Origin of the sequence: Massilia putida (genome assembly GCF_001941825.1) — a bacterium.
In the GTDB taxonomy this organism is placed as follows: domain Bacteria; phylum Pseudomonadota; class Gammaproteobacteria; order Burkholderiales; family Burkholderiaceae_D; genus Telluria; species Telluria putida.
Window position 1 is genome coordinate 173015 of sequence record NZ_CP019038.1, and the last position, 113989, is coordinate 287003.

The 113989-nt window shown below is 67.0% G+C and carries 99 protein-coding genes, 3 tRNA genes and 2 pseudogenes (2 of these 104 cut by a window edge); 50 read left to right on the top strand and 54 right to left on the bottom strand.

The features are described from left to right. The 5 genes and pseudogenes from BVG12_RS03180 to BVG12_RS03200 all read right to left on the bottom strand — a co-directional run. On the bottom strand, positions 1–1153 hold the 5' portion of the coding sequence (locus BVG12_RS03180; RefSeq protein ID WP_075791154.1) for an AI-2E family transporter. Its footprint begins 716 nt before the window's first position; 1153 of the gene's 1869 nt are visible here — the first part of the coding sequence; it begins with the start codon at positions 1151–1153; the stop codon falls past the left edge of the window. A 93-nt stretch (positions 1154–1246) separates the two neighbouring features. Then, positions 1247–1687: pseudogene (locus BVG12_RS03185) on the bottom strand (ABC transporter permease subunit); the annotation flags it as partial. Beyond that, the gene (locus BVG12_RS03190; RefSeq protein WP_075791156.1) at positions 1680–2474 is read right to left on the bottom strand and encodes a methionine ABC transporter ATP-binding protein; all 795 of its coding nucleotides are present in this window, start codon (positions 2472–2474) and stop codon (positions 1680–1682) included. The gene BVG12_RS03190 and the pseudogene BVG12_RS03185, both read right to left, overlap by 8 nt. Before the next feature lie 14 nt (positions 2475–2488). Continuing rightward, the gene (locus BVG12_RS03195) at positions 2489–3718 is read right to left on the bottom strand and encodes an acyl-CoA dehydrogenase family protein (protein WP_075791157.1); all 1230 of its coding nucleotides are present in this window, start codon (positions 3716–3718) and stop codon (positions 2489–2491) included. 128 nt (positions 3719–3846) lie between these two features. Beyond that, positions 3847–4473 (bottom strand): LysE family translocator, encoded by a 627-nt coding sequence (locus BVG12_RS03200; protein ID WP_075791158.1) that lies wholly within the window; start codon positions 4471–4473, stop codon positions 3847–3849. A 119-nt stretch (positions 4474–4592) separates the two neighbouring features. Here BVG12_RS03200 and BVG12_RS03205 point away from each other — a divergent pair, with 119 nt between their 5' ends. From BVG12_RS03205 to BVG12_RS03220, 4 genes are all read left to right on the top strand, one after another. After that, positions 4593–5438, top strand: a complete 846-nt coding sequence (locus BVG12_RS03205) for a metallophosphoesterase (RefSeq protein ID WP_229503788.1) — start codon at positions 4593–4595, stop codon at positions 5436–5438. A gap of 249 nt (positions 5439–5687) precedes the next feature. Then, positions 5688–7091 (top strand): branched-chain amino acid transporter BcaP, encoded by a 1404-nt coding sequence (gene bcaP / locus BVG12_RS03210; protein WP_075791159.1) that lies wholly within the window; start codon positions 5688–5690, stop codon positions 7089–7091. Between the two features lie 180 nt (positions 7092–7271). Continuing rightward, positions 7272–8729 (top strand): iron-containing redox enzyme family protein, encoded by a 1458-nt coding sequence (locus tag BVG12_RS03215; protein ID WP_083684474.1) that lies wholly within the window; start codon positions 7272–7274, stop codon positions 8727–8729. A gap of 62 nt (positions 8730–8791) precedes the next feature. Further along, positions 8792–11041, top strand: a complete 2250-nt coding sequence (locus BVG12_RS03220) for a cyanophycin synthetase family protein (protein ID WP_075791160.1) — start codon at positions 8792–8794, stop codon at positions 11039–11041. 12 nt (positions 11042–11053) lie between these two features. On the opposite strand, the gene BVG12_RS34935 is transcribed toward BVG12_RS03220, so the two are convergent. From BVG12_RS34935 to ctaD, 6 genes are all read right to left on the bottom strand, one after another. Then, on the bottom strand, positions 11054–14158 hold the full coding sequence (locus BVG12_RS34935) for a PAS domain S-box protein (protein WP_083684477.1): 3105 nt from the start codon (positions 14156–14158) through the stop codon (positions 11054–11056). A gap of 62 nt (positions 14159–14220) precedes the next feature. Beyond that, a complete protein-coding gene (gene cphA, locus BVG12_RS03235) occupies positions 14221–16800 on the bottom strand; it encodes a cyanophycin synthetase (protein ID WP_075791161.1) in 2580 nt (859 codons plus the stop codon). Then, positions 16797–17714, bottom strand: coding sequence for a cyanophycinase (locus BVG12_RS03240; RefSeq protein WP_083684480.1), 918 nt, complete (start codon positions 17712–17714; stop codon positions 16797–16799). The genes cphA and BVG12_RS03240 overlap by 4 nt, the downstream gene beginning before the upstream one ends. Continuing rightward, a complete protein-coding gene (locus tag BVG12_RS03245; RefSeq protein WP_083684483.1) occupies positions 17711–18625 on the bottom strand; it encodes an isoaspartyl peptidase/L-asparaginase in 915 nt (304 codons plus the stop codon). Before BVG12_RS03245 ends, BVG12_RS03240 begins: the two co-directional genes overlap by 4 nt. A gap of 175 nt (positions 18626–18800) precedes the next feature. Further along, positions 18801–19253, bottom strand: coding sequence for a DUF2244 domain-containing protein (locus tag BVG12_RS03250; RefSeq protein ID WP_075791163.1), 453 nt, complete (start codon positions 19251–19253; stop codon positions 18801–18803). A gap of 16 nt (positions 19254–19269) precedes the next feature. Beyond that, positions 19270–20868 (bottom strand): cytochrome c oxidase subunit I, encoded by a 1599-nt coding sequence (gene ctaD, locus BVG12_RS03255; protein ID WP_075791164.1) that lies wholly within the window; start codon positions 20866–20868, stop codon positions 19270–19272. A gap of 102 nt (positions 20869–20970) precedes the next feature. Here ctaD and BVG12_RS03260 point away from each other — a divergent pair, with 102 nt between their 5' ends. From BVG12_RS03260 to BVG12_RS33805, 5 genes and pseudogenes are all read left to right on the top strand, one after another. Further along, entirely contained in the window at positions 20971–22221 is a 1251-nt protein-coding gene (locus BVG12_RS03260; RefSeq protein WP_075791165.1) for an Hsp70 family protein, read from the top strand. A gap of 27 nt (positions 22222–22248) precedes the next feature. Further along, positions 22249–22884, top strand: a complete 636-nt coding sequence (locus tag BVG12_RS03265; protein ID WP_075791166.1) for a 3'-5' exonuclease — start codon at positions 22249–22251, stop codon at positions 22882–22884. 269 nt (positions 22885–23153) lie between these two features. Then, positions 23154–24071, top strand: a pseudogene (locus BVG12_RS34940) (SEL1-like repeat protein); the annotation flags it as partial. A 122-nt stretch (positions 24072–24193) separates the two neighbouring features. Continuing rightward, positions 24194–24463, top strand: coding sequence for a tetratricopeptide repeat protein (locus tag BVG12_RS35605; RefSeq protein ID WP_307189129.1), 270 nt, complete (start codon positions 24194–24196; stop codon positions 24461–24463). Between the two features lie 155 nt (positions 24464–24618). After that, complete coding sequence (locus BVG12_RS33805; RefSeq protein WP_156895522.1) at positions 24619–24762, top strand: hypothetical protein; 144 nt, start codon at positions 24619–24621, stop codon at positions 24760–24762. A 57-nt stretch (positions 24763–24819) separates the two neighbouring features. Here the strand turns inward: BVG12_RS33805 and BVG12_RS03315 are convergent, their stop codons facing one another. Then, the gene (locus BVG12_RS03315) at positions 24820–25395 is read right to left on the bottom strand and encodes a helix-turn-helix domain-containing protein (RefSeq protein WP_075791167.1); all 576 of its coding nucleotides are present in this window, start codon (positions 25393–25395) and stop codon (positions 24820–24822) included. A gap of 134 nt (positions 25396–25529) precedes the next feature. On the opposite strand from BVG12_RS03315, the gene BVG12_RS03320 reads away from it, so the two are divergent. The 6 genes from BVG12_RS03320 (at position 25530) to moaD (ending at position 32659) form a co-directional block, all read left to right on the top strand. After that, on the top strand, positions 25530–26735 hold the full coding sequence (locus BVG12_RS03320) for a glycine C-acetyltransferase (protein ID WP_075791168.1): 1206 nt from the start codon (positions 25530–25532) through the stop codon (positions 26733–26735). Between the two features lie 221 nt (positions 26736–26956). Further along, a complete protein-coding gene (locus BVG12_RS03325; RefSeq protein ID WP_075791169.1) occupies positions 26957–27919 on the top strand; it encodes an NAD-dependent epimerase/dehydratase family protein in 963 nt (320 codons plus the stop codon). A gap of 198 nt (positions 27920–28117) precedes the next feature. Continuing rightward, positions 28118–29494 (top strand): L-serine ammonia-lyase, encoded by a 1377-nt coding sequence (locus BVG12_RS03330; protein WP_075791170.1) that lies wholly within the window; start codon positions 28118–28120, stop codon positions 29492–29494. A 174-nt stretch (positions 29495–29668) separates the two neighbouring features. After that, positions 29669–31150 carry a threonine synthase gene (gene thrC, locus BVG12_RS03335; protein WP_075791171.1) on the top strand — a complete coding sequence of 494 codons (1482 nt, stop codon included), beginning with the start codon at positions 29669–29671 and terminating at the stop codon, positions 31148–31150. Positions 31151–31185: 35 nt separating this feature from the next. Further along, positions 31186–32391 carry a molybdopterin molybdotransferase MoeA gene (locus BVG12_RS03340; RefSeq protein ID WP_075796176.1) on the top strand — a complete coding sequence of 402 codons (1206 nt, stop codon included), beginning with the start codon at positions 31186–31188 and terminating at the stop codon, positions 32389–32391. Between the two features lie 10 nt (positions 32392–32401). Then, positions 32402–32659: a molybdopterin converting factor subunit 1 gene (moaD, locus tag BVG12_RS03345; RefSeq protein WP_075791172.1), complete on the top strand. Its 258-nt coding sequence runs from the start codon at positions 32402–32404 to the stop codon at positions 32657–32659. Positions 32660–32817: 158 nt separating this feature from the next. Here moaD and dctP read toward each other — a convergent pair whose 3' ends face one another. The 5 genes from dctP to BVG12_RS03370 all read right to left on the bottom strand — a co-directional run bounded on the left by dctP (position 32818) and on the right by BVG12_RS03370 (position 37259). Next, on the bottom strand, positions 32818–33837 hold the full coding sequence (gene dctP, locus BVG12_RS03350) for a TRAP transporter substrate-binding protein DctP (protein WP_075791173.1): 1020 nt from the start codon (positions 33835–33837) through the stop codon (positions 32818–32820). A gap of 378 nt (positions 33838–34215) precedes the next feature. Next, positions 34216–35580 (bottom strand): M28 family peptidase, encoded by a 1365-nt coding sequence (locus BVG12_RS03355; RefSeq protein WP_083684489.1) that lies wholly within the window; start codon positions 35578–35580, stop codon positions 34216–34218. 130 nt (positions 35581–35710) lie between these two features. Next, entirely contained in the window at positions 35711–36661 is a 951-nt protein-coding gene (locus BVG12_RS03360; protein WP_229503789.1) for an alpha/beta fold hydrolase, read from the bottom strand. Continuing rightward, positions 36658–36861 (bottom strand): helix-turn-helix transcriptional regulator, encoded by a 204-nt coding sequence (locus BVG12_RS03365; protein ID WP_075791175.1) that lies wholly within the window; start codon positions 36859–36861, stop codon positions 36658–36660. Before BVG12_RS03365 ends, BVG12_RS03360 begins: the two co-directional genes overlap by 4 nt. Further along, positions 36858–37259, bottom strand: coding sequence for a hypothetical protein (locus BVG12_RS03370; protein ID WP_075791176.1), 402 nt, complete (start codon positions 37257–37259; stop codon positions 36858–36860). Before BVG12_RS03370 ends, BVG12_RS03365 begins: the two co-directional genes overlap by 4 nt. A gap of 146 nt (positions 37260–37405) precedes the next feature. On the opposite strand from BVG12_RS03370, the gene BVG12_RS03375 reads away from it, so the two are divergent. Continuing rightward, positions 37406–38659 carry a TIGR03862 family flavoprotein gene (locus tag BVG12_RS03375; RefSeq protein WP_075791177.1) on the top strand — a complete coding sequence of 418 codons (1254 nt, stop codon included), beginning with the start codon at positions 37406–37408 and terminating at the stop codon, positions 38657–38659. Here BVG12_RS03375 and BVG12_RS03380 read toward each other — a convergent pair. The 6 genes from BVG12_RS03380 to hpnC form a co-directional block, all read right to left on the bottom strand. Further along, a complete protein-coding gene (locus BVG12_RS03380) occupies positions 38637–39452 on the bottom strand; it encodes a head GIN domain-containing protein (RefSeq protein WP_075791178.1) in 816 nt (271 codons plus the stop codon). The genes BVG12_RS03375 and BVG12_RS03380 overlap by 23 nt on opposite strands. Positions 39453–39459: 7 nt before the next feature. Next, on the bottom strand, positions 39460–40266 hold the full coding sequence (locus tag BVG12_RS03385; protein WP_075791179.1) for a DUF1700 domain-containing protein: 807 nt from the start codon (positions 40264–40266) through the stop codon (positions 39460–39462). Between the two features lie 37 nt (positions 40267–40303). Further along, positions 40304–40435, bottom strand: a complete 132-nt coding sequence (locus BVG12_RS35485; protein ID WP_267877475.1) for a hypothetical protein — start codon at positions 40433–40435, stop codon at positions 40304–40306. Positions 40436–40711: 276 nt separating this feature from the next. Then, the gene (hpnE, locus tag BVG12_RS03390) at positions 40712–42067 is read right to left on the bottom strand and encodes a hydroxysqualene dehydroxylase HpnE (protein WP_075791180.1); all 1356 of its coding nucleotides are present in this window, start codon (positions 42065–42067) and stop codon (positions 40712–40714) included. Beyond that, positions 42054–42887 (bottom strand): presqualene diphosphate synthase HpnD, encoded by an 834-nt coding sequence (gene hpnD / locus BVG12_RS03395; RefSeq protein WP_075791181.1) that lies wholly within the window; start codon positions 42885–42887, stop codon positions 42054–42056. The genes hpnE and hpnD overlap by 14 nt, the downstream gene beginning before the upstream one ends. A 63-nt stretch (positions 42888–42950) precedes the next feature. Beyond that, entirely contained in the window at positions 42951–43760 is an 810-nt protein-coding gene (gene hpnC / locus BVG12_RS03400; RefSeq protein WP_075791182.1) for a squalene synthase HpnC, read from the bottom strand. 114 nt (positions 43761–43874) lie between these two features. On the opposite strand from hpnC, the gene BVG12_RS03405 reads away from it, so the two are divergent. From BVG12_RS03405 to BVG12_RS03460, 12 genes are all read left to right on the top strand, one after another. Next, entirely contained in the window at positions 43875–45026 is a 1152-nt protein-coding gene (locus BVG12_RS03405) for an efflux RND transporter periplasmic adaptor subunit (RefSeq protein WP_075791183.1), read from the top strand. Further along, positions 45023–48121, top strand: coding sequence for an efflux RND transporter permease subunit (locus BVG12_RS03410; RefSeq protein WP_075791184.1), 3099 nt, complete (start codon positions 45023–45025; stop codon positions 48119–48121). The genes BVG12_RS03405 and BVG12_RS03410 overlap by 4 nt, the downstream gene beginning before the upstream one ends. Positions 48122–48422: 301 nt before the next feature. Continuing rightward, positions 48423–48509, top strand: a tRNA-Leu gene (locus BVG12_RS03415). A gap of 32 nt (positions 48510–48541) precedes the next feature. After that, on the top strand, positions 48542–49885 hold the full coding sequence (gene tig / locus BVG12_RS03420) for a trigger factor (protein WP_075791185.1): 1344 nt from the start codon (positions 48542–48544) through the stop codon (positions 49883–49885). Between the two features lie 181 nt (positions 49886–50066). Then, entirely contained in the window at positions 50067–50684 is a 618-nt protein-coding gene (clpP, locus tag BVG12_RS03425; protein ID WP_166861694.1) for an ATP-dependent Clp endopeptidase proteolytic subunit ClpP, read from the top strand. A 179-nt stretch (positions 50685–50863) separates the two neighbouring features. Continuing rightward, a complete protein-coding gene (gene clpX, locus BVG12_RS03430; RefSeq protein WP_056129433.1) occupies positions 50864–52132 on the top strand; it encodes an ATP-dependent Clp protease ATP-binding subunit ClpX in 1269 nt (422 codons plus the stop codon). A gap of 269 nt (positions 52133–52401) precedes the next feature. After that, positions 52402–54819, top strand: coding sequence for an endopeptidase La (lon, locus tag BVG12_RS03435; protein WP_075791186.1), 2418 nt, complete (start codon positions 52402–52404; stop codon positions 54817–54819). A gap of 46 nt (positions 54820–54865) precedes the next feature. After that, the gene (locus BVG12_RS03440) at positions 54866–55276 is read left to right on the top strand and encodes an HU family DNA-binding protein (RefSeq protein WP_502518746.1); all 411 of its coding nucleotides are present in this window, start codon (positions 54866–54868) and stop codon (positions 55274–55276) included. Positions 55277–55364: 88 nt separating this feature from the next. After that, positions 55365–55441: transfer RNA gene (locus BVG12_RS03445), tRNA-Asp, on the top strand. 54 nt (positions 55442–55495) lie between these two features. After that, a tRNA-Asp gene (locus tag BVG12_RS03450) sits at positions 55496–55572 on the top strand. 199 nt (positions 55573–55771) lie between these two features. Next, entirely contained in the window at positions 55772–57685 is a 1914-nt protein-coding gene (locus BVG12_RS03455) for a SurA N-terminal domain-containing protein (RefSeq protein WP_075791188.1), read from the top strand. Positions 57686–57785: 100 nt separating this feature from the next. After that, positions 57786–58217, top strand: a complete 432-nt coding sequence (locus tag BVG12_RS03460; protein ID WP_075791189.1) for a GNAT family N-acetyltransferase — start codon at positions 57786–57788, stop codon at positions 58215–58217. A gap of 2 nt (positions 58218–58219) precedes the next feature. On the opposite strand, the gene cynS is transcribed toward BVG12_RS03460, so the two are convergent. The 3 genes from cynS to BVG12_RS03475 all read right to left on the bottom strand — a co-directional run bounded on the left by cynS (position 58220) and on the right by BVG12_RS03475 (position 60520). Then, positions 58220–58663 (bottom strand): cyanase, encoded by a 444-nt coding sequence (gene cynS / locus BVG12_RS03465; protein WP_075791190.1) that lies wholly within the window; start codon positions 58661–58663, stop codon positions 58220–58222. Positions 58664–58835: 172 nt separating this feature from the next. Further along, positions 58836–59888 carry a tRNA 2-selenouridine(34) synthase MnmH gene (gene mnmH / locus BVG12_RS03470; protein WP_075791191.1) on the bottom strand — a complete coding sequence of 351 codons (1053 nt, stop codon included), beginning with the start codon at positions 59886–59888 and terminating at the stop codon, positions 58836–58838. Continuing rightward, entirely contained in the window at positions 59888–60520 is a 633-nt protein-coding gene (locus BVG12_RS03475; RefSeq protein ID WP_075791192.1) for an arylesterase, read from the bottom strand. Before BVG12_RS03475 ends, mnmH begins: the two co-directional genes overlap by 1 nt. Here BVG12_RS03475 and BVG12_RS03480 point away from each other — a divergent pair. After that, the gene (locus tag BVG12_RS03480; RefSeq protein ID WP_075791193.1) at positions 60519–61238 is read left to right on the top strand and encodes an ABC transporter ATP-binding protein; all 720 of its coding nucleotides are present in this window, start codon (positions 60519–60521) and stop codon (positions 61236–61238) included. The genes BVG12_RS03475 and BVG12_RS03480 overlap by 2 nt on opposite strands. A 6-nt stretch (positions 61239–61244) precedes the next feature. On the opposite strand, the gene BVG12_RS03485 is transcribed toward BVG12_RS03480, so the two are convergent. Then, entirely contained in the window at positions 61245–62741 is a 1497-nt protein-coding gene (locus BVG12_RS03485; protein WP_075791194.1) for a bifunctional ADP-dependent NAD(P)H-hydrate dehydratase/NAD(P)H-hydrate epimerase, read from the bottom strand. 100 nt (positions 62742–62841) lie between these two features. Between BVG12_RS03485 and BVG12_RS03490 the strand changes: the two genes are divergently transcribed. Continuing rightward, positions 62842–66441: a hydantoinase B/oxoprolinase family protein gene (locus BVG12_RS03490; protein WP_075791195.1), complete on the top strand. Its 3600-nt coding sequence runs from the start codon at positions 62842–62844 to the stop codon at positions 66439–66441. A 96-nt stretch (positions 66442–66537) separates the two neighbouring features. Continuing rightward, complete coding sequence (locus BVG12_RS03495; RefSeq protein WP_156895523.1) at positions 66538–67239, top strand: hypothetical protein; 702 nt, start codon at positions 66538–66540, stop codon at positions 67237–67239. On the opposite strand, the gene BVG12_RS03500 is transcribed toward BVG12_RS03495, so the two are convergent. Beyond that, a complete protein-coding gene (locus BVG12_RS03500) occupies positions 67236–68927 on the bottom strand; it encodes a tetratricopeptide repeat-containing response regulator (protein ID WP_083684492.1) in 1692 nt (563 codons plus the stop codon). The genes BVG12_RS03495 and BVG12_RS03500 overlap by 4 nt on opposite strands. Positions 68928–69098: 171 nt before the next feature. Here BVG12_RS03500 and purL point away from each other — a divergent pair, with 171 nt between their 5' ends. Both purL and BVG12_RS03510 read left to right on the top strand, forming a co-directional pair. After that, a complete protein-coding gene (purL, locus tag BVG12_RS03505) occupies positions 69099–73154 on the top strand; it encodes a phosphoribosylformylglycinamidine synthase (protein ID WP_075791197.1) in 4056 nt (1351 codons plus the stop codon). Between the two features lie 77 nt (positions 73155–73231). Continuing rightward, entirely contained in the window at positions 73232–73633 is a 402-nt protein-coding gene (locus tag BVG12_RS03510) for a hypothetical protein (RefSeq protein WP_075791198.1), read from the top strand. A gap of 22 nt (positions 73634–73655) precedes the next feature. Here the strand turns inward: BVG12_RS03510 and BVG12_RS03515 are convergent, their stop codons facing one another. From BVG12_RS03515 to BVG12_RS03550, 8 genes are all read right to left on the bottom strand, one after another. Then, positions 73656–74015: a DUF1304 domain-containing protein gene (locus BVG12_RS03515; RefSeq protein WP_075791199.1), complete on the bottom strand. Its 360-nt coding sequence runs from the start codon at positions 74013–74015 to the stop codon at positions 73656–73658. 62 nt (positions 74016–74077) lie between these two features. Further along, the gene (locus BVG12_RS03520; protein WP_075791200.1) at positions 74078–75379 is read right to left on the bottom strand and encodes a GDSL-type esterase/lipase family protein; all 1302 of its coding nucleotides are present in this window, start codon (positions 75377–75379) and stop codon (positions 74078–74080) included. Positions 75380–75462: 83 nt separating this feature from the next. Then, on the bottom strand, positions 75463–76242 hold the full coding sequence (locus tag BVG12_RS03525) for a peptidylprolyl isomerase (protein ID WP_075791201.1): 780 nt from the start codon (positions 76240–76242) through the stop codon (positions 75463–75465). 96 nt (positions 76243–76338) lie between these two features. Further along, the gene (locus BVG12_RS03530) at positions 76339–77130 is read right to left on the bottom strand and encodes a peptidylprolyl isomerase (RefSeq protein ID WP_075791202.1); all 792 of its coding nucleotides are present in this window, start codon (positions 77128–77130) and stop codon (positions 76339–76341) included. Between the two features lie 103 nt (positions 77131–77233). Then, positions 77234–77506 (bottom strand): BolA family protein, encoded by a 273-nt coding sequence (locus tag BVG12_RS03535; protein ID WP_075791203.1) that lies wholly within the window; start codon positions 77504–77506, stop codon positions 77234–77236. After that, complete coding sequence (locus BVG12_RS03540; RefSeq protein WP_075791204.1) at positions 77506–78156, bottom strand: septation protein A; 651 nt, start codon at positions 78154–78156, stop codon at positions 77506–77508. Before BVG12_RS03540 ends, BVG12_RS03535 begins: the two co-directional genes overlap by 1 nt. A 19-nt stretch (positions 78157–78175) precedes the next feature. Further along, positions 78176–78571 (bottom strand): peptide-methionine (R)-S-oxide reductase MsrB, encoded by a 396-nt coding sequence (gene msrB, locus BVG12_RS03545; protein ID WP_075791205.1) that lies wholly within the window; start codon positions 78569–78571, stop codon positions 78176–78178. Between the two features lie 21 nt (positions 78572–78592). Continuing rightward, positions 78593–80059 carry a protein adenylyltransferase SelO gene (locus BVG12_RS03550; RefSeq protein WP_075796179.1) on the bottom strand — a complete coding sequence of 489 codons (1467 nt, stop codon included), beginning with the start codon at positions 80057–80059 and terminating at the stop codon, positions 78593–78595. Positions 80060–80277: 218 nt separating this feature from the next. On the opposite strand from BVG12_RS03550, the gene BVG12_RS03555 reads away from it, so the two are divergent. From BVG12_RS03555 to BVG12_RS03565, 3 genes are all read left to right on the top strand, one after another. After that, positions 80278–81942: a 3-(methylthio)propionyl-CoA ligase gene (locus tag BVG12_RS03555; RefSeq protein WP_075791206.1), complete on the top strand. Its 1665-nt coding sequence runs from the start codon at positions 80278–80280 to the stop codon at positions 81940–81942. 70 nt (positions 81943–82012) lie between these two features. Next, entirely contained in the window at positions 82013–84100 is a 2088-nt protein-coding gene (locus BVG12_RS03560; RefSeq protein ID WP_075791207.1) for a 3-hydroxyacyl-CoA dehydrogenase NAD-binding domain-containing protein, read from the top strand. A 69-nt stretch (positions 84101–84169) separates the two neighbouring features. Further along, on the top strand, positions 84170–85393 hold the full coding sequence (locus BVG12_RS03565) for an MFS transporter (RefSeq protein ID WP_075791208.1): 1224 nt from the start codon (positions 84170–84172) through the stop codon (positions 85391–85393). 28 nt (positions 85394–85421) lie between these two features. On the opposite strand, the gene BVG12_RS03570 is transcribed toward BVG12_RS03565, so the two are convergent. Then, positions 85422–87122 (bottom strand): MFS transporter, encoded by a 1701-nt coding sequence (locus BVG12_RS03570; protein WP_075791209.1) that lies wholly within the window; start codon positions 87120–87122, stop codon positions 85422–85424. A 96-nt stretch (positions 87123–87218) separates the two neighbouring features. Then, on the bottom strand, positions 87219–88238 hold the full coding sequence (locus tag BVG12_RS03575) for a tyrosine-type recombinase/integrase (RefSeq protein WP_075791210.1): 1020 nt from the start codon (positions 88236–88238) through the stop codon (positions 87219–87221). A gap of 213 nt (positions 88239–88451) precedes the next feature. Between BVG12_RS03575 and BVG12_RS03580 the strand changes: the two genes are divergently transcribed. Genes BVG12_RS03580 through BVG12_RS03590 form a run of 3 tightly spaced genes read left to right on the top strand, consistent with a single transcriptional unit; the run spans position 88452 to position 90493 of the window. Beyond that, positions 88452–88754 carry a Dabb family protein gene (locus BVG12_RS03580; RefSeq protein ID WP_075791211.1) on the top strand — a complete coding sequence of 101 codons (303 nt, stop codon included), beginning with the start codon at positions 88452–88454 and terminating at the stop codon, positions 88752–88754. 17 nt (positions 88755–88771) lie between these two features. After that, entirely contained in the window at positions 88772–89554 is a 783-nt protein-coding gene (locus BVG12_RS03585; protein WP_075791212.1) for an SDR family oxidoreductase, read from the top strand. Between the two features lie 27 nt (positions 89555–89581). After that, the gene (locus tag BVG12_RS03590) at positions 89582–90493 is read left to right on the top strand and encodes an SDR family oxidoreductase (protein WP_075791213.1); all 912 of its coding nucleotides are present in this window, start codon (positions 89582–89584) and stop codon (positions 90491–90493) included. Here BVG12_RS03590 and BVG12_RS03595 read toward each other — a convergent pair. From BVG12_RS03595 to ygfZ, 4 genes are all read right to left on the bottom strand, one after another. Beyond that, positions 90475–91440: an amidohydrolase family protein gene (locus tag BVG12_RS03595; RefSeq protein ID WP_075791214.1), complete on the bottom strand. Its 966-nt coding sequence runs from the start codon at positions 91438–91440 to the stop codon at positions 90475–90477. The genes BVG12_RS03590 and BVG12_RS03595 overlap by 19 nt on opposite strands. Positions 91441–91677: 237 nt before the next feature. Further along, positions 91678–92436, bottom strand: coding sequence for an NRDE family protein (locus tag BVG12_RS03600; RefSeq protein ID WP_075791215.1), 759 nt, complete (start codon positions 92434–92436; stop codon positions 91678–91680). Beyond that, positions 92427–92705, bottom strand: coding sequence for a DUF4936 family protein (locus BVG12_RS03605; RefSeq protein ID WP_075791216.1), 279 nt, complete (start codon positions 92703–92705; stop codon positions 92427–92429). The genes BVG12_RS03600 and BVG12_RS03605 overlap by 10 nt, the downstream gene beginning before the upstream one ends. Further along, complete coding sequence (gene ygfZ / locus BVG12_RS03610) at positions 92702–93760, bottom strand: CAF17-like 4Fe-4S cluster assembly/insertion protein YgfZ (protein WP_075791217.1); 1059 nt, start codon at positions 93758–93760, stop codon at positions 92702–92704. Before ygfZ ends, BVG12_RS03605 begins: the two co-directional genes overlap by 4 nt. A 102-nt stretch (positions 93761–93862) precedes the next feature. Here ygfZ and mltG point away from each other — a divergent pair, with 102 nt between their 5' ends. The 7 genes from mltG (at position 93863) to BVG12_RS03645 (ending at position 99047) form a co-directional block, all read left to right on the top strand. Next, positions 93863–94867: an endolytic transglycosylase MltG gene (gene mltG, locus BVG12_RS03615; RefSeq protein ID WP_179966251.1), complete on the top strand. Its 1005-nt coding sequence runs from the start codon at positions 93863–93865 to the stop codon at positions 94865–94867. A 6-nt stretch (positions 94868–94873) separates the two neighbouring features. Beyond that, positions 94874–95509: a dTMP kinase gene (gene tmk / locus BVG12_RS03620; protein ID WP_370662825.1), complete on the top strand. Its 636-nt coding sequence runs from the start codon at positions 94874–94876 to the stop codon at positions 95507–95509. Continuing rightward, positions 95500–96534 (top strand): DNA polymerase III subunit delta', encoded by a 1035-nt coding sequence (locus BVG12_RS03625; protein ID WP_075791219.1) that lies wholly within the window; start codon positions 95500–95502, stop codon positions 96532–96534. Before tmk ends, BVG12_RS03625 begins: the two co-directional genes overlap by 10 nt. 13 nt (positions 96535–96547) lie before the next feature. Then, entirely contained in the window at positions 96548–96949 is a 402-nt protein-coding gene (locus BVG12_RS03630; protein WP_075796181.1) for a PilZ domain-containing protein, read from the top strand. A 16-nt stretch (positions 96950–96965) separates the two neighbouring features. Then, positions 96966–97484, top strand: coding sequence for a GNAT family N-acetyltransferase (locus BVG12_RS03635; RefSeq protein WP_075791220.1), 519 nt, complete (start codon positions 96966–96968; stop codon positions 97482–97484). 81 nt (positions 97485–97565) lie between these two features. Further along, a complete protein-coding gene (locus tag BVG12_RS03640) occupies positions 97566–98348 on the top strand; it encodes a TatD family hydrolase (RefSeq protein ID WP_075791221.1) in 783 nt (260 codons plus the stop codon). 3 nt (positions 98349–98351) lie between these two features. After that, entirely contained in the window at positions 98352–99047 is a 696-nt protein-coding gene (locus BVG12_RS03645) for an ankyrin repeat domain-containing protein (protein WP_075791222.1), read from the top strand. Here BVG12_RS03645 and BVG12_RS03650 read toward each other — a convergent pair. Then, a complete protein-coding gene (locus BVG12_RS03650) occupies positions 99031–100413 on the bottom strand; it encodes a sensor domain-containing protein (protein WP_307189102.1) in 1383 nt (460 codons plus the stop codon). The two genes, BVG12_RS03645 and BVG12_RS03650, sit on opposite strands and share 17 nt — an antisense overlap. A 180-nt stretch (positions 100414–100593) precedes the next feature. On the opposite strand from BVG12_RS03650, the gene BVG12_RS03655 reads away from it, so the two are divergent. From BVG12_RS03655 to lpxO, 4 genes are all read left to right on the top strand, one after another. Then, a complete protein-coding gene (locus BVG12_RS03655) occupies positions 100594–101517 on the top strand; it encodes a class I SAM-dependent methyltransferase (RefSeq protein ID WP_075791224.1) in 924 nt (307 codons plus the stop codon). A gap of 243 nt (positions 101518–101760) precedes the next feature. Further along, the gene (locus BVG12_RS03660) at positions 101761–101961 is read left to right on the top strand and encodes a hypothetical protein (protein WP_075791225.1); all 201 of its coding nucleotides are present in this window, start codon (positions 101761–101763) and stop codon (positions 101959–101961) included. Between the two features lie 111 nt (positions 101962–102072). Next, positions 102073–102300 carry a DUF6139 family protein gene (locus BVG12_RS03665; RefSeq protein WP_075791226.1) on the top strand — a complete coding sequence of 76 codons (228 nt, stop codon included), beginning with the start codon at positions 102073–102075 and terminating at the stop codon, positions 102298–102300. Positions 102301–102430: 130 nt separating this feature from the next. Then, a complete protein-coding gene (lpxO, locus tag BVG12_RS03670) occupies positions 102431–103330 on the top strand; it encodes a lipid A hydroxylase LpxO (protein WP_075791227.1) in 900 nt (299 codons plus the stop codon). Between the two features lie 112 nt (positions 103331–103442). Here the strand turns inward: lpxO and BVG12_RS03675 are convergent, their stop codons facing one another. From BVG12_RS03675 to BVG12_RS33815, 11 genes are all read right to left on the bottom strand, one after another. Further along, positions 103443–104798 (bottom strand): acetate kinase, encoded by a 1356-nt coding sequence (locus tag BVG12_RS03675; RefSeq protein WP_075791228.1) that lies wholly within the window; start codon positions 104796–104798, stop codon positions 103443–103445. A gap of 25 nt (positions 104799–104823) precedes the next feature. Further along, a complete protein-coding gene (locus BVG12_RS03680) occupies positions 104824–105327 on the bottom strand; it encodes a hypothetical protein (protein ID WP_075791229.1) in 504 nt (167 codons plus the stop codon). An 11-nt stretch (positions 105328–105338) separates the two neighbouring features. After that, positions 105339–106028: a C39 family peptidase gene (locus tag BVG12_RS03685; RefSeq protein WP_075791230.1), complete on the bottom strand. Its 690-nt coding sequence runs from the start codon at positions 106026–106028 to the stop codon at positions 105339–105341. Beyond that, on the bottom strand, positions 106025–106414 hold the full coding sequence (locus BVG12_RS03690) for a hypothetical protein (protein ID WP_229503791.1): 390 nt from the start codon (positions 106412–106414) through the stop codon (positions 106025–106027). The genes BVG12_RS03685 and BVG12_RS03690 overlap by 4 nt, the downstream gene beginning before the upstream one ends. A 95-nt stretch (positions 106415–106509) precedes the next feature. Further along, complete coding sequence (locus tag BVG12_RS33810) at positions 106510–108660, bottom strand: hypothetical protein (RefSeq protein ID WP_075791232.1); 2151 nt, start codon at positions 108658–108660, stop codon at positions 106510–106512. A 283-nt stretch (positions 108661–108943) separates the two neighbouring features. Then, positions 108944–110281: a sigma-54 dependent transcriptional regulator gene (locus BVG12_RS03700; protein ID WP_075791233.1), complete on the bottom strand. Its 1338-nt coding sequence runs from the start codon at positions 110279–110281 to the stop codon at positions 108944–108946. A gap of 405 nt (positions 110282–110686) precedes the next feature. Then, positions 110687–111901 carry an acetate kinase gene (locus tag BVG12_RS03705; RefSeq protein ID WP_229503792.1) on the bottom strand — a complete coding sequence of 405 codons (1215 nt, stop codon included), beginning with the start codon at positions 111899–111901 and terminating at the stop codon, positions 110687–110689. Between the two features lie 20 nt (positions 111902–111921). After that, a complete protein-coding gene (locus BVG12_RS03710) occupies positions 111922–112368 on the bottom strand; it encodes a hypothetical protein (RefSeq protein WP_156895524.1) in 447 nt (148 codons plus the stop codon). Positions 112369–112378: 10 nt separating this feature from the next. Further along, a complete protein-coding gene (locus tag BVG12_RS03715; protein ID WP_075791235.1) occupies positions 112379–113053 on the bottom strand; it encodes a C39 family peptidase in 675 nt (224 codons plus the stop codon). Then, the gene (locus tag BVG12_RS03720; protein WP_075791236.1) at positions 113050–113430 is read right to left on the bottom strand and encodes a hypothetical protein; all 381 of its coding nucleotides are present in this window, start codon (positions 113428–113430) and stop codon (positions 113050–113052) included. Before BVG12_RS03720 ends, BVG12_RS03715 begins: the two co-directional genes overlap by 4 nt. Positions 113431–113486: 56 nt before the next feature. Then, positions 113487–113989: the final stretch of a hypothetical protein gene (locus BVG12_RS33815; RefSeq protein ID WP_075791237.1), read on the bottom strand. Its footprint extends 844 nt past the window's final position; the window shows 503 of its 1347 coding nt (coding positions 845–1347); the start codon falls outside the window, past its right edge — the gene reads right to left on this strand; the stop codon is at positions 113487–113489.

Genomic DNA, 113989 nt, shown 5'->3' on the forward strand with positions numbered 1-113989 from the left:
GCTGGTACAGGCGCTGGGCGCCGGAGACGTTCGGGGCGTCGCCCAGCAGGATCGTCACCGGTTCCAGCCCGCGCACGTGGCGGCCGGCGACGACGAAGCACAGGGTCAGCGGCGTCGACAGCAACAGGCCGACGGGGCCCCACATCGCGCCCCAGAACACGGCCGAGATGATCACGGCCAGCGGCGACAGGCCCGAGCTGTGGCCATAGACTTTCGGTTCGACGACGTTGGCGACGAACAGTTCGAGCGCGACGAACAGGGCGATGCACGACAGCGCCAGCTGCCAGCCGGGGTCGATCGCCGCGACGAACACGGCGATGACGGCGCCGGCCGCCATCACGCCCAGGTAGGGCACGAAGCGCAGCATGCCGGACAGCGCGCCCCACAGGCCCGCGTGCGGCACGCCGGCGAGCCACAGCAGCACGCCGATCAGGGTGCCGAACGTCAGGTTGACGGTGAACTGCGACAGGAAGAAGCGCGACACGCCCTGGGCCGCGTCGCCGAGCGTGCGGATCGTGCGGTTGATTTCGGTTTGGCCGGCGAGGCGGATCAGGCGGTCGCGCAGCGATTCGTGTTCGAGCGAGATGAAGACCAGCAGCACGAGCACGAGGCCGGCCTCGCCCAGCGGCCCCCACGCCATCGCGAACAGGCGCGCGAGCGAGTCGCGCGTCGTCAGGCGCGGCGGGCGGATCTCGACGGGCAGCGGCTGCGTGGGGCTGACCGTCACCGTGTTGATGCCGCGCCGGCTGCTCACGGTGCCGCTTTGCTGCGACTGCGGCTGCACGGCGCTGATCTCGGCCTCGATGCGGGCGAACGGCCGTTCCGTCAGTTCGCGCACGGCCGCGACCTTGGTGCGGATCGCGGCGCGGTATTTCGGCAGGTCGCCCGTGACGGCCACGAGCTGGAAGGCGAGGACGATGCCCAGGCCGACGACGCACGTGCCGACCATCAGCACCGACAGCATCGTGGACGGCACCTGGCCCAGGCCGATGCGGCGCAGGGTGCGGATCAGCGGCGCGATGACGAGGCTCAGGATGACCGCCAGCGCGAGCGGTTCGAGGACCTCGCGCCCGAAGTACAGCAGACCGAGCACGCAACAGGCGGCGACGATCGAACTCGAGGTCAGGTGCTTGAACAGGGTGGAATCGCGCATTCGCGGCCGGCAAAACCGCCAATGTAGCAAAAAAACAGGCTGCTGATCAAATTTCGTAGCGGAAATTTTTTATCACGTCCCCTAGGTGCCGGGCGATAAAAAGATGATGGCGACGATCGCAAGCGCCAGCACGAGGCCGGCGCGGGCTTCGACGAACAGTACGCGGGTGACGACCTGCAGGTCCGACGCCCCCATCGCTCGCGCCGCTTCGATCACGCCGCGCGGCACCGCGCGCAGGGCTTGTTCGACGAGGCGCGCGAACAACGGGACGGCGGCGATGGTTAGCGGCACGATCGAACCGCCGGCGGCCTGCCGCGTGAGCGGCACGAGGACGACGAGCAGGATGATGAACGGGACGGAGCGGATCGCGTCGACGGTCCGGCCCGGCGGCCGGCCGTCGCCCGACAGGAACAGCAGGACCCCGAGCGGGCCGCCCAGCGCGACGGCGACGGCGAATCCGATGCCGGGCATGGCGAGGCAGTGGCCGAGGGCCGCGAACAGCTCGGGCAGCACGTCGACGCGACGTTCAAGCATGGAGCACGCCGGGATGGAACGGCGCGCCGGCCTCGCTGCCGTGGAACGCCAGTTCGCGGCCGAGCGCCGTGAGGCGGGGCGCGGCCGTGTCGGCGGGGGCGAACGTCTCGGCCACGGTGCCGTCCTCGATGACGGCCGCGCGATTGCACAGGGCGCCCAGCGCCGGCAGGTCGTGGCTGACGATGACGATCGTGACGCCCAGGTCCGCGTTCGCGCCGCGCAGCGTATCGAACAGCGCGCGTGCCGCCTCCGGGTCGAGCGCGGACGTGGGTTCGTCGCACAGCAGGATCGCGGGCCCGCTCGCGAGCGCCCGCGCGACCGCCACGCGCTGCTGCTGTCCGCCGGACAGGCGCGCCGGATACGCGTCCAACTCGGCCGCGAGGCCGACCCGGTCCAGGCAGTCGAGCACGCGCCGGCGCAGGCGCGGCGGGTTCAGCAGGGCGTGCAGGCGCAGGGGGAACGCCACGTTGTCGAACACGGTCAGGTTCTGCAGCAGGCTGGGATGCCGGAAGACCATGCCGATGTTCTGGCGCGCGGCGCGCAGGTCGCGTTGGGACAGGCGCGTGAGATCGCGCCCCGCGACGACGACGGCGCCGCTGTCGGGCGCCGCGAGCAGGTTGATCGTGCGGAGCAAGGTCGACTTGCCGGCGCCGTTCCGCCCGGCGATGCCGAAGACGTCGCCGCGCCGCACGTGCAGCGTGACGTCGCGCAGGACCGTGCGACCGCCGACGGATGTCGTCGCGCGCTCGATGCGGATCAGCGGCGGTTCGGCGGACGGGATTGCCATCGCAGACCTCCCGTTCACGAATAGGCGGTCGGTTCCGGCAGCGTGCCGTCGAGGGCGTGGCGGCCGATGTCGCGCAGCGTGTAGTCGACCGGGTCGTGCAAGGTCTGCACGCGGGCGTTGCGCCAGAACCGGTCGAAGCCGTGGCGCGCGGCCGTGGAGCGCGCGCCCGTCAGCTCGAACATCTGGCTGCCGATCTCGATGGCGGCCTTGTGCGCCAGGACCTTCGCCTCGGCGACGGCCAGCGCGACCTCGCCCCGTTCGCGCACCGTGAGGTGGGCGCCGCGGGCGAAGGCGTCGTCCAGTTCGGCCGCCGCCGCGTCCGCGAGCGCCTGCGCCGGGCGCACGAGCAGCCGGAACTGGCCGAAGCGGTGCTGCACGTACGGATCGTCCGTGGCGCCCGCGACGTCAAGGCTGGACGCGAACCACGGCCGCGCGTCGGTGCGCAGATAGCCGCGCGCTGCCTCGAACGCGCCTTCGGCCAGGCCGAGGTATACATTCGTCATGACCAGTTGCGCCACTTGCGATCGCAGCGTCGCCCGCGGCGTGGGGACGCGGCCGGCCGGTTGCAGCACGTCGTCCTCGGCCAGGTGCACGTTCGCGAACGTCACGGTGCCGCTGTCCGTCTGGCGCTGGCCGAACGCGTCCCAATCGGCCTGCACGGCGATGCCCGGGTGGTTCGTGGGCAGCACGGCGACGAGGGCGGCGCTCGCGAGCGGGTCCCAGGCGCAGACCCGGTCGGACCCGGTGGCGCCCGAGGCGAAGCCCTTGGCGCCGGCGAGGATGTAGCCGCCGGCCGTGGGCGTGGCGACGAGGCGCTTGTCGAGCGGATTGACGGCATTGCCCCAGAAGAGGCGGCGTTCGGCGGTGTCCGTGAGCAGCCGGCGCTGCTGGCGCGCGCTGCCGAGCAGCCGCACGGTGGCGACCTGCAGATGGTGGAACCCGAGCAGGTGGGCGAGGGCGCCGTCGGCCCGGGCGACGATGCGCACGACGTCGGCGATCGTCTTCCAGTCGGCGCCCTGGCCGCCGAACTCGCGCGGCACGGACAGCGCCAGCAGGCCGGCGGCGCCGATGGATGCGCGTTCGCTTGCCGCATGGCCGCCTGCGCGGTCGCGCTCGACGGCGGTGGCGCGCAGCCGCGCGGCCAGATCGGTGGCGGCGGCGATGGGGTCGTAGCGGCCGGCGGCAGGGGCCTCGTGGGCGGGGCTCGCCGGCGATGCGGGGACTGGGTGCAGTGCCAGATGCATGGTCGATATCCTTCAGCTAAGTCGGCCCAGTATCGCAAACGGGGGACCCGGCGTGAACGAAGATATTCGCCTTTCGATATGCGCCGAACGTCGAAGCGGAAGGCGGCTATGCACCCATGAGGCGGCGGTCAGCGGGAGACGATCAGCCGCAGCCCCAGCGCGATGAAGATGGTGCCGGCGACGCGGTCGAGCCATTGCCCCGCCTTCGGACGGCGTGCCAGCCACTGGCCGATGGCGCCGGAAAAGAAGCCGAGGAGGCCGAACAGCACGACGGCTTGCAGCGTGAACGTGAGGCCCAGCAGCGCCGTCTGCAGGTTGGCGTCGCCGCGCTGCGCCACGACGAATTGCGGCAGGAACGACAGGAAGAACAGGGCGACCTTGGGATTGATCGCGTTGGCCACGAGGCCTTTGACGAACAGCGTGCGGGCCGGATCTGCCGAGGCGCCAGCCGTGTCGATGCGGGCGCCGCCACGGCTGCGGATCGCGTGCCAGCCCATCCAGGCCAGGTACAGGCCGCCGCATACCTTCAGCGTCGTGAACGCCAGCGGCGACGCCGCGATGAGGGCGGAGACGCCGATGACGGCCAGCAGCGTGTGGCTCAGGCAGCCAAAGGCGCAGCCGAGCCCGAACGCGATGCCCCGCACGCGGCCCTTCGACACACCCACGCTCAAGACCATCATATTGTCGGGCCCCGGCGACAGGGTGAGCAGGATGGCGGCGGCGAGGAAGGCGAAGAATTGGTCGGGTGTCAGCATGGCGGTTCCTGTCGAAAAGACAATGTTACCGTGGCTTGAGCGATTGCACCAGTGTGTGGGCTGGGGCGACAGTGGGCGTGGCAATCGTGTACAGTGCGATTTTCGCACGCCTTTTCCGCATGTCCAGGCACAAGCACCGACGTCCGATCCGGAATGCCACCGAACGCGTCCTGAACACCGTTCTCCTGAAGGGCCGGCTGGCCGGGATGAGCTATCGGCTCGGCGGGCTGGGCCGAGTGCGCGTGACTTATCAGGATGTCGAGCTGGGGCCCGAACGGGGGCTGCCGCAGCCGTTGCGCATCGGTTTCGCGTCCGATTTCCACGCCGGGCCGACGACGCACCCGGCCCTGTTCGACGATCTGTTGGCGGCGATCCGCGCCGAATGCCCGGACGTGCTGCTGCTGGGCGGCGACTACGTGTCGTTCGACGCGCACAACGTCGCCGCGCTGCGCACCTTCCTCGAGGGCGCGCGGGCGCCGCTGGGTACGTATGCGGTCGTGGGCAACCACGACATCTGGAACGGCCGCGACGTCGTCGAGGATGCCTTGCGCGCGGCCGGCGTGGCGGTACTCGTGAACCGCAACGTCGCCTTGCCGGCGCCGTTCGGCCAGGTCAGCGTGTGCGGCATCGACGACCCGTGGACGGGAAAACCATCCGCCGGCGCCACGTTCGCCGGCGCCGGCACCGTGCGCATCTACCTGATGCATTCCCCCGACGGCCTGTTCCGCCTCGAGCGCCAGCGCTTCGACATCGGGTTCGCCGGCCATACCCACGGCGGGCAGATCGCGCGCACGGATGGTGCACCGTTGTTCCGTCCCAGCGGCCCGTGTTCCCGCGAATACACCTACGGCCGCTACGATTTGCCGGACAACGGCCCACTGATCGTCAGCCGCGGCGTCGGGTGTTCCGGTATTCCATTGCGGCTGAATGCCGATCCGGAACTCGTGATCTGCACGCTGCGTTAGGGTTTTTGCGGATTCCCATGCCCCATGCATGGAAATATTGAGTATTTCCTTTGATTCTGGATAACAGAATGGAGATAATGTCACGCCGCTAAGCGACTGACCGGCATTGTTTTTGCATGTCAGGCAGCTTCGCAGTCCGAGCCCAAGAGGAGACCGCCTCAAGCGTATGCATGTGCAGGCCAACCGCCTGCCCGCCGCCCGCACAACAATCAGGGACCGGGATCTATCTACTATCGATTGGAGAAAGCAGTGAGTCTTTTCAGAACCAAGAATCTCGACAACATGGTCGCAGCCTCCCGTACCCCGGGCGGGCTGAAGAAAGTGCTGGGGCCAACCGACCTCATCCTCATGGGCATCGGGGCGATCGTCGGCACCGGTATTTTCGTGCTGACCGGTACCGGCGCCTTGACGGCCGGTCCCGCGCTGACGGTGTCGTTCATCGTCGCCGCCATCGCCTGCGGCTTCGCGGCCATGTGTTATGCGGAATTCGCGTCCACCGTGCCGATCGCCGGTTCGATCTACACCTACAGCTATGTCGTGCTGGGCGAGCTCGTCGCCTGGATGATCGGCTGGGACCTGCTGCTCGAATACGGTCTGGCGACGTCGGCGGTGGCCGTCGGCTGGTCCGGCTATTTCCAGTCGCTTCTGAGCGGCTTCGGCATCACGATTCCCGAAGCGCTCACCGCCGCGCCGGGCGCACTGCCGGGCGTGCACACCCTCATCAACCTGCCCGCGCTGTGCATCATGCTCGTGCTGACCGCGATGCTGTCGTGGGGCGTGCGTGAATCCGCCCGCGTCAACAACGTCATGGTCGTCATCAAGATGGTCGTCGTGCTGCTGTTCATCGCCGTCGGCGTCAAGCACGTGAGCCCGGCCAACTGGCATCCGTTCGCACCGTTCGGCGGTACCGGCATCATGAGCGCCGCCGCCGTCGTGTTCTTTGCCTTCATCGGTTTCGATGCCGTCACGTCGGCCGCCGAGGAAGTCAAGCGTCCGGAACGCGACCTTCCCATCGGCATCATCGGCTCGCTGACCATCTGCACGATCCTGTACGTCATCGTGGCCGCCATCATGACCGGCATCGTGCCGTTCCAGATGTTCAAGGGTATCGACCACCCGGTTTCCCTGGCCCTGCAGCACGCGGGCGAAAACTGGTTCGCCGGCTGGATCGACCTGGGCGCCATCCTCGGCATGACCACCGTGATCCTGGTGATGGCCTATGGCCAGACCCGCATCATCTACGCGATGTCGCGCGACGGCCTGCTGCCGGCCAAGCTGTCGACCGTCCACCCGAAGTTCGGCACGCCGTTCTTCGCGACCTGGATGGTCGGCATCATGTTCGGCCTGATCGCCGCGTTCGTGCCGCTGAACGTGCTGGCCGAGCTGGTCAACATCGGCACGCTGGCCGCGTTCTGCCTGGTGTCCGTCGCGGTCATCGTGCTGCGCAAGAAGCGCCCGGACCTCAAGCGCGCGTTCCGCTGCCCGGGCGTGCCCATCGTGCCGGGCATCGCCGTCGTGTTCTGCCTGGCGCTGATGTCGTTCCTGTCCGCGATCACGTGGATGGCCTTCGGCATCTGGCTGGTGCTGGGCCTGCTGGTCTACTTCGGCTATGCCCGGGCCCGTTCCCTGCTGAACGTCGCGGCCCAGTCGTAATCGCCATCGGACGGCCCGTGCCGTCCGCGCTTCCAGGCGGCGCTGCGGCGCCGCTTTTCTTTGGCGAAACGATACAATTTTTGTAATCCTCGTCCGACATTCTGGAGGGAAGCGTACCGATTACGCCATCAGCGCCGGGTCCGCATAATCTTGGTAAAACATTTACCAAAAGATTCTGTTATGACTTCCACTCTTGTCGCCGACAACCAGGAACGCGCCACCGCGCGCGACGCCCGTCCCGCCCAGGTGCCGGCCGCCAAAGCGCTGTATTTTTCCCTGCTGGACAACCCATCCGGATGCCGCGAGGCGGCGCGGGCGTATCTGGCAGCGCAGATCGCGCTGGCGCGCGCGGAACCCTGCGAATTGCCGGACGCCGTCTGGCAGCTGCAGGGCTGGATCCAGGGCCGCGCCGAGACCGTCGGCATCGCGTACCGCGAATACCTCGCGGCCCGCAAGAACGGCGCCGCGCGCCGCTATTTCACGAGCAAGTCGCACGCGCTCTACTTCCTCAAGGGCGTCGCCCCCACGAAGCTCGTCGACGGCGCCTGGCTGTACGGCACCTTGTCGCGCTGGGACAATCCCGACTTCCACCCGCTGATCAAGACCTATCTCGAAGAGCTGGGCGACGGCGTGCCGGACAAGAACCACGTCACGCTGTACCGCCGCCTGCTCGCGGCGCACGGCTGCGAGCATTGGGAGACGCTGCCCGAGGACCACTTCGTCCAGGGCGCGATCCAGCTGGCGCTCGCGCACCACGCGGACGACTTCCTGCCCGAGCTGGTCGGCTACAACCTCGGCTACGAACAGTTGCCGCTGCACCTGTTGATCACGTCGTACGAGTTGAATGAACTGGGCATCGATCCGTATTACTTCACCCTGCACGTCACGGTGGACAACGCCGGCAGCGGCCATGCGCACAAGGCCGTGCAGGCGCTGCGCAACCTGATGGCGCAGTCGGGCGACCCGGCCGCGTTCTTCCGGCGCGTGCTGGACGGCTACCGCCTGAACGACCTGGGCGCATGCACGACATCCGTCATCGGCGCGTTCGACCTGGAAGCGGAGCTGGTGGAGATCCTTGGCGCCAAGGCGACGGTGGGCAAGAACATGCACTCGGACTACTGCCGCGTGGCCGGCCGCTCCGTCAACGACTGGCTTGCGGACCCGCAACAGATCCCGGCATTCCTGACCGCGCTGGAAGACGCCGGCTGGATCCAGCGCGGCGCGGAGGTGGAACACAGCCGCTTCTGGCGCCTGATCCAGGGCGAGCGCGCCGAGATGTTCGGCGTGTTTTCCAGCTATGAGCAGCAGGTGCTGCGCGACTGGATCGTCACGCCGCGCGACGCGTCTGCTGGCGCGCGCACCGGCCGCGTGCTGAGCCACCGCGCCCGCCAGCGCGCCCTCGACAGCCTCACGCAGCATGCGCAGCGCAGCGGCTATCCGGAGCGGGGCCTGATCCGGCGCCGTACCGCAGGCAGCAGCGGCGACACGGAACTGCACCAGCTGGAAGAACGCGTGGCCAATGCCGCCGGCAAGCCGGAGGCGATGGCCATGCTGGCGCGCCTGATGTCGCCATCCGTGCATCATACGGCCATCGGCCTGATGGCCACGCGGATGTATTCGCGGCTGCTCGACGCGTAAGCGGTACCCCAGCGGCGCGCAGCATTCCGCACGCCGCGACGACTTAGAAACAAGGATATCCTGTGCAGATACTCGAACAACGCTTCCTGCGTGGACCGAACATCCATGCCGCCACCCCATGCCTGTTGTCCGTGCTCGACCTGGACGATTTGTACGGCGTCTCCACCCGCGACCTCCCGCAATTCAACGACGCGCTGCTGGCGCTGTTGCCATCGCTGGCCGACTATCTCGTGCCCACCGGCCAGCCGGGCGGCTTCGCCCAGCGCCTGCGCGAGGGTACGTATCTCGCCCGCGTGATCGAGCACGTGACCCTGGGCCTGCAATGCCTCGCGGGTGCGCCGGCGGCGTTCGGGCGCACGCGCCCCGTGACGGGCAAGCCGGGCCAGTTCCGCATCGTCTGCGCCTACCAGCTGGAAAAGGTGGCGCAGCCGGCATTCTCTCTGGCGGTGGACATCGTCGACGCCCTGGCGCATGGCCGCCCGTTCGACCTGGCGCCGCGCCTTGCCGAGCTGCGCGGCCTGGCGGAGCACTACGCCATCGGCACTAGCACGGCCGCGGTGCTGGCGGCCGCGCAGGAGCGGGGCATTCCCGTCATGCGCATCGCGGAAGACGCCAACCTGTTCCAATTGGGGTGGGGCGTGAAGCAGAAGCGCATCCAGGACACGATCACGGGCGACACCGGCACCATCGCCGTGCGCATCGCCGGCGACAAGCAGCTGACCAGGCAGCTCCTGAGCGAGGCGGGCGTGCCCGTGCCGAAGGGCGACATCGACGGCCTTGACTACCGCGTGCTGGTCGCGGGCGGCAAGGTGGCGGCGGCGTCGCTGCGCCGGCCCGCGGATGCCGGCGGCGACGCCGCGGCCGAAGACGTGACCGACCTGCTGCCGGAATCCACGCGCCGCCTGTGCGTGCGCGCGGCCGCAAAGATCGGCCTGGACGTCGCAGGCATCGACATCGTCTGCCGCGACATCGCCGTCCCGCTGGCCGACCAGGGCGGCGCCGTCATCGGCGTCGACGCGTCACCCGGCATCGGCATGCACCTGCATCCCGGCAGCGGTGCGCCACGCGACGCGGGCGACGCCATCGTGACGAGCCTGATGGGCGATTCCGACGGCCGCATCCCGGTGATCGCGTGCACGGGCACGAACGGCAAGACGACCACCACCTTGCTGATGGCGCACACGGTGCGGCTGACGGGCCGCGTCACGGGCGTGACGTCGACGCACGGCGTCACCATCGGCGGCAAGGAAGTCACGAAGGGCGATTGCACGGGCTACTGGTCGGCGCGGACCGTGCTGTCGTCGCCGGACGTCGAGTTCGCGGTGCTGGAGACGGCGCGCGGCGGCATCCTCAAGCGCGGCCTCGCGTTCGACCGCTGCGATATCGGCATGGTGCTGAACGTTTCGCCGGACCATCTGGGCCTGGACGGCGTCGACACCATCGAAGACCTCGCGCAGGTGAAAGCCGTCGTGCCGCTGGCGGCCACACGCGCCGTCGTGCTGAACGCGGAAGACCCGCTGTGCGTGGCGATGGCGCGCCGGGTGCACCCGGACGTGGAAATCGTCTACTTCGCGATGGAGGCCGACAACCCGGTCCTGTTGCGCCACCTGGAGGAGGGCGGCCGCGCAGTCTACTTCCAGGACAATTCGATCGTCGTGGCCGACGCCACCTATCACCAGGAATTGCTGCGGGTGGAAGCGATGCCGATCGCGTTCGGCGGGCGCGCGCGCTACAACATCGCCAACGGTCTCGCCGCGACGGCCGGCCTGATGGCGGCGGGGTTGTCCAATCTGCAGATCGCGACGGGACTGTCGACGTTCGTCAGCGACGGCAAGACGAACCCGCTGCGCACGAACGTGTTCGACGTGCGCGGGGTGACGGTCATCGTCGACTATGCCCACAACCCGGCGGCCTATGCCGCGCTGGCGGAGATGGCGCGCGCGCTGCTGCCCGGCCAGCTGGTGGGCATCGTGACGGCGCCCGGCGACCGCCGCGATGCCGACCTGCTCGACGTCGGCCGCGTTTGCGCCGGACGCTTCGACGAACTGGTCGTGTACGAATCGTCCAGCCGCGGGCGCACCTATGGCGGCGCCGTCGACCTGATCCTGCGGGGCGCCGAGGATGTCGTGGGCAAGACGGATACCTTGCACCGCGAACCGGACGTCGGCGCGGCGATCCGCCTGGGCCTGTCGCTGTGCCGGCGCGGGGACGTGCTCGTGTTCGCGTGCGGGTCGTCGCTGGACGTGTTCGTGGAGGCGATCCGCCAGACGGATCCGGAGAGCGCGGCGCGGATCGCGGCCCAGGCGGGATGAGCGGTGCGCCCGTCAGTCGTGCGTCGCGGCGGCGGGCGCCACCTCCGACAGCACCCGCCGCAACGCCGTCATGTCGATCGGCTTCACGAAATAGTGCTGGAATCCGGCGGCCTTGGCGAGGACCCTGTCGTGTGCCTGTCCATAGCCCGTCAGCGCGATGAACAGCGCGTCCCGGGTGCCGTCCATGCCGTGCAGCCGCCGCGACAGCTCGTAGCCGTCCATGTCGGGCAGGCCGATGTCCAGGATGAGGGCGTCGGGACGCGCCGACCGCGCCGCGTCGAGCGCGCTCTGCGCGTCGTGGCGGATCGTCACGGTATGGCCTTGCGTCTGCAGCAGGGCCGCGAGCGAGTCGGCCGCGTCGGCGTTGTCGTCGACGATCAGGATCGTCAACGGTTGCACTGCCTGGCTGTCCGGGGCGGGCGCCGCGGACCGGCGGGCGGCGTCGTGTCCGTGACGGAGTACCGGCATCGACAACGTGAACGTGCTCCCCTTGCCGGGGCCTTCGCTGTTGGCCGTCACGTTCCCGCCATGCAGCGACATGATGCTGCGGACGAGCGCAAGGCCGAGCCCGAGCCCGCCCTGCGACCGGTCCGGGGTACGCTCGGCCTGCGTGAACAGGTCGAACACGTGCGGCAGGAACGCGGCATCCATGCCGATGCCGTCGTCGGCGATGCTGATGGAGACACACGGGCCGTCGACTTCCATTCGCAGGTCGATGTGGCCGCCGAGCGGCGTGTATTTCGCCGCGTTGTTCAACAAATTCGTCAACACCTGGATCAGGCGCGTGCGGTCGCCCAGCACCACTGCGGGCGCCGGCGCGAGGCGGACGGAGAGAGCATGGCCGCGCGACTCGATCAGCGGTTTCGATTGCTCGATCGCGCTCTGGACCGCGTCCCTGATGTCAAGCTCCGCCTTCTCGACGGACACGAGGCCGCGCGTCACGCGCGACACGTCGAGCAAATCTTCGACCAGGTCGGTCATATGCCTGACCTGGCGGGTGATGATCGCGCTGTATTGTTTGACGACGTCCTTGTCGGCGCCGGCCCGTCCCAGAAGCTCCGCAGCGGTGCTGATCGGCGCCAGGGGATTGCGCAGTTCGTGCGCGAGCATGGCGAGAAATTTGTCCTTGCGCCGGTTGGCCAGTTCCAGCGCCTCTTCCGCTTCGCGCTGGATCGTGATGTCGGTATTCGTGCCGAACCAGCGGACGATCTGCCCATTCCGGTCGCGGATCGGAACGGCCCTCGACAGGAACCAGCGATATTCCCCGTTGGCGCTGCGTAGCGGAAACAGGTCTTCCCACGCAATCTGCTGGACGACGATCTCGTCGTAATACTTGGCCTTCACGGCTTCCACGAAGTCGGGATGGTGCACCTTTTCCCATCCCCATCCTTGCATGTCCTCGAGCGTCGTGCCGGTATATTCGAACCAGCGGTTGTTGTACCAGAAGATCCAGCCGTCGCTGTTCGCCATCCAGGCCAATTGCGGAATGTTTTCCGCCAGGGTGCGGAACTGGACCTCGCTTTCCTTGAGCGCCGCCTGGGCCTTTTTGGATTCGCTGATGTCGAGGATATAGGCGATGCCTTCGTCCTTGGTGCCTTTGTAACTGGCCGCGCCGATATACACGGGCAGGCGGCTGCCGTCTTTGCGGAAGTATTCTTTCTCGTAGGCCTCCACGCTGCCGGTGGATTGCAGGGTTTCCAGGCTCTTCCGGTCGGCCTCCGCCCACTCGGGAGGCGTCAGCTGGCGCCAGGATAATCCGGTCAGTTCGAATTCTTCGCGCGTGTACCCGAGCATCCTCAGCAGAGCGTCATTCGCCTTGATCAGGGTGCCGTCGTAACGGTATTGCATGATCCCGATGACGTTCGATTCGGCGATCGTCCTGAACTGGAATTCGGTCCGCAGCCGCGCTTCTTCCGCGAGTTTCTGCTGCGTGATGTCCAGGATCACGCCCGGCATCCAGACCGGCTTGCCGCTGTGCGGATCGATATCGATCTTGCCGCGCGCATGGACATACCGGATGCTGCCGTCCCGATGACGTAGGCGGAAATAGTATTGATACGGCTTGCCGGTGGCGAGCGATTCCGCGATATTGGCGTCGACGCCGGCTCTGTCGTCGGGATGGACCGCATCGAGATAGGCCTTGAGCGGGCCGCCGTTGGCATCCGCGTCGGAAACGTGGAACATTTTCGCGAAATTGCGGTCCGCATAGACGCGGTCGGCCTGGACATCCCAGGTCCAGGTGCCGATTTCCGCTGCGGTCAACGTGCCTTCCAGTCGCGATTGCGCATTCTGCAATTCCGCCTGCATGATTTTCTGGTCGTTGATATCGGTGCAGGTGCCCATCCACCGTTCGATCTCGCCGGCCTCGTTCCGGATCGGCAAGGCGCGCGCCAGCATCCAGTGATATTCCCCCGAGTGATGCCGCAACCGGTATTCGATCTTGTACGGTTCGCCGGTCGCGAGGCAATGCGTCCAGGCCTTTTCCGTGCGCGCCAGATCGTCCGGGTGGATGATCGCGCCCCAGTTCTGGCCGATGGTTTCATCCCGCGACACGCCGGCGAATTCATAATGCCGCCGGTTGTAATAATCGTGATATCCATCAGGCAATGCCGACCAGACCATCTGGGGCATGGCATCGGCAATTTGCCGGAACCGGGCTTCGCCTGCCTCGGCCGCCTGCTGCCGCAATACCTGTTCCGTGACGTCTTCCACGGTGTGGATGATAAAGACGAGGTCGCCCGCCGCATCGAGCACCGGTGTATTGAGCGGTTTCCAATACCGTACTTCGAATTCGCCCGCGGCCGAACCGTGCTTGGGGATATCGTATTTCTGGATCGGCATGACGTCGGGCTGCCTGTTTTGCAGCACGCGCATCAGGGAAGCGCGCAGGTTCGTGGTGCCGGTGGCGCCGGGATCCGCGGGATTATCCGGGAATACCTCGAACAGATTTCTCCCGAGAATCTGTTCGCGCGTCGTCATGGTGGCGCGCAAGCGTGCTTCATTCGCGGCCACCATGGTGAAGTCGGGCCTCAGAACCAGATAAGGAATCGGTGTCGCATCGAATAAGAGACGGAAATCGAGGCCCAGACCATCGGGCGGTTCAGCAGGCGCGGCCATATCACAAGTCCCGGGTTGCCAAGTGATACGATGATAAGTCGAAGCGGCAAAAACCGTCGCGCCTACACCGTTTCCGCTTCGATCCGGCTCGCCGTCGCCGGCGACGTGGGCCGGATCGCCTCCGTCAGCTCCGTGATCGACGAGCCGCAGCCGAAGACGAGCACGTCGCCCGGCTCGCAGCGCGCGAGGCCGGCGCGGATCGCCTCGTGCACGTTCAGCTCGACCTGAAGATGGTCTCCTTCGAATTTGCCGAGGCGCGCGCCCTGCACGAGCAGCGCCGCCACGTCGCCCGCCGCGCGGCCGCGGTTTTCCGTCTCGTACACGACCAGGTCGTCGAAGCCGGCCGCGCACGTCTCGCCGATGGCGACGAGGTCTTCGTCGCGGCGGTCGCCCGGTGCCGCGACGACGCCCACGAGGCGGCCCGGCGTCAGGGCGCGTGCCGTCTCGGCCAGCGCGGCATAGGCGGCCGTGTTGTGCGCGTAGTCGAAGATGACGGTCACGCCGTCGACATCGAACACGTTCGAGCGCAGCGGGTTGTGCTTCCAGTCGGAGACGAAGGTGCGCAGGCCGGCCGCGATCTCCAAGTTGCCGAAACCCGTCACGGCCAGGGCGGCGGCCGCCGCGAGCCCGTTGGCGATGTTGTAGCGCGCGGCGCCCTTCATCGTGCACGGCATCGTGCGCACGTCCAGCAGCGCCTCGTGGCGCGCGCCGGTCGCCAGCACCATGACATTGTCTTCGAGGTAGACGGCGCGGCCCCCGTTTTCCAGGTGGCGCAGCAGGATGGGATTGTCGGGGTCCAGCGAGAAATACAGGATTTCCACGGCGTGCCGCAGCGCGTCGGACATCGCGACGCAATGATCGTCCTCCGCGTTCAGCACGACGGCGCGGCGCGCGCGCTCCGCGATGACGCGTTTGACGCGCGCCAGTTCCTCGACCGTGTCGATGCCGTCCAGGCCCAGGTGGTCGGCGGAGACGTTCAGCACGATCGCGACGTCGCAGTGGTCGAACGCGAGCCCGCGTTTCAGGAGGCCGCCGCGCGCCGTCTCCAGCACGGCGAAATCGACGTCAGGCGACGCGAGCACGGTGCGCGCCGAGCGGTAGCCCGTGCAATCGCCCTTGACGATGCGCGCGCCGTCGATGTACACGCCTTCCGTCGTCGTCACGCCCGTGGTGAGGCCGGCGAGACGCGTCGCGTGGGCGATCAGGAGGCTCGTCGTCGTCTTGCCGTTCGTGCCCGTCACGGCAACGACGGGAATGCGGCCGTCGTCTTCGCCGAACAGCGCATCGACGATGGCTGCGCCGGCGTCGCGCGGCGTGCCGCGGCTGGGGTACTGGTGCATGCGGATGCCCGGCGCCGCATTGACTTCGATGATGCCGCCTTTCTGCCCGCGCAGCGGCCGCGCGATGTCCTGGCAGACGATGTCGATGCCGGCGACGTCCAGGCCGATCGTGCGCGCGGCGCGGATGCAGATGTCGCGCGTTTCTTCCGGCAGCAGGTCCGTCACGTCTTCGGCGGTACCGCCCGTCGACAGGTTCGCATTGCCGCGCAGGTCGACCACGCGGCCTTCCGGCGGCACCGCATCCAGGTCGTAGCCCTGCTGTGCGAGCACCTGCAGCGCGAGGTCGTCCAGCGGGATCTTCGTGAGGATGTTCGCATGGCCGTCGCCGCGCGCGGGGTTGCGGTTCTCGATCGCCACGAGTGCGCGGATCGTCGACACGCCGTCGCCCGTCACGTGCGGCGGCCGGCGCCACGAGGCGGCGGCCACCTTGCGGCCCGTGACGAGCACGCGGTAGTCGCGGCCCTGCAGGTGTTCTTCGACGATGACGCGGGGGCCGTACTTGCGGGCGAAGTCGAACGCCCGCGCGATGTCCTCGCGCGTCGCGCACGCGACCGTCACGCCCTTGCCCTGGTTCGCGTCGAGCGGTTTCACGGTGACGGGGCCGCCGAGGCGGCGCGCCACGCGCAGCGCGTCTTCCAGCGTCGATACCGTGGCGCCCGCGGGCACGGGCACGCCGGCCTGGTCGAGCAGGGTCTTCGTCAGCTGCTTGTCGCTGGCGATGCCGACAGCCACATGGTTGGTCGCGCCCGTGATGGTCGCCTGCAGGCGCTTCTGGCGGCTGCCCCAGCCCAGCTGGAACAAGTTCGCTTCCTCGGTCAGGCGAAGGCTCGGGATGCCGCGCCGGTGCGCGGCCGCCAGCACGGCCGCCGTGCTCGTGCCGATGGCATGGCGGCGGGTCGTGTCGCGCAGCGCGTCCAGGTCGAACGCCTGCTGGCGTTCGCATGCCGTGATCAGGGCGGCGGCCGTGCGCAGCGCCTGCGCCGCCACCTGTTCGACCGTGTAGCCGCACACGACGCGCACGCGCTGCGGCCGGGCGGCATCACACCGCGTCAGGCTGAACGTGCCGGGCGCGCCGGCCAGGCGCTGCAGCTCCATCACGACGGGTTCGAGGGCTTCGTGCGCGGCCTTGCAGTCGGACAGGCGCGCGGCCGCTTCGGCGGAGATCGCGGGCAGCGCGGCCAGCAGGCGCGTGCCGAGGCCCGCGGCGTGCCGCTCCCCCGCGATGTCGAGGACGGCTAGCAGGCAGGGCGACGCGGCGTACAGGTTCGGGCCGCGCAGGATGCGTTGTTCTGCGATGTTCATGAGATCGGATTCCGTTTCGTGAGGTTTTCCAGAAATTCAAGCAGTGGGGGAGGGATGCGTCTCGTGTCGTCGTCGTCCGTGCCCGGCAGGCTGTATCGGCTGCCGGCCGGCAGCAGGTGCAGGCGCACGTCGATCAGTTCCGGGGTTTCGTGGTTGGCGATCTCCGCGACGTTCGTCGACATCGCGCGGCCGTCCACGACGGTGACGGCGCCTTGGCCCACCACTTCGATGCCGACGCCGCGTTCGACGACGAGGGCGGTGTCCTCGTCGATGCCGATGCCCTGCAAATACGGGTTCTGGGCGACGACGGACAACAGGCGCGACAGGCGCTGGCGCTCGGAGAAGTGCTGGTCGATGACGACTTTGTGCAGGAAGCCGAGGCCCGCGCCCAGGCTCACGGAACCCTTCTCGGGATGCAGTTCCGCGCGGCCTTGCGCCAGCATGTGGCCGGACATCGCCGACGCACCGGCGCTGGTGCCGCCGATGCAGGCGCCGCGCAGCTTGAGGGCGGCGTGCATCTCCGCGTCGAGCTTCGTGCCGCCGACGATGGCGAGCAGGCGTTTCTGGTCGCCCCCGGTCATGAAGATGCCGTCGGCGTCGCGCACGTCGCGGATGCGGAGTTCGTCGTTCGCGTCCTGGCGGCTGTCCAGATGCAGGTGCAGGTGGCGCGTGACGCCGAGGTCGGCGAATGCGCGTTCATAGGTTTCCCACATGCTATCCATCACGGCGCTGGCGGCCGTGATGACGACGATCTTGGCGGACGGGCCGCCGGAGAGTTCGACGAAGCGCTTGAGGATCGCCATGTCGTGCTGCTTGTCCTCGCCGCCGCCGATGATCACGAGGTGGCCGTGGCTCTTGGCGACCCGCTCCGCCTGTTCGGCCTGGGCGATGGCGTTCTTGTCTTGTACGGTCATGATGCGACGATCCTTGCGTGGGGCATATCCTGGTTGCTGTGGGAGCCTGCCTCCGTGCGGCTGACGGCGATCAGGCCGACGGGGACCTTCGGGTCGAACAGGTCGACGCCGCGCTTGAGGGCCTGTTCGAGCGGCATGCCGCCCTCGATCCAGCCGTAGACGGTGCGCGCCAGCAGGTGTCGCACGATCTGCTCGCCGATGCCGGTGGCGGCCACGGCGCCCTCGGGACCCGCGTAGAAGCCGCTGCCGATGATGGGCGTGTCGCCCACGCGGCCCAGCAGCGACGGCGCCGAACCGCCCGTGGACAGCGCCACGGCGAAATGGCCGTCGGGTCCGCGCACGACGGCGCCGACCGTGTCGCAGGCCGCGTGGGCGGGCAGGTCGAGCGGCGTCTGGTAATTCCAGAAGCGCAGGAACGCTTTCGCCTCGTCGGAGATACCCGGCATCGACGGCACGCGGCCGGCCAGCTCGCGGATGACTTTTTCGTGGGCCGCGCGCTGGTGGTCGGAGATCGTCGTGTGGGCCGGGTGGCCGATGGCCGCGGCGAAACGGCTCGCGCCGTCGCCCGCCAGCAGCCAGTGCGGCGTCTCGGCGACGGCCCGCGCCAGCAGCACGGGATTCTTGACGCCCTGCACGCAGGCGACGGCGCCGAGGCGGCCGCGGGTGTCCATGACGGACGCGTCCATCTCGACCGTTGCGCCGTCCAGGCACAGCACCGAGCCGCTGCCGGCATTGAAGCGGCCATCGTCTTCCATCGACACGACGGCCGCGATGGCGGCCTCGAGCGCGTCAGCGCTGATGTCGAGCTCCTCGACCGCCCGCTGCGCCGCGCGTTCGCATCCGTCGTCGTACGCGCGCGGGCTGCCGGCCCCGCCATGCACGACGATTGCATAGCCTTCCATTACTTTCATATTGTTCTTCTCTCCTCGCATAACCGGTGCAATGCGCGCGCCGATGCGGCGCGGCAAAGCGGATACCGCATTATGCAAAACATAAAAAAATAGAAACATCGGTACCGTAGCCGTGTGGTTGTCAGACGCGGCTTACACGGATCAGTCAGGCGGAATGGGAGGGGATATTGTTTCTCTAGCGCATCGCGGACACGCTGCGCAGCGCCTGGCGCAGCTCGCGGGCCACCTGGCGGCGCCGCGAATCGTCGACGAAGCGGCCGATCTCGACCTTCACGCCGCGCGATTCAAGCTGGATGAGCGTGCGCGGGCGCTCATCCGGGACGACGACGCGGGTCCACAACGGATCGAGCCGGATCAGCTCGCGCTTTTCGGCTTGCACGCACGTGACGAGCAGGCCCGATTCGGACAGCGCGATGCGCTCGTGGTCCGTCGCATGGCGCGCATAGACGAGCATGGCGAGCCCGACGAGGGCCAGTTCGAGCAGGGAAAACCCGAGCACGAACCAGATGCCGTGGACCAGGAAGCCGAGCGCGACAGCAAGTGAGCCGATGCACAGGATGGCATAGGCGCGCGCGGCCTGGCGCGGGGACAGGGAGCAGTTGCGCCGCAATGTCCATTCCTGCGTCATGGCGGCACCCGCGGGGTCACTTGACCAGGGGCGGCGTCTCGAACGTGTGGAAGGGCGCCGGGCTCGGCACGGTCCATTCGAGGCCCTCCGCCCCCTCCCACGGCTTGGCCGGCGCGGGCGGGCCGCCGCGGATGTTCGGGATCACGACCCAAAAGAGCCAGTACACCTGGGATAGACCGAACAGGAAGGCGCCGGCCGACGTCAGGGCGTGGAAGTCGGTGAACTGGACGGGATAGTCCGCGTAGCGGCGCGGCATGCCGGCCAGGCCGAGGAAGTGCATGGGGAAGAAGGTCACGTTGACCCACACGAGCGAATTCCAGAAGTGGAATTTTCCGCGGCGTTCGTCGATCATGTGTCCGGTCCATTTGGGCGCCCAGTAGTAATAGCCGGCGAACAAGGCGAACAGCGACCCCGCCACCAGCACGTAATGGAAGTGCGCGACCACGTAGTAAGTATCCTGCATCTGGATATCGATGGGCGCCACGGAGAGGATGAGCCCGGTGAAGCCGCCGATCGTGAAGACCCAGATGAACCCGACGGCGAACAGCATCGGCGTTTCGAAGCTGAGCGAGCCCCGCCACATCGTCGCCACCCAGTTGAACACTTTGACGCCGGTCGGGACGGCCACGAGCATCGTCGCGTACATGAAGAACAGCTGGCCCGTGACGGGCATGCCCGTCGTGAACATGTGGTGCGCCCACACGACGAACGAGATGATGGCGATGGCCGCCGTCGCGTACACCATCGACGCATAGCCGAACAGGGGCTTGCGCGCGAACGCCGGGATCACCTGGGAGATGATGCCGAAGCCGGGCAGGATCATGATGTAGACCTCCGGATGGCCGAAGAACCAGAAGATGTGCTGGAACATCACCGGGTCGCCGCCGCCGGCCGCGTTGAAGAACGTGGTGCCGAAGTGGCGGTCGGTGAGGATCATCGTGACGGCCGTCGCCAGCACGGGCATCACGGCGATCAGGAGGTAGGCCGTGATCAGCCACGTCCAGCAGAACATCGGCATCTTCATCAGCGACATCCCGGGCGCGCGCAGGTTCAGGATCGTCGTGATGATGTTGATGGCGCCCATGATCGACGACACGCCCATCAGGTGGACGGCGAAGATGGTCATGTCCATGCCGGGGCCCATCTGGACCGACAGCGGCGGGTACATGGTCCACCCGGCCGCGTTCGCGCCGCCGGCGACGAAGAAGGAGCCGAGCAGCAGCGCGGCGGCGGGCGGGAGCAGCCAGAACGAGAAATTGTTCATGCGGGCGAACGCCATGTCGGACGCGCCCACCTGCAGCGGGATCATCCAGTTGGCGAAGCCGACGAAGGCCGGCATGATGGCGCCGAAGATCATCACGAGGCCGTGCTGGGTGACGAACTGGTTGTACAGCTCGGGCCGGAAGAATTGCAGGCCCGGCTGGAACAGCTCCAGCCGGATCAGGAGGGCCAGCACGCCGCCGGCCATGAACATGGCGAGGGCGAACCACAGGTAGAGCGTGCCGATGTCCTTGTGGTTGGTGGCGAACAGCCAGCGCCGCCAGCCGTGGGGGTGGGCGTGCTCGCCGGCGTGGGTGCCGGGCGCGAAATCGGAACTGCCTGCCGTGGTCGACATGTGTCCTCCGTAAGGCGTGGTGTCCATGAGACAGGCCGGTCCGGCGTTGGTTCCGCGCCCGGAATCTGGTAACATCTCGCCCCTTTAAATCGAAAGACTTCCATGGCGAACGCTTGCGGCGTCGATTTCGGCACATCCAACTCCACCGTCGGCTGGGTGCGCCCCGGCCAGCCCACGTTGCTGCCTCTCGAGGATGGCAAGGCGACCCTGCCGTCCGTCGTGTTTTTCAACGCGGACGACGAGCAGGTCCGCTATGGCCGCGCCGCGCTGGCGGACTACCTGGAAGGCTATGAGGGACGCCTGATGCGCTCGCTGAAGAGCCTGCTGGGCACGAGCCTGATGGACGGCCAGACGGAAGTCGCGGGGCGCGCATTGCCGTTCCGTCAATTGCTGGGACACTTCATCGGCGAGATCAAGCGCCGCGCCGAGCGCGAGGCCGGGCGGGCGTTCGACTGCGCCGTGTTCGGCCGCCCCGTGTACTTCGTCGACGACGATCCGGACGCGGACCGCCTCGCCGAGGACACGCTGGCCGGCATCGCCCGTTCGGTGGGTTTTCGCGACATCGGCTTCCAGTACGAGCCGATCGCCGCCGCGTTCGACTACGAATCGCGGATCGAGCGCGAGGAACTCGTCCTGATCGCCGACATCGGCGGCGGCACGTCCGACTTCTCGCTCGTGCGCCTGGGTCCGGACCGGACCGCCCGCACGGACCGCCGCGACGACATCCTCGCGACGGGCGGCGTGCACATCGGCGGCACGGACTTCGACAAATACCTGAGCCTCGCGTCCGTGATGCCGCTGCTGGGCCACGGCAGCGCGCTGCTGTCGGGTGCGGCGGTGCCGTCGAGTTATTACTTCAACCTGGCGACGTGGCATACGATCAACCAGGCCTATACGCGCAAGAGCATCGCCCAGCTGGCCGACCTCGTGCGCGACGCGGCCGAGCCCGACAAGCTCAAGCGCCTGCAGCGCCTGATCGACGACCGCGCCGGCCACTGGCTCGCGATGCGCGTGGAAGAGGCCAAGATCGGCCTGTCCGACGTGCCCGAGGTGGAACTGGACCTCGACCGCATCGATCCGCCGGAGGTGCTGCGCGTGGGCCGGGACCTGTTCACCACGTCGATCGGCGGCCTGGTCGACGGCGTCGGCGCGACCGTGCAGCGCCTGCTCGACGAAGCCGGCATCGCGCCGGAGCGCGTCGACACCGTGTTCTTCACGGGCGGTTCCAGCGGCGTGGCGAGCCTGCGTGAGCGGATCGCCGCCATCGTCCCCGATGCGCGCCGCGTCGAGGGCGACCTGTTCGGCAGCATCGGCGCCGGCCTGGCCATCGACGCGGCCCGCAAGTTCGGCTGAGCCAACCATCATCGCAAAGGAAGCACCGTGTTCGAACGCCCCATCGTCATGCTCGACTTCGAGACCACCGGCCTGTCGCCCGACGGCGGCGACCGCATCACCGAGGTGGCCGCCCTGCGCATCGCGGACGGGCAGATCGTCGAGCGCTACGTCTCGCTCGTGAACTGTGGCGTGCGGGTGCCGTCGTTCATCACCCAGCTGACGGGCATCACGCAGGCGATGGTCGACGGCGCACCGCCCGCAGCCGACGTCGTGCCGGCCCTCATCGACTTCATCGGCGACGACGTGCTGGCCGCGCACAATGCCAGCTTCGACGAAAAATTCCTCAAGGCGGAGGGCGCGCGGCTGGGCCACGCCTGCCGTCATGGCGGGCTCGTGTGCTCGCTGAAGCTGTCGCGCCGCGTCTTCCCGGGCCAGCCGAGCTACAAGCTGGGGCAGTTGTCGCGCGTCCTCGGCATCGCGTTCAACAGCCGCGCCCACCGTGCCGAGGCCGATGCCGAAGTCGCGGCGCAGCTGCTGCTGCATATCGGCCGCCACCTCGGCGCCGCCTATGGCCTCGCGGGCGTCGATCCGGACCTGCTCGTGTCGCTCAACCGCGTGGCCGCGGCCAAAGTCGATGCGTTCATGGGCGTGTACGCGGCGGGACGGCGCGTGCCCGCTTAATTCCTCCCGGCACCAAGTCGTCGTTGCGTGGCGGCGGCCACGTCGGCCGACCCGTGGCGACGGCGTCGTTTTCGCGTCCGTCCATCCCCCGCACGTTGGCGCAAGTCAAATCCGTGATGTATCGCATCATTACACTTTTGGCAATTCTTCGACTCCGTCAGGAGCATCGCATGCACAGTCAAGAGTCCATCCCGCGCGCCGGCGCGCTCGCCTGGTTCGCCCGCGCGGCCGCGCGCGGGAATGCCTATGCGCAGTTCAACCTCGGGATGATGTACAAGGAGGGCGACGGCGTGCCGCAGGACGACGTCGCGGCCTGCCGCTGGCTGGAACGGGCCGCCCGCAAAGGTCTCGCGTTCGCGCAGAACCACCTGGGCAGCATGTATTTCCAGGGGCGGGGCGTGGCGCAGTCCGATGACGAGGCGGCCTGCTGGTTCCGCCTGGCCGCCGCCCAGGGCGATGCGTCGGCGCAGCAGAACCTGGGCGACCTGTACCGGACCGGGCGCGGGGTCGCGCGCGATCCCGCACTGGCCGTCGCCTGGTATTACAAGGCGGCCGAGCAGGACCTGCCCAGCGCCCAGCGGCTGCTCGGCGCCTGTTACCTCGACGGCGCGGGCGTCGCGCGCAGCCATCCGCTCGCGATGGCATGGTTCCGCAAGGCGGCGCTGCTGGACGATGCCGAGGCCGAGGTCTGCCTGGGCCTGATGTACCGGCGCGGCCAGGGCGTGGCCCCGAGCGAGGCGGAGGCGATGTACTGGTTCCGCCGCGCCGCCGCGCGTGGCCATGCACCCGCGCAGCGGCTGCTGGGGCTGTCGTACCTGACGGGCCACGGCGTGCCGCCCGATATGCTCGGCGCCAAGGCCTGGCTCGAGTGCGCCGCCGAGCAGGGCGATGCGGAAGCGCAATTCAGCCTGGCCCAGCTGCTGGCCGGGGCCGATGCGGACGAGCACGCGGATGGGCATGACGGCGCGCATTGCGGCGGGGCGGCGCTGGCCTGGACGCTGGCGGCTGCCGAGCAGGGCCACGTGCCGGCCCAGGTCGACCTCGGCAACCGGTACGCCCAGGGCCGGGGCGTGGCGCGCGACCCCGAGCGGGCGCTGCACTGGTACCGGCGCGCGGCCGAGCAGGGCGCCGCCAAGGCCCAGTTCATGCTCGGCGTGATGTATGCCAACGGGCAAGGCGTCTGCCGCGACGATGCCATGGCCGCCGCGTGGTATCGCCGTGCGGCCGAGCAGGGCGACGCGAGCGCCCAGAACAACCTCGGCGTCATGGTTGCGAACGGCCAGGGCGTCCCCAGGACGACCGGCAGGCCGTGCACTGGTACCGCCTGGCGGCCGAGCAAGGCCATGCGCTGGCGCAGTACAACCTCGGCGGCATGTACAACAGCGGCCGCGGCGTGGCGCGCGATACCGTGCGTTCCTACATGTGGATGCTGCTGGCGGCGGACGCCGGCGACCCGCCCGCCGGCAAGGCCATCGTCGCGCGCCGGCTGTCGCAGGAACAGATCGAGACCGTCATCGGCCTGCGGCGCCGGCGGCAGAACGGCCGGCGGTACGCGGGACCGGAGCGGCGTGCCGCGTGATATAAGCCGCAGTGATTCCCGTTGCCGTCGACCGCGATATCACGGTGACAGAAATCATGAAAACGTATTGCCGTGATCGTAAATGGAAATTGGATTTATATCTGGTGCAGGGATAAAGTTCCGTGATCACTGAACGAATTGACGACGGAGCTGACATGAACGCCTATACCACGACCTCGACCCCCATCGCCACCGAGAGCAAGCTTGCCCGCCTGTTCCGGGCGTTCTGCGTGGAAGCGCGCCGCGCGATCGAAATCGTCGGGGCGGCGTACCAGAACGGTTTGCACCCGCCGCTGTAAGCGCCGCACGATCCGACCCCATGACGACCCCCGCCACGTGCGGGGGTTTTTGCTTTCTCAGCGGTGCACCACCACGAGCAACGCCTTCGCCTCCGTCTTGCCGGCATTCCGGATAGCATGATTCTGGTCGGCCGGATAACGCGCCGTCGCGCCGTGCTTGATTTTTCGCTTCTCGGCCCCGACCTCCAGTTCAACCGTCCCGGTGACTACGGTCAAGTGTTCGTTGGTACCAGGATCGTGGGCCTGCGACGCCAGTTCGCCGCCCGGCTGCAAGGTCAGTTCATACCATTCGTACTTGCCGGCAAGGTCCATCGGTCCGAGGATGCGCAGCGAGTAGCCCGCGTGGCTGCCGGGCAAGGTGGGGATTTCGTGGGCGTCGACGACACGGATCAGGTCGACCGCGCGCACCTCGGACGATAGCAGCTCGCCGATCTGCACGCCGAGCGCATTGGCCAGGCGCCACGTGATGGCGATGGTGGGGTTGGCCTTTTCTCGTTCGATCTGCGACAGCATCGATTTCGAGACGCCGGCGATGCGCGACAGGTCTTCCAGGGTGAGGCCGCGCGCGAGGCGCAGCCGCTGCAGGGTGGCCCCGACTTCGGGAGGGGCGCTGGTGGTGACCGCTTTGTTCATGGAGCTTGCTTGCCAAGTTCAATGGCTGGGGGTAAGATTCAATATATTGAAATTCTGTTCGAAATATAGAACAAGTTCCATACATCGAACGAACCGACACTATACCATTCGCCAACCGACAAGGACGAGGAAACATGAGCGACCCAGCATTCTATAGCGACCTCCAGCAGAAACTCGACACGCTCAAGACCGAAGGCCTGTTCAAGCCCGAGCGCGTGCTCGCCTCGCGCCAGGGCGCGGAAGTGGTCGCCGACGACGGCCGCACCTTGATCAATATGTGCGCCAACAACTACCTCGGCCTGTCGGGCGACCTCGAGACGCAGAAGGCGGCCGAAGCGGCGCTGCAGAAATACGGCTACGGCCTGTCGTCCGTGCGCTTCATTTGCGGCACGCAGACGGTGCACAAGGAGCTGGAGAAGAAGCTGTCAGAGTTCCTCGGCACGGAAGACACCATCCTGTACGCCGCCGCGTTCGACGCCAACGGCGGCGTGTTCGAGCCGCTGTTCGACGAGAACGACGCCATCATCTCGGACGCCCTGAACCACGCCTCGATCATCGACGGCGTCCGCCTGTGCAAGGCCGCGCGCTACCGCTATGCCAACAACGACATGGCCGATCTCGAAAAGCAGCTGCAGGCCGCGACGGAAGCCGGCAAGCGCCACAAGATCATCGTCACGGACGGCGTATTCTCGATGGACGGCACGATCGCGCAGCTGGACAAGATCGTGGCGCTGGCCGAGAAGTACGGCGCGCTGACGATGATCGACGAGTCGCACGCCTCCGGCTTCATGGGCAAGACGGGCCGCGGCACGCACGAGCACTGCGGCGTGCTCGGCAAGATCGACATCATCACGGGCACCCTCGGCAAGGCGCTGGGCGGCGCGATGGGCGGCTTTACGTCCGGCCGCAAGGAAGTCATCGAGACGCTGCGCCAGAAATCGCGTCCCTACCTGTTCTCCAACACGCTGGCGCCGATGATCGCCGGCGCGTCGCTGGCCGTGCTGGACCGCATCAGCAAGTCGACCGAACTGCGCGACCGGTTGCACGAAAACACCGCATACTTCCGCCGCGAGATCGAGCGTATCGGTTTCACCATCAAGCCGGGCACGCACCCGGTGGTGCCGGTGATGCTGTTCGACGCGCCCGTCGCGCAGAAATTCGCGGCGCGCATGTTCGAACTGGGCGTGCTGCTGTCGGGCTTCTTCTACCCGGTGGTGCCGATGGGCCAGGCGCGCGTGCGCGTCCAGCTGTCGGCGGCGCACACCCGCGCGCAGCTGGACACGGTGCTCGCCGCCTTCGAACAGGCCGGGCGCGAACTGGGCATCATCAAGGCCGCCTGACCGGGGCGGGACGGATCACCGATCGGCCGGATGGCGCCGCCCACGAAGCGGCGCGCCGGGAACATGGAGGAGCTTCGAAAGACCGCCGCGGGCCGCCGCAACGGCGTCCCAGACGCGCAGCTGTACGAGAGTACGACGCGCAAAGCAGGACGCCAGTGCAACGCGAAGCAGGTTTTCGACGCTCATACGGCTCACGAAGCCGGAACAAGAAGGAAACAAGCATGGAACGCATCCTCATCATCGGCGCCAACGGCCAGATCGGCAGTGAACTGGTGACCGCCCTCGCGCAGCAGCACGGCGCCGCCAACGTGATCGCCTCCGACATCGGCGCGGACAATGTGTACGGCGCGGCACGCTATGTGCGCGTCGACGTGCTCGACCAGGACGCGGTGGCGCAGCTGATCGCCGACGAAGACATCACCCAGGTCTACCAGCTGGCCGCGCTGCTGTCGGCCACGGGCGAGAAGGCGCCTTTGAAGGCATGGAAGCTGAACATGGACGGGCTGTTGAACATCCTCGAGATCGCGCGCGAGCGGGGAGAAGCGGGCAAGCCGCTGAAGGTGTTCTGGCCGTCGTCGATCGCCGCGTTCGGCCCGAACACGCCGAGCGAGCACACGCCGCAGTACGCGGTCATGGACCCGACGTCGATCTACGGCATCAGCAAGCTGGCCGGCGAGCGCCTGTGCGAGTACTACCATGCGAAATACGGCGTGGACGTGCGCAGCATCCGCTACCCGGGCATCATCAGCTACAAGTCGCCGCCGGGCGGCGGCACGACGGACTACGCGATCGCGATCTTCCACGCGGCGCTGCGCGGCGAGACCTATGAATGCTTCCTCGGCGCGGAAACGACGCTGCCGATGATCTACATGCCGGACGCGATCCGCGCCACCATCGAACTGATGGACGCGCCGGCCGATAAGGTCGTGATCCGTTCGTCGTACAACGTGGCCGGCGTCTCGTTCAATCCGCGCGAGCTGGCTGCCGCCATCCAGAAGAAACTGCCGGCCTTCCGTATCGCCTACCAGCCGGACAGCCGCCAGCAGATCGCCGACTCCTGGCCGAAGAGTCTCGACGACAGCCGCGCGGCCGCGGACTGGGGCTGGCAGGCGCGCATCGGCGTCGACGAGATGGTTGCCGACATGCTGGCCAATGTCGACGTCGGGATGAGCAAGGCGGCCTGATGACAATGAACGTATGTGTCGATCCACCATAAGTGGACAACATAGGTACTCCGTCATTCCCGCGCACGCGGGAGTCCATGCTGAGCTGGATGTTGCTGGTTCAGGATGGATTCCCGCTTCCGCGGGAATGACGTTTTGAGGGTGGCGTCCCCAAGAGGGACGCGCAGCCCGTCACATAAACAAAACTGGAGACAGCTCATGGACATGAGCGTATTTGACTTATTCAAGATCGGCATCGGCCCATCCAGCTCGCACACGGTCGGCCCGATGGTGGCCGCGCGCCGCTTCCTCGTCGAATGTGGTCCGCTGGACGCGGCGGTGGGCGTCGAAGCCCATCTGTATGGTTCCCTCGCGCTGACGGGCGTCGGCCACGCCACAGACAAGGCCGTGATCCTCGGCCTGATGGGCGAGACCCCGCAGGACGTCGACCCGGACACCGTCGAGGACAAGCTCGCGGAAGCGGAGCTGGACGGCGTGCTGAACCTGCTGGGCACGAAGCCCGTGCCGTTTTCGCGCAGCACGGGCCTCGTCTGGCACAAGCAGTCGACCCTGCCCGGGCACCCGAACGGCATGCGCTTCGTCCTGAAGCTCGCGGACGGCAGCGTCATCGAACGCATTTATTATTCGATCGGCGGCGGCTTCATCACGGCGCCCGGCGAAACCCAGGCGGCGCGCGAGACGATCGCGGTGCCGTTCCCGTTCTCCACGATGCGCGAGTTGCTGGAGCAGGGCGCCCGCGCCGGGCTGACGATCCCCGCCATGCTGCGCGCCAACGAGTGCGCGCGCATGACGAACGACGAACTCGACGCCGGCCTCGATCGGATCTGGGACGTGATGCGCGGCTGTATCGCGCACGGCCTCGTCACGGAAGGCGAGCTGCCGGGCGGATTGAACGTCAAGCGCCGCGCCGCGAAACTGTGGCGCCAGGAACAGGCCGCGCGCAGCGCGACGAACCACTTGCCGCACGACGCCGTCAACCAGGTCAGCCTGTACGCGATGGCCGTGAACGAAGAAAACGCGGCGGGCGGGCGCGTCGTGACGGCGCCGACGAATGGCGCGGCCGGCATCATCCCGGCCGTGCTGCGCTACTACGCCGAGGATTGCCGCCCGAGCGACGCGCGGCGCGGCATCCACGATTTCCTGCTGACGGCGGCCGCGATCGGCATGCTGTGCAAGAAGAACGCGTCCATTTCCGGCGCCGAGATCGGTTGCCAGGGCGAGGTCGGCGTCGCGTGCGCGATGGCGGCGGCGGGCCTCGTGGCGGCGCTGGGCGGGTCCAACGGCCAGATCGAAAACGCGGCCGAGATCGGCATCGAACACCATCTGGGCATGACGTGCGACCCGATCGGCGGCCTCGTGCAGATCCCGTGCATCGAGCGCAACGGCATGGGCGCCATCAAGGCCATCACGGCGGCGTCGCTGGCGCTGAAGGGCGACGGCACACACTTCGTCAGCCTGGACGAGGTCATCGAGACGATGCGCCAGACGGGGTTCGACATGCAGGCCAAGTACAAGGAAACGTCGCTGGGCGGTTTGGCGATCCACGTGGTCACCGTCAACCACGCCGCATGTTGAATATTCGACGCAGACGGTATTCGCCCGTCGCACGGCGGGCGCCCGGTGCCCGCCACGCCGCACCGCACCATCATCTGTCGGAATAACGAAACAATATTCGGTAAAAAGACAATATTGCTCTGTCCGGACTATAATAAATATCCAACGCCAGCCAACTCCGATCTTTTCTACCGTATGCAATATGTGTCCACCCGCGCGACGAGCGCGTCCGCAGCACGTAATCCCCAACAATTTTCCGACATCCTGCTGGGCGGCCTGGCGCCGGACGGCGGCTTGTACCTGCCCGCGGAATACCCGCAGGTGACCGGCGCCGAGCTCGACGCCTGGCGCAAGCTGTCGTATGCCGAACTGGCCTACGAAATCCTGCGCAAGTTCGCCACCGACATTCCGGACGCCGACCTGAAGGCCCTGACGGCGAAGACCTACACGCCGGAGGTCTACAGGAACGCCCGCGCCGACGAGTCGGCCGCCGAGATCACGCCGCTGCGCGTGCTGGAACAATCGCCCGAACGGACGCTGATCCTGCAAGGCCTGTCGAACGGTCCGACCTTGGCCTTCAAGGACATGGCGATGCAGTTGCTGGGCAATCTGTTCGAATATGCGCTGGCGAAGAATGGCGACGAGCTGAACATCTTCGGCGCCACGTCCGGCGACACGGGCAGCGCGGCGGAATACGCGATGCGCGGCAAGCGCGGCATCCGCGTGTTCATGCTGTCGCCGCACAACAAGATGAGCGCGTTCCAGACCGCGCAGATGTTCAGCCTGCAGGACCCGAACATCTTCAACATCGCCGTCGAAGGCGTGTTCGACGATTGCCAGGACATGGTCAAGGCCGTCTCGAACGACCTCGAATTCAAGGTGCGCCACAAGATCGGCACCGTCAATTCGATCAACTGGGCGCGCGTCGTGGCGCAGGTCGTGTACTACTTCCGCGGCTATCTGAGGGCGACGACGTCGAACGACCAGAAAGTCTCGTTCACGGTCCCGTCGGGTAACTTCGGCAATATCTGCGCCGGCCACATCGCCCGCATGATGGGCCTGCCGATCGCGAAGCTGGTCGTCGCGACGAACGAGAACAACGTGCTGGACGAATTCTTCCGCACCGGCGTGTACCGCGTGCGCAAATCGTCCGAGACGTACCACACGTCGAGCCCGTCGATGGACATCTCGAAGGCGTCGAACTTCGAACGCTTCGTGTACGACCTCGTCGGTCGCGACGCCGACCGCACGCACGCGCTGTTCCGCAAGGTCGACACGCACGGCGGGTTCGACCTGTCGGGCGCGCCAGGCAGCGACGGCGACGAGTTCAAGCTGGTGGCCGGCTACGGCTTCCAGTCCGGCTGCTCGACGCATGAAGACCGGCTCGCGACGATCCGCGACGTGTTCGACGACTACGGCATCACCATCGACACGCACACGGCCGACGGCATCAAGGTCGCGCGCGAGCACGTCGAGCCGGGCATCCCGATGATCGTGCTGGAGACGGCGCTGGCCGCCAAGTTCAACGAGACCATCCTGGAAGCGCTGGGCACCGACGCCGCGCGTCCGGCCGGCTTCGAGGACATCGAGACGCTGCCGCAGCGCTTCGTCGTGATGCATGCGAACGTCGCCCAGATGAAGGAATTCATCGCGGCGCACACGGGGCTGGCGAAGTGAATCCGCAGTCTGCCGGCCCTGCGCGCAAGCCCTTGATGCCGGTGCGCGAGGCGCTCGACGTCCTGCTGGCCGCGGCGCGCGTCGTCGACGGCGTCGAGGAGGTCGACACCCTGGCGGCCAACGGCCGCGTGCTGGCGGCCGACCAGGTGTCGGGCTTGAACGTGCCGGCCGCTGACAACACGCAGATGGATGGCTACGCCGTCCGTGCGGCCGACTGCGCGAGCGGATCGGCCACGCTGCGGGTCGCCCAGCGCATCCCGGCGGGCACCGTCGGCCAGCCGCTCGAGCCGGGCACCGCGGCGCGCATCTTCACGGGCGCGCTGATTCCCGCAGGCGCGGACGCCGTCGTCATGCAGGAACAGTGCGAGGCGGACGGCGACCAGGTGACCGTGAAGCATGCGCCGCAGCCAGGCGAGTGGATCCGCCGCGTAGGCGAAGACATCGTGGCGGGCTCCGTCATCCTGCCGGCCGGTACGCGGCTGCGCGGCCAGGAACTGGGTCTCGCGGCCTCGGTCGGCCTCGCGCGCCTGCCCGTGCGCCGGCGCGTGCGCGTGGCCGTGTTCTTCACCGGCGACGAACTGGCGATGCCGGGCGAACCGCTGGCCCCGGGCGCCATCTACAACTCGAACCGTTTCACCTTGCGCGGCCTGCTGGAAAACCTCGGCTGCGACATCAGCGACTACGGCATCGTGCCCGACTCGCTGCAGGCCACGCGCGACACCTTGCGCGCGGCCGCTGCGCAGCACGACCTGATCATTACGTCGGGTGGCGTGTCCGTCGGCGAGGAAGACCACATCAAGCCGGCCGTGGAAGCGGAAGGGCGGCTGAACATGTGGCAGATCGCCGTCAAGCCGGGCAAGCCGCTGGCGTTCGGCGAGGTCGACCGGGCGGACGGCAGTGCTTTCTTTTTGGGGTTGCCGGGCAATCCGGTGTCGAGCTTCATCACCTTTTTGCTGTTCGTGCGGCCGTTCCTGCTGCGCCTGCAAGGGGTAGCGGGCGCGGTGGCGCCCCGTGCGATCCCGCTGCGCGCCGATTTCGACTGGGGCAAGCCGGACCGCCGCAACGAATTCCTGCGCGCCCGCATCAACGACGCGGGCGGTCTCGACCTGTTCCCCAACCAGGGTTCGGGCGTGCTGACGTCGACCGTGTGGGCGGACGGCCTGATCGACAATCCGCCGGGCCAGGCGATCGCGAAGGGCGACATCGTGCGCTTCATCCCGTTCGCCGCGCTGCAGTACTGAGAGAAGCTTTATGAAGATTACTCTGCGATTCTTTGCCAGCGTGCGCGAAGCCCTGGGCAGTTCGGGCGAGTCCGTGGACTTGCCACCAGGCGTGGCCACCGTGGGCGCCGTGCGCGACTTCCTGATCGCACGCGGCGGCGCATGGGCCGACGCCCTCGCGCACGAGCGCGCGCTGCGCATGGCATTCAATCACGTGATGTGCGAGCCGGGGATGGCGATTGCCGAGGGTGGCGAAGTGGCGTTTTTCCCGCCGGTTACCGGCGGCTGAACGTCGTTCCCGCGAAAGCGGGAACCCATGCTGAACTTCCGGTGACTGCATCCGTCGACTGCATCCGTCGGTCAGTCCGCAGCAGCTTCGGAAGCTGTGTATGGATTCCCGCGTGCGCGCGAAGTCATTCACGGCAGCGCCGTGAATGACGGCAAGCGTCAGACGATCGTCTTCTCCGCCAACGCCAGCAGCCTCGCGCAATTCGCATTGCGCTCGCCGTAGTCGCGCCACGCGGTCGCGCGCGCGAGGTCCTGCCACTTGCGCAGCGAGTCGGCGTTCAGGTCGACCGTGCGGCCGCCGGCGCCCTGGAACAGCGCGGCGACGGCCGCATCGTCCATCTGGGCCGACTTGCGCGCGAACGCTTCCAGGTCGGCGCCCACCGACAGCAGCACGGCCTGCTGGTCGCGCGGCAGGCGGTCGAAGGCGGCACGGGACATAATCAGCGGTTCCAGCATGAACCAGTACGTGCCGCCGCGCGCCGTCGTGACCGACTTGCTCACTTCGTCCAGGCGGAACGAGATCATCGACGACGACGACGTCATGGCCGCGTCGAGCTGGCCCTTTTCCATCGCGCCGCGGATATCGTTCGACGGCATCGAGACGACATTGGCGCCCGCTTCCTTGAGGATCATGTCCATCTCGGGCGAGCCGCCGCGCACCTTGAGGCCGGCTGCGTCTTCCGGATCGACGATCGGTTTGCCGCGCGACGCCATGCCACCCGCTTGCCAGATCCAGCTCAGCAGAATGAGGCCTTTTTCGGCCAGCACGCGGTTGAATTCCTTGCCGATTTCTTCGTTCTTCCAGGAATAGCCTTGCTCGTACGACGTGACGAGGCCCGGCATCAGGCCGATGTTCACTTCGGGCAGGTCGGCGCCGGCATACGACAGCGGCACGAGCGAGATGTCCAGCGCGCCCTTGGCCAGCGCCGGGATCTGTGCGTCGCTCTTCATCAGCGAGGAGTGAGGATAGATCGAGAATTTGATGCGTCCCTTGGTCCGCCGTTCGGCCTCGGCCGCGAACATGCGGCACAGGCGGTCACGGAAATCACCTTCGGCGACACTGCCGCCGGGGAATTGATGGGAAATCTTGAGGTTCGTGGGCTGGGCCCATGCAGCATGTAGCAAGAGCGGACTGGCCGCAATTCCGACCAGCAATGTCCTACGCGTCAAAACCGACATAAACATCCTCCAAGATGATATTACGGACTACCGGACGAATCGTGGACCCCTCTGGACGACCGCCTGAGGCGTACATCGTTCGTTTATTTAACTTTTATGGTGCGTATAAGAATAGGCTCAGCCGTAGGCATGTCAAGAATTTATTGCATTAAAAAACCATGCGTCGCAGCATAAAAAAATGCTGGATGGATGAAGCGGACACGAGGCAGTATCGCGCGCCAGAGCCGGCGCTACTTGCGCTGGATCTGAAGTGCGACGTGCTGCGGCGCCGCGAACGGGAATACGGTTGCCGGATGGTTGTCGGCGTTTTTTGACAGATCATGCAGGGCGGGAGACGCACCCGGCATGCGCCCCGCATGACGGCGGGGCGCGGTGCGGTCAGCGCGCGGGGACGGGATAGGTGGCCGGGCTGACGTTGCCGTCCTTGTCGACGGCCTGTACGCCGAACAGCAGGTTGTCCTTCGACAGGTCGAGACGGACATTCGTCACGTTGCCGACGAAGGTTGCGCCTTGCCATTGCGGCGCCGTCGTGTCGCGCCAGACGATGCGGTAGCCGGCCAGGTCCGGTTCCGTGTTCGCCTTCCAGACGAGGTCCGTGCCGTTGTCCAGGTTGGCGGTCTTGACCTTGACGTCCTGCGGCGCGGCGGGCGCCAGCGCCAGCGAGGCGAGCGACGCGGCGTTCACGCGCGCGACCTGCGCGACGTAGTCCGGATCCACGTACTCGACGAGGTCGCCGATCTTCCTGGCGTTCTCGGTGCGCAGGTCCTGGTGCTGGTGGTTGAAGTCCTCGTGCGGTTCGGTGAAGCGCACGGCCGCGTAGCCGGCGTCGAGGAACGGGCTGTGGTCGCCGCCGCGCAGGTAGCGGTCGCGCCGGTAGATGATGTTCACCTTGAAGCCGGGAACGTAGCGCTCGCCGGTCTCCTTGACGTGGCGCGCGAGCTGGCGCGTGATCGAGTCGTTCTCGCCGCCCGTCTGCAGCAGCGTGCGCAGTGCCGGCGTCGTTTCCTTCACGGGCGGGACGCCTTCCGCGAACAGGCGCACTTCCGTGTTGTCCAGCTTCCCGTGCTCGTCGTGCGAACTGCCGATGATGTCGTTGTTGAGCATGCCCGCGATGTTCATGCCCGCCGCTTTCGCCTTCGCCGCGTAGTCGCCGGAGCCGTACAGGCCTTGCTCTTCCGCCGCGACCGTCATGAACACGAGCGACGCGTCGAATTTGTGGCGCGACATCACGCAGGCCAGCTCCATGACGGCGGCCGTCCCGGACGCGTCGTCGTTGGCGCCCGGCGCGTCGGCCGTGTAGTTCATCACGTCCGTCACGCGCGAATCGTAATGGCCGCTGACGATGTAGTAGCGGTCCTTGGCCGCCGCCTGGGTGCCCGGCAGGGTGGCCACCACGTTGACGATTTCCGTCGGCTTCGAGATGCGGGTCGCGACCGGGTGCACATGGCTCTGGAACTGCACGTCCAGCCTGCCTGCGCCGCAGCGTTCCAGTTCCGCCTTGATCCAGCGCCGCGCCGCGCCGATGCCGCGCGTGTCCGACTCGGTCTCGGACATCGTGTGGCGCGTGCCGAAGCTCACGAGTTTTTCGACGTAGGCGTGGATGCGCTGCGGCGAGATCTCGCGCACGATCGCGTCGATGTCGGCCTGGCGCGCGGGCAGCATTGCTTCCGTGAGCGGGGCCGCGTGCGCGCCGGCGCCGGCCAGCAGCAGGATGGGGAGAGTGGTCTTGATAAGCGGGTGCATGGGACTCCTTGGCTGACGAAGCGGCGCCGCGGATCGCGCGGTCCGGCTGTTTTTTGTACGTGGGGCGCGGGCGGGATGCGCGCCGCCCGCCGGCATGCACTGTACCCGACGGCGGCGGCCCGGGGAAGCTTTACAGCGTGCCGAGGAAGGTGCGGATCGCGGCGATGATGGCCTGCGGCTGGTCGAACATCGCGAAATGGCGGGCCGGGGCGACCGTCACCACTTGCAGCCTGGGCGTGCCTTCCATCAGCGCGCGGTAGTAATCGGCCTTGGCGGCCGGCGTGAGGCCTTGCTGGGCGCTGTCCAGGTCGAGGTAGGGCACGATGGTCAGCACCGGCGCCTGGATCGTTTTCAGGCCGGGCCGCAAGTCCAAGGTCAGCACGTCCGCCGCCCAGGCGCCGACCGAGGTCGGATCGCTGCGCGCCGTCAGCTGGGCCAGCGCGTCGGCCTTCGCCATGTCCAGCACGCCGATCGTCCGCATGTACGCCTGCTGCTGTTGCGCGAACAGCGCGGGCGGCTGCTTGCCGATCTGGAGCCGCGTCCGGTCGGCGAACTGCGCCCGTTGTTCGGGTGGCAGTTCTTCCGTGCCGGGCATCACGGGCAGGCCGTCGATGCTGACCACGCCGCCGAGTGTGGATGGCTTGTCCTCGGCGACGGCGAGGGCCAGGATGCCGCCCAGGCTGTGGCCCACGATGACGGGCTTGTCGAGGTGGCGGCTCGCGATGAGTTCCTCGACGGCAGCGCGCGCGGCGGCGAACGGCGCCGGGCCGGCCGGCGGGCGGCCGTCGAAGCCGGGCAAGGTCAGCACGTAGACGGCGTGGTCGGGTGCGAACGCGCGCACCGTGTCCTGCCACACCCAGCTGCCGCTGGCGAGGCCGGGGATCAGGATCAGCGGGCGGCCGCGGCCGCCGTGGCGTTCGACCAGCACGCCATGCACTTCAAAGCGCTCGGCCGGCGCGATCGTGGCGGCGTAGCGGTTCGGTTCCGGTGCGGCATCGGCCGCGCGGCCCGGGCGGGCGGCGCCCATGCAGAGCGTGACGAAAACGGCGGCAAGCAGGGCCTTGTGGCGAAAGATGTTCATGCGGTCTCCTGGTCGGGGAAAAAGATGGTTTCGATCGGTTGTCCGAACAGCCTGGCCAGCGCGAAGGCCAGCGGCAGGCTCGGGTCGTAGCGTCCCGTCTCGATGGCGATGACGGTCTGGCGCGAGACGTCCAGCAGCTCGGCCAGGTGCGCCTGGCTCCAGCCGCGCGCCGCGCGCAACGTGCGGATGTCGTTCTTCATGGTTCGACGGTACGGCCGGCGACGATGCCGCGCACGAGACACACGAGGCCCCAGCTGGCGCCCATCACGATCCACACGCTGAACATCGACAGCTTGGGGAACCCGGCCGTCTCGAGGAAGCCGTAGCTGAACGTGACGGCGCCCGTGATCGCGAAGGCGAGGGCGATGCCTTCCAGCAGGCGCAGGCGCTGGTACTCGTCGATGCGGGCGACGTGACGCGCGACGGCGCGGATCATCAGGCCGAACCCGATCATGGGCAGCAGCAGGACGGCCGTCCGCAGCGGGCCGTCGGCCAGCGGCCGGCCAAAGCGGATGGAACCGGTCAGCAGTACGGCATACACGGCGATCGCCGTCCACAACTCGATGCGGTAGGCCCGCGCGACACGTTTCTCATGCATTGCACACCTCCTGGATAAAGAACATCATGTAAAGTATGCTTTACATCGTAGGCGCGCTTGCGGCCGATGTCAAGCTTCCTTTACATCCTTTTTTGGCGCGCGTTCGACTACAATGCTCGCCTCCGTTTTCGCTCCATACCGCCGCCATGTCCGAGTCCTCTGCCGCCGCACGTCCCCGCCACGCCATCGTCATCGGCGGCGGCCCCGCCGGCCTGATGGCGGCCGAAGTGCTGGCCGCGGGCGGCGCGCGGGTCGACGTGTACGACGCGATGCCGTCCGCCGGCCGCAAATTCCTCCTGGCCGGCAAGGGCGGCATGAACATCACGCACGCGGAGCCCTACGACGCGTTCGTGGGCCGCTACGGCGCCCGCGCAACTGCCGTCCGCGCGTGGCTGGACGCGTTCCCGCCCGAGCAGGTGCGCGCATGGATCCACGATCTCGGGATCGACACGTTCGTCGGCACGTCCGGCCGCGTGTTCCCGACCGAGATGAAGGCGGCGCCGCTGCTGCGCGCGTGGCTGCACCGGCTGCGCGAGGCCGGCGTCGCGTTCCACATGCGGCACCGCTGGGTGGGCTGGCGCGACGGCGCGCTCGTCTTCGCCACGCCCGACGGCGAACATCTGGTGGATACGACCGGCGCCGCCACCGTGCTGGCGCTGGGCGGCGCGAGCTGGGCGCGGCTCGGTTCCGACGGCGCGTGGGTCCCGCTGCTGGCGGAGCGGGATGTCGACATCGCGCCCCTCGTGCCGGCGAACTGCGGCTTCGACGCCGACTGGAGCGAACATTTCGCGGACCGCCATGCCGGCGCGCCCTTGACCACCGTCGCGCTGGCGCTGGACGACGGCCTGTTCCGCAAGGGGCAGTTCGTCGTGACGAAGACCGGCATCGAGGGCAGTCTCGTGTATGCCCTGTCCGCGCCCATCCGCGACCGCATCGCCCGCGACGGCCAGGCGACCGTCCTGCTGGACCTGCTGCCCGACCACGATGCTGAGCGCGTGCTCGACGAAGTCGCGCGCCCGCGCGGCACGCGCTCGATGGCGAGCCACCTGCAGAGCCGTCTCGGGATCAAGGGCGTGAAATCGGGCCTGCTGCACGAGTGCCTGAGCAAGGCTGACTACGCCAACCCGGTGAAGGTGGCGCGCGCCTTGAAGGCCTTGCCGCTCGTTTTGAAACGTCCGCGCCCGATCGATGAAGCGATCAGCAGCGCGGGCGGCGTGCGTTTCGAAGCCTTGGAGCGCGGCACGATGCTGCGCGACGCGCCCGGGGTGTTCGTCGCCGGCGAGATGGTCGACTGGGAAGCGCCGACGGGCGGCTATCTGCTGACGGCGTGCTTCGGCAGCGGCCGCGCGGCCGGGCGCGCGGCGCTGGACTGGCTGATCAATCCTTGTCGTCGAAACTGACGGTCCCGCTGCCGTTGCGGCTGACGGACCGTTCGTCCGGATTGCCGAACACGCGCACCTCGCCGCTGCCGGACAGTTCGGCATGCAGGCGCTTGCTGGCATAGACGGCGCTCTCGCCCGAACCCTTCTGCATCAAGGCGACCTCCTCGGCGCGCAGGTGGCGCGCATCCAGGTCGCCGGAGCCGCGCATTTCCGCATGCAGCGCGCGGCAGGAGCCCACCAGCGTGAGCCGGCCCGTGCCGACGACGGCGGCGTCGACGGTGTCGCTCGTGCCGCCCGTCAGTTCCAAGTCGCCGCTGCCGTGCACGGCGGCCATGATTTCGCGGTAGCGGCCGTTGAAACGCATGCTGCCGGAGCCGTCCAGCGCCACGTCCAGGTGGTCGCCGGCAAAGCCGCTGACGGTGTGTTCGCCGCTGCCGTTGACGCTCAGCGATTCCAGCGTCGGCAACGTGACCGTCACCTCGATCGGCGTGCGGTGGCGCAGCAGGATGCCGCGCGGGCCGATGCGCAGGACGTCGCCGTCGATGCTCGTGTCGATGTTGGCCAGCAGCCGCTGCTCGCCGCGTACTTCGAGCGACTGGGTCGCACCCTGGCGCAGGGTGAGATTGACGGGGCCGGCGAGGTCGACCTTGGCGACGGCCTTGTCGAGCGGGCGGCGTTCGGTGGCGACGAGGCGGCCGCCGGGGCTGGACGGGCCGTTCGTGCCGTGCGCCCGCAGCATGCTGTACGAGACGCCGATCAGCAGGAACGCCAGGACCAGCAGGCTGAATCCGACTTTGAGTAAAGCGCGCATGGTGGCCTCAACTGCCCTTGAGCAGGGAACGGTTCATCTGGAGATAGCGCTTGAGGCCGACCAGGGTGTAGCGCGTGACGACGAGCGAGAGCAGGAACAGCGCGATCCCGCCCAGCACGAGGCCGAAGCCGAACAGGGTCTGCGTGGTGCGCGATTCCGCATCCATGTCGGTGCTGATGCGCAGCGTGCTGTCGGCCAGCGCCTCGGCGCTGCGCAGGGCGCGCGAGCGCTCGATGCGGCTGTCGCGGTCGGGATCGCTGTCCGGGTCGGCCTTGTCTTCGGGCGGCAACGGGGCGGCGACGCGCGGGCGCTCCTGGCGGACGATGATGCCGTTGCTGCCGATGTCGACGCGCATCTGCCGTCCGCGCCCGTCGTCGTCGATGGTGACGAAGCGGCTCGGCCAGTCAAGGACGAGTTCGTTGGCGCCGGCCAGGCCGCTGGCGGTCGTCGCGATGCCGGCCAGGTAAAACGTCAGCGCGCAGGCGTACAGGCAGAGCAGCAGTGCCGAATAGACGAGCGCCGGCACGATCATGAACAGATTAAAAATGGCCAACCCGACGGCCGACACCATCAGGCGCAGCAGGTTGGCCGGGTGCTTCTTTTCGTTGAAGGCATCCAGGTGCGCGCTCGCGCGCAGGGTCATGGCGATCTTGGTCGGATCGTCGAGTTCGCGCGCCACGTCCGGTTCGCCCCGCCCGGCCGCGGTGCCGTCGACGAAACGCTGCTCGTAATAGGCCAGCGTCTTGGCCTGGACGTCGGGCGGCAGGCCGAGCATGGCCCGCTTGAGCGCATCGAGGTATTCCAGTTTGCCCATCAGGACTCCTTCCAGGTCGCCCGGGATGCCACCGCTATCAGCTGCGGCCGAGCAACAACATGGCGGTCAGCGCCGGATCCGGCGCCGTACCGGGGTGGACGAGGATGATCGTCGCGGCCGCCACGACGGCCAGCAGGGCAAGGGTACGCACGCCGAGAGGGATGTTCATTTGCATTTCCGCCAACACTCGTTTCGATGATGCCACTGTACGGATCCCGGACGGCGCGCGCCACCGATGTGCGACAGGCTGCGGATTTCGTGGAGCAGGGCGTCATAGCGCGGGATGACCAGTTTCCCCGGCACGTCGTTCCCGCGCAGGCGGGATAGCGCCCCGCGGCGCCATCCTCCCGATTTCCTCGGCCTCGGAAGCAAAGCGTGGATCCCCGCCTGCGCCGGGATGACGGTTGCCGGGATGACGGTTTCGCGGTCGACTGTAACAGCAAGCTCATCGCTTTTCACCCGTAATGACGCCGCTTGCGGCCACCCCGCTGCGTACGGCCGCCTCCAGCGTGGCGGGGTAATCGCACGCCGTGTAGTCGCCCGCCAGCGCGAGGCCGGGCAGCCGCGCAGCGTTGGCGGGGCGATCGAGTCCCGGCGTGCACGCGAACGTGGCGCGCTTTTCCGTGATCGCGCGGGTCCACAGCGGCGCGGCCAGCGCCGGCTGCCCGAACGCGGCCGCCAGCTGGGCCGCGAGGGCAGCCGCCAGCGCGTCCTGGCCGATGGCTCCGGCCGGGTCGGCGCCGCTGATCACGACGGCCAGCAAGCCATCCTGGCCCGGATCGAGCTGGCCGCGGTCGAACACGAACTGGCCCCAGCGGTTGTCGGCGGGCGCATCGACGAGCGCGCAGAACGGCAGCGGCAGGCGCGTTCCGGTCTCGTATTGCAGGTAGACGGTGGCGATGGGTTCGTACGCGAGGGCGTCCAGCTGCGCCACGATGGCGGCGGCACCAATCAGGGGCCGCAGCAGCGCGGCCGCCTGCCACGGCGGGGCCGCGAGGACGACCGCGTCGAACGGGTGGATACCGGTCCCCGCGTGCAGGTGCCAGGCACCGTCAACGGGTTCCAGCGCGTCGATGCGGCAGCCCGTCCGCACCAGGGCGCCGCGGCCTTCCAGGTGGCGGCGCGCCGCTTCCGGGAACAGGGCGTCGAGCAGCACGCGCGGGATCAGCATGTCGGAGGCGGCCCGTTTCGCCCCCAGGCTGTCGCGCAGCACCGCCAGGAAGACCTGCGCCGACGCGCGCTCGGGCGGCGTATTCAGCGCGGCCAGGCACAGGGGGCGCCACATCAGGCGGATGAGGCGTTCGGTCTGGTCGAAGCGGGCCAGCAGTTCGGCCACGCTGCAATCCGTGTATAGCTGCCAGCCCATCCAGCGCGCGCTCGTCGTGAAGCGGGCCAGCGCGAGCTTGTCGGCGCGGTCCAGGCCGCGCGCGCGCAGCAGGGCCACGAGCATGTGCAACGGCGCGGGCAGGCGCGGGGCGACGAAGTCCATGCCGGCGTCGAGCTTCGGATAGCGCATCTGCAGCGGCAGGCGCAGCAGGGCCTTGTCCGGATCGACGCCGACGCGGCGCATCAGGCGCAGCGTGTCGGCATAGGCGCCCAGCATGATGTGCTGGCCGTTGTCGAGCAGCCGGCCGCTCGTCTCGATCGCGCGGGCGCGGCCGCCCAGGGTGCGCGCGGCTTCGAACAGCGTCACGTCGGCGCCCGCGTCCAGCAGCGCGACGGCCGCCGCGCAACCGGCCCAGCCGCCGCCGACGACGGCGACGCGACGGCCGGCGCTCCAGGGCTTGTCAGCCGCGGACATAGGTCTTCCAGGCCAGCCACAGCTTGCGCAGCGGCGTCAGGGAGATCTTCTGGTTGAGGACGTGGAAGCCGTCGCGCTGGATTTCATCGAGCAGCGTGCGGTAGATGGCGGCCATCATGAGGCCGGGACGCTGCGCGCGGCGGTCTTCTGGCGGCAGCAGCGCGAACGCTTCGTCGTACAAGCCCTGGGCGCGCTCGGCCTGGAATCTCATCAGCGCTTCGAACTTGTCGCTGTGGCGCGCGTTCAGCAGGTCGGCCGCCGTCACGTTGAACTGCTGCAGTTCGCTGATGGGCAGGTAGATGCGGCCCTTGCGCGCGTCTTCGCCCACGTCGCGGATGATGTTCGTGAGTTGGAACGCGAGGCCCAGCGTCTCCGCATATTTCAAGGTCTGCGGATTCGTCACGCCGAAGATGCTGGCCGACAGGATCCCGACGGCGCCCGCCACGTGCCAGCAGTATTTTTTGAGATTCGGGTAGTCGAGGTAGCGCGACTGGTCCAGGTCCATCTCCATGCCGTCGATGATGGCCTGCAGGTGTTCCTGTTTCAGGTCGTACGGCTTCACATGGGGCTGCAGCGCCAGCATCACGGGGTGCGTGGGCGTGCCCGAATACATCAATGCGACCTCGTTGCGCCACCACGCGAGCTTGATGCGCGCGACGGATTGGTCGGTCGTCTCGTCGACGGTGTCGTCGACTTCCCGGCAGAACGCGTACAGCGCCGTGATCGCGCGCCGGCGTTCCGGCGGCAGGAACAGGAAGCTGTAGTAGAAGCTGGAGCCGCTTTGCGCGGTCTTTTGTTGGCAGTATTCGTCGGGGGACATATAAAAAGTGTGATTGCACGGAGCAAGTCCGCTATCTTAGCCGATGAGGCATTACATTCCGCATTACATCCTTAACGCGCGCCAGCCGATGACGAGCCAGTCGAGGCGCTTCAGGCGCGGGCGGCGCCGGAATACGTCGTAGTCCACGCGCTCGATCGCTTCCAGGATGCGCAGGCCGCCCTGCACGACCATCCGCAATTCCCAGCCGATGCGGCCCGGCAGACGCGTGGCGAGCGGGGCGCCTTCGAGCATCAGCGCGCGCGCCCGCTCCACCTCGAAGCGCATCAGCGCGCGCCAGTTCGGCCCCATGCTGCCCTGTTCGATGGCGTCCTGCGTCACGCCGAAGCGCGCGAGATCGTCCAGCGGCAGGTAGATGCGGCCCTTGGCGATGTCGATGGCGACGTCCTGCCAGAAATTGATGAGCTGCAGCGCCGTGCAGATCGCGTCCGACTCGCGCAGGCTCGTCTCGTCGCCGACCCGGTACAGCGCCAGCATCAACCGTCCGACAGGATTGGCGGATCGTCGGCAATAATCCAGCACGCGCGGGAAATCGGGGTAGCGGGTCGTGACGACGTCCTGCTTGAATGCCGAGAGCAGGTCGCGCAGCGGTTGCAGCGGCAGCTCGAACGTCGCGAGGACCAGGGCCAGACGCCGGAACAGCGGATCGTCCTGCGGCGCGCCCGCTTCGATGGCGTCCAGCGCCGCGTCGTAGGCCTGCAGCGCCGCCAGGCGTTCGGCCGGGGCGGCATCGCCCTCGTCGGCGAGGTCGTCGGCGCTGCGGGCGAACGCATAGATCGCCTCCACCGCGGGCACGAGACGGCGCGGCAGGAGGATCGAGGCGACAGGAAAGTTTTCGTAATGGTCGACGGCCAAGGATAGATTGCTGACTCTAAAGTCATTTACTGACGATAATTGCATGATTATAATTGCTAGGTTAAATCCACGACAGTGCTTCGCCGTCCCGGCGGGGCCGCAATGAGGAAACCAATGCGCGCTTTTCCGTCCGCTCGTCCTTCGATCCTGGTTCTGTTGACGGCCTTGTTGGCCGCGAGCCTGGCCGGCTGTTCACGCAACGAGGCGCCTCCCGAGGACGTCCGTCCCGTGCGCGCGCTCACGCTGGCGACGGGCACGCTCGGATCGACGGCCGAGTTTTCCGGTGACGTCCGGCCCCGCTACGAATCGCGCCTGGGCTTTCGCGTCGGCGGCAAGATCAGCGCGCGCAAGGTCGACGTGGGCACCGTCGTCAAGCGCGGCCAGGTGCTGATGCAGCTCGATCCGCAAGACCTGCGCCTCGGCCAGGCCCAGGCCCAGGCGAACCTGCGCGCGGCGCAGACGAATTACGATCTGGCGCGCGCCGACCTCAAGCGCTACCAGGACCTGCGCAGCCAGAACTTCGTCGCCCAGGCGGTGCTCGACCAGAAGCTGGCCGCCGCGCATTCGGCCCAGGCCACCGTCGAGGCGGCCCGTGCCGCGTCGCGCGAGCAGGCCAACCAGACCGGCTACGCCAATCTCGAATCGGACACCGACGGCGTCGTCACCGGCATCGATGCGGAGGTCGGGCAGGTCGTCCAGGCCGGCACGCCGGTCGTGCGCGTGGCGCGGACCGACGAGAAGGAAGTGGTGATCGGCGTGCCGGAAGACCAGGTCGACGAGCTGCGCAAGGTGAGCGGGGTGCAAGTGCGGCTGTGGGCGGATCCGAACCGCAGCATCGCGGGCAAGATCCGCGAGATCTCGCCGGTGGCCGATCCCGCCACGCGGACCTACACGGTGAAGGTGGCGATTCCGCCCCAGGACGACGTGCGCCTCGGCATGACGGCCGTCGTGCAGCTGGCCCATGCCGGTGTCGGTTCCGCGATCAAGGTGCCCCTGTCGGCGCTGTACCAGAACAAGGGCGTGACGTCGGTCTGGGTGATCGAGAACGGCGCCGTGCGCCTCGTGCCCGTGCAGGTGGGCGGCGTGTCCGGCAACGAGGTGCTGCTGGCCGGCGGCGTCAAGCCCGGCCAGACGATCGTGACGGCCGGCGTGAACCTGCTCAAGCCGGGCCAGAAAGTCAAGGTGCTGGCGGCCGACGTGGCGCGCCGCGGCGATGCGGAGGCCGAAGCGAGTGGTAAGCCGGCGACGGCAGGGGCGGGCAAATGAAGGGTTTCAATCTGTCGCGCTGGGCGCTGGAAAACATCCCGCTGACCCGCTACCTGATCGCCGCGCTGCTCATCGGGGGCATCATCAGCTACGGCAAGCTGGGGCAGGACGAGGACCCGCCGTTCACCTTCCGCGCGATGGTGATCACCGCGTACTGGCCGGGCGCCACCGCCGTGCAGATGGCCCAGCAGGTCGCCGACAAACTGGAGCGCAAGCTGCAGGAGACGCCATACGTCGACAAGCTGCGCAGCTTTTCCAAGCCCGGCGAGACGACCATCATCCTCGAGCTGCGCGAATCGTCGCCGCCGAAGGACGTGCCGGGCATCTGGTACCAGGTGCGCAAGAAGGTCGGCGACATCGCGGGCACGCTGCCGCCCGGCGTGATCGGGCCGTTCTTCAACGACGAATTCGGCGACACGTACGGCTCCATCTTCGCGCTGTCCGGCGACGGCTTCACGTATGCCGAGATGCGCGACTACGCCGACTTCGTGCGCCAGCAGCTGCTGGCGGTGCCGCTCGTCGCGAAGGTCGAGCAGTTCGGCGTGCAGGAAGAGAAGGTCAACATCCTGTTCTCGCAGCAGAAGTTCGCGCAGCTGGGCGTGCCGTTCGAGCAGATCGTGAACCAGATCGCCACGCAGAACGGCATCGAATCGGCGGGTGTCCTGGTCACGCCGCAGGAAAACCTGCAGGTGCGTGTGACGGGCGGCCTGAAAACCATGAAGCAGCTGGAAGACCTCAGCCTGCGCGCCGGGACTACGACGTTCCGCCTCGGCGACTTCGCGACCGTGCAGCGCGCGTACGAGGACCCGCCGCACGACAAGATGCGCTTCAACGGCAAGGAAGTCATCGGCCTGGGCGTGTCGATGGAAAAGGGCGGCAACATCATCGCACTGGGCAAGGGCCTGGAAAAGACGGTGGAGCACATCAAGAGCCAGCTCCCCGTCGGCATCGAACTGGAACGCGTGTCGAACCAGCCCGCGGCCGTCAAGGCGTCCGTCGGCGAATTCATGCGCAGCCTGATCGAGGCGATCGTCATCGTGCTGGGCGTGTCGTTCGTCGCGCTCGGCCTGCATCAGAAGCCGAAGCTGCGCCTGGACGTGCGGCCCGGCCTGGTGGTGGCGCTGACGATTCCGCTCGTGCTCGCGATCACGTTCCTGTTCATGCGCGTGTTCGACATCTCGCTGCACAAGATCTCGCTGGGCGCGCTGATCATCGCGCTGGGCCTCCTCGTCGACGATGCCATCATCGCCGTCGAAATGATGGTGCGGAAGATGGAGGAGGGCATGTCGCGCTTCGAGGCCGCCACGTTCGCCTACACGTCGACGGCCTTCCCGATGCTGACGGGCACCCTGATCACGGCGGCGGGCTTCTTGCCGATCGGTCTCGCGAAATCGGCGGCCGGCGAATACACGTTCGCGATGTTTTCCGTGAACGCGATCGCGCTGGTCGTGTCGTGGGTCGTCGCCGTCACGTTCACGCCCTACATCGGCTTCATCCTGCTGCGCGTCCAGCCGCACGGCGGCGGCCACCACGACGTGTACGACACGCCGGCATACACGCGCTTCCGCCGCCTCGTCGACCGCTGCGTGGAATGGCGCAAGACGACGATCGCGCTGTCGCTGGCCGTGTTCTTCCTCGGCGTGTTCGGCTTCAAGTTCATCGAGAAGCAGTTCTTCCCCGATTCCAGCCGCCCCGAGCTGATGGTCGAGATGTGGACGCCGGAAGGCACGAGCTTCGCCGTCAACGAGACGCTGGCGAAGAAATTCGAGGCGTTCGCGCGCGCGCAGCCGGAGACGGACAGCGTGACGTCGTACATCGGCACGGGCAGCCCGCGCTTCTACCTGCCGCTGGACCAGATCTTCCCCGCGTCGAACGTGTCGCAATTCGTCGTGCTGCCGAAGAATGTGCGCCAGCGCGAAGCCCTGCGCCGCAAGATCGAGAACCTGTTCAAGACCGACTTTCCGGAGGTGCGCGGGCGCGTGAAGCTGCTGCCGAACGGGCCGCCCGTGCCGTATCCCGTGCAGTTCCAGGTGATGGGTCCGGACATCGGCGTCGTGCGCAAGGTGGCCGACCAGGTGAAGGAAATCATGATCGCCAATCCGAACACGGTGGGCGTCAACGACAACTGGAACGAGTCCGTCAAGGTGCTGCGCCTCGACCTCGACCAGGACAAGATGCGCGCGCTGGGCGTCACGTCGCAGGCCGTGCGCCGCACGATCGCGACCGTGCTGTCGGGGACGACGGTGGGCCAGTTCCGCGAAAGTAACCGCCTGATCGACATCGTCGTGCGCCAGCCGCTGGACGAGCGGTCGAGCATGTCCGTCCTCGCGAACACGAACGTGCCGACGCCGTCCGGCAAGGCGGTGCCGCTGTCGCAGCTGGCGCACATCGAATTCGTGTGGGAGCCCGGCGTCGTGCAGCGCTACGGGCGCGAGTGGGCGATCATGGTCCAGTCGGACGTCGTCGAGGGTGTGCAGGGGCCGACCGTGTCCGACCAGGTGGGCGCGAAGCTGGAAGCGGTGCGCGCGAAGCTGCCGGCGGGCTACCGCATCAAGCTGGAGGGCGCGGCCGCGAACAGTTCGACGGCGGAGGAATCGATCTCGGCCAACGTGCCGCTCGTGCTGTTCATCGTGTTCACCCTGTTGATGCTGCAGCTGCACAGCTTCTCGCGTGCCGTGATGGTGTTCCTGACGGGGCCGCTGGGCGTGGCCGGCGCGGCGATGGCGCTGCTGTTGTTCCACGAACCGTTCGGCTTCGTCGCCAACCTCGGCGTGATCGCGCTGTTCGGCATGGTGGTGCGCAATTCGGTGATTCTCGTCGACCAAATCGAGAAGGATATTGCGGCCGGGCATGCGCCGTGGGATGCGATCGTCGAGAGCGCCGTGCGGCGCTGCCGGCCGATCCTGCTGACGGCCGCCGCCGCCGCGCTCGCGATGATCCCGCTGTCGCGCTCGGTATTCTGGGGTCCGATGGCCGTGGCGATCATGGGCGGCCTGCTGGTCGCGACGGCGCTGACCCTGCTGTTCCTGCCGGCGCTGTACGCGGCGTGGTTCCGCGTCAAGCGGCCCGTCCGCGAGCGTGTAACGGCCGGGTAGGGTGGAAGGGTTCTCGGTCCACGCGTTCAACCGGCGCGAGAGCGTGCGGCAACGCACGCCGTGGTCGAACGCGTGGGCGGCACGCCGTCCACCCTGCGTAAATCGTTGAATTTTCGAATGATTTAATTGCCGGGTTAATGATGGAGGGCGTCGGGGCACGCGTGGATTAAATTGTGCCCAATCGTGTCAGAAAATCCAGTAAAATATCGGGTTGAAGTTGTAGCCCCTAGACATTGGATGCAGGGCGGCCGGTTTCATTGTCGGGCGCCCTTTGTTTTTGTGGCAAGATCAGCAATCCTGCGCGAGGATGGCGAAATTGGTAGACGCACCAGGTTTAGGTCCTGACGCCAGCAATGGTGTGGGGGTTCGAGTCCCCCTCCTCGCACCACGAATAATTAATTTTTTTGGACGATTTTTACAATGGCAACTGCTGTCGAAAACCTGGGTAAACTCGAGCGTCGCTTGACGATCTCTTTTCCGCTGAGCGACGTACGTACGGAAGTTGAAAAGCGCCTCAAGAAGCAGGCCAAGACCGCTCGCGCTCCGGGCTTCCGTCCGGGCAAGGTGCCGCTGAAGATGGTCGCCGCCCAGTACGGCTACCAGATCGAATCGGACGTGCTGAACGACAAGGTCGGCCAGGCCTTCAGCAGCGCCGCCGACGAAGCCCAGCTGCGCGTTGCCGGCATGCCGAAAATCGAGCCGAAGCAGGACGCACCGGAAGGCATGCTGGCCTTCGACGCGACGTTCGAAGTCTACCCGGAAGTCACGCTGCCGGCCCTGGCCGACATCGAGATCGAAACGGTCAAGACCGACGTCACCGACGCCGAAATCGACAAGACCATCGACATCCTGCGCAAGCAGCGCGTGCACTACCACACCAAGGGCGAAGCCGGCGAGCACGGTGACGGCGGCGAGCCGGTCGCGGCGAACGGCGACCGCGTGACCGTCGACTTCGTCGGCGTCATCGACGGCGTCGAATTCCCTGGCGGCAAAGCCGAAGACTACGCGTTCGTGCTGGGCGAAGGCCGCATGCTGCCGGAATTCGAAGCCGCGACCGTCGGCCTGAAAGTGGGCGAGAGCAAGACCTTCCCGCTGGCTTTCCCGGAAGACTATCATGGCAAGGACGTGGCCGGTAAAACCGCCGAGTTCACCATCACGCTGAAGAAGCTGGAATGGGCGCACCTGCCGGAAGTCGACGCCGAGTTCGCCAAGTCGCTGGGCATCGAAGACGGCAGCATCGAGAAGATGCGCGAAGACATCAAGGTCAACCTGGAGCGTGAAGTCAACGCCCGCATCAAGGCCCGCAACAAGGAAGCCGTGATGGACGCCCTGGTCAAGCACACCGAGATGGATGTGCCGAAGGTCATGATCGAGCAGGATTCGCAGCGCCTGGCCGAGCAGACCCGCCAGGACATGGCCCAGCGCGGCATGGACGTCAAGAGCCTGCCGTTCCCGGCCGACCTGTTCGCCACGAAGGCCGAGCGCCGCGTGCGCCTGGGTCTGATCCTGTCGCAACTGGTGCAGGAAAACAATCTGCAAGCCACGCAAGAGCAGGTGAAGGCCCAGATCGAAGACTTCTCGCAGAGCTACGAAGACCCGAAGGAAGTCCTGAAGTACTACTACAGCGACCGTCGCCGCCTGGGCGAAGTCGAAGCTCTTGTATTGGAAGAAAACGTCGTTAACTATGTGCTCGGCAAGGCAAAGGTGACGACCAAGGACATCGCCTTTGATGAACTGATGGGAAGCGCCGCCGCTCAGGCTTAACTTCCTTGATGGGGCCACAGTGTCTCGTGGCCCCGCAGGGGGCTCGAGAACCGTCGCGAGCGCAGGGAGTTTTGGCCGAGAAGCGCAGCCGTCCAGGTGTACGGCGGGCGTCGGAGGCCAAAAATCCGAGGCGCAGCAGGTTTATCGCGCCCCCTTAACTTCTCGAAAGGAATTGACAGGTATGAATCGTAATCCGGCATTGGATACCCAAGCCCTCGGCCTCGTGCCGATGGTGATCGAGCAGAGCGGCCGCGGCGAGCGCGCCTACGACATCTACTCGCGCCTGCTGAAGGAGCGCGTAATTTTCCTGGTCGGTCCTGTCAACGACCAGATGGCCAACCTCATCGTGGCCCAGCTGCTGTTCCTGGAGAGCGAGAATCCGGACAAGGACATCTCGCTGTACATCAACTCGCCGGGTGGCTCCGTGTCGGCCGGCCTCGCCATCTTCGATACGATGAACTTCATCAAGCCCGACGTGTCGACGCTGTGCACCGGCCTGGCCGCCTCGATGGGCGCGTTCCTGCTGGCCGCAGGCGCCAAGGGCAAGCGCTTCTCGCTGCCGAACTCCCGTGTCATGATCCACCAGCCGTCCGGTGGCTCGCAGGGCATGGCGTCGGACATCGAGATCCAGGCCAAGGAAATCCTGTACCTGCGCGAACGCCTGGCCCGCATCATGGCGGACAACACCGGCCAGACGATCGAGCAGATCCACAAGGATACCGACCGCGACCGTTTCATGTCGAGCGAAGAGGCCGTGGAATATGGCCTTATCGACAAGGTTCTCACGAACCGCGGCTGAGGTCATTCCACGCGATTTTCGAGATCGCGTGGGCTACTGGACAACTGTTGCTCAAATACGCCCGGACGCCTCAGCGCTTCGGGCGTTTTGTTTTCAAATCGGGTAGCATGGTGTCGTGCGCACTTGTTGCGCCCTCGTATTAGCGTTATATTCATAGCAATTCAACAGAAACCTGCCCCATGTCAGACAAAAAATCCTCTAGCGGCGAAAAACTCCTGTACTGCTCGTTCTGCGGCAAGAGCCAGCACGAGGTCAAGAAGCTCATCGCGGGACCTTCGGTCTTCATTTGCGACGAGTGCATCGACTTGTGCAATGACATCATCCGCGATGAGACCTCGAACGTGGAATCGGTGGCGGGCGCCAAGTCCGACCTGCCGACGCCGCACGAGATCGCCGAGCTGCTCGATCAATATGTCATCGGCCAGCAGACCGCGAAGCGCATCTTGTCGGTGGCGGTGTACAACCATTACAAGCGCCTGAAGCACCTGGGCAAGAAGGACGACGTCGAACTGGCGAAGAGCAACATCCTGCTCGTCGGTCCCACCGGTTCCGGCAAGACCCTGCTGGCCCAGACGCTGGCACGCATGCTGAACGTCCCGTTCGTGATCGCCGACGCGACCACGCTGACGGAGGCCGGCTATGTCGGCGAGGACGTCGAGAACATCATCCAGAAGCTGCTGCAGAGCTGCAATTACGAAGTCGAGAAAGCCCAGCGCGGCATCGTCTACATCGACGAGATCGACAAGATCTCGCGCAAGTCGGACAATCCGTCCATCACCCGCGACGTGTCGGGCGAGGGCGTGCAGCAGGCGCTGCTGAAGCTGATCGAGGGCACGATGGCCTCCGTGCCCCCGCAAGGCGGCCGCAAGCATCCGAACCAGGATTTCGTGCAGATCGACACGACCAACATCATGTTCATCTGCGGCGGCGCATTCGACGGCCTGGACAAGATCATCCAGAACCGTTCGGAAAAGAGCGGCATCGGCTTCGCGGCCAGCGTCAAGAGCCAGACCCAGCGTTCCGTCAGCGACATCCTGCTGGAAGCGGAACCGGAAGACCTGATCAAGTTCGGCCTCATCCCGGAACTCGTCGGCCGCCTGCCGGTCGTGGCGACCCTGAGCGAGCTCACGGAAGAAGCGTTGATCCAGATCCTGGTCGAGCCGAAAAACGCCCTCATCAAGCAGTATTCGAAACTGCTCGATATGGAAGGCGCCGAACTCGAAATCCGCCCGGCGGCCCTGCATGCGATTGCCAAGAAGGCATTGGCGCGCAAGACCGGTGCGCGCGGCCTGCGTTCCATTCTGGAGCACGCCTTGCTCGACGTGATGTATGAATTGCCGAGCCAGCAAAATGTCGTGAAAGTCGTGATCGATGAAAATACGATCACGAATGGCGCGAAACCTTTGCTGATTTACAGCGAATCGCCCAAGGCTGCGGGCGAAAACTGAAAAATTTCCGGGCGCAAACACAACAAAGGTATTGAATCGCTGAGTTGAGACGGTACAATCAATCTCAACAAAAGACGGCTTCAATCGAAAAGCCACTCGCGGCCGCCGCTGTGAAGTGGCTTTTTTATTTGAATCTTGCGCTTTTGTAGAAACGGCTATTATTCGTATCAAGTTAAAGTTTTTTTACTTGTAGAAAATATTTATTGGGCCGGTCTTGTGTTTAGAGGGTGTGCTCCCACATCGTCAACACGCTTTCTATAAGGTATGCCATGACAACTTCCAAATTGACCGAGCAAATGACGCTGCCCCTGCTGCCCCTGCGCGACGTGGTGGTGTTCCCGCATATGGTGATACCGCTGTTCGTCGGCCGCCCGAAATCCATCAAGGCGCTCGAGGCCGCAATGGAACAGGGTAAGAGCATCATGCTCGCAGCCCAAAAGGCCGCTGCCAAGGACGAACCTTCGGCTGCAGACATCTACGAGATCGGGTGCGTGGCCAATATTCTCCAGATGCTGAAGCTGCCGGACGGCACCGTGAAGGTCCTCGTCGAAGGTGCGCAGCGTGCCCGTATCAATCACATCAACGACGCGCCGAGCCATTTCATCGCCGAGCTGACCCCGATCAATTCGGAAGTCGGCGACGACTCCGAAGTCGAGGCGATGCGCCGCGCGATCGTCCAGCAGTTCGACCAGTACGTCAAACTGAACAAAAAGATTCCGCCCGAGATCCTGGCATCGCTGGCCGGTATCGACGACGCCGGCCGCCTGGCCGATACCGTCGCCGCCCACCTGCCGCTGAAACTCGAGCAGAAACAAGTCATCCTGGAAATCTTCAACGTCGCCAAGCGCCTTGAGCACCTGCTCGGCCAGCTGGAAGGCGAGCTGGATATCCTGCAGGTCGAAAAGCGCATCCGCGGCCGCGTCAAGCGCCAGATGGAGAAATCGCAGCGCGAGTACTACCTGAACGAACAGGTCAAGGCCATCCAGAAGGAACTGGGCGAAGGCGAAGAGGGTGCCGACATCGAGGAACTCGAGAAGAAGGTCATCGCCGCCAAGATGCCGAAGGAAGCCCTGGAAAAGGCCCAGGCCGAGATCAAGAAGCTCAAGCTGATGTCGCCGATGTCGGCCGAAGCCACCGTCGTGCGCAATTACATCGACACGCTGGTGTCGCTGCCGTGGAAAAAGAAATCCAAGGTCACGATCGACCTGGAAAAGGCCCAGGAAGTGCTGGAAGCCGACCACTACGGCCTCGACAAGATCAAGGAACGCATCCTCGAATACCTCGCGGTGCAACAGCGCGTCGATAAGCTGAAGGCCCCGATCCTGTGCTTCGTCGGTCCTCCGGGCGTCGGCAAGACGTCGCTGGGCGAGTCGATCGCCCGCGCGACGAACCGCAAGTACGTCCGCATGGCGCTGGGCGGCGTGCGCGACGAGGCCGAGATCCGCGGTCACCGCCGTACGTACATCGGCTCGATGCCGGGCAAGGTGCTGCAATCGCTGGCGAAGGTCGGCGTGCGCAACCCGCTGTTCCTGCTGGACGAGATCGACAAGATGGGCGCGGACTTCCGCGGCGACCCGTCGTCGGCCCTGCTCGAAGTGCTGGATCCGGCGCAGAACCACACGTTCTCGGACCACTACGTCGAGGTGGACTTCGACCTGTCGGACGTGATGTTCGTGGCGACGTCGAACTCGTTCAACATCCCGCCGGCCCTGCTGGACCGGATGGAAGTGATCCGCCTGTCGGGTTACACCGAGGATGAAAAGACGAGCATCGCGCAGCGCTACCTGCTGCCGAAGCAGATCAAGGCGAACGGCCTGAAGGACGAAGAGATCAAGGTCGACGAGGCCGCGATCCGCGACATCATCCGCTACTACACCCGCGAAGCCGGCGTGCGTTCGCTCGAGCGCGAAATCTCGAAGATCTGCCGCAAGGTCGTCAAGATGCTGCTGCTCAAGAAGGACAACAAGCGCGTGATCGTGTCGTCGAAGAACCTGGATAAATTCCTGGGCGTGCGCCGCTACGACTTCGGCGTGGCCGAGAAGGAAAACCAGATCGGCCAGGTGGTCGGCCTCGCATGGACGGAAGTCGGTGGCGACCTGCTGACGATCGAAGCCGTGCAGGTGCCGGGCAAAGGCGCGGTCATCCGCACCGGTACGCTGGGCGACGTGATGAAGGAATCGATCGAAGCCGCCCGCACCGTCGTGCGCAGCCGCGCGCCGCGCCTGGGCATCAAGGGCGAGGTGTTCGAGAAGACCGACATCCACATCCACGTGCCGGAAGGCGCGACGCCGAAGGACGGTCCGTCCGCCGGTATCGCGATGACGACGGCGCTGGTCTCGGTCTTCACCGGCATCCCGGTCCGCGCCGACGTGGCGATGACGGGCGAGATCACGCTGCGCGGCGAAGTCCTGCCGATCGGCGGCCTGAAGGAAAAACTGCTGGCGGCCCAGCGCGGCGGCATCAAGACCGTCTTGATTCCCGAGCAGAACGTGAAGGACCTGGCCGACATTCCGGACAACGTCAAGAACAAGCTCGAGATCGTTCCGGTGCGCTGGATCGAGAAGGTCTTGGAAGTGGCGCTGGAGCGCCAGCCGGAAGCGATTGTCGAGGTGCCCGCGGTGGCGGCGGCGTCCTCGTCGGTTGCGACCGCGTCGACCGACGGGCAGGGCGGCGTCGTCAAGCACTAAGCCTGCGTTACCTCCCAAAAGCGGCACCTGCGGGTGCCGTTTTTTTATGTCCGCGCTGTTGCTCGTGCGTTACTTGACACAACGCATTGTCGGCTTGTTTAATACGCGCTTGCGGTTTTTTTGCCGAGGGTCAATCCGATCCGGGGGCGCCGGCCGTGTCCAGAACGCACAACGAGGGAAGATAGTGAACAAAACTGAACTGATCGAAGAAATCGCGAAGTCCGCGGACCTGACCAAAGCCTCTGCGGCGCGCGCCCTCGATGCCATGATCGTCGCCGTGACGAACACCCTGAAGAACAACGACAGCGTGACGCTGGTCGGCTTCGGCACTTTCACCGTGGGCGAACGCGCCGCACGCACGGGCCGCGATCCGCGCACGAAGGAAGCCATCAAGATCAAGGCGGCCAAGGTCCCGAAATTTAAGGCTGGTAAAGCACTGAAAGATGCAGTAAACTAATGCCTCCGCTGCGCTGACACGCAGCAGGAGCAGGTGATTGCCGGGCCTCTAGGTCACTCAGTCAGTTGCGCAGTACCCAGTATTTCGTGGAGCGGTAGTTCAGTTGGTTAGAATACCGGCCTGTCACGCCGGGGGTCGCGGGTTCGAGCCCCGTCCGCTCCGCCACGAATCGCCTGCCATGTCGGCCTTCGGTTCCGCGGTTGCGAAATACACGAATTTGGAGCGGTAGTTCAGTTGGTTAGAATACCGGCCTGTCACGCCGGGGGTCGCGGGTTCGAGCCCCGTCCGCTCCGCCAGATTATTTGGAGTAAAGAGTGTCGCCCCTGCGGGCGACACGGGCTGGGGCTCGAAGGGAGCCGCTTGCAAGCGGCTCCGCGGCCTGCGGAACGTAGGCGAGCCCCGTCCGCTCCGCCAGATACTGAAAAAGAGGCGAACCTTGGTTCGCCTTTTTTTTGAGTTTTTTAATAACGCATTTTCAACCTTGATTGGCTGACCATGTTTGAATTTATCCGTAATCACCAGCGCCTGATGCAGTTCCTGCTGTTGCTGTTGATCCTGCCGTCGTTCGTGCTGGTGGGCGTAAGCAGCTACAACAGCCGCAGCGGCGGCAACGACGGCGTGGCGACCGTGGACGGGAAAACGATCACGCAGCAGGAATGGGAGTCGGCGCAGCGCCGCCAGCTCGATCAGGCCCGCCAGATGATGGGTGAGCGGTTCGACCAGAAGCTGTTCGACACGCCGGAAGCGAAGCAGGCCGTGCTGGACCAGCTCGTGGCCGAGCGAGCCATCAACGCCGAGATCGTGCGCAACCACCTGACCGTGACCGACGCCGCGCTGCAGAAGGCGATCCTCGAGATCCAGGCCTTCCGCAAGGATGACGGCACGTTCGACATGGACCGCTACAAGGCCGCGCTGGCCGCCCAGGGCATGACCCCGGAAATGTTCGACCAGCGCATGCGCCACGACCTGGCCGTGCAGCAGCTCGTCGGCTCCGTCCAGCAGACCGCGTTCGCGCCGCGCGCCGTCGCCAACCGCCTGTCGGACATCAACGACGAGGAACGCGAGGTGCAGGAGATCCAATTCCCGGCCGCTGCCTATGTCTCGCAGGTCAAGGTCACGGATGACATGATCAAGGCGTATTACGACAAGAACGCGGCCCAGTTCCAGGTGCCGGAGTCGGTCAAGGCCGAATACGTCGTGTTCGATGCATCCGCCGTCGAAAAGCAGGTCAACGTCTCGGACGCCGAAGTCGCCGATGCGTACAACAAGAACAAGGCACGCTTCACGACGCCGGAGAAGCGCACCGCGAGTCACATCCTGATCAACGTGAAGAAGGGCGCTTCGGCCGCCGAGGACGCCGCCGCGAAGGCGAAGGCGCAAGCCGTCCTGGACGAAGTGCGCAAGAACCCGAACGATTTCGCCAAGATCGCCAAGGCGCAATCGCAGGACCCGGGCTCGGCCGAGCTGGGCGGCGACCTGGGCGTCGTGCAGAAGGGCGTGTTCGTGAAGCCCGTCGAAGATGCGATCTACGGGTTGAAGGAAGGCGAAGTCAGCGGCCTCGTGCGTTCGGAATTCGGCTACCACATCATCAAGGTCACGAAGGTGGTGCCGGAGACGCAAAAGTCGCTGGAAGACGCCAAGCCGGAAATCGTCGCCGAACTGAAGAAGGCCAAGATGTCGGCCAAGTATTCGGAACTGGCCGAGACGTTCACGAACACCGTGTACGAGCAGGCGGACAGCCTGAAACCGGTCGCGGACAAGCTGGGCCTCACCATCCAGACCGTCGACGGCCTGACCCGTACGCCGAACCCGGCACTGGGCAACTCGCCGGTGAATAACGAGAAGTTCTTGAAGGCGATCTTCTCGAACGACGCGCTGACCAACAAGCGCAACACGGAAGCCGTCGAAGTCGCGCCGAGCACGCTGGTGGCGGGCCGTGTCGTGCAATTCAAGCCGGCGACCAAGCGTCCGCTGGCCGAGGTCGAAGGCGTCATCCGCCAGCGCGTCACGCAGGAAGAGGCGGCCAAGCTGGCGCGCCAGGCCGGCGAGGCGAAACTGGCCGCGGCCAAGGCGGGCGACACGGCCGGCTTCGGCGACACGAGGACCGTTTCGCGCACGAAGCAGCCGCCGATCAACGAGACCGCCGCGATCGCGGTGCTGAAGGCCGACACCAGCAAGCTGCCGGCGTATGTGGGCGTCGAGATCCCGGGCCAGGGTTATGGCGTGTACCGCATCGTCAAGGTCGGCCAGCCGGCGCAGCCGGACGTCGCGCGCCGCAAGCAGGAAGCGGAACAGATCGGCCGCGCCGTCGGCAATGCCGAGACCTTCGGCTTCGTCGAAGCGCTGAAACACAAGGCCAAGGCAAAGATCAACGTCAAGGCGGCGGACCTGGGCGCCAAGTCCGAATAAGCCGAACGCATCACGATAAAGCCCGGCCGCGCGAGCGGGCCGGGCTTTTTTCTTTGCGGCGCCATTACAATTGCGGCTCGATCAACAAGGTGAGGATTTCATGACCATAGTCTGGAGTGATGCGCTCGACACCGTCGACTGGACCGAACTCTCCGACCTGTACCGCAAGGCGCCGCTGGGCGACAAGTCGCCGGAGCGCCTCAGGACGGTGTTCTCGAACAGCATGTTCCGCCGCTTCGCCTATGAAGACGGCGTCCTCGTCGCGGCGGGGCGCGCGCTGGCCGACGGCCTCGATTGTTCCTACATCTGCGACGTCGCGATCCTGCCCAGCCACCAGGGGCGGGGACTGGGCAACGACCTGATCGCGCAACTGGTCGAGCTGTCGCGCGGGCACGCGAAGATCATCCTGTACGCGGTGCCGGGCAAGGAGGGCTTTTATGCGCGCCACGGCTTCCGGCGCATGACCACGGCGATGGCCGTGTTCCAGGATCCGGAAGCGGCATTGGCGCGGGGTTATCTGGCGGAGGATTGACCTCAATACTGCTTGTAAGGCAGGAATTTGCCCGACAGCACAACATTGACCCGGTCGCCCTTCGGGTCGGGCTCGCGCACGATGTCCATGCTGAAGTCGATGGCGCTCATGATGCCGTCGCCGAACTCTTCGTGGATCAGCTCCTTGATCGTCGTGCCGTAGACGTTGACGATTTCGTACCAGCGGTAGATCAACGGATCGGTCGGGACCGCCGTCGGCAGCGAGCCCTTGTAGGGGACCACCTGCAGCCACTTGCACTCTTCGTCGGTGAGGCCGAAGATCTCGCCGAGGATGCCGGCCTGCTCGGCCGAGGCGGTCATCTGTCCGAGGCACAGTGCCGTCGTCCATGCCTTGGATTGGCCGATCCTGCCGGCCACGTCTTCCCACTTGATGCCCCTGGATACCTTGGCGCTGACGATTTTCTCGGTGACTTCCATGCGGTTCATAGCGTACCTATCACGTGTGCGGGTTAAGGAAAGGAAGAGTCAATGTAACCGCACGCGCGCTGGCGGACGCGATGCACGTCAGCGGTGCGCGCGGCGCCAACAAGGTGCGCCCCGTGAGGTATGTCGACATTGCCTCTATCCACCCGTTGCCGCAGCAAAAGGCGTGCCTGTCCTACGCGTGGAGATGCCGCGCCGCCGCGATGAAATCGTCCTTCGAGATCCCGGGCAGCGTGAGCACTTCCGCCTGCGGATACTGTGCGAAATTGCGGTCGATCGAGCGCAGGTACGCCGGGTCGTAATGCTCGACGAGCAGCTGGTCCACGAGTTCCGGCATGCGTCCCGTATTCGCGAGCTCGTGCCACGCATCGATGCGCGCGCGCCCGTGCAGCTGCGCGAGGTGGTCCAGCTGCGCGTTCAGCGTGGCCGGGTCGGCGCAGAAGTGGTGGTAGTCTTCCATCAGCAGCTGCACGCGCAGCGGACGGTCCAGCTGCAACGACACGCACCGGGCCGCGCGCATGCGTTCCATGACGGCCTCCGGCACGCGCAGATTGCCCACCTTCTTGCTTTCCGATTCGACGAACACGGGTCTGGAAGGGTCGAAGCGGCGCAGTTTGTCCCACACGCGCGTCTCGAACATCTTCTGGCTCGGTTGCGGCTCGCCCGGCAGGTGGCCGAGGACGGAGCCGCGGTGCGCGGCCAGGCGTTCCAGGTCGAGCACCTGCGCGCCGATGGATTCGAGCGTCTCCAGCAGACGGCTCTTGCCGCTGCCGGTGGTGCCGCAGATGACGCGGAAATCGAGCAGCGGCGGGTTGTCCAGCGCCGCGGCGACGTAGGCGCGGTAGGCCTTGTAGCCGCCGTCGAGCTGCACGACGGGCCAGCCGATCTTGGCGAAGATCAGCGCCATCGAGCCGCTGCGGTTGCCGCCGCGCCAGCAGTACACGAGCGGCTTCCAATCCTTCGGTTTGTCGGCGAACTGCGTCTCGATGTAGCGCGCGATGTTCTGCGCGACGAGCGGGGCGCCGATCTTCTTGGCTTCGAACGCGCCCACCTGCTTGTAGGTGGTGCCGACGAGGACGCGCTGCGCGTCGTCCAGGGTCGGGCAGTTGATGGCGCCGGGAATGCGGTCGAGCGCGAACTCGGACTCGCTGCGCGCGTCGATGATGGTGTCGAACTGGTCGAGCATGGGCAGGACGTCGTCGACGCCGAGGACAGCGGGGTATTTCATTATCGTTTCACGAGGGGCGCGAATTGCGGCCAGATGTTGTTGAGGATGGTCGGGTGCGCCGTCGCCAGCGGATGCAGGCGGTCGGCCTGGAAGTTCGCCGGGTCTTGCGCGACGCCGTCCAGCATGAACGGCACCAGCGGGACTTTATACGCGCCGGCGAGGTCCTTGTACATCCCGGCGAAGCGCTCCGTGTAGGCGCGGCCGTAGTTGGGCGGCATGCGCATGCCGACGAGCAGGACCTTCGCCTTGTTCTGCTGCGACAGCTGGATCATCGTGCGCAGATTGTCTTCGGCGGCCGTCACCGGCAGGCCGCGCAAGCCGTCGTTGGCGCCCAGTTCCAGTACGACGACGTCCGGCTTGTGCTGCCGGAGCAGCGCGGGCAGGCGGGTGCGGCCGCCGCTGGTCGTCTCGCCGCTGATGCTGGCGTTGACGATGTGCGCGTCGATTTTCTCGAGCTTCATGCGCTGCTCGAGCAACGCGACCCAGCCCGTGCCGCGCGCGAGGCCGTATTCGGCCGACAGGCTGTCGCCCACCACGAGCACGGTTTTTGGGGCAGAATAGGCGCTCCCCGACGCGGCAACCGCGATGACCGCGACGGCACCGATCGTCCATTTCCTGAGTAGAGCAAGCATGCGTGATATTCCCGAGGCGTCAAATGGCAGTGCAGGACAGGCCGGAGCCGGCCGACCCGCGATCGAAGTCCGGGGGCTTTCCAAGCGCGTGGCGGACGCCAGCGGCGAACTCACCATCCTGCACGACGTGGATTTTACCGTGCAACCGGCCGAGACGCTTGCCCTCGTCGGCGCCTCCGGTTCCGGCAAGTCCACGTTGCTCGGCCTGCTGGCGGGTCTCGACACGCCGTCCTCGGGCCAGGTCGTGCTCGACGGGACCGACATCTTCGCCCTCGACGAGGATGGCCGCGCCGCGTTCCGCAAGGCCAGGCTCGGCTTCGTGTTCCAGTCCTTCCAGCTGCTCGCGCACCTGAACGCGCTGGAAAACGTGATGCTGCCGCTGGAGTTGCGGGGCGAGGTCGACGCGCGCGCGAAGGCCGAGGCGATGCTCGGCCGCGTGGGGCTGTCGAGCCGTCTGCGTCACTATCCCAAGTATCTGTCCGGCGGCGAGCAGCAGCGCGTGGCGCTCGCGCGCGCCTTTGTCACGGAGCCGCCGCTGCTGTTCGCGGACGAGCCCACGGGCAGCCTCGACGCCGCCACCGGCGAAGCCGTCATCCGCCTGATGTTCGACCTGAACCGCGAACGGGGTTCCACGCTGGTGCTCGTCACCCACGATCCCGCCATGGCCGCACGCTGCGGCCGCACGCTCACGATCGCCGCCGGCCGGCTGGCCGCCTGATCGCCTTCACGCCCGGTCCGCGTCCAGCACGAGCGCATTGAGCTCGGCGCGGATGGCGCGCGGCAGCTCGCCCGCCGTGAGGCCGATCGGACCGACGCCGCTCGCCACGAGGCGGTCCGCCGCCGCGCCGTGCAGCCACACGCCCGCCAGCGCCGCTTCCCAGGCGGGCCAGCCCTGGCCCAGCAAGGTGCCGATCAGGCCCGCGAGCACGTCGCCCGTGCCGCCCGTGGCGAGGCCGGGATTGCCGGTCGTGTTGATCGCCACTTCGCCGTCCGGTCGCGCGATGACGCTGCCGGCGCCTTTGAGCACGACGACGGCGTCCAGGCGCTGCGCCAGTTCGCGCGCGTTCTCCAGGCGGTCGGCCTGCACGATGGCGGCCGTCACGCCCAGCAGGCGGGCGGCTTCCAACGGATGCGGCGTGAGCACGGTCGCGCCGCCGCGCGCGGCCAGGCGCGCCGCCAGGTCCGGGCTGGCCGCACACAGGTTCAGCGCGTCGGCGTCGACGAGCAGCGGCCCGGTGCCGTCGATGACCTTGGAGAGAAGATGCACGGCAGCCGCCGAGTCGCCCAGGCCGGGGCCGGCGACGACCGTGCGGCCGTCGAACGCGAAGCCGGCGCCGTCGCGGAACATGATCTCCGGCTGCATCGGATCGAGGCCCGGCCCCGGGTCGACCGCGGCCACGAACACGCGGCCCGCGCCCGCGTACAGCGCGGCGCGCGCGGCCAGGACGCCGGCGCCGGTCATGCCGCGCGCGCCGCCCAGTACGGCGACGTCGCCGTACGTGCCTTTGTGGGAATTGCGCCGGCGCGGCGCCAGCAGGCCGGCAAACAGCGCCGGCGCGTTCAGCCGCGCGTGCGCGTCCGCCGTGTGCAGGCCGGCCGCATCGAGGCGGTTCACGTGCACGCGGCCCGCGTGGTCGCAGCCGTCGCCCGTGTGCAGGCCCGGTTTGTCGCCGAGGAAGGTGATCGTGTGCGTGGCGCGCACGGCCACGCCGTCCGGACCGATGATGGCGCCCGTGTCCGCATCGAGGCCGCTCGGCACGTCCAGCGCGAGCACGGGACACGCCAGCGCCAGCGTGCGTTCGACGAGTTCGCGCGCGCGTCCCGCGAGCGGGCGCGCGAGGCCGATGCCGAACAGGCCGTCGACGACGAGGCAGCAGCCGGGTTCCCCGCCGATGTCGTCGATGAAACGGGCGCGGCTGGCCCGGGCGCGTTCGAGGGCGCGCTGCGTCTCCGGCGACGGCGCGGCGCCCGCGAGGTGCACGACGTCGACGTTGGCGCCGAGGCCCGCCAGGTTCGCCGCGACCTCCAGTGCGTCGCCGCCGTTGTTGCCGGGGCCGGCCAGCACGAGGATGCGCCCCGCCGGCACGCCGCCCAGCAGGTCGAGCGCATACGTGGAGGCGGCCTCGCCCGCACGGTGCATGAGCGTGCCGGGCGGCAGCTGCGCCTGCGCGGCCTGTTCGATGGCGCGGATTTGCGCGACGCTGTAGAGCGGGTTGTCCATACGAGTCCAAAAGGTGGCGGTGACGAAAGCCGGCATTGTGCCAAAATCGCGGCGGCGCGCGACTACAATAGCCGCTGGCTTGACTATACGAGGAAAAACGATGGACTGGCAGTTCTGGATCGACCGCGGCGGTACCTTCACGGACATCGTGGCGCGCCGGCCCGACGGCAGCCTGGCGACGCACAAGCTGCTGTCGGAAAACCCGGAGCAATACCGCGACGCGGCCGTCGCCGGCATCCGCCACCTGCTCGGCGCGGCGATCCCGGCGGGGAAGATCGAGGCGGTCAAGATGGGCACGACGGTCGCCACGAATGCGCTGCTGGAGCGCAAGGGCGAACCGACCGTGCTCGCGATCACCAAGGGCTTCCGCGACGCCCTGCGCATCGCCTACCAGAACCGTCCGCGCCTGTTCGACCGCCACATCGTGCTGCCCGAGCTGTTGTACGGCCGCGTCGTCGAGGTCGAGGAACGCATGGGCGCGCACGGCGATGTCGTGACAACGCTCGACGAGGCCGCGGCCCGGCGCGACCTGCAAGCCGCCTACGACGACGGCATCCGCGCGCTGGCCATCGTGTTCATGCACGGCTACCGTTACCACGCGCACGAGGATGCGGTGGCGCGGATCGCCCGCGACATCGGCTTCACGCAGATCTCCGTCTCGCACGCAGTCAGTCCGCTGATGAAGCTCGTCGCGCGGGGCGACACGACGGTGGTCGACGCGTATCTGTCGCCGATCCTGCGCCGCTACGTCGACCAGGTGGCGGGCGAGCTGCCGGGCGTGAACCTGCAATTCATGCAGTCCAGCGGCGGTCTGACGGATGCGCGCGCGTTCCAGGGCAAGGACAGCATCCTGTCCGGCCCCGCCGGCGGCATCGTCGGCATGGTGCGCGCGAGCCGCCTCGCCGGGTTCGAGCGGATCATCGGCTTCGACATGGGCGGCACGTCGACGGACGTGTCGCACTTCGCCGGCGACTTCGAGCGCGTGTTCGAGACGCAGGTCGCGGGCGTGCGCATGCGCTCGCCCATGATGAGCATCCACACCGTCGCGGCGGGCGGCGGCTCGGTCCTGCACTTCGACGGCAGCCGCTACCGCGTGGGGCCCGACAGCGCCGGCGCGAACCCGGGCCCGGCCAGCTACCGGCGCGGCGGGCCGCTGGCCGTCACGGACTGCAACGTCATGCTCGGCAAGATCCAGCCCCGGCATTTTCCGCATCTGTTCGGTCCCGACGCGGACCAGCCGCTCGATCCCGATGCCGTCCGCGCGGGCTTCGACGCGCTGGCCGACGACGTCGAGCGCGCGACCGGGACGCGGCCCGCGCCCGAAGCCGTCGCCGAAGGTTTCATCCGTATCGCCGTGGGCAATATGGCCAACGCGATCAAGCAGATCTCCGTACAGCGCGGCCACGACGTGACGGATTACACGCTCACGAGTTTCGGCGGCGCGGGCGGCCAGCACGCCTGTCTCGTCGCGGACGCGCTGGGCATGAAGACGGTGTTCATCCACTCGCTGGCGGGCGTGCTGTCCGCGTACGGCATGGGTCTCGCGGACCAGAGCGCGATGAGCGAACGGGCCGTCGAGCGCCGGCTGGACGACGTCGAGGCGGACGTGCTGGCCGCCGGACTCGATGCGCTGGCCGAGGCGGCGCGCGCGGACCTGCTCGCGCAGGGCGTGGCCGCCGACCGTATCGACGTCCTGCGGCGCGTGCATCTGCGCTACGAAGGCACGGATTCCGCCATCGTCGTGATGGACGGCGACCGCGCGCAGCTGCAGGCGCAATTCGAACAGGCGTACCGCCGGCGTTTTTCCTTCCTCATGCCGGGCAAGGCGCTCGTGGTGGAGGCCGTGTCGGTGGAAGCGCTGGGCCGCTCCGATGCGCCGCCCGAGCAGCCCGTCGACGCCAGCCCGCGCGGCGGCGGCCGCGACGGTGTCCCGTCGCCGTGCGAGACGGTGTCGACGTATTTTGATGGCGCCTGGCGCGACACGAGCGTGTTCCGCCGCCAGGACATCGCGCCGGGCGACACGATCAACGGCCCGGCCATTATCGCGGAAGCGAATGCGACGACCGTCGTCGAACCGGGCTGGCGCGCCGAGGTCACGGCGTACAACCACCTCGTGCTGCGCCGTGTGGAAGCACTGCCGCAGCGCCATGCGATCGGCACGACGGTCGACCCGGTGATGCTGGAGATCTTCAACAACCTGTTCATGTCCATCGCCGAGCAGATGGGCCTGCGCCTGCAGAACACGGCGTACTCCGTCAACATCAAGGAGCGCCTGGACTTCAGCTGCGCGATCTTCGATGCGGACGGCAACCTCGTCGCCAATGCGCCGCACATGCCGGTGCACCTTGGGTCGATGGGCGAGAGCATCAAGGCCGTGATGCGCAAGAACGCCGGCACGATGAAGGCGGGCGACGTCTACGTGCTGAACGACCCGTACAACGGCGGCACGCACCTGCCCGACGTGACGGTGATCTCGCCCGTGTTCGACGAGGCGGGTTCGGACATCCTGTTCTATGTGGGGTCGCGCGGCCACCACGCGGACATCGGCGGCACGACGCCGGGCTCGATGCCGCCGGACTCCGTGCACATCGAGGAAGAGGGTGTCCTGATCGACAACTTCAAACTGGTCGACGGCGCGGACGGCGTGCTGCGCGACGCGGAGGCACGCGCGTTGCTCGCCGCCGCACGCTGGCCGGCGCGCAACCCGGACCAGAACATGGCCGACCTGCGGGCCCAGGTCGCGGCGAACCAGAAGGGCGTCGACGAGCTGCGCAAGATGGTCGCGCACTTCGGGCTCGACGTCGTGCGGGCGTATATGGGACACGTGCAGGACAATGCCGAGGAAGCCGTGCGGCGCGTCATCACTGCCTTGCAGGACGGCCACTTCGTCAACGAACTCGATAACGGCGCGCGCATCGAAGTGGCGATCCGCGTCGACCGCGCAGCGCGCAGCGCGGAGATCGATTTTACGGGGACCTCAGGCCAGCTCCCGAACAACTTCAACGCGCCGTCCGCCGTGTGCATGGCGGCCGTGCTGTACGTGTTCCGCACGCTCGTCGACGACGAGATCCCGCTGAACGCGGGCTGTTTGAAACCGCTGAAGGTGATCATCCCGCCGGGCTCCATGCTCAATCCGCATTATCCGGCGTCGGTCGTGTCCGGGAATGTGGAGACGTCGACGAGCATCACGAACGCGCTGTACGGCGCGCTGGGTGTGATGGCGGCGGCGCAGGGCACCATGAACAACTTCACGTTCGGGAATGCGCGCTACCAGTATTACGAGACCATCTCCGGCGGTTCCGGCGCGGGGCCGGGCTTCGACGGCACGGACGTCGTGCAGACCAACATGACGAACTCGCGTCTGACCGATCCGGAGATCCTTGAATTCCGCTTCCCCGTGCGGCTGGAAAGTTATGCGATCCGCGCGGGTTCGGGCGGGGCCGGGCGCTGGCACGGCGGAAACGGCGGCGTGCGGCGTATCCGCTTCCTGGAGCCGATGACGGCGGCGATCCTGTCGAACAACCGCGTGCACGCGCCGTTCGGCATGGCGGGCGGCGCGCCCGGGGCGCGCGGTCGCAATCTCGTCGAGCGGGTCGACGGGCGCGTCGAGGAACTGGGGCATATCGGCAAGGTGGAGATGGGCGTCGGGGACGTGTTCGTGATCGAGACGCCGGGCGGGGGCGGGTATGGGGATGTGTAAAACGGGGTAAAGACGCGGGAGGCGGCGGCGTGCGCGGCGCCGGCCTGCCTATAATTTCCGGGAGCCCTTCTTTGTCACGCCACCCCGCGAGGTCGCATGAAAGTCGAACACGTCCCCAGGATCGATGGCTTGTTCTGGCTTCTCCTGGTCCTCGCCAGCGTGTTTGGCGCGAACGCCGCCGATTTCTGTTCCGACGTCTTCGGTCTCGGCCATTCGGGCGCGCTGCCGTTGCTGCTGCTGTGCTTCGCTTGCGTATGCATCGGCGCGCGCGTTTGGCCGGGGCGCCATCCGGCCGGCTTCTGGGTGGCTGCCGCCCTGGTACGCGCGGCCGGCGCCGCTGCCGCGGACGTGCTGCACGATCTGCGCTGGAGCGTCCTGCTGGCGGCGCTGGCCTGCGCGACGCTGTTCGCGGGGAGCCGGCGGTCCAGCCGTCCCGGCGCCGCCGGCGGGTTGTGGTGGTGGACGCTGTTCGTCGCCGGCGGGGCCGGCAGTGCCCTGGGCGATGCCGTCGCGACCGGCCTGGGCCTCGGCTTCTGGCGCGCGAGCCTCGTGCTGGGCGCAAGCGCCGCGTCGTTTGTCCTGCTCGCACGTCGCCACGGGCCGGTCATGCCCGGCCTGTTCTGGCTGACGGTCCTCGCCATCGCCGCTGCGGCCGGCACTGTCGGCGACGCCATCGCGCAGCGTGTGCTCGGGCTCGAACTCAGCACCTTCGCGTTCGGCGTCGGCTTCGGCCTCGTGCTGACGGCGCTGCGCATCCTCGCGGACGGCGACCTGCCGTCGGGCCGGCCGCGCGCCTAGGTCGAGATACCGTACTTGCGCTTGGCCGCCGCCAGTTCCGCATCGAGCGCGGCCAGGCGCGGGTGCGCGGGATCGATCGCGCGGATGTGTTCCAGCTGCTCTTCCGACAGCGCGGCGAGCGGATGGTCCCAGCCCATCTCCATGATCTGGCGAAGCACGCCGCCGACGACGGCGATCATCACCTGCAGATTGTTGGGCGCCATGTGCAGCGCTTCCAGCAGGGTCTGGACGGCGCCGCGCACGTCGCCCATATTGCGCTTCTCGTCCGCAACGCCCAGCAGGATCTGCGCCTGGGCGCGCAATTGCTTGCCCATGCCGTCCGCCAGATCCGGACGGCCGGCGCGGACGAACACGTTCAGCGCCTGCTGCGCGGACAGCGCGTCGTCGCCGCCGTTCAGCGTGCCCAGCATGACTTCCGACGCCTCGTCGTCCATGCGGTGCGTGAGGCAGGATTGCGCGAGGCCCACCCGCATGTTCGGCGACAGCACGCCGCCCGCGCGCACCGCGTCGACCGCAAGCTTGAGTTCCTTGACGGCGGCCGCGCCGTTGCCCGCCGCGTCGTGCAGCAGCGCCACCGAGATCGCCTTGCAGGCGTCGGCCGCCGGCGTGCCGCGCAGCGAGCGTTCGAGGTCGCGGATGACCGTCGACGCGCCGGCCGGATCGCCCTTGACGACGAGCGCCCGGACCAGGTTGACGTGGTCTTCGGGATTGCGGAATTCGGAGTAGCGCGAGCGCGTGACGACCTGCCGGAACGATTTTTCCGCGCCGTCCGCGTCGCCCGTCTCCAGCGCCACCTCGCCCAGCCGGCGCAGGCGGCGCACGACGTACGGCGAGATCGCGACGGCGTCTTCCAGCGTCTTCTTGGCCAGGGCGGCGTCGCCGCGCTCCTGCTGGCAGCGTGCGAGCAGGTCGTAGGCGGCCATCAGGCGCGGGTTGTCGGCGACGAGGTGTTCGAGCACGGGAATCGCCTCGTCGGTGCGGCCTTGCGCGGCGACGGCGCGCGCGAGCCCGAGCCGCGCCCAGCCCAGCGGTTTCGTGGTCAGCACGTCGCGGTACACCGCTTCGGCCAGCTCGTGTTCCTTGAGCGACGCGTGCAGTTCCGCGCGCAGCCGCGCGAAGTCGAGCGCGTACGCCGGCCGCGTGCGCCCCGACTCGATCGCCGCTTCGATCGCCTCGCGGGGACGTGCCTGGGCGAGCAGCTGGTAGACGGGAAGCAGGGCGGCGCGGCGCGCGACGGCTTTCTGGATCCGTTCGTGCAGCACCTGGACCGTGAAGGGTTTCAGGATGTAGTCGGTGGGCGTGAGCTCGGCCGCGCTGACCACCTTGCCGTACGTGCCTTCCGCCGTCAGCATGATGAAGATGGCCCAGGGCGGGATGATGCGGTGGTGGCGCAGGTCTTCCAGCAGCTGCTGGCCGTCCTGGCCTTCGCCGCTCGTGGTCCCGCTGCCGAGGTCATACTCGCACAGGATGATGTCGAACGACTTGCGGCCGAGCGCCTTGATCGCCGTGCCGGCGTTCATCGCGGACTCGATGCGCGTGATGCCCGACTGGTTGAGCATGTTCTGCAGGTTCGCGCGGATGCCGGGGTTCGGGTCGACGATCAGCACGCTCAGTTGAGCATTCATCTGGCTGTTCAGCTGAGCGGTCGCCGGCGTGCCGGTCTGGCTGGATGGGCTGTTTTCTGGCATGCGTGTCGGTATCCGTCGGGCCTTTTTCAGCACTACGATACCGGTAAGCTGCAAGGTCGGCAACTTTTCGCCATCCGTGCGGCCACGGCGGCCGACGGAGAGGGGGCCGACGCTGTATAATAGCGGGCTTCTTTCACCCGCAGCCACGCTGCATCAACCGACTTCCAAGCCATGTTGATTCTGCCGGGTTCCAACGCCCTCTCTGCTTTCCGTAGCCAACGCCTCCTCACGCAACTGCAAGCCGTCGCCCCGACGGTGGCCGACGTGTCGGCGCGTTACTACCACTTCATCGACGCAAGCGCCCCCCTCACCACGGAGGATACGGAGCGCTTGAGCGCCATGCTCACCTATGGCGAGCCTGTGCCGGAAACGCAGTACGAGGGCGTGATCGAGGAATTCTTCGTGATCCCGCGCCTGGGGACGATCTCGCCGTGGGCCTCGAAGGCCACCGACATCGCCCACAATTGCGGCATGGCCCACATCCACCGCGTCGAGCGCGGCGTCGCGTTCAAGGTCGTCCTGAAGAGCGGCATCCTCGGCACCGGTTTCGGTGCGCCGAAAAAGCTGGCGGACAACGAGGTCCAGGCCGTCGCCGCGCTGCTGCACGACCGCATGACGGAAACGGTGCTGCGCAGTGCCGACCAGGCGCAGGCCCTGTTCACGGACCTGGAAAGCCGTCCGCTGGAACAGATCGACGTGCTGGGCCAGGGTCGCGCGGCCCTCGTCGACGCGAATGCGAACATGGGCCTGGCGCTTGCCGAGGACGAGATCGACTACCTGTTCGACGCCTTCTCCCGCGTCCAGCGCAACCCGACGGACGTCGAGCTGATGATGTTCGCGCAGGCGAACTCGGAGCACTGCCGCCACAAGATCTTCAACGCCGAGTGGACCATCGACGGCGCGAAACAGGACAAGTCCCTGTTCCAGATGATCAAGAATACGCACCAGCTGCAGCCGAAGGGCACGATCGTCGCGTACAGCGACAACTCGGCCATCATGGAAGGCGCCGAGGCGCTGCGCTTCTACCCGCAGGCCGGCAGCCAGGTCTACGCGCCGGTCACGCAGCTGACGCATACGCTGATGAAGGTCGAGACCCATAACCACCCGACGGCGATCTCCCCGTTCCCGGGCGCCTCGACGGGCGCCGGCGGCGAGATCCGCGACGAGGGCGCGACGGGCCGCGGCGCCAAGCCGAAGGCGGGCCTGACCGGCTTCACCGTGTCGAACCTGTACCTGCCGGATGCCGTGCGGCCGTGGGAAAACGCGGCCAACGTGAACTCGGCCGACAAGGCAGGCAGCGATAAAGTCTACGGCAAGCCGGAACGCATCGCGTCGCCGCTGCAGATCATGGTCGACGGCCCGCTGGGCGGTGCCGCCTTCAACAACGAATTCGGCCGGCCGAACCTCGGCGGCTACTTCCGCACCTACGAACAGAACGTGGGCCCGACCGCTATCAACGGCAACACCGTGTTCGGCTACCACAAGCCGATCATGATCGCGGGCGGCATCGGCAACATCTCGGACGCCCACACGCACAAGAACGACATCCCGGTCGGCAGCCTGCTGCTGCAGCTGGGCGGCCCAGGCATGCGCATCGGCATGGCCGGCGCCGCGGCGTCGTCGATGGCGACCGGCACCAACACGGCCGACCTGGACTTCGACTCGGTCCAGCGCGGCAACCCGGAGATGGAGCGGCGCGCGCAGGAAGTCATCAACAGCTGCTGGCAGCTGGGCGACGCGAATCCGATCATCTCGATCCACGACGTGGGCGCGGGCGGCATCTCGAACGCCTTCCCGGAAATCACCAACGACGCCAAGCGCGGCGCCACATTCGACCTGCGCAAGGTGCCGCTGGAAGAAAGCGGCATGTCGCCCAAGGAAATCTGGAGCAACGAGTCGCAGGAGCGCTACGTACTGGCGATTTCGCCCGACGACCTGCCGCGCTTCGCCGCCATCTGCGAACGTGAGCGTTGCCCGTTCGCGGCCGTCGGCGTCGCCACGGAAGAGCGCCAGCTGCGCCTGATCGACCCGATCACGAACACGTCGCCGGTCGACATGCCGATGGACGTCCTGCTCGGCAAACCGCCGAAGATGCACCGCAACGTCGAGCACGTGAAGAACGAATTCGCGCCGGTCGACGTGACGGGCCTGGACCTGGAAGACGTCGCGCGCCGCGTGCTGCTGCTGCCGACCGTCGCGGATAAATCGTTCCTGATCACCATCGGCGACCGCACCGTCGGCGGCATGAGCGTGCGCGACCAGATGGTCGGACCGTGGCAGGTGCCGGTCGCCGACTGCGCCGTCACGACCTTGAGCTTCGAAGGCTATAAGGGCGAGGCGATGGCGATGGGCGAGCGTACGCCCCTCGCCGTCATCGACGCCGCCGCGTCGGGCCGCATGGCCGTGGGCGAATCGATCACGAACATCGCCGCCGCGCCGATCGCCGATATCTCGGCGATCAAGCTGTCCGCCAACTGGATGGCCGCATGCGGTCAGCCGGGCCAGGACGCCGCGCTGTTCGACACCGTCAAAGCCGTGGGCATGGAGCTGTGCCCGGCGCTGGGCGTGTCGATCCCGGTCGGCAAGGATTCGCTGTCGATGCGTACCACGTGGACGGAAAATGGCGCCGGGGGTAAGGTCGAGTCTAAGGCCGTCGTGTCGCCGGTGTCGCTGATCGTGTCGAGCTTCGCGCCCGTCACCGACGTGCGCAAGACGCTGACCCCGCAACTGCGCACGGACCTCGGCGACACGTCGCTGATCCTCATCGACCTGGGCCGCGGCAAGAACCGCCTGGGCGCCTCCGCGCTGGCGCAGGTCACGCAGCAGCTGGGCAACGACGTGCCGGACGTCGACAACCCGGCCGACCTGAAAGCCTTCTTCGCCGCGATCCAGCAGCTGAACAACGACGGCAAGCTGCTCGCCTACCACGACCGTTCGGACGGCGGCCTGTACGCCACGCTGTGCGAGATGGCCTTCGCGGGGCGCGCCGGCGTGTCCGTCAACCTCGACATCCTGACGATGGAAGGCGAGCACGCGTCCGACCACGGCGACGCCAAGAACTGGGCGGCGCAAGTGGGCGAACGCCGCAACGACCTGACCTTGCGTGCGCTGTTCAACGAAGAGCTGGGCGCCGTCGTGCAGGTGAAGACCGCCGAGAAATCGGACGTGATGAACGTCCTGCGCTCGTTCGACCTGGGCGCTTGCAGCCACATCATCGGCAAGGTGAACGACCGCGGCGTCGTCGAATTCACGCGCGACACGAAGGTCATCTACAACAAGCGCCGCAGCGAACTGCACCGCCTGTGGAGCGAGACGAGCTGGCGCATCGCGCGCCTGCGCGACAACCCCGCCTGCGTCGACCAGGAATACGACCGCCTGCTGGACGAGCAGGACCCGGGCTTCACGCCCAAGCTGGTGCACGACACCAATGTAAACATCGCCGCGCCGTTCATCGCGACGGGCGCCCGCCCGACGGTCGCGATCCTGCGCGAGCAGGGCGTCAACTCGCACATCGAAACGGCATGGGCGATGCACCAGGCGGGCTTTACGGCCGTCGACGTGCACATGAGCGACCTGATCGCCGGCCGCGCGAAGCTGGACGACTTCAAGGGCCTGATCGCTGTGGGCGGCTTCTCGTACGGCGACGTGCTGGGGGCCGGCGAAGGCTGGGCCAAGACGATCCTGTTCAATCCGGACCTGAAGGCGGCCTTCGCCGAGTTCTTCGGCCGGGGCGACACGTTCGGCCTGGGCGTCTGCAACGGCTGCCAGATGATGAGCAACCTGAAGTCCATCATCCCGGGCGCCGAGGCGTGGCCGAAATTCACCCGCAACAAGTCGGAACAGTTCGAGGCGCGCTTCGGCATGGTCGAGGTGATGGACTCGCCGTCGATCTTCTTCCAGGACCTCGCGGGCACGCACGCCCCGCTGGCGATCGCGCACGGCGAAGGCTATGCGGACTTCTCGCAGACCGGCGACATCGCGAAGGTCGTGAAGGCGCTGCGCTACATCGACAACCGCGGTGCCGCGACCGAGGCGTATCCGTTCAACCCGAACGGCTCGCCGGAAGGCCTGACGGCGGTCACGACGCCGGATGGACGCTTCACCGTCATGATGCCGCACGCGGAGCGCGTGGCGCGCACCGTCACCATGTCGTGGCATCCGGATGGCTGGGGCGAGGATTCGCCGTGGGCGCGCATGTTCCAGAATGCGCGGAAGTGGGTGGGTTGATCACCGGTCTTCCTGCATGCGAAAAGCGCTCCCGTGGGGGCGCTTTTTTTTACCGGATTCGAACGCGGGAGGTGTCGATGGACAAGAGCCAGCGCAAGGCGATGATCGTCGTGGCTTTGATTGCCGTTCTTGCCTTGCCCGTTTATCTGATCGTCGGCGTCGTCACGGCGCCGTTCGGGATCGGGTTGCTCATGCTGATGAACAACCATCCGTGGATATTGAATCTGTACCCGTTCCTGTTCGCGTACCTGGGGGACGGGCAGGGCCCGGCACACTACATCGACAATGCGATCAGCCTGCCGCTGACCGTCATGCAATGGATCGCCATTGCCTGGATTGCCGGGATGATATCGCGCAAGCGGGAATTCCGCGTCATCCTGCTTTACACCGTCGGGACGGTTGTCGCCTTTGGCGTCGTGACAGCCGCGCTGTTGGCGGCGTTCGGCGTCACGCTGTACACCCAGGCGGCCCACACGTGATCAGGCCGGTGGCGCCCGCGCGTCAAGCCGCGAGCCACGCGATGAGCGCCAGCCCCGCCGGCGCGGTCTGCACGGCGAGGATGCGCCGCGACACGGTCGCGGCGCCCCACACGCCCGCGATGGCGACGCACACAAGGCCGAAGACCACGAACGCGCGGCCGATATGCGCGTCCGGATGCAGCAAGCCCACCGCCAGCATGGCCGCCAGGAACCCGTTGTAACACCCCTGGTTCGACATCAGCGGCGCCAGCGCATCCACCTGGCCTTCCTTGATCCGGAACACCTTCCTGCCGCGGGTGCGGAACAGGACGGTCTCGATCAGCACGATGTAGACGTGGATGGCGATGACGACGGCGGTGAGGAGGGCGGCGATCAGCAACATGTTTATTCCGGTCAATGGATGTGTACATACTGTACCGTATCCGCCGCCGTCCGCGGTGCCGATCAGCGCATCAAGCGGTCCAGCTCGGGCTGCATCTCGCGCTGCCAGATCTTGTAGCCTTCGGCGTTCGGGTGCAGCAGGTCAGGCATGATATCCTTCGACAGCGTGCCGTCCGAGGCCAGGAAGGCCTTGTTCATGTTGAGGAAGAAGACGTGCTTGCCGTCCGCCAGCGTCGGCAGCATCGCGTTGACCTTCTCGTTCAACACGCGCAGGGTGTCGTCCGGCTTTTCGCCGCGCGGGAAGATCCCCAGCAGCAGGATCTTCGTGTGTGGCAAGTGCTTGCGGATTTCCTGGATGTCGCGCCGGATGCCGGCGTAGAGCAGTTCCGGAGGTTCCTGGCGGAAGCCGGTATTGTTCGTGCCGATCATCAGGACGGCCACCTTCGGGTCGATGCCGTCGATTTCGCCATGCTGCAGGCGCCACAGGACGTTCTCCGTGCGGTCGCCGCCATAGCCCAGGTCCAGCGCGTTGTACTTGCCGTAGAACGCTTTGAACAGCTCCGGCTGTTCCTTTTCCCAGTGGTGCGTGATGGAGTCGCCGATGAAGACGAGCTCGGTGCGCTCGCCGGCGGCCTTGCGGCGCGCGATCTCGGCCAGCTTTTCCTCGTGGCGCGGCATCCACCAGTCGAGCGACCAAGACTCGTTCAGCGGCGACGGCGTCACGCTGACCGTGCGGTAGTCCGGGCACGTCTGGTTCGGTTTGCCGGCCTTGTCGATGCGGATGTTGGCGATCTCGACGTCGCCCTTGCCCGTGCCGTCCAGCGCGAACGGTGTCGTCACGGCGCTGAAGTCGTCTCCTTTGCGGTAAAAGCACGACAGCGCATAGCTCAGGTGCTGCCAGCCTTTGCCCTGGGCGGCGCGCGCCGGGATCACGTCGCTGACCTTGCGCTCGCAATCCTTGCCGCAGTCGACACGGAAGTTCAGGCCGCCGCCGGCCAGCTCATTCACTTTCAGGTCGAACGAGACCGTGCCCTTCGCCAGGTAGGGACGCAGGTCGAGCGGGGCGCTCTGCACGCGCAGGGTCGAGAACCAGGCGTCCTTCCAGCTCAGGCCGAGGGCGTCGCCGGGCGTCTCCCTGGTCGTGCGGCGCGCCTCGACGACGGCGTTCGGCTGCTTGGGATCGTTGTCCATGCGGCCAGTCTCGGCCGTCAACGGTTGCTGGACGTCGAAGTCGCCGAACATCACGCTGCTCCCCGCGAGCGGCTGGGCGACGTACAGGGGCAGGGTGGACGCGGGCGGCGCGGCCGTCGCGACGGTGGCGGCCAGGGCGGACAGGACGAGAGTGGCGGAATGGTGGAGTTTCATGCGTGTCTCAAGTTTGTTGTTTGGTCGAACAAATTGGTCAAAAAAAAGCGCCCCGACGGAGCGCTTTCTCTTGCCGAGCCAGCTTACTGGATCTTGGCTTTCTTCATCAGCTCTTCGCGGAACGCAGCCAGCTTGCGCTGCTGCAGCGATTCCGCGACCTGCTGCTTGACTTCTTCCAGCGGCGGCACCTTGGCCGGACGGACGTCTTCCAGCTTGATCACGTGCCAGCCGAACTGGGTGTGCACCGGGGTCTCGGTGATCTGACCTTTTTGCAGCGAGGTCATGGCCTTCGAGAATTCAGGCACGAACGAGGCCGGGCTAGCCCAGTCCAGGTCGCCGCCGTTCGGTGCCGAGCCCGGGTCTTTCGACTGCTTGGCCAGGTCTTCGAACTTGGCGCCGCCTTTCAGCTTGGCGATGATCTGCTTGGCTTCGTCTTCCGTGCCGACCAGGATGTGACGGGCGTGGTATTCCTTGTCGCCGACCTGGGCCTTGTACTTGTCGTACTCGGCCTTGATGTCCGCATCCTTGACCGGATTCTTCTTGATGTAATCGGCCAGCATCGCATTGATGATGATGCTCTGGCGGGCGTTGTCGATTGCGTTCTTGACGTCCGGGCGGGTACCGACGCCTTGCTTGTCGGCTTCCTGGATCAGGACTTCGCGGCCGATCAGATCCTTCTTGATTGCCTCGCGCAGTTGCGGGGAATCGGTTGCCTTGCCCTGGGCGACGACCTGCTTGACCACCTGGTCAACCTTGGCCGCGGGGATGGGCTTGCCATTGACGGTCGCAACGTTCTGCGCGAACGACGGCAGGGCTACCATCGCGGTCATGGCTAACAACAGGCGGGCTGGCTTCACAATCATTTATTCGATCCTATCTAAAACCGGTGGTGGTCCGGTCAACACGAAAAGTCGCCAGGGCGACGAAAACCGGCGGCCAGGGCCGCCGGCGCTGCAATGTTACTGTACCTTTGCTTTTTTGACCATTTCTTCCTGGTACGCAGCCAGCTTTTGCTGGGTCAGCGCTTCGGAGATCTGCGGCTTGACTTCGTCCAGCGACGGCAGCTTGGCGGGGCGGACGTCGTCCAGCTTGATCACGTGATAGCCCACCTGGGTCTTGACCGGGGTGTCGGTGATCGCGCCTTTCTGCAGATTGGTGAAGCCGGCAGCGAATTCCGGCGGGAACGACGACGGGCTCGCCCAATCCAGGTCGCCGCCGTTGTTGGCGGTGCCGGTGTCTTTCGATTGCTTGGCCAGGTCTTCGAACTTGGCGCCGCCTTTCAGCTTGGCGATCGCCGCCTTCGCTTCGTCTTCCGTCGCGAACAGGATATGACGCACGTGGTATTCCTTGTCGCCCGTCTGTTTCGCGAAGCGGTCGTATTCGGCTTTGACTTCGGCATCGGTAACCGGGTGCTTCGTGATGTAGTCGCGCGCGAGGGCGTTGATCACGATGGTCTGGCGGGCGTTCTCCAATGCCGCCTTGACTTCCGGATTCTTGTCGTAGCCCTGCTTGATCGCTTCCTGCATCATCACTTCGCGCGAGATCAGGTCCTTCTTGATCGCCTCACGCAGTTGCGGGCTGTCGGTGCCCTGGCCTTGTGCAACGACCTGCTTGACGATGGCATCCGCACGCGACGACGGGATGGCCTTGCCATTCACCACGGCAAGGTTCTGAGCGAACGAAGGCGAGTATGCGAAGGATGCGGCGATAGCGATCAGGGCTAACAGCAGCCGTGCTGGCTTAAAAGTCATTTTGTTTCCTGTGAGGGGGTTGCTTGGACGAAGATTTGATTAGTTTTTGTATTGCGTAGCAGATTCTGGAGCAGCTTACTTAAAACTCCCTGAAGCCGCGCCGTCACGACTGTTCGGACGGTGCGAGGGCGGTGATCGCCAGGGCATGTATGTCGGAGTGCATCATACCTTGCACGGCATCATATACCAGTCGATGACGCATGACCAGCCTCAGTCCCTCGAAGCGTTCCGAAACGATTTTCACTCTGTAGTGACCCCCGCCGGAGGCCGCGCCGGCATGGCCCGCGTGCAGGTGCGAGTCGTCGCCGACTTCCAGTACGGACGGGCTCAACGCGGCAGAAAGAAGCTCGCGGATGCGTTCCACGCGGTCGACCATCACGCGTCTCCTTTGCCGGGCTGTTCCTGCTCTTCGATGTACTTCGACAGCATCAGCGTCTGGACGACGATGAACGCGAAGAAGATGCCCGTGATGCCGAACAGCTTGAAGTTCACCCACGCGCCGGTATTGCCCTTGAAGACGATGAACGCCATGACGAGGTTCAGCACGCCGATCGCGGCGAAGAACGTCATCCATGCGTAACCGACCTTGGCCCAGACGGCGTCCGGCAGCCTGATCTGCGCTTCCATCACCTTGCGCATCAGGTTGTTGCGGAAGCCGACCTGCGCGACGAACAGCGCGAGCGCGAAGGCCCAGTACAGGATCGTCGGCTTCCACTTGATGAAGCTTTCGTCGTGGAAGTAGATCGTGGCGCCGCCCGTCACGATGATGACGCCGAGGGACAGCCACAGCATGCCATCCACCTTGCGCCCGCGCGCCAGCAGGTACAGGATCTGCAGGACCGTCGCGACGATGCCCACAAGCGAGGCCAGCATGATCGGCGCCTGCTCGGGCGTGACGTTGCCGCCCGAGATCAGGCCCCCCATGTACTGGACCGCGAGCGCGTGCGCCGCGTCCTGGTGGCCCTCCGCGAACTTGTAGACGATGAAAAAGAGAATGACCGGGAACAGGTCGAACAGGAATTTCATAGGCGGGCGTAGTCCTCGTTCAGACCGGCTCGAAGCGGAGCGCGGCCGAGTTGATGCAATAGCGCAGGCCGGTCGGCGGCGGGCCGTCCGGGAACACGTGGCCCAGGTGGGCGTCGCAGACGGCGCAGATGATTTCCGTGCGGACCATGCCGTGGCTGCGGTCGACTTTCTCGATCACATTGTCCGGATCGAGGGCGCGGAAATAGCTGGGCCAGCCGCATCCGGAGTCGAACTTGGCGTCCGATTCGAACAGCGGCGTATCGCAGCAGACGCAGCGGTAGATGCCGTGTTCGTGGTGGTCCCAGTACTTGCCCGTGAACGCGCGTTCGGTGGCCGCGTGGCGGGTCACCTGGTATTCCATCGGGTCGAGCTGGGCGCGCCATTCGGCGTCGGTCTTCGTTACTTTGTCGGTCATGATTTTTCTGTCGTCATGGAATCAGGAAGAGCAGCTCACTTCGAGGTGGGATGCCCAGTCCGGCGGCAATGCCGCATAGGCTTCGTGTTCGGGCTGCTCGTCGAACGGACGCTCGAGCACCGCAAGCAGCCTGCGCACTTCTTCGAAATCGCCATTCTGCGCCTTTTCGATGGCCACTTGGGCGAGATAATTGCGCAGCACATATTTGGGGTTGACGGCGTGCATCGCAACCCGGCGCTCGGCATCCACGCTGCCTTCCTGGCGCAGCCGCGCGCGGTATTGCGCGGCCCAGGCGTCGAAGGCGGGACGGTCGAGGAACAGGTCGCGCAGCGGCGCGTCGTCCCCGTCCAGCGTCAGATCGCCCAGGCGGCGGAAGAATAGTGTGAAGTCGACGTGGTTTTCCTGCATGAGCTTGAACATATCGTCGGCCAGCACGCGGTCGTTCTCGTGCACGGATTTGAGGCCAAGCTTGGCATGGATGAGTTCATCGAACTTTTCGCCATAAGCGTCGACATACACCTCGAGCGCGGCCTGGGCCGCTTCCGTGTCCCCGATCAGCGGCAGCAGGGCGTTCGCCAGCGCGTAGCAGTTCCAGTGGCCGACGGGCACCTGGTTCGCGTACGAATAGCGGCCGCCCTGGTCGGTATGGTTGCAGATGTGGTCGACGTCGAACGCTTCCATGAAGCCGAACGGGCCGTAATCGAGGGTGATCCCCAGGATCGACATATTGTCCGTGTTCATCACGCCATGCATGAAGCCGACGGCCTGCCAATGCGCGATCATGCGCGCCGTGCGGCGCGTGACTTCCTCGAGCAGGGCGAGATACCGGTTCGGGCTGCCTGCCAGTTCCGGATAAAACGTGTCGATGACGTAATCGGCCAGCGTGCGCAGCTCTTCCGGCTTGTCGCGGTAGCGCCAGTGTTCGAAGGACCCGAAGCGCACGAAGCTGGGCGCCATGCGGGTGACGACGGCGGCCGTCTCCATCGTCTCGCGGATCACGCCCTTGTTCGAGCCGGTCACCATCAGCGCGCGCGTCGTCGGGATGCCGAGGGCGGCCATCGCTTCCGAGCACAGGAATTCGCGGATCGACGAGCGCAGCACGGCACGGCCGTCGCCCATGCGGGAGTACGGCGTCATGCCGGCGCCCTTGAGCTGCAACTCCATCCGGCCTTCGGGACCGGCGAGGTCGCCCAGCAGGATCGCGCGGCCGTCGCCCAACTGGCCCGCCCAGTGACCGAACTGGTGGCCGGAATACACGGCGGCCAGCGGCTGCGAGCGGGGCGGTACCTGGTTGCCCGTGAAGACGGCGACGAAGTCGTCGTGTGTGAGGTCGGCGCCATCGAGCCCGACGAGCCGGGCCGCCGGCCCGCTGGCCGCGACGAAGTACGGCGCGGGCAGGGGCGTCGGCATCAGGCGCGTGTAGAACGCGGGCGGCAATTCGGCAAAGGAATTGTCGAACGGCAGGTCGTCGGCGGTACGGGGGCTGATAACGCTTCCTTGGTTACATGGTTGTTGTTGCGCGGATTTTACCGCACACGCGCGGATTCTATGGGCCGCAGGCGTGCGCGAACCATGCGGGTTACATTCCGTAACTCTTTTGTCATGTCGAGCTGGCGGTATTGCTGCATCGCAGCATCGATTTTCGTTGACGTTATCCGCACGATCGTTCGAAACTGAATATTCCGACAAGATATCCGAGGAGACCGATGACGAACGTTCAGCCGCCGCTCATGGGCGCGATGATGGACCAGCCCCTGCTGATCTCCAGCATCATCCGGTTCGCCGCGCGGCATTACGGCGGCAGCGAGATCGTCTCGCGCCGCGTCGAGGGCGACGTGCACCGCTACACGGTCCGCGACTGCGAAGCGCGGGCGCGCCGGCTCGCCAACGTGCTGCAATCGCAGCAAATCGCGCCGGGCGACCGCGTCGGCACCCTGGCCTGGAACGGTTACCGGCACCTCGAGCTGTACTACGCCGTGTCCGGCTCGGGCGCCGTGCTGCACACGATCAATCCGCGCCTCCATCCGGACCAGATCGCGTACATCGTCAACCACGCCGAAGACCAGCTGCTGTTCTTCGACCTGACCTTCCTGCCGCTGATCGAGGCGATCGCGCCGCAGTGCCCGACCGTGAAAGCGTTCGTGCTGATGAGCGACCGCGCGCACATGCCGGCAAACAGCAAGATCGGCAACCTGCTGTGCTACGAAGACCTGATCGATGCGGCGTCCCCTGACTACGCCTGGCCGGAGTTCGACGAGCGCGCGGCCGCGTCGCTGTGCTACACGTCCGGCACGACGGGCAATCCGAAAGGCGCGCTGTACTCGCATCGCTCGACCGTGCTGCACGCGTACGCGTCAAGCGTGCCCAATGCGCTGGACGTCGGGGCGGCCGACGTCGTCCTGCCCGTCGTGCCGATGTTTCATGTGAACGCCTGGGGCTTGCCGTATTCCGTGCTGCTGTCCGGCGCCAAGCTGGTGCTGCCCGGCGCGGCACTCGACGGCAAGTCGCTGTACGAGCTGTTCGAGGCCGAGGGCGTGACGTTCTCCGCCGGCGTGCCGACCGTGTGGCTCGGCCTGATCAACTACGTGCTGCAGAACGGCCTCGCGTTCTCGACGTTCCGGCGCACGGTGATCGGCGGCGCCGCGTGCCCGCCCGCGATGATGGACACGCTGATCGACCGCCTGGACGTCAAGGTCATCCACGCCTGGGGCATGACGGAGATGTCGCCCATCGGCACGACGGGCGGCCTGCTGGCGAAGCACCGCGACCTCCCCGTCGCCGAGCAGCGGGCCATCCTGCGCAAACAGGGCCATGCGGTCTACGGTGTGGACATGAAGATCGTCGACGACGACGGCCGCGAACTCCCGTGGGACGGCCACACGTTCGGGCACCTGCTCGTGAAAGGCCCGTGGATCATCTCGCGCTACTTCCGCGACGAAGGCGGCGACGTCTTGCGGGACGGCTGGTTCCCGACGGGCGACGTGGCCACGATCGACCCGGACGGCTTCATGCAGATCACGGACCGCAGCAAGGACGTGATCAAGTCGGGCGGCGAGTGGATCGGGTCGATCGACATCGAGAACATCGCGATGGCGCATCCGGCCGTGCTGCAGGCGGCGTGCATCGGCGTGCGCCATCCGAAATGGGACGAGCGTCCCGTGCTCGTGGTCGTGCGGCGCCCGGAAGCCGAGCTGACGCGCGACGAGATGCTGCGCTTCTTCGAGGGGAAGATCGCGAAGTTCTGGATGCCGGACGACGTCCTGTTCGTGGACGCGTTGCCGACCGGGGCGACGGGCAAGATCCAGAAGAACCGGCTGCGCGAACAGTTCCGGGATTACCGGCTGCCCGGCGTAAACGACGGCGCGTGCTAAAAATAACACGACCGTTCTTTTGCGGGTTATATTGTCGCCACCCTCAATCACACAACACGCAAGGAGACCCATGAGCGCCGACTACCAGGTCATCGACGACGTCGCCGTCATCACGCTGAACAACCCGCCCGTCAACGGCCTCGGCCTGGCGACGCGCACCGCCGCCGTCCAAGGCTTGCAGCGCGCGGCCGCCGATCCGGCCGTAAAGGCCATCGTCATCACGGGCGCCGGCAAGGCGTTTTCCGGCGGCGCGGACATCCGCGAATTCAATTCGCCGAAGGCGCTCACGGAACCGACGCTGCACACCTTGATCCGCACGGTCGAGAATTCGGACAAGCCGACCGTCGCGGCCATCCACACCGTGTGCATGGGCGGCGGCCTGGAACTGGCGCTGGGCGCCAACTACCGCGTCGCCTTGCCGGGCGCGCAGATCGCGCTGCCGGAAGTCAAACTGGGCCTGCTGCCGGGCGCCGGCGGCACGCAGCGCCTGCCGCGCGTCGTGGGCCTGGAAGCCGCGCTGAACATGATCGTGACGGGCACGCCCGTGCCGTCCGAAAAACTGGCCGGCACCCTGCTGTTCGATGAATTGCTGCCGGCGGAGAGCGACCTCGTGGCCGGCGCCGTCGCCTTCGCGCGCCGCGTCGCCGACGTGCGTCCGCTGCCCAAGGTGCGCGAGCGCCGAGTCGACCATCCGGATGCGGCAGCCTTCCTCGCGGCCGCGCGGGCGCGCGTGAAGGCCGAGGCGGGTCCGTTCCCGGCGCCTGTCGAATGCGTGGAGACGGTGGCCGCGTCCGTCGAAAAGCCGTTCGAGGACGGCCTGGCGTTCGAGCGCGAGCGCTTCATCCACCTCACGCAGACGACGGAATCGAAGGCGCTGCGCCACGCGTTCTTCGCCGAGCGCGCCGCCAGCAAGGTGCCGGACGTGCCGGTCGACACGCCCGTGCGCGCCATCCGCAGCGCGGCCGTTGTCGGCGCCGGCACGATGGGCGGCGGCATCGCGATGAACTTCGCGAACGCGGGCATCCCCGTCGCGATCCTGGAGACGAAGCAGGACGCGCTGGACAAGGGCCTGGCCACCATCCGCAAGAACTACGAGAACACCGTCAAGAAGGGCAAGCTGGCGCCGGAGAAGGCCGAGCAGCGCCTCGGCCTGAGCCGCGGCACGCTGGACTATGCCGACATCGCCCAGGCCGACATCGTCATCGAAGCCGTATTCGAAGACATGGGCGTCAAAGAAACCGTGTTCCGCAAGCTGGACGAGGTGATGAAGCCGGGCGCGATCCTCGCGTCGAACACGTCGACCTTGGACCTGAACCGCATCGCGTCGTTCACGGCGCGCCCGCAGGACGTCATCGGCCTGCACTTCTTCAGTCCCGCCAACGTGATGAAACTGCTGGAGATCGTGCGCGGGGCGGCGACGGGCAAGGACGTGCTGGCGACGGCGCTGGCGCTGTCGAAGAAGATCAAGAAGACCGGCGTCGTGTCGGGCGTGTGCGACGGTTTCATCGGCAACCGCATGGTCGAGCAGTACGTCCGCCAGGCCGGCTTCCTGCTGGACGAGGGCGCGCTGCCGCAGCAGGTCGACCAGGCGATCGAACGGTTCGGCTTCGCCATGGGCCCGTTCCGCATGGGCGACCTGGCCGGCAACGACGTCGGCTGGTACATCCGCAAGCGCCGCGCCGTCGAGTCGCCCGACCTGAAGTACTCGAAGACGCCCGACCTGTTGTGCGAACAGGGCCGCTTCGGCCAGAAGACGGGCGCCGGCTGGTACGACTACCAGGCGGGCGACCGCACGCCGCGGCCCTCAAGCTGGGTCGACGAGATGATCGTCAAGCACTCGCAGGACCTGGGCATCGCCCGCCGCGCGATCTCCGACGACGAGATCGTCGAGCGCCTCGTCTACGCGCTTGTCAACGAGGGCGCGCGGATCCTGGAGGAGGGCATCGCGCTGCGCGCCTCGGACATCGACATGGTCTATCTGTCCGGCTACGGCTTCCCGCTGTTCCGCGGCGGCCCGATGTTCTACGCGGACACCGTCGGCCTGGCGAAGGTCCTGGAAGCCGTCGAGAAATATGCGCGCGGTTACCACGGCGAGGCGTGGACGCCGGCGCCGCTGCTCGTCCGGTTGGCGCAGGAAGGCAAGACCTTCAACGGCTGAAGAATACCCTTGCTGCAAGGAGGGTGCGACCCATGCTAGGCTAGCCGTCAACACGACGACCGAGCCGACATGAAGAACGCCCTGCTGATCGCGACCGCCTGCCTGCTCGGACTCTTGTCCACGACGGGCGCGTCGCTGCCTTATCCCATCCTGCCGCCGCTGTTCGTGAACGGCGCACCGGACAGCCTGACGCACTTCCTCGGCCTGCCGCCGAAACTGTTGTTCGCGCTGGCGCTGATGGTCAATCCGGTCGGGTTGTTGCTGGGCACCGCGGTGCTCGGGTCGCTGTCCGACCGCTACGGCCGGCGTCCGCTGCTGCTCGTCACGGCCGTCGGCGCCGCCGTCGGCCACGTGCTCACCGCATGGGCGCTGGCGAGCCGCTCGTATCCGCTGTTCCTCGTCGCGCGCTTCGGCACGGGCCTGCTGGAAGGCCATAGTGCGATCGTGCGCGCGATGCTCGCGGACCGGCTGCAAGGTCCGCTGCGCAATCACGCGCTGTCGTGGCTGAACGGTTCGCTGCACCTGGGCTGGTTGTTCGGTCCATTGCTGGCCGGGTTCACGATCGCGTGGGGCGTGACGGTGCCGTTCTATATCGCGGCCGGCGCGTTGCTGCTGGGCGCGATCCTCGTCGGCGTGGCGCTGGAGCGCAAGCCGCGCGCGGCGGGGCCGTCGTGGTGGAGCGTCGCGCGCGAACGGCATGCGTTCAACCTGCTGCGTCACGACGGCCTGCGTGCGCTGTTCGGCGTGCAGCTGGCCTACACCTGCGGCGTCACGGCGTTCTACGAGTTCTATCCGCTCTGGCTCGTCGAAGTGGGGCACTACGATACGCGCGCGATCGCCCTCGTCAACGTCGGCATGTGCGGCCTGATGACGTGTTCCGCGCTGTTCGCGGGCCGCGCCAGCCGCACGGAACCGATGCGCCGCGCCGCGTGGCTGGCCGCCTGCGTGGCGCTCGCGATCGGGTCGCTGGGCGTGGGGCACCTGTGGGTGGGGCTCGTCGGCATCATGGCTTTCGGCCTGCCGCATGCGTTCTACAACGCCGTCGTGCAGGCATGGGCCGCGGAGCGCTTCGGCGGCGGCCATGGACAGGGTGCCGTCATGGGACTGCTGTCGACGACGTTCTGCCTCGCGAACATCCTGATGGCGGCGGCGGGCGCCGTACTGACGCTCATCGACACGCGGCTCGTCCTGCTGACCGGCGCGATCCTCACGGCGTGGGCGGCGAACCGCATGCGGACGTGGGGCACCCGGGCCATCGCGGAAGCAGCGGTGGAGCGCGTCAAGTCTCCTTGAGCCGCGGCGTCGCCTGCGGGTCGGCCGCTCAGTCGCCGGCGTAGATATTGGTGTCCTTCGTCTCGCGCACGAACAGCACGCCGATGACGACGGTCGCGATGGCGATCACGATGGGATACCACAGCCCGTAATAAATATTGCCGTTGGCCGCGACGAGGGCGAACGCGGTGGTTGGCAGCAGCCCGCCGAACCAGCCGTTGCCGATATGGTAGGGCAGCGACATCGACGTGTAGCGGATGCGGGTCGGGAACATTTCGACGAGCATCGCGGCCACGGGGCCGTACACCATCGTCACGTACAGCACGAGCACGAACAGCAGCAGCACGAGCATCGGCTTGTTGATCTGCGTCGGATCGGCCTTGGCGGGGTAGCCGGCGGCCTTGATGGCGGCGCCCAGGCTCTTCTTCAGCGCGGCTTCCTGGTCCTTGCTGGCCTGGTCGAAGTTCAGGCCATCGGGCGTCATGGTGGCGTTGAACGACGGGTAGACCTTGTCGCCGACCTTGATGCTGGCGATGGTGCCCGCCGGCGCGTCCTGGCGCGTGTAGCTGACGGAAGCGGCCGTCAGCTGTGCGGTGGCGATGTCGCACGACGACGGGAATTTCTTCGTGCCCGTGGCGTTGAACTGGAAGTGGCACGAGTCCGGATCGGCCACGACGACGACGGGCGAATTGTTCAGCGCCGTCTCCAGCGCCGGGTTGCCGAAGTGCGTGAGGCCCTTGAAGATCGGGAAGTACGTGAGCGCGGCGATCAGGCAGCCGGCCATGATGATGGTCTTGCGGCCGATGCGGTCCGACAGCGCGCCGCAGATGATGAAGAACGGCGTGGCCAGCGCCAGGGCGACGGCGATCAATACGTTGGCGGTGGCGTCGTCGATCTTGAGCGTCTTGGTGAGGAAGTACAGGGCGTAGAACTGGCTCGTGTACCAGACGACGGCCTGGCCCATCACGACGCCCAGCAGCGCGAGCAGCGCGATCTTGCCGTTCTTCCAGGTCAGGAACGCTTCGCTGAGCGGCGCCTTCGACGTCCTGCCCTGGGCCTTCATGCGCGCGAACGCGGGTGATTCCGCCATCGACATCCGGATCCACACCGAGACCGCGAGCAGCAGCACCGACACGAGGAACGGAATCCGCCAGCCCCACGCGTCGAAGGCGGCGGCGTCCATGCCGGCGCGCACGCCCGTGATCACGAGCAGCGACAGGAACAGGCCGAGCGTGGCCGTCGTCTGGATCCACGACGTGAAGTAGCCGCGCCGGCCGTCGGGCGCGTGCTCGGCGACGTAGGTGGCGGCGCCGCCGTATTCGCCGCCGAGCGCGAGGCCCTGCAGGATGCGCAGGGTGACGAGGACGATGGGCGCGACGATGCCGATCGCCGCGTAACCCGGCAACAGGCCGACGATGAACGTGGAGCCGCCCATGATCAGGATGGTGACGAGGAAGGTGTGCTTACGGCCGATCATGTCGCCCAGGCGTCCGAACACGAGCGCGCCGAACGGCCGCACGATGAAGCCGGCCGCGAAGGCAAGCAGGGCGAAGATGAACGACGTGGTGGCGTCGCCGATGAAGAACTGCTTGGCGATGACGGTCGCCAGCGACCCGTACAGATAAAAATCGTACCACTCGAAGACGGTGCCGAGCGACGACGCGAAGATGACCTTGCGTTCTTCCTTCGTCAGCCCGACGCCCGATGGCGTGGATTTGCCGCCCGCAGCCATGCCGGGTGTGAGTGCCATGGTGGTCTCCTGTCGTATTTATTGTGGTGCGCGGCCCGATGGCGCAGGCTACCGTCGACTGTGCGCCGGGAAGCTTACGGGACGCTTGCTGCAAACTTACGTGGCGCTTACGTCGCCGCCCGCATCGTCTTCCGGCGGCTCGTGCAGACGCGCATACCGGTAGGCCTCCGTCGACCGTTCCAGCGCCAGGCCCAGCGCCGCCGTCAGCTCGCTGCGCGGCACGCCTTGCTCCAGTTGGTGGACGGCGAAGCTGTTGCGCAGCGTGCGTCCGCCCGCGCGTGCGACAGCGATGCCGGCCCGTTCGAACGTCGCGCGCGTCTGGCGGTAGACGGTCGCCTTGTGCAGCGGCTCGCCTTCCAGATTCGCGGGGAATACGAGGTCGCCGGGGATCTTGAGTTCCTCCCGTTCCTTGAGCCACGCCGTCAGCTCGACGACGCCGGCGCGCGGCAGGATCGTCGTATGTTCGTAGCTCGTGCGGTGCTTGGCTTCCGGCGTGATGTTCAATGCGATGCCGCCCTCGATGTCGGGCTGGCGGCCGACTTCCTCGACGAGCAGGCCGATGGCTTCCGCCACGCGCAGGCCGGACAGCGCCATCACGATCTGCATCGCGCGGTCGCGGCGGCGCTTCCAGCCCGCGTGGCCTTCCGTGTCGTCACTGCGGCCGGCGGGGAGGGCGGCCAGGAAGCGCTGCAGGTCGGAGGCAGCGAGCGCCGTCATCGGGGCATCCTCGGCCAGGTGGGCGCGATCCGTCGCGACGATCGCCTGCCGGGCCGGGTTCGGCGCGCGGCCCAGGTAGTCGAAGCAGCGCTCCAGCAGGCGCAGATAGCGGTAGGCGATCTTGCTGTTGAGGTCGCGCTGGCCGTCTTTCGACAGCTCGATGAAGCGGCGCAGGTCCGCCGCGTTCACCGTGGACATCCTGAGGCCGTGCTCGAGCATCCAGGTGGCGAACTTGCCGAACATGAATTTGTAGATCGTCGCGGACTCCGCCGAGATAGGCAGGGGCACGGGGTCGCTCTGGCGGCTGGACGTCAGGACGAATTCGGGCGTCACGACGAACGCGGCGAAGGCATCGAAGGGACGCGTGTCCCATTCGGAGATGGCAGGTGGCTGGCGCATGGCAGTGGCGGAGTCGGTCGTTCTCATCATACTGCAACTAACCGATCAAGTTGGTCAAGGGTGCGACGGGCGGCCGTCGTTGTGGCATTATTTTGCAACTAACCGACAGGCGGCGCCAAAACAACCAAAACCGGCCACCAACCGGTCAGGGCACCCGCGCCTTATCGCTCTTATAATAGCCAACGCAGTCCATCAAACTTACCAAGGAAATCCATGCTCAAGCACATCGTCATGTGGAAACTGAAAGACCACGCCGAAGGCGCCGACCGCGCCGCCAACGCCATCGAGATGAAACGCCGCCTGGACGAGTGCGCCAACATCGTCCCCGGCCAGATCAAGTTCGAAGTCGTCATCGCCCAGCCCGGCCTGGAAGCCACGTACGACGTCGTGCTGTATTCCGAGTTCGAAGACAAGGCCGCGCTCGAGGCGTACGTGAAACATCCGGTGCACCAGGCGGTCATCCCGTTCATCGGCGCGATCCGCGAGGGGCGTCAGTGCATGGACTACATCGTCTGACGAGCGGGGAGGCCGCCATGCATACAGTACAGGAATTGTTCTCGCTGCAAGGCCGCACCGCCATCGTCACGGGCGGCTCACGCGGCCTCGGCCTGCAGATGGCCGAGGCTCTCGGCGAGCTGGGCGCGCGCGTGCTCGTGGCGGCACGCAAGCGCGACGAGCTCGATGCCGCCGTGGCGCACCTGGCGACGCGCGACATCGAGGCCGTCGGCGTGACGGTCGACCTGGCCGACGAGGCGGTGATCGCGCCGTTCGTCGACGAGGCGCTGGCACGGCTGGGCCGGATCGACGTCCTCGTCAACAATGCCGGTGCGACCTGGGGCGCGCCGGCCGAGGACTATCCGCTGGACGCGTGGGACAAGGTCATGAACCTGAACGTGCGCAGCGTGTTCCTGCTGGCGCAGGCCGTCGGCAAGCGCGCGATGATTCCCGCACGGTCGGGTCGCATCGTCAACATCGCGTCGATCGCCGGTCTGGCCGGCAATCCGCCCGGGACGATGCAGACCGTCGCGTACAACACGTCCAAGGCGGCCGTGATCAACCTCACGCGCACGCTCGCGGGCGAGTGGGGCCGCTACGGGATCACGGTCAACGCCATCGAGCCCGGTTTCTTCCCGTCGAAGATGACGAAGGGCCTGCTGGACGCGATCGGCGCCGACCGTCTCGCCAAGGACGCGCCGCTGGGGCGCCTGGGCGACGACGAAGACCTGAAAGGCGCTGTCGCGCTGTTCGCCTCGAGCGCCGGCAAACACATCACCGGCCAGGTGCTGGCCGTGGACGGCGGGGTGTCCGCCGTCTGAACCCAACAACGTCCACAGGAGGACGCCATGGAGAATTTTGCGGGACGGGTGGCCGTCATCACGGGCGCCGGCAGCGGATTCGGACGCGAGTTCGCCAATGAGGCGGCCAGGCTCGGCATGAAGCTGGTCCTGGCCGACGTCGACGCGCACGCGCTCGAACAGGTCAGCAGCGCCTTGCAGGCGGCAGGCGCCGACGTGCTGGCGATGGTCTGCGACGTGCGGAAGGCGGCGCACGTGGAAGAACTGGCGGACGCCGCAATGATCCGCTTCCATGGCGTGCACCTGCTGTTCAACAATGCCGGCGTCGGTTCGGCAGGGCTGATCTGGGAAAGCACCGAGGCCGACTGGGACTGGGTGCTGGGCGTGAACCTGTGGGGCGTGATCCACGGCGTGCGTGTGTTCACCCCGCTGATGCTCGACGCCGCGCGGAACGACCCGGGCTACGAAGGCCATATCGTGAACACGGCGTCGATGGCCGGGCTCCTCGCGCCGCCGGCGATGGGCGTCTACAACGCATCGAAGCATGCCGTCGTGGCCTTGTCGGAGACGCTGTATCACGACCTGCGCCTCGTCGGCACCCCGCTGAAGGCTTCCGTGCTGTGCCCGTATTTCGTCCCGACCGGCATCGCGCATGCGGAAGAACACCGCCCCGCCGAAGTCCGCCACGACGCGGCGCCGACGCCCAGCCAGCGGGCGGCCCAGGCGCTGCTCGAGCAGGCCGTCGCGTCCGGCAAGCTGACGGCGGCGGACGTCGCCCGCATCACGTTCGACGGCATCCGGCGCGGCGACTTCTACATCTACACCCATCCGCAGGCGTTGCAGGCCGTCGCCGACCGCATGGATGCCGTCCTGCACGGCAAGCCGCCGGCCGACGCCTATGCGGCGACGCCGCAGTTCACGGACATGCTGAAGGCGGCCGTTCAGGGCTCGGGAAAGTAAGGCGGCACGTTCGCCGCGATGTGCGCGAATTCCGCGGGCGACAGCGGCAGCTTCCGGAACGCGGCCCACGATTCGCGCGGCCGCAGGTTGGCGCCTTGCGCGGAATCCGTCCCGTACAGCACGCGGCCGACGCCGACCTGGCGGATGAACTTGGTCACCAGAGCCGCCGTCGCAGGACCGATGTCGCGATCGACGATGGACGCGACGTCGAACCACAGATTGCCCGCGTGCGGATCGTGGTCCTCGACGGCGTCGGCCAGCACGGCCATCGCCGCCTGCGCGGCCGGATCGTCGTAGCCGGGACCGGAACCGGCGAAATGCGCGATCTGCACCGGCACGTCCGGCGCAGCGGGCATCACCTGGTCGAGGAAGATGCGGGCCTGCGCGGCGCCGTACGGCCGCTTCCTGCCGATATTGGCGCGCAGGTGGACGACGATGGCCATGCCGTGCGCGTTCGCGGCGGCGAACACCTGGCGCAGGCGCGCGACGTGGGTCGGGTCGTCGAGCCGCACGTCCGAGTTCCCGAAATGCAGTTTGATCCCGTGGTCCAGTCCCGGCTTGCCCGCGCACCGTTCGAGTTCCGTGAGCGCGTAGTCCTTGAGCGGATTGAAGCTGCAAAAGGCGATCAGCCGGCCCGGATGGCGCGCGGCCTGCGCCGCCGTCCAATCGTTTTCCATCCGCACCTTCGCGTATTCGTCGTCGACCGCGCGCGCCGGGCTGCCGAACATGTAGGCGACGGACAGCAGCACGGCCTTGCGGATGCCGGCCGCGTCGAGCAAGGCGAGCAGCTGGTCGGCGTCCAGCGCGACGAGGCCGGACGACGGGCCGGCGAGTGCGATGTCGGCCGCACTGAACACGTGCTGGTGGAAGTCGCCCGCGGGGACGGTCTGGGCGTGCGCCGCCCCCGCGAACAACAGGGCGGCAATGGCGGCGCGGAGGGCAGGCATACGGGTCCCTTCAGGCATGGAACCGGCCCAGTGTACATCAACGGCTCGCGCACCATCCCGCGTCGTCATTGGTGCCGCCGGCCGCCCGATCGCGGTTCCGGCCGGGTCCCGCCGGGTGCATGGTGGTCGCGTCGTCGTGTACTTGCCGTTCCACAGGCAGGTCAATGTCCCCTCGACGTCCGGCACGTCGACGGTCCAGCCGGCCACCTTCACGGCCCCGCGGGAGGGGGTATCCGATCAGGCCGGGACCGGGTCGCAGGGCTTGAGGATGCGTTCGTGCAGTTCCGGCTCGGCGTCGCTGTACAGCTTGACGACGGTCGACGTACGGGTGCCGTAGCCGGGAATCTCGATGCAGACGGCGGACAGCTGGCGTTCCAGGTCGAGGGGCACGCCGGTGTCGGGCAAGCGCATGTCCGGCGCGCGCGTCGTGTCGGCCAGCATCTCGAAATACGCTTCTTCCGGCGCGCCTTGCAGCAGCAGGCTTGCGAACGTGGCTTTGGTGCGGACGACCTTCGGCCAGGGCGCATCGAGCAGGCCGTTGGAAACGCCATAAATGCCGGGTTCGAGCGCCTTGCCGTTGCGCGGGTCGGCGCCGGCGCGGTTCGAGAACCAGTACATCCCGGCGGCGTCGCCCAGGATCAGGTTGAAGCCGTTGTACGCGTCGGCATCCGGTGCGATGCGTGCCAGGTAGGCCGGCGCATCGACGTCGTCCTTGAGGAAGTCGGCGACGAGGGCGCCGCGCGTGGGCGCGTCCGTGCGCCAGTCGCTGGGGGCGCGGATGTTTGTGAGCGCGGCGAATTTCGGTCCGTGCGGACCGGTCTTCGTCACGCCCATCCAGCTGCCGCCGCCGCGCAGGTCGCGGCCGGCGATGATGTGGGGCGCGTCCGGCCACGGGCCGGCCGGGGTGGCGGGACGGTCGTAGTACTCGTCGCGGTTGGCGCAGGCGACCAGCGGCAGACCGGGGATCACGCGCCAGGCAAAAACGATCAGGCACATGTTGGGAGATCCGTAAAGATTTCGGCGCGGCGGGGGCCGACGATCAGGGCTTCCAGGCCGGCGGCGCGGGCGGCATCAATCAGCCGCGCGGGAAAACCGTCGTCCACGCCGGGATAGACTTCCATCCAGGTCTGCAGGCCGGCGCTGGCGTCGGGCCGGCGTTTCAACTGCGACGGCACGCCGATGCCCGCCTGCAGTGCCCGCACGCGCGGCGCCAGCGCGGCGGCGTCAAGCTCGCGCACCTTGTAATAGACGTACAGGTCGATCATGCTTCGAGCGCGTCGAGCGGATACGGCAGCGGCAGGAAGTCGAGCTTCGTGCCGCCGGCGGAGCCGTGGCGGACCTCGCCGTCCAGCGCGGCGAGCTTGATCTCGACGAGCGCGTCGGCGCCGCCGGCGCCGTTCGGCGCCGCGTTGACGATCATGCCGGACGGCTGGTCCGGATCGGCGACGGAATAGACTTCATCGCCGGGACGCGCGGCCGCGTCAAGCAGCGTGGCCAGCGCCATGCGGCGCTTCAACTTGCCGAGGTACTGGCTGCGGGCAACGATTTCCTGGCCCGGATAGCAGCCCTTCTTGAAATTGACGCCGCCGAGCAGCTCGTAGTTGATCATCTGCGGGACGAACTGTTCCTGCGTGGCCTGCCCGATCTGCGGCACGCCCGCGTGGATCGACGCGAGGTGCCACGCGGCGTTGCCGCCCAGCGCGAGCGTCGCGCGCAATGCGGGCAGGGCCTTGATGGCATCGTCGGCCGTCGTCAGCCACAGGTAGCGGGGCTGGTTGAAGGCGTCGGCCAGGCGGATCACGGTGCCGAAATCGCCGTCGATCTTCGCATACGGCGCATCGGGCAGCGTGCCGACGTGCGTACGCAGGGCCTCGCCCGCCGCGGCCCCGCCCAGCCCGAGGACGGCCGCGTAGCGCGCCTCGTCGGTGGCATCGCGCAGCTTCGCTTTCGAACGCAGCACGAACATCGAGAGTCGCTTCTGCAGCGGCGCCTGGATGGCGCGCGGCAGCTGCAGGTAGACCGCTTCCGCATCGCGCCACATCAGGAAGGTGGCCTGCAGGCGGCCTTTCGGCGTGCAATAACCGGCCAGGCGCGCTTCCGTGGTCCCGAGGTGCGCGACGTCGTTGGTGAGCTGGTTGTGCAGGAAGCTGGCGGCGTCCTCGCCGGCGACGGCGATCAGGCCCAGGTCGGTGACGGCGGCGACGAAGCCCTGTTCGAGGGCGGTCGTGCCGAGCACGCGGCCGAAGTCGTCGACCTGCGTCGGGCTATCGGGGTGGAAACGGGCGCCCAGGGTGGCGAGATGTTCGATCCAATGGTTCATCACGAATTATTTCCGGTTTAGCAGTATCGGCTTTATGATTACGGCCTCATTATAAGTTCGCCTTCAAAAACGCGCCGACGACGGCGAAAAACCGAAACCAGCATGGCATTGATAAGAAAACTCATCGTCACGGGCGTCATCGCGCTTGCCGCCGCCGGCAGCGCCTTCCAGTGGTGGAGCAAGCAGCCGATCACGCCGAAGGATGCTGCCGTCATCCCGTTCGCCATCGCGCAGGGCAGCGGTGTGGCCGGCGCGGCGCAGCAGATGGCGACGTCCGGCGTGCCCGTCAACCCTTTCCTGTTCGGCGTGCTCGCGCGCATTACGGGCAAGGCCGGACAGATCAAGGCGGGCAGCTACGAGCTCAAACCGGATACCAGCCCGCGGCGCCTCCTGTCCCAGCTCGTGCGCGGCGAGTTCGCGCAGGAATCGCTGACGATCATCGAAGGCTGGACGTTCCGCCAGATGCGCCAGGCGGTCGACGCCGCGCCGAACCTGAAGCACGACACGGCCAAGCTGTCCGACCGGGAACTGCTGGCGAAGGTGGCGCCCGAGTACAAGGCGCCGGAAGGCCTGTTCTTCCCCGATACGTATTTGTTCGCGAAGGGCGCGAGCGACTTGTCGATCTATAAGCAGGCGCACGAGATGATGATGAAGCGCCTCAAGGCCGCGTGGGAGAAGCGCGACCCCGGCCTGCCGTACACCGATCCGTACCAGGCCTTGATCATGGCGTCGCTGGTGGAAAAGGAAACGGGCCAGAAGAGCGAGCGCGCCATGATCGCCGGGGTGTTCGTGAACCGTTTGAAAGCCGGCATGCTGCTGCAGACCGACCCCACCGTCATCTACGGCATGGGCGACAAATACGACGGCAAGATCCGCAAGAAGGACCTCGAGACCGACACCCCGTACAATACGTATACGCGCGCCGGCCTGCCGCCGACGCCGATCGCACTGCCGGGCGTGCAATCGCTCGCCGCCGCGACGGCGCCCGCGAAGACGGACGCCCTGTATTTCGTCTCGCGCGGCGACGGCACGAGCCACTTCTCGGTCAACCTGAACGAGCATAACAAGGCCGTCAACCAGTACCAGCGCAACCAGGCGTCCCAGTAAATACGAATGAATGCAATGAATCATAACGATGCCGCCCGCGGGCGCTTCATCACCTTCGAAGGCATCGACGGTGCGGGCAAGTCGACGCACATCGGCTACGTCACCTCGCTGCTGAAAGGCGCGGGCAAGACGGTCGTCTCGACCCGCGAGCCGGGCGGCACGCCGCTGGGCGAAAAGGTGCGCGACCTGGTGCTGCACGAAAAAATGGACCTGGAGACGGAAGCGCTGCTGATGTTCGCCAGCCGGCGCGAGCACGTGGCGCAGGTCATCGAACCGGCGATCGCGCGCGGCGACTGGGTCCTGTCCGATCGTTTCACGGACGCGAGCTTCGCCTACCAGGGCGGCGGCCGCGGTCTCGATCGCGCCAAGCTCGAAGCGCTGGAACGATGGGTGCATCCGCACCTGCAGCCCGACCTGACCCTGTTGTTCGACGTCCCGCTGGACGTCGCGCGCGCGCGCCTGTCCGCGACGCGCACCCTCGACAAATTCGAGATGGAACGCTCCGATTTCTTCGCGCGCGTACGCGACGAATACCTGCGCCGCGCCGCGGAATCGGACGGGCGCATCGTCGTCATCGATTCCACGCAATCGATCGACGGCGTGCGCGCGGCGCTGCAAGCCGCACTGGAGCCATGGCTGTGAGCATGTATCCCTGGCAGCAGGACGCGTGGACGCGGCTGCAGGCGATGCGCGCCCGCCTGCCGCACGCGATTCTCTTCTACGGCCCGGCCGGCATCGGCAAGGCCGACTTCATCGAAGCGTTTGCCCAGGCGCTGCTGTGCGAAAACGTGAAGCCGGACGGCCATGCCTGCGGCGCATGCGCGTCGTGCGGCTGGTTTGCGCAAGGTAACCACCCCGACTACCGCCGCGTGCGTCCGGAAGCGCTGGAAGACGACGTGCCGGCTGCCGAAGGCGAGGACGCGCCGGCCGAGGAAAAGAAGTCCAAGTCGAAGACGGCGTCGAAAGACATCAAGATCGAGCAGGTGCGCGCGCTGGCCGACTTCATGAACATCTCGACGCACCGTCAGGGCTTGCGCGTCGTCGTGCTGTATCCGGCGGAAAGCCTGAACATGCCGGCGTCCAACGCGCTGCTGAAGACGCTCGAGGAACCGCCGCCGGGCACCGTGTTCCTGCTGGCATCGAACGGCCTGGACCGACTGCTGCCCACGATCCTGTCGCGCTGCCGCAAGTTTGCGATGCCCATGCCGGAACACGCCGAGGCCCTCGCCTGGCTGGAGGCGCAGGGGGTGACGGACGCCGACGGCTGGCTGCGGGAGCAGGGCGGCGCGCCGCTGGCGGCGCTGACCCAGGCCGAGACGGGCAGCCGCGAAGAACTCGACGGCCTGCTGCAAGTGCTGGCCCAGCCGAGCGTGGACGCCGCGTTGCGCAGTGCCGACAAATTGAGCAAGGCGCCGCTGGCATCCCTCGTCGCGTGGCAGCAGCGGTGGCTGTATGACGTGTTTTCGTACAAGCTGTCCGGCGTGATCCGGTATTATCCAAGGTATCAACGGGAATTGGCGGCCCTTGCCGGGCGTGTGCACGTGGCTAATTTGATGCAGGCAATCAAGTCCACGAACGAGCGCCGCGCGGTGGCCGATCACCCCCTGTCTCCGAAATTATTTGTCGAAGACATGTTGCTTGATTACACTGCCCGCTGCGGCCCATGATGAAAGGACGATGATGAGTGTTTCGCAGAACGGACCGATCAGTGGCCTGCCCACCGATCCGAACGCGCCGCAGCCCGCGCGGCCGTCCGTGCTGTCGCTCGCCATCAAGGAAAAAGCCGCGCTGTACGCGGCCTACATGCCGTTCCTGAAAAACGGCGGCATGTTCGTGCCGACCAATAAGCCGTACAAGATCGGCGACGAGATCTATCTGATCCTGTCGCTGATGGACGATCCGAACAAATACCCGATTGCCGGCAAGGTCGCGTGGATCACGCCGGCCGGCGCGAACAACAACAAGGCGCAGGGCATCGGCGTGCACTTCCCGGCCGATGAAACGGGCCAGCGCGCCCGCCTGCGCATCGAAGAAATCCTCGGCGCCGCGCTGCGCTCCTCGCGCGCGACCCATACTTTGTAATCATTCAGTGTCAAGCATGCCGTCCTACGTACACCGCCTCGCCCGCATCGAAGATCTGCCCGTCATCGTCGACATCTACAATTCCACCATCGCCTCGCGCGAAGTCACGGCCGACACGGAACCGGTCACCGTCGCGTCGCGCGAAGGCTGGTTCCACGAGCACACGCCGGAACGCCGGCCGCTGTGGGTGATCCACGATGCGGCGGACACGTCGGACAATCCGGCGGTGATCGGCTGGTGCTCGTACTCGAACTTCTATGGCCGCCCGGCGTATTCCGGTACGGCCGAGCTGTCGATCTATATCGCGGAAAGCTGGCGCGGCAAGGGTGTGGGGCGTTACTGCCTGGAACAGGCGATGGCGTTCGCGCCGAACGTCAAGGTACATACCTTGCTCGGGTTTATCTTCGGACACAATGCGCCGAGCCTGGCCTTGTTCCGCAAGTACGGGTTCGAGACGTGGGCGAATTTTCCGCGTGTGGCCAATCTGGATGGGATCGAGCGCGACCTGATCATTCTCGGCAAGCGCGTCGCGTAAATGCCGTCATTCCCGCTTCCGCGGGAATGACGGCAGGTGGCAGCGTCGGCGCCCGCTTCACGCCTCGCGTACAATATCGGGATGTACATCGATTCCCACTGCCATATCAATTTCCCCGAGCTTGCCGCCCGCATGCCGGAGATCCTGGCCAACATGGCCGAGAACAAGGTCTCGCACGCGCTGTGCGTGTCCGTCGACCTGCCTGACTTCCCCAGCGTGCTCGCCCTGGCCGAGCAATACCCGCACATCTATGCCTCCGTCGGCGTGCACCCCGACTACGAGGACACACCGGAACCCACCGTCGCGCAACTGGTCGAACTGGCCGATCACCCGAAGGTCATCGCGATCGGTGAGACGGGCCTCGATTATTACCGACTGGAAGGCGACCTGGAATGGCAGCGCGAGCGCTTCCGCACGCACATCCGCGCGTCGCGCGAGACCCGCAAGCCGCTGATCATCCACACGCGCGCCGCCAGCGCGGACACGATCCGCATCATGCAGGAAGAGGGCGCCGGCACGGACAAGGGCGGCGTCGCCGGTGTGATGCACTGCTTCACGGAGTCGCTGGAAGTGGCCCTGGCCGCCATCGAGATGGGCTTCTACATCTCGTTTTCCGGCATCGTCACGTTCAAGAGCGCGAAGGATTTGCAGGCGGTGGCGCAGGCGCTGCCGCTGGACCGCATCCTCATCGAGACGGATTCGCCCTACCTGGCGCCCGTGCCTTACCGCGGCAAGATGAACGAGCCCGGTTATGTGCCGCACGTGGCCGAATTCCTGGCGACGCTCAAGGGCGTGCCGTTGCGCGAGATCGCCGACCGCACCACCGACAATTTCTTCAACCTGTTCAAGGCCGCGAGGACCTGACCCATGATGCCTGCCAGCCCGTTGCGCCGTACCGTTCTCCGTTCGTTCGTGCTCGCCGCCGCGATGGCGGCCGCGGCCGGCATGCATCCCGCGCAAGCCGCGCCCACGCCGGCGCAGATCGCCGATTTCTTCCGCGCCGTGCAGATGGACGATGCCGGCACGGTGCGCTCGCTGCTGGGCAAGGTCGATCCCAATGACGTCAATCCGATCGGCGGCGAACCGGCCCTGGTGCTCGCCGTGCGCGAAGGGTCGATGCAGGTGTTCGACGCGCTGCTGCGCTACCCCGGTACCAACGTCGATACGCCCGCGATGAACGGCAACACGGCGCTGATGATGGCCGCGTTCAAGCACAACCAGCCCGCCGCCGAGGCCCTGATCGCGAAAGGCGCGGCCGTGAACCGGCCCGGCTGGACGCCGCTGCACTACGCGGCCGCCAGCGGCGACAATGACATCGCGCGCCTGCTTCTGGCGCACGGCGCCCGCGTCGACGCGCAGTCGCCGCCGGCCAGCGGCAAGTACACGCCGCTCATGATGGCGGCGCGCGAAGGCCATCAGGACAGTGCGCTGTTCCTGCTTAGCCAGGGCGCCGATCCGCAGCTGAAGAATAGCGAAGGACTGACGGCGGCCCAGATCGCGCAGCGGGCCGACCACGGCGCCATCGCGGCGGCGATCGAACAGCGCGTCAAGTCCGGCCGCTGACCGGACCGGCGCCGTTCGCGCCGCACTTTTGCGCGCGCTTTTTCGCATACATGCGTGCGTCCGCATGCATCAGCAGCGTCTCGACCTGGTCCGCATGTTCCGGGAACAATGCGATGCCGACGCTGACGCTGATGACCAGCGGCGCGCACTGCGTCGGCACCGGCTGCGCCAGCGCGGCGCGGATCTTGTCGGCGCACCGGTCGGCGTCCTCGGGCGACTGCAGGTCTTCCAGCAGCAGGACGAATTCGTCGCCGCCGAGGCGCGCCACCGTGTCGGTCTGGCGCGCGCACTCCACCAGCCGCGCCGCCACCTCGCGCAACAGCGTGTCGCCGGTGGCATGGCCATGGCGGTCGTTGACCTGCTTGAAGTCGTCGACGTCCACGTACAGCAGGCCGAGCCGCGACTGGCTGCGGCGTGCCCGGGCGACAGCGGTGCGGATGCGGTCGAAGAACAGGCGCCGGTTCGGCAATCCCGTCAACTCGTCGTGACAGGCCGAGCGCATCAGGTCCTCGTGCAGGCGCTTGCGTTCCAGCGCCAGCCCGACCTGGGCCGCGACGAAGTGCAGCAGGCCGCGGTCGGCGGGGGAATAGCCGGTGCCGGCCCGGTCGCGCAGCAGCAGCGCGCCGATCGTGCCGGCCGGGCCCCCCAGTTCGAGCATGAGCCAGGTGTTCAGACGGCTGCCGGCGACGTGGCGGACGGCGTCGGGCGCGAGCGCGTCCGGATTCGACGCGCTCCCGCGCCAGCGCGCGAGGCAGGCGCGCGACGGCAAACGGCTTTTTTCGCCGTGATCGCGCTGGTAGACGACCTTGAAACCCTGTTGCGGCGTCGGGTCCGTGACGACGACCATGCCGGGCGCGCCGACCAGCCGGTCGAGGATGCCGTGGATGACCTGGCACAGTCCCGCCAGGTCGCCGGACTGGAAGGCAGCCTCGGAAATGGCGTAGGTCGCGGCCTGGCGCCGCTCGGCGCGTTTGCGCAGGCTGATGTCCCGCGCGACGCTCAGGCGCAGGCCCTGGTCGGCGATCCAGCGCGCCGACCACATGAGGTCGATCGAGCGGCCGTCCTTGTGCAGGTAGCGGTTCTCGAAGCCGATGCGGTCCTGGCCGGCCAGGACGCGCGCCCCTTCGGCGAGGGTCATGTCGCGGTCTTCGGGGACGACGAAATCGAGCATGTATTGCCCGATCAGCTCGGTCGCGCGGTAGCCGAGCATGCGTTCGCACCCGGCGCTGACGTCGACGATAATGCCGCGCCGGTCCACCAGGAAAAGCACGTCCAATAACAGATCGGCAATATTCGCCGAAAGGGAACGGATCGAATGAACCATGGCGGCCAGGTGCGGTGGCGGACGATGGGAAAATCCTAACATTCCCTTACGGCAAACAGCCAATGTTATTTATCGACTGGGCCGCGATGTTCCATCGATCCGACAAACTGGCCGGCAAATCCCTATCAGCTCGACGCATCAGTTGCTTCTCGGCATGGACATAATTCAACCTGAGATCAACCATGGCGCCGGCAGGACCGCGGGCCCGACAACGAGGACAGAATGCTGAACGAACGCGAAATCGAGAGCTGCTACCTGGGGCAGTTCATCCCGGTCCACTACCACCACAATATGCTGATGGACCACAATCGCATGCACAGCTTCAAGTCGGCGATCTACCACGCCGTCAAGCCTGGTATGAAGGTGCTGGAACTGGGTGGCGGCACCGGCGTCCTGTCGTTCTTCGCGGCGCAGAATGCGGCGCAAGTCTATTGCGTCGAGTTCAATCCGGACATGGTGCGCGAGGCGCGCCGCTTCCTCGCCATGAATCCGAACGGCCACAAGGTCGAGGTCGTGCATGCGGACGCGTTCGACTACTTGCCGCCGGAACCGGTCGACATCGTCATCTGCGAAATGATCCACGTGGGCATGCTGCGCGAAAAGCAGGTCGAGGTGATCGAATCGTTCAAGCGCCGCTACCTGGCCCGTTTCGGCGGTCCGCTGCCGATCTTCATGCCGGAAGCCGTCATCATGGCCGCGCAGCCGCTGCAGCTGGAGTACGACTTCGAAGGCTTTTATGCGCCGATCGTCCAGTTCCAGCCGACCAATGTGATCTATCCGGGCACCATCGAACTGGCGCAGCCGGGCGTGTATTCGATCATGGACTTCAGCCAACCCGTGGGCGACGCGATCGCGTGGGAAGGCCAGTTCCGCATGGAGCAGGGCGGCCGCCTGAACGCGCTGCGCTTCATCACCAAGAACGTGCTGACCATCATCGAGGAGCGCGGCACGACCATCGACTGGCTGAACCATTACATGATGCTGCCGCTGGCCACGCCGCTGGACGTGCAGGCGGGCGATATCGTGCAGGTGAGCTTCGCCTACCGCGCGGGCGGGTCGATCCCGTCGCTGGAAGCGTCGATGCGGGCCGAGGTCGTCGTGCGCGCGGGCGAGCCGATGCACGTGCGCGAGACCGCGCTGGCCTGACCGTCGCGCAAGAACGTCATTCCCGCGCAGGCGGGCACCCATACCGAGCTTCCGGAGTTCGTCCGTCCGGAATCCGGTTACTCGGTATGGGCCCCGCTGTCGCGAAGGCGACCGCTTGAACCCTCCCATTCACCTCCGCTTTTCCCCCGTCCATCCGCCCGCGCCCGCCGTCCATCGCAGAAACATTGCGCATTGGCGTCCATACAACTACAGTCACATCATCTCGGACCGATGGAGCTGGCGATGCTGGGTTTTCTCATGTGGTTGCTGTTACTATTCCTGTGCTGGCCGCTCGCGCTGCTGGCGCTCGTGATGTATCCGCTCGTCTGGCTCGTGCTGCTGCCGTTCCGGCTGCTCGGAGTCGGCGTGGAGGCGGTGTTCGAGCTCTTGCGCGCGGTCGTCATGCTGCCGGCGCGCGTGCTCGGGGGCGGGGCCGGGCGCTGAACATGGGCGGGAGGGCAGTGTGCGCCGATTAACAGACGGACACGAACCGTTCGCCTATCGTCCCATACTGATGGCTTTCATCCGACAGCCATGCTTTTAAAGGATATGACTATGCGCCTGGACATCTACCGCAGAGCCGAACACGACGGCAAGTTTTCCTACCTGGCCGTCCCCGAGACCCGTAACATCCCCGAGGAAGCCACGAATACCGACTGGGAAGTCGAAGCACGGGCCTTCGAAGTCGACGACGAAGCCGGCGACCTGCCGGACTATGATATCCAGAACCTGACCGGCCAGCTGGCCGAAAAAGGATACGCCGTCACGTCGTCGATGCACTGACCGTCGCGCTGTCGCGACACGTCGATCGACATTCGCGGCCGTACGCCATCCGTCCCGACCAGCCGGGGTGGATGGCGTACGGCCGCGTATCGCATATGGTATCCTTGCGCCTCGTTTTGTCGGAGGCGTCATGAAGTGGTTCGTTGTCGGTTTTCTCGTGCTGTCGGTCCTGCACATCCATTTCCGCGGCAAGGTGCGGCTGCCGTTCGGCCGCCAGCTGTTCGACCATTCGTCGTTCATGGCGCCGATCAATATGTTCATGCACCTGTTCTCAAAGGTGCCGAGCACGCCGTACATCCCCGTGCGCGAATTCCCCGAACTGTCCGTGCTGCAGGAAAACTGGCCGACGATCCGCGAAGAAGGCCTGCGCCTCATCGAGCTTAAAAAGATCAAGGCCTCCGAGCAGAACAACGACGCCGGCTTCAATTCCTTCTTCAAGACGGGCTGGAAGCGTTTTTACCTCAAGTGGTACGACGCGAGCCACCCGTCGGCCGAACGCATGTGCCCCAAGACCTACGCGCTGCTGCAGGGCATCCCGTCCGTTAAGGCCGCGATGTTCGCCGAGCTGCCGCCGGGCGCCAAGCTGAACCCGCACCGCGACCCGTTCGCCGGCTCGATGCGTTACCACCTCGGCCTGGCGACGCCGAACGACGACCGCTGCTTCATCGAAGTCGACGGCCAGCGCTACAGCTGGCGCGACGGCCAGGGCGTCATCTTCGACGAGACCTATATCCACTGGGCCGAAAACGCGAGCGACAGCGACCGCCTGATCCTGTTCTGCGACGTCGAGCGCCCGATGCGCTTCCGCTGGATGCAGGCCGTCAACCGCTGGCTGGGCCGCACGATGATGACGGCGGCCGCGTCGCCGAACGAGAGCGGCGACCAGACGGGTCTCGTCAGCAAGCTGTTCCGCATCTCTTACGTGATGGGTCAGTACCGCCGCCGCTACAAGGCCTGGAACAAGACGGCGTACAAGGCGACAAAGGTCGCGCTGATCGTGGCGCTGGCGGCGCTGGTGTATTACATCTGACCCGGATGGCCGCGCGGGCCCGGGGAGTCCGCCGGACCGGCCGCGCCGGACAAAAAAGGGCCGCAAGTGCGGCCCTTTTCGTTGAGCCGCGCCTTGCGGCCAAAGGGGATGCTCAGAAAGTGAAGGGCATCCTGACCATCAGCGTGACGTCCGGCGTGTCGCGTGTGAGGCCGGCGCCGACGGAGACGCTCAGCGTGCGGTTGTTCTTCATCCGGTAGGAGTAGCCCAGCAGGAGGGTGCCGAGCTGCACCCGGACCGAGCCGGGGATCACGACGCCGTTCTGGTGCATGCGCCCGACGGAGTTGTGGTCGTAGCCGATGCTGAACGACGCCCGCTCGTTCAGCGCCAGTCCCATGCCGAAGTTGAAGCCGAACACGTCGCCCGGATCGACCTGCCCCAGAAATTCCCGTCCGCCGTTCAGCACCGTCCGGTAGATGTTGTTGCGCTTGAAGTTCTTCGTGTAGCTGAAGCCGCCGAAGAAGATCGCGGGGTCGGACGGCAACAGCCAGGTCACGCTCGGCTGGATCGAGTAGAAGCCGGAGCCGGTGGGCAGGTCGAGCGGCAGGCCGGTGCCCGTCACGTTCTGGCCCACGCAGCGGGTCTGGCAATCGGTGACGACCTGGAACGGGTCGCGGCCCGTGCGTGACTTGAAGCGCAGGCCGGCGATGTAGTACGGTGTGTCGACGCCGCCGTCGTTCAGCTGGTAGCGCCATCCCAGCTCGATGTCGCCGATGCCCTTGCCGCTCGTCTCGAACGCGCGCTCGGCCGCCGTGCCGGTGAACAGCTCGCGGCTGACGGTCGAGTCGCTGCGGTAGACGTAGGGGATCTTCGCTTCCAGTTCGAGACGGTTGTCGAAGCCGTAGCGGAACGTGGCGGTGCCCGTCGTCGTGTTGCGTTTGACCTCGCGCACGTCCAGCAGGCCGATCAGCAGGGCCGGGATCACCGTGTAGCCGACCAGTGCCACGCGGTTGCTGGACGAATAGCCATACTGGACGGACGGTTCGAACACGAGTTTGCCCCGCGGCGTCAGCACGCCCGGGGTCTCGAAGATCGGCGCCACTTCCGGTGCGCGCGGCGCGGGCGGACGGCCGACGGCATCGCCGGCGGATGTCTGGCCCGCGTCGGCGAGTGCGCCGCCCGTGCCGCGCAGCGGGGCCAGGCGGCCCGGATACACGGGTTGCGCGAGCGGAACCGCGGGCGCGGCCTGGACCTGGAGCGGATCCTGCGGCTGCGGCGCCGACAGATTGCCGGTCCCGCGCATCTTGTCGAGCTGCGCCGGCGCCGCCGCGACGCCGCTCGCGCGCAACTGGCGTTCGAGTTCGTCGACGCGCGCCCGCTGCTCTTCCAGCTGTTGTCGCATGATCTTGAGCTGCTCGAGGAGGTCAGGACCGGACTGGGCGCCGGCCGGGATGGCCGCCAGGGCCACGCTGACACCAATCACGCTGTACAGCGCTGGAATTTTTTGCATAAGTTTTCTCCAGGTTAAAAATCCGTCACCTGCCGGTGGCGGCGGTATTGAGCGCGTTCGCCAGGCTGGACTGGAAATTCATGGCTTGCAGCAGTCCGCGCGCGTTCACGCTTGCATTGATGATGGTCTGGTTGTTGATCAACTGGTTGTTCAGGCTGTTCTGGATGACGGTGCCGCCCAGCGTGGTGTCGCCCATCTGGACGTTGAACGTGCCGCCGCCATTCTGGATCAGGCGGACCTGATTCGCCGTGTCGGCGGTCAACGAGCTCTGGCCGCTCGTCAGGCGGCCGAGGTCGCCGAAGTCGAGCTGGCTGCGTTCCGCCACATTGCCATTGATCGTGACGATGCGCTCGATGCCGAGCGACACCGCGAGGCCGTTGTCGGTGACGAAACCGCCGCGGTAGGCGTCCAGCTCGCTCGACGCCACGGCGTTGTCGCTGCTGAACGGATTGTCCGGGCCGCCGGCGAAGCCCTGCGTCGCGATCGCGGCGCTGGCCAGCACGAGGCCGATCTGGACGGGAATGCGCATGGGGTCTCCTGTCAAAAATCTCCGGGACCGAATTTCGGCAGCGTCGTCATGTCGATCGCGGTCCGGGTGACGCCCTCGGCCAGCGGCGCGCGCGGTGCGGCCGCCCAGTCGAGTTCGGCATTGAACGAAGGCTTGCCCGGTGCGTCGTGGATCACGAACAGCAGCCGGGTCGGCCAGATGGATTCGAAGTGCTCGCGCGTGATCGACCGGGTGCCACTGGACGGATCGCCCAGCAGGATGCGCCCGTCGTCCGCGCCCTTGATGACGACGAAGTGGTTATAGCCTTTTTCCGAGATCAGCACGATGGCGGGCAGTTTGCTGTCGAACAGTTTCTGCAACGGCACCTGGAAGCCGTCCGCCTTGAAGCCGATCTTGGCGAGGTAGCGCTGCATGTCGAGCAGCGAAAAGCCTTCGCGACGGATCTTGGCCTGGTCGCCGATCTCCCACATTTCCTTGAACGCGTCGGTTTCGCTGACCGGGTGGCCGTAGTGATAGGTCAGCAGCGTCGCCACCGCGGCCGAGCCGCAGCTGAAGTCGTATTGCTGGCGGGTCGTCGAGGTGAAGCGGAGCTCCCGCATGCTCTTGACCGGCACGTTGAAGCGGGCGCCGCCCGCGATCGGCAGGTCGGCCGCTTGTGCGCAGGCGGCGCCCAGCAAGGTGCCGAGCAATGAGCACAGGAGGGGCAGGGCGCCGTACTTCATTTGAACTGCAGGTTGACGATGGTGGCGTTCTGGATCAGGACGTTCGCGCCGCTGTTCTGGATCACCACCGGTATGCCCGACATGTTGGCGAACGCCCCGGCGTCGATCGTGTTCGACCCTGTGACGACGCTTACCGCGCTGTTGCCGGTCACGACGCCGCTGAGATTCGCGTTGTTATTGGTCGTGAACGTGTCCGTACCGCCGCGCGAATGTTCCAGCTTGCCCAGGTCGGCGGCCGGCCCGAATCCGAGCGCGTCCGGCTTTGCCGCCTTGTCCGCACCCGTGACCGGCTGGCCGGCCGGCGCGTTGTCCTGGACGGGGACCGCGAGTTCCGGTCCTGCTAGGGCCGCGGATGCGCAGGCCGCGAGCACAGCGAAGCTGCACACGCGGCGGCTAGCATGACTCTTGAGTGATGACTGCATTGTCTACCCCCGGTTGCTTCGTAAAACCGCCGTGCCCGCGGGCACGGCGGTACGCCGCCTTACTTGCCGACAGCCAGATTGCTCTGGACGTTCACGCTCTGCTGGATCAGCGAGGAGAAGCCGTTGTTCTGGCTGACCACCATCACGCCCGCAGCCGACTGGCCGACACCGCTCATGGTGTTGGACATGTCGAAGGTGCCGGCATTGACGGTGTTCGTGCCGCCGGCGCCGCCGGTGCCGGCGCCGCCCATGCCGCCGGTACCGATGCCTGCCGTGACGTTGGCGAGAGCGCCGCCGGCGCCGCCGGTGGTCGAGCCGCCGTTGCCGCCATTGCCGCCGTTGCCGGCCGTTGCGTTACCCACGGTGGCCGCACCGGTCGTCGCCGCACCGCTGGTGGCCGCGCCGGTGGTGGCGCCGCCGCTGGTGGCTGCACCGCCGGCCGCGCCTGCGCCGCCCGTGTTCGATGCCATACCGCTGGCTGCACCCGCACCGCCCGCTGCGCCGGCACCTGCCGCGCCCGAGCTTGCCGTACCTGCGGCGCCGGCACCGCCCGCGCCCGAGCTTGCCGTACCTGCCGCACCCGCGCCGCCCGCGCCGCCTGCGCCGCCCGTGTTGGCCGCGCCGCTACCCGCCGTCGAGGTCAGGGCACCGCCGGCACCGCCGGCTGCGCCGGTCGCGGCACCACCTGCTGCGCCGGCACCGCCGGTGTTCGAGGCCATGGCGCCCGCGCCGCCAGCACCGCCAGCCGCGCCGGCCGCACCCGAGCCGCCTGCACCGCCTGCCGCGCCGGCCGCACCCGAACCGCCCGCGCCGCCAGCCGCACCGGCGGCGCCAGCGCCGCCGGCGCCGCCAGTGCCGAGGCCGGCGGTCGAGGTCGAGCCGGCGCCCGTCGTCGCGCCGCTCGTGGCCGTCGACGTGCCCGCGTTGGCGCTGCCGCTGCCGCTGAGGCCACCGGCACCGGACGTGGCCGTGTGGGTGCCGTTGCTGTCCGAGCTGCCGGCGGTCGGGCTGGTCGCCGACGAGCTGCCACCGGTACCTGCGCCGGCCAGGCCGCCTGCGCCGCCAAAGCCGCCGGCGCCGCCCGCTGCACCGGCACCGCCCGCACCGCCGGCCGCACCCGCTGCACCCGCGCCGCCTGCGCCGCCGGCCGCACCCGCGCCGCCTGCGCCACCGGTGGCTGCACCCGTGCCGCCGCCCATGCCGCCCATGCCGGCGGTGGTGGGGCCGCTGGCGCCGCCGTTACCGCCGGTCGTGGCGCCCGTGGCGCCGCCGTTGCCGCCCGAAGCCAGGCCGCCTGCGCCGCCGGCCGCGCCCGCACCGCCCGCTGCGGTCGCGCCACCGCTCAAGCCGCCTGCGCCGCCTGCGGCGCTGGCCGTGCCGGTGGAGCCGCCGAAGCCGCCTGCGGCGCCCGCGCCGCCGGCACCACTCGACGCACCCGAGGCAATGCCGCCCGCGCCGCCCGCGCCGGCGGTCGCGCCGCCGGTGGTTGCCGCACCGGCGCTGGCGGCGCCGGTGGTGGCGGCGCCTGCGCTGGCGCTGCCGTTGGTGGCCGTACCGCCCGCGGCGCCCGCGGCGCCGTGTGCACTGCCGGAGCCGCCGCCCGCGCCGGTGCTGGCCGTGACGCTGCCGCCCGTGCCTGCAGCGCCGGCGCCGGCCGTACCGGCAGCGCCGTTGGCGCCACCGCTATTGGTGGCCACGTTGCCGATGCCCGAGATCGTGTTGCCGGAGACGCTGCCGCTCAGGTTCGCGGTGGCGTTGGCCGTCGAGTTGTTGAAGCTGTTCGAGAAGGTCGACGTGGCCGTGCCGCCATTGTTGGCCGCGACGCCGCCGACGGCGGATGCGGTTGCATCGCCGGAGCTGCGGTTGCTGTTGTCCGTGCTCGTGGTGGTATTCGTGGTGGTACTCGTGGTCGTATTGGTGCTGCGGTTGCTGCTGTCGTGGGTGCTGTTGTCCGTGTTCGTGGTCGTGCTGACGCTGCGGTTGCTGCTGTCGTGGGTGCTGTTGTCCGTGTTCGTCGTATTCGTCGTGTTGTTCGTCGTCGCGGTGCTGTTATTCGTGCTGCGGTTGCTGTTGTCGTGCGTGCTGTTGTCCGTCGTACGGGTCGTGGTCTGCGTGGCCGTGCTGCCGCCGCCCGCGCTGTTCGTATCCTGGGCTTGTGCGCTCAACGAGAAAGCCAGCGAAATTGCCGTCACGAGCAAGGTCTTGTTCATTCGAGTTCCCCTCGGGTTTGATGGTTGGTGATGGGTCGGCTGTAGCGCCGACTTCCATCTCTTTGCACTTTCAGTGCCAGCCATACTGTCGAGTTCGCTAACCCATTGTTTTTGTTGACTTTGTGCGGATTTTCCTACACGGTCGTCAGTGAAAATCCGGCACGATTTACCGAAAATATCGAAAAAGTGTTTCACTTCCGGTACAACTGTGTCCACGCTTGTGCCGAAACACACAAAAAAAAGTGGACACCTTGTCCACTTCTGCACCACCCCGCGCGCGCGCTCACTCGCGCATGCCGTGCTTGCTCAGCAAGCGGTACATCGTCGTGCGCGAGACGCCCAGGTCGCGCGCGGCCCGGCTCACGTTGTGGCCGCTGCGGTCCAGGCACTCGCGCAGGGCGCGCCGCTCGGAGCGCATGCGCGTGTCGTCCAGCGCAGCCGGCGTCGGGGCCGCGATGCCCCGCACCAGACCCAGGTCTTCCGGCATGATCAGGCGCCCGTCCGACATGACGAGCGCGCGCCGCACCCGGTTGATCAATTCACGCACATTGCCCGGCCAGTCGTGGTCGAGGATCGCTTCGATCGCCCGGTTCGAAAATCCCTTCAGGCGCGGCGATTTTTCGCTCGCGTACATGTGGAAGAAATGCTCGGCCAAGGTGATCAGATCGTCGCGCCGTTCGCGCAGCGGCGGCACGGTCACGGGCAGCACGGCAAGGCGGTAGTACAAGTCCTCGCGGAACGCGCCGCTGGACACCGCCTGCTGCAGCTGGACGTGCGACGCGGCGATCACGCGCACGTCGACGCGGATGTTGCGCGTGCTGCCCAGGCGGCAGATGGTCTTCTCCTGCAAAAAGCGCAGCAGGTTCGCCTGCAGGTCCTTGGGCAGGTCGCCGATCTCGTCGAGGAATAGCGTGCCGCCGTCCGCCGACTCGATCAGGCCCGCCTTGCCGCGCGTCGCGCCCGTGAAGGCGCCCCGCTCGTAGCCGAACAGCTCGGAGTGGATCAGGCTGGGCGCGATGGCACCGCAGTTGATGGGGACGAACGGCCCGGCGGCCCGGTCGGACTGGGCGTGGATCGCCTGGGCCGTCAACTCCTTGCCGCTTCCGCTTTCGCCCCAGATGAGGACGGGCGCCGCGACCTTGGCCACGCGCGAGACCTGGGCGCGCAGGCGCGCGATCGCGTCGCAGGTGCCGATCAGCGGCGACGCCGGATCGTTCCCGGCCACCTCGAACGCATCCGGACGCCGGCGCAGCATCGCCCAGCCATGCGCGTGGCCCAGGGTATGGGCCAGCCGCACCGGGTCGACGGGGGCCGTGTGGTAATCGCATAGGTGTTCCACGACGAGATCGCGGCAGGGTGCCGATTCGAGATCGCGCGGATTGAACACGCCGACCCACTGCATATGGCTGTGGCGGCGCAGGAAGGTATCGACTTCGGCCGGCCGGTGCTGCTCGCGGTCGTGCATGAGCAGGCCGACCAGGTAGCGGTCATTGCGCAGTTCGCGTCCGGCATCGCCGAGATTGCTGACACTGCGGATTTCCCAGTCGTGCATCGCTTCGTCCAGCATGGCGCGGGCGCCATTGTCGTCCGGGGCAATGCACAGCAGGCGCTTTCGGGTCATCCATCCTCCATCGGGTAATCGGCCGGTCCTCGCTATGGCGGCAGACGAATGGGAGAACCGGCATGTATCTCTTGACAAGTGTAACGGTACGTAACCTCGGCTGCTGTTCTGTAGCCTGTTAGCAATTCCACACTGTAAGTTAATCTTTGTTTAACATTATGCCGCCCGCAGAAGATTTGTGGCGGACGATAGCGTATCGGCCGTCGGTTACAATTAGTCACAATCCTGTAACCATTCTTCATAAGGGTCAAGCGAATACGGGTGCCCGTGTGGCTTTTTGCTGATTCGGGCGCGCGAACACCCCACCGGTGGGGAATCGCGATGCGCGGAGGGTAGGCAGAAACACGGTGGGGATCGTGCCGGCGATAATGCCGGCACGCCCCGTATTGGAAGACGGCTTTTGCTTCAGAAAGCGAACGGCACCCGCACGGTCAGCGTGACGTCGGGCGTGTCGCGCGTGAGCCCGGCGCCCACCGACACGTTCACGGTGCGGCCCCGGTCGAGCCGGTACGATGCGCCGATCAGCAGCGTGCCCAATTGGATGCGCACGGAGCCCGGGATCACCTGGCCGTTCTGGCGCGTACGGTCGACGGCGCTGTGGTCGTAGCCGATGCTCAGCGACGCCTTGTCGTTCAGGGCGAGCCCCATGCCGAGATTGAATCCGAACACGTCGCCCGCCTTGATCGTGCCCAGCGGCTCGCGTTTGCCGTCGAGGACGGTGCGGTAGACGTTGCGCCGTTCCGTATTGCGCGTGTAGCTGAAGCTGCCGAAGAACACGGCCGGGTCGGACGGCAGCAGCCACGTCAGGCTGGGCTGCAGCGAGCGGAACCCGGAACCCGTGGGCAGCGACAGCGGCAGGCCGGTGCCCGTGACGTTCTCGCCCACGCACCGGGTCTGGCAGTCGGTGACGACCTCGAACGGGTCGCGCCCCGTGCGCGACTTGTAGCGCAGGCCCGCGATCCAGTATGCACGGTCGGGGCCGCCGTCGTTGAGCTGGTAGCGCATGGCGGCCTCGACGTCGCCGATCGCCTTGCCGCTCGTGTCGAACGCGCGCTCGGACGCGGTGCCGGTAAAAATTTCCCGGCTGACCGTCGAGTCGGTGCGGTACACATACGGGATCTTCGCTTCCACTTCCAGGCGGTTGCCGACGCCATAACGGAACGCGGCGGCGGCCGTCGTCGTGTTGCGTTTCACCTCGCGCACGTCCAGCAGGCCGATCAGCAGCGCGGGGATCACCGTATAGCCGACCAGCGCCACGCGGTTGCTGGACGAGTAGCCGTACTGGACGGACGGCTCGAAGACGAAGCGCCCGCGCGGCGTCAGCACGCCCGGGCTCTCGAAGAGGGGCGCCACCTCCGGCGCCTTCGCGGGCGCTTGCGGCGCCGGCCCGACCGCGACCGGGGCAGGGTCGGCGGCGGGCCCCCGCCCGCGCAGGTCGTCCAGGCGGGACGGCGCCGCCCCGAGTTGCCGTTCGAGCGCGTCGATGCGGGCGCGTTGCTGGTCAAGTTGTTGCCGCATGGCCTGCAGCTGCGTTATCAGATCGGCGCCGGAGTCGGCCGTCGCCGGGGTGCAGGACAGCGCCAGGCCGAGGCTGAGCGCGCCGGGCAGTATTCGCTTCATGGGGTCTCCGCGGTGGGTCGTCATTTGCCGGTGGCGGCCGCGTTGAGCGCGTTCGCCAGCGTCGTCTGGAAATGCATGGCTTGCATCAGGCCCTGTGTGCCCACGCTGGCCTGGATGATCGTGGCGGTGCTTATCGTCCGGTCGTTCAGCCCGTTCTGGACGACGGTGCCGCCCGTCAGCTGCGCCAGCTGGCCGGCCGCCTGCGCGGACAGGTGCGACGTGCCGCCGACGAGCCCGCCGAGGTCGCCCAAGCGCAGTTCGCTGCGCGCGGCGACCTGGCCGTCGACCGTCACGATGCGTTCGATGCCCAGGGACACGACGAGCCCGGACGTCGTCGTGAAGCCCCCGCGGCAGCCGTCCAGCACGGCGGGGGCGACGGCAGCGGAAGGTGTGAACGGCGGCGCAGCCTGCACGCTCGTCCCGGCGAGGGCGAGGGTCAACGTCAAAGGCGTCAAAGATAATCGCATGGGGTCTCCTTCAAAAATCGCCCGGGCCGAATTTGGGCAGGTCGACGCCGCCTCGCGCCGTCCGCGCCACCGCGTCGGCCAGCGGCGCGTGCGGCGCCGCGCGCCAGTCGTCGGCCAGGTTGAACATGGGTTGCGTGGGCGCCGTGTGGATCACGAACAGCAGCCGCGTCGGCCACAGGGCTTCGAAACGCTCGCGGGACAGCGAGCGTGTGCCGCTGGACGGGTCGCCGAGCAGGATGCGGCCATCGGCTGCGCCCTTGATGACGACGAAGTGGTTGTAGCCGGCCTCCGTGATGAGGACGATGGCCGGCAGCCCGGCCTCCACGAGCTTGTCCAGCGGCAGCCGGAAGCCGTCGGCCTGGAAGCCGATCGACGCGAGGTAGCGCTGCATGTCGAGCAGCGAAAAGCCTTCGCGCCGGATCTTGGGCTGGTCGCCCTGCGCCCACATGGCGGCGAACACCGTGCTCTCGCTGACGGGGTAGCCGTAGTGATGAGTCAGCAGTGTGGCGAGCGCGGCCGAGCCGCAGCTGAAGTCGTACTGCTGGCGCAGCGTCGAGGCGAAGCGCAACGTCTTCATGCTGCGCACGGCCACGTTGTATGTGCCGCCGCCCGCGACCGGAAAGTCGGCCGCGCCGACGGTACCGGCCGCCAGCGCGGTCGCCAGGAAAACAGGCAGGCGTTTCATTTGAACTGCAGGTTGATGATGGTGGCGTTCTGGATCAGCACGTTCGCGCCGCTGTTCTGGATCACGACCGGGATGCCGGCCATATTGGCGAACGAGCCGGCATCGATGCTGTTGTTGCCGGTGACGACGTGAACGGCCGTGTTGGCGGCCACCGCGCCGTCGATGCGCGCGTCGTTGCGGGTGTCCGTGCCGCCGCGCTGCCGCGCGAGGTCCGCCGGCCCGGGGACCCGCGCACCGATCGCATTCTCGGGCCGGAACAGCGCCCGGGCGGCGGCGCGCGTGTCCGCGTCCGGGCCGGCCCACGCCGCCGACGCGACGGATGCCAGCGCGGCCATGGCGCACGCGCGCAGGATGATGATGCGAATGAAGGGGTGCATGCTCGACTCCGCTCGTGGCAGAGCTGCCGTGCCCGCGGGCACGGCAGCCCCGTCGATCAGTGACCCAGCGCCAGGTTGGCCTGGACGTTCACGCTCTGCTGCACGAGCGACGAGAGACCGGAGTTCTGGCTGATCACCAGCACGCCGGCGGCCGATTGGCCCGTGCCGCTCATGTTGTTCGACATGTCGAACGTGCCGGCATGGACGGTGTTCGTGCCGCCGTTGCCGCCGGTGCCGTTGCCGCCCGCGCCGCCGACGCCGTAGCCGGCCGTGATCGACGCCAGCGAGCCGCCGGCGCCGCCGGTGTTCGCGCCGCCGCTGCCGCCCTTGCCGCCCGCACCGCCGGTCGCGTCGCCGACGGTGGCCGGGCCGTTCGAGGCCGCACCCGCCGTCGCGGCGCCGCCATAGGCACCGTCGCCGGCGTAGTTGTTCGCATTGCCGCTGGCACCGCCCTTGCCGCCCGCGCCGCCATAGCCGCCGCCGCCGCTGGTCGCGGTGCCTGCGCCGCCGCTGCCGCCACCGCCACCCGCGCCGCCAGTGTTCGACGCGCCATTACCCG

What these genes read in the sequence shown, in the direction of transcription:
- BVG12_RS03190 (WP_075791156.1), bottom strand. Translation starts at nt 2,474, where the DNA reads ATGGCAATCCCGTCCGCCGAACCGCCGCTGATCCGCATCGAGCGCGCG.
- BVG12_RS03195 (WP_075791157.1), bottom strand. Translation starts at nt 3,718, where the DNA reads ATGCATCTGGCACTGCACCCAGTCCCCGCATCGCCGGCGAGCCCCGCC.
- BVG12_RS03200 (WP_075791158.1), bottom strand. Translation starts at nt 4,473, where the DNA reads ATGCTGACACCCGACCAATTCTTCGCCTTCCTCGCCGCCGCCATCCTG.
- BVG12_RS03205 (WP_229503788.1), top strand. Translation starts at nt 4,593, where the DNA reads ATGTCCAGGCACAAGCACCGACGTCCGATCCGGAATGCCACCGAACGC.
- BVG12_RS03215 (WP_083684474.1), top strand. Translation starts at nt 7,272, where the DNA reads ATGACTTCCACTCTTGTCGCCGACAACCAGGAACGCGCCACCGCGCGC.
- BVG12_RS34935 (WP_083684477.1), bottom strand. Translation starts at nt 14,158, where the DNA reads ATGGCCGCGCCTGCTGAACCGCCCGATGGTCTGGGCCTCGATTTCCGT.
- cphA (WP_075791161.1), bottom strand. Translation starts at nt 16,800, where the DNA reads ATGAACATCGCAGAACAACGCATCCTGCGCGGCCCGAACCTGTACGCC.
- BVG12_RS03240 (WP_083684480.1), bottom strand. Translation starts at nt 17,714, where the DNA reads ATGACCGTACAAGACAAGAACGCCATCGCCCAGGCCGAACAGGCGGAG.
- BVG12_RS03245 (WP_083684483.1), bottom strand. Translation starts at nt 18,625, where the DNA reads ATGAAAGTAATGGAAGGCTATGCAATCGTCGTGCATGGCGGGGCCGGC.
- BVG12_RS03250 (WP_075791163.1), bottom strand. Translation starts at nt 19,253, where the DNA reads ATGACGCAGGAATGGACATTGCGGCGCAACTGCTCCCTGTCCCCGCGC.
- ctaD (WP_075791164.1), bottom strand. Translation starts at nt 20,868, where the DNA reads ATGTCGACCACGGCAGGCAGTTCCGATTTCGCGCCCGGCACCCACGCC.
- BVG12_RS03260 (WP_075791165.1), top strand. Translation starts at nt 20,971, where the DNA reads ATGGCGAACGCTTGCGGCGTCGATTTCGGCACATCCAACTCCACCGTC.
- BVG12_RS33805 (WP_156895522.1), top strand. Translation starts at nt 24,619, where the DNA reads ATGAACGCCTATACCACGACCTCGACCCCCATCGCCACCGAGAGCAAG.
- BVG12_RS03315 (WP_075791167.1), bottom strand. Translation starts at nt 25,395, where the DNA reads ATGAACAAAGCGGTCACCACCAGCGCCCCTCCCGAAGTCGGGGCCACC.
- BVG12_RS03320 (WP_075791168.1), top strand. Translation starts at nt 25,530, where the DNA reads ATGAGCGACCCAGCATTCTATAGCGACCTCCAGCAGAAACTCGACACG.
- BVG12_RS03325 (WP_075791169.1), top strand. Translation starts at nt 26,957, where the DNA reads ATGGAACGCATCCTCATCATCGGCGCCAACGGCCAGATCGGCAGTGAA.
- BVG12_RS03330 (WP_075791170.1), top strand. Translation starts at nt 28,118, where the DNA reads ATGGACATGAGCGTATTTGACTTATTCAAGATCGGCATCGGCCCATCC.
- thrC (WP_075791171.1), top strand. Translation starts at nt 29,669, where the DNA reads ATGCAATATGTGTCCACCCGCGCGACGAGCGCGTCCGCAGCACGTAAT.
- BVG12_RS03340 (WP_075796176.1), top strand. Translation starts at nt 31,186, where the DNA reads ATGCCGGTGCGCGAGGCGCTCGACGTCCTGCTGGCCGCGGCGCGCGTC.
- moaD (WP_075791172.1), top strand. Translation starts at nt 32,402, where the DNA reads ATGAAGATTACTCTGCGATTCTTTGCCAGCGTGCGCGAAGCCCTGGGC.
- dctP (WP_075791173.1), bottom strand. Translation starts at nt 33,837, where the DNA reads ATGTCGGTTTTGACGCGTAGGACATTGCTGGTCGGAATTGCGGCCAGT.
- BVG12_RS03355 (WP_083684489.1), bottom strand. Translation starts at nt 35,580, where the DNA reads ATGCACCCGCTTATCAAGACCACTCTCCCCATCCTGCTGCTGGCCGGC.
- BVG12_RS03360 (WP_229503789.1), bottom strand. Translation starts at nt 36,661, where the DNA reads ATGAACATCTTTCGCCACAAGGCCCTGCTTGCCGCCGTTTTCGTCACG.
- BVG12_RS03365 (WP_075791175.1), bottom strand. Translation starts at nt 36,861, where the DNA reads ATGAAGAACGACATCCGCACGTTGCGCGCGGCGCGCGGCTGGAGCCAG.
- BVG12_RS03370 (WP_075791176.1), bottom strand. Translation starts at nt 37,259, where the DNA reads ATGCATGAGAAACGTGTCGCGCGGGCCTACCGCATCGAGTTGTGGACG.
- BVG12_RS03375 (WP_075791177.1), top strand. Translation starts at nt 37,406, where the DNA reads ATGTCCGAGTCCTCTGCCGCCGCACGTCCCCGCCACGCCATCGTCATC.
- BVG12_RS03380 (WP_075791178.1), bottom strand. Translation starts at nt 39,452, where the DNA reads ATGCGCGCTTTACTCAAAGTCGGATTCAGCCTGCTGGTCCTGGCGTTC.
- BVG12_RS03385 (WP_075791179.1), bottom strand. Translation starts at nt 40,266, where the DNA reads ATGGGCAAACTGGAATACCTCGATGCGCTCAAGCGGGCCATGCTCGGC.
- BVG12_RS35485 (WP_267877475.1), bottom strand. Translation starts at nt 40,435, where the DNA reads ATGAACATCCCTCTCGGCGTGCGTACCCTTGCCCTGCTGGCCGTCGTG.
- hpnE (WP_075791180.1), bottom strand. Translation starts at nt 42,067, where the DNA reads ATGTCCGCGGCTGACAAGCCCTGGAGCGCCGGCCGTCGCGTCGCCGTC.
- hpnD (WP_075791181.1), bottom strand. Translation starts at nt 42,887, where the DNA reads ATGTCCCCCGACGAATACTGCCAACAAAAGACCGCGCAAAGCGGCTCC.
- BVG12_RS03405 (WP_075791183.1), top strand. Translation starts at nt 43,875, where the DNA reads ATGCGCGCTTTTCCGTCCGCTCGTCCTTCGATCCTGGTTCTGTTGACG.
- BVG12_RS03410 (WP_075791184.1), top strand. Translation starts at nt 45,023, where the DNA reads ATGAAGGGTTTCAATCTGTCGCGCTGGGCGCTGGAAAACATCCCGCTG.
- tig (WP_075791185.1), top strand. Translation starts at nt 48,542, where the DNA reads ATGGCAACTGCTGTCGAAAACCTGGGTAAACTCGAGCGTCGCTTGACG.
- clpP (WP_166861694.1), top strand. Translation starts at nt 50,067, where the DNA reads ATGAATCGTAATCCGGCATTGGATACCCAAGCCCTCGGCCTCGTGCCG.
- clpX (WP_056129433.1), top strand. Translation starts at nt 50,864, where the DNA reads ATGTCAGACAAAAAATCCTCTAGCGGCGAAAAACTCCTGTACTGCTCG.
- lon (WP_075791186.1), top strand. Translation starts at nt 52,402, where the DNA reads ATGACAACTTCCAAATTGACCGAGCAAATGACGCTGCCCCTGCTGCCC.
- BVG12_RS03440 (WP_502518746.1), top strand. Translation starts at nt 54,866, where the DNA reads ATGTCCGCGCTGTTGCTCGTGCGTTACTTGACACAACGCATTGTCGGC.
- BVG12_RS03455 (WP_075791188.1), top strand. Translation starts at nt 55,772, where the DNA reads ATGTTTGAATTTATCCGTAATCACCAGCGCCTGATGCAGTTCCTGCTG.
- BVG12_RS03460 (WP_075791189.1), top strand. Translation starts at nt 57,786, where the DNA reads ATGACCATAGTCTGGAGTGATGCGCTCGACACCGTCGACTGGACCGAA.
- cynS (WP_075791190.1), bottom strand. Translation starts at nt 58,663, where the DNA reads ATGAACCGCATGGAAGTCACCGAGAAAATCGTCAGCGCCAAGGTATCC.
- mnmH (WP_075791191.1), bottom strand. Translation starts at nt 59,888, where the DNA reads ATGAAATACCCCGCTGTCCTCGGCGTCGACGACGTCCTGCCCATGCTC.
- BVG12_RS03480 (WP_075791193.1), top strand. Translation starts at nt 60,519, where the DNA reads ATGCGTGATATTCCCGAGGCGTCAAATGGCAGTGCAGGACAGGCCGGA.
- BVG12_RS03475 (WP_075791192.1), bottom strand. Translation starts at nt 60,520, where the DNA reads ATGCTTGCTCTACTCAGGAAATGGACGATCGGTGCCGTCGCGGTCATC.
- BVG12_RS03485 (WP_075791194.1), bottom strand. Translation starts at nt 62,741, where the DNA reads ATGGACAACCCGCTCTACAGCGTCGCGCAAATCCGCGCCATCGAACAG.
- BVG12_RS03490 (WP_075791195.1), top strand. Translation starts at nt 62,842, where the DNA reads ATGGACTGGCAGTTCTGGATCGACCGCGGCGGTACCTTCACGGACATC.
- BVG12_RS03495 (WP_156895523.1), top strand. Translation starts at nt 66,538, where the DNA reads ATGAAAGTCGAACACGTCCCCAGGATCGATGGCTTGTTCTGGCTTCTC.
- BVG12_RS03500 (WP_083684492.1), bottom strand. Translation starts at nt 68,927, where the DNA reads ATGCCAGAAAACAGCCCATCCAGCCAGACCGGCACGCCGGCGACCGCT.
- purL (WP_075791197.1), top strand. Translation starts at nt 69,099, where the DNA reads ATGTTGATTCTGCCGGGTTCCAACGCCCTCTCTGCTTTCCGTAGCCAA.
- BVG12_RS03510 (WP_075791198.1), top strand. Translation starts at nt 73,232, where the DNA reads ATGGACAAGAGCCAGCGCAAGGCGATGATCGTCGTGGCTTTGATTGCC.
- BVG12_RS03515 (WP_075791199.1), bottom strand. Translation starts at nt 74,015, where the DNA reads ATGTTGCTGATCGCCGCCCTCCTCACCGCCGTCGTCATCGCCATCCAC.
- BVG12_RS03520 (WP_075791200.1), bottom strand. Translation starts at nt 75,379, where the DNA reads ATGAAACTCCACCATTCCGCCACTCTCGTCCTGTCCGCCCTGGCCGCC.
- BVG12_RS03525 (WP_075791201.1), bottom strand. Translation starts at nt 76,242, where the DNA reads ATGATTGTGAAGCCAGCCCGCCTGTTGTTAGCCATGACCGCGATGGTA.
- BVG12_RS03530 (WP_075791202.1), bottom strand. Translation starts at nt 77,130, where the DNA reads ATGACTTTTAAGCCAGCACGGCTGCTGTTAGCCCTGATCGCTATCGCC.
- BVG12_RS03535 (WP_075791203.1), bottom strand. Translation starts at nt 77,506, where the DNA reads ATGGTCGACCGCGTGGAACGCATCCGCGAGCTTCTTTCTGCCGCGTTG.
- BVG12_RS03540 (WP_075791204.1), bottom strand. Translation starts at nt 78,156, where the DNA reads ATGAAATTCCTGTTCGACCTGTTCCCGGTCATTCTCTTTTTCATCGTC.
- msrB (WP_075791205.1), bottom strand. Translation starts at nt 78,571, where the DNA reads ATGACCGACAAAGTAACGAAGACCGACGCCGAATGGCGCGCCCAGCTC.
- BVG12_RS03555 (WP_075791206.1), top strand. Translation starts at nt 80,278, where the DNA reads ATGACGAACGTTCAGCCGCCGCTCATGGGCGCGATGATGGACCAGCCC.
- BVG12_RS03560 (WP_075791207.1), top strand. Translation starts at nt 82,013, where the DNA reads ATGAGCGCCGACTACCAGGTCATCGACGACGTCGCCGTCATCACGCTG.
- BVG12_RS03565 (WP_075791208.1), top strand. Translation starts at nt 84,170, where the DNA reads ATGAAGAACGCCCTGCTGATCGCGACCGCCTGCCTGCTCGGACTCTTG.
- BVG12_RS03570 (WP_075791209.1), bottom strand. Translation starts at nt 87,122, where the DNA reads ATGGCACTCACACCCGGCATGGCTGCGGGCGGCAAATCCACGCCATCG.
- BVG12_RS03575 (WP_075791210.1), bottom strand. Translation starts at nt 88,238, where the DNA reads ATGCGCCAGCCACCTGCCATCTCCGAATGGGACACGCGTCCCTTCGAT.
- BVG12_RS03580 (WP_075791211.1), top strand. Translation starts at nt 88,452, where the DNA reads ATGCTCAAGCACATCGTCATGTGGAAACTGAAAGACCACGCCGAAGGC.
- BVG12_RS03585 (WP_075791212.1), top strand. Translation starts at nt 88,772, where the DNA reads ATGCATACAGTACAGGAATTGTTCTCGCTGCAAGGCCGCACCGCCATC.
- BVG12_RS03590 (WP_075791213.1), top strand. Translation starts at nt 89,582, where the DNA reads ATGGAGAATTTTGCGGGACGGGTGGCCGTCATCACGGGCGCCGGCAGC.
- BVG12_RS03595 (WP_075791214.1), bottom strand. Translation starts at nt 91,440, where the DNA reads ATGCCTGCCCTCCGCGCCGCCATTGCCGCCCTGTTGTTCGCGGGGGCG.
- BVG12_RS03600 (WP_075791215.1), bottom strand. Translation starts at nt 92,436, where the DNA reads ATGTGCCTGATCGTTTTTGCCTGGCGCGTGATCCCCGGTCTGCCGCTG.
- BVG12_RS03605 (WP_075791216.1), bottom strand. Translation starts at nt 92,705, where the DNA reads ATGATCGACCTGTACGTCTATTACAAGGTGCGCGAGCTTGACGCCGCC.
- ygfZ (WP_075791217.1), bottom strand. Translation starts at nt 93,760, where the DNA reads ATGAACCATTGGATCGAACATCTCGCCACCCTGGGCGCCCGTTTCCAC.
- mltG (WP_179966251.1), top strand. Translation starts at nt 93,863, where the DNA reads ATGGCATTGATAAGAAAACTCATCGTCACGGGCGTCATCGCGCTTGCC.
- tmk (WP_370662825.1), top strand. Translation starts at nt 94,874, where the DNA reads ATGAATGCAATGAATCATAACGATGCCGCCCGCGGGCGCTTCATCACC.
- BVG12_RS03625 (WP_075791219.1), top strand. Translation starts at nt 95,500, where the DNA reads ATGGCTGTGAGCATGTATCCCTGGCAGCAGGACGCGTGGACGCGGCTG.
- BVG12_RS03630 (WP_075796181.1), top strand. Translation starts at nt 96,548, where the DNA reads ATGAGTGTTTCGCAGAACGGACCGATCAGTGGCCTGCCCACCGATCCG.
- BVG12_RS03635 (WP_075791220.1), top strand. Translation starts at nt 96,966, where the DNA reads ATGCCGTCCTACGTACACCGCCTCGCCCGCATCGAAGATCTGCCCGTC.
- BVG12_RS03640 (WP_075791221.1), top strand. Translation starts at nt 97,566, where the DNA reads ATGTACATCGATTCCCACTGCCATATCAATTTCCCCGAGCTTGCCGCC.
- BVG12_RS03645 (WP_075791222.1), top strand. Translation starts at nt 98,352, where the DNA reads ATGATGCCTGCCAGCCCGTTGCGCCGTACCGTTCTCCGTTCGTTCGTG.
- BVG12_RS03650 (WP_307189102.1), bottom strand. Translation starts at nt 100,413, where the DNA reads ATGTTAGGATTTTCCCATCGTCCGCCACCGCACCTGGCCGCCATGGTT.
- BVG12_RS03655 (WP_075791224.1), top strand. Translation starts at nt 100,594, where the DNA reads ATGCTGAACGAACGCGAAATCGAGAGCTGCTACCTGGGGCAGTTCATC.
- BVG12_RS03660 (WP_075791225.1), top strand. Translation starts at nt 101,761, where the DNA reads ATGCTGGGTTTTCTCATGTGGTTGCTGTTACTATTCCTGTGCTGGCCG.
- BVG12_RS03665 (WP_075791226.1), top strand. Translation starts at nt 102,073, where the DNA reads ATGCGCCTGGACATCTACCGCAGAGCCGAACACGACGGCAAGTTTTCC.
- lpxO (WP_075791227.1), top strand. Translation starts at nt 102,431, where the DNA reads ATGAAGTGGTTCGTTGTCGGTTTTCTCGTGCTGTCGGTCCTGCACATC.
- BVG12_RS03675 (WP_075791228.1), bottom strand. Translation starts at nt 104,798, where the DNA reads ATGCAAAAAATTCCAGCGCTGTACAGCGTGATTGGTGTCAGCGTGGCC.
- BVG12_RS03680 (WP_075791229.1), bottom strand. Translation starts at nt 105,327, where the DNA reads ATGCGCATTCCCGTCCAGATCGGCCTCGTGCTGGCCAGCGCCGCGATC.
- BVG12_RS03685 (WP_075791230.1), bottom strand. Translation starts at nt 106,028, where the DNA reads ATGAAGTACGGCGCCCTGCCCCTCCTGTGCTCATTGCTCGGCACCTTG.
- BVG12_RS33810 (WP_075791232.1), bottom strand. Translation starts at nt 108,660, where the DNA reads ATGAACAAGACCTTGCTCGTGACGGCAATTTCGCTGGCTTTCTCGTTG.
- BVG12_RS03700 (WP_075791233.1), bottom strand. Translation starts at nt 110,281, where the DNA reads ATGACCCGAAAGCGCCTGCTGTGCATTGCCCCGGACGACAATGGCGCC.
- BVG12_RS03705 (WP_229503792.1), bottom strand. Translation starts at nt 111,901, where the DNA reads ATGAAGCGAATACTGCCCGGCGCGCTCAGCCTCGGCCTGGCGCTGTCC.
- BVG12_RS03710 (WP_156895524.1), bottom strand. Translation starts at nt 112,368, where the DNA reads ATGCGATTATCTTTGACGCCTTTGACGTTGACCCTCGCCCTCGCCGGG.
- BVG12_RS03715 (WP_075791235.1), bottom strand. Translation starts at nt 113,053, where the DNA reads ATGAAACGCCTGCCTGTTTTCCTGGCGACCGCGCTGGCGGCCGGTACC.
- BVG12_RS03720 (WP_075791236.1), bottom strand. Translation starts at nt 113,430, where the DNA reads ATGCACCCCTTCATTCGCATCATCATCCTGCGCGCGTGCGCCATGGCC.